This is a genomic window from Variovorax sp. FG153 (assembly GCF_057809595.1).
In genome coordinates this window covers 1-93,859 of the sequence record NZ_JBMDKG010000035.1, presented here as the reverse complement: position 1 = coordinate 93,859, position 93,859 = coordinate 1, and the positions used below count along the sequence as shown (strand labels likewise).

Here is a 93,859-nt window from a genome sequence, read left to right as displayed (position 1 = left end):
CCCCCCCCCCCGGTTCCACCGGGGCGTCCGAGAAGAAGGCGAAGCCGGGTCCCTGGCGCTGCTGCTTGACGCGGTACATCGCCTGGTCGGCGCAGCGCAGCAGCTGCGCCAGCGTGCGGCCGTCCTCGGGGTTGCAGGCGATGCCCAGGCTCATGCCGACCGACACCTCGGCGCCATCGGCCTCGATGGGCTGCAGGCCGGCGTCGACGATGCGGCGCGCCATCTGCGCGAGCGCCGCGCGCGAGGGCCGGCCCGGCACCAGGATCGCGAACTCGTCGCCACCCAGGCGCGCCACCGTGTCGCTCGCGCGCAGCTGCGAGCGCAGCCGCGCCACCGTCTGCACCAGCACCGCGTCGCCGACCGCGTGGCCGTGGCCGTCGTTGACTTCCTTGAAGCCGTCCAGGTCGAGCAGCATCAGCGCGAAGGGCTGGTCGCGGCGCAGCCATTCCTCGCCGCGGCTCTCCAGGCCGGCGCGGCTGGCGGCGCCGGTCAGCGCGTCGGTGCCGAGCGCTTCCACCAGCTGCTGGGTGCGCGCCGTCAGCGCCTGCTCGGAGCGCAGCACCAGCCGCAGCCGCGAGGCCATCGCCACCGCGAACACCACCAGCTCGACCACCAGCGCCGCCTGCGAGACGTTCATCTGGCCGGGCGCCCACTCGATCCAGCCCCAGCTCGCGAACACGATCGCGCCGATGCCGGCCAGCAGCAGCCCGACCCCGATGCAATAGAGCACGGCCGGCCAGTAGCGCCGACGGATCGCGAACATCGCGCCGATCACCATCACCGCCGTCGAGGCCACCACCGACATCTGCACCAGCCGGAAGGTGATCAGCGGATGGGCGCCCCAATGCGCGTAGGGAATGGCCAGCAGCAGCGCGACCGAGAAGGCCTGCACCAGCCGGTCGAGCAGCGGCGCGAAGTGCGACAGCCGCAGCAGCCGCCGGCCGAACTGCAGCTTGCACAGCGCCCACAACGCGGGTCCGGCCGTGTAGGCGAAGCCGGCGCCGGCCGGCCAGTGCGCGAACGGGTAGCGCAGCGCATGGCCGTTGATGCTCGCGAGCGCGAGCAGGCCGCAGAGGCAGGCCAGCATGTAGTAGGCGTAGAGCGCCTCGCCGAACACCACGAACAGCACCAGGCCGTAGACCATGAGCCCGAGCAGCAGGCCGTAGCTGACGCCGTCGAACATGCGCTTGTCCTGCGTCGACTGCAGGTAGTCGGCCGGGTCCCAGAGCGTCACGTCGTAGATGCGCGCGAAGGTCGACTCGACGCGGAAGTACACCGTGTAGACGCCCGGCCCCGGCAGCTCGAAGCGCCAGGCCATCTGCTCGGAGGCGGCCGGCCGCGTGGCCCAGGGATGGCGCATGCCGGTGACCACCGGCTCGGCCAGCGCGTGGCCCGTGGTGTCGAAGGGGCCGTAGAAGCGGATGTCGCGCGTCGACACCGTGGGCACCAGCATCAGCCATTCGCGCGCCGCGTCGGCCGGGTCCTGCAGCTGCATCTGCAGCTTGAACCACAGCACGCGGTCGGATTCCTGGCCGCGCAGCGGCTGGTCGGGCAGGGTGAAGCGCGCTTCCTGCGCCGGGGTGCGTACCTCGTCGATGCCGAGGGCGCGGGTCGTGTCCTCGAAGAACTGGAGCTGCTGCACGGCGGGCAGGCCGGTGCCCTGGCGCGAGAGCGAGAGCACCGGCTGGCGCGCGTCGGCCGGCGCCGCGCCGAAGGCCGGGTTCAGCACGGCGAGAAGCAGCAGCGCCAGCAGCCATTGCCAGAGCGCGCGATGCGCGGCGCGAGGGCGTGCCGGCCCGTACCCTGGCGCGAAGGCGCGAGACGGAACGGACGCGGATTCCAGGGACATGGGGCGAACGAAGGCGCGCCGCTGGCGGGCGGTGTGAATGAGGAAGTTTGCAATTGTGTCCTACGGACTTCGGTGGGTGGGCGGGGCGTGGCCTGGTTGCCACGGGTGGCCGACGAACGGTTCGGGGGCCTTCCCGAAGGAGGCCGGAACGGAGGCGTTCCCGCCATTTCATGCGGTGATTGAATGTGCCATTCACCGCAAATATTGCGGTGAATGAGTTTGCTCCTGTGGTGAACACGGCGTCTAATCTCCGCATGAATAGCGGAGAAAACCTCTATATCTGGCAAGCCGACGACTGGCCCGGGTGGCGCTATAACCTGTCCGCCCTGGCCCAGCCCCTGGCCGATGTCAGCCGCGCCCAAGGCGCCTTGCTGGGCCGGCTGGCAGACGTCGGGCTCGCGCTGCGCGACCAGGCCAGCCTGGCGGCGCTGACCGACGACGTGGTCAAGACCAGCGAGATCGAGGGCGAGGTGTTGGACGTGGCCTTGGTCCGTTCGTCGATCGCGCGCCGGCTCGGGCTCGACATCGGCGCGCTGGCGCCCGTGGACCGGCACGTGGACGGCGTGGTCGAGATGGTGCTCGACGCCACCTCGCGCAGTGGCGAACCCCTCACCGCCGAGCGCCTTTTCGGTTGGCACGCGGCGCTGTTCCCGACCGGCTATTCGGGCCTGTCGAAGATCGACGTGGGCCGCTGGCGCGACGACGCGGCCGGTCCGATGCAGGTCGTCTCGGGCCCCGTGAACCGGCGCAAGGTCCACTTCGAGGCACCGCCGGCGGACACGTTGCCCGCGCAGGTGGAAGCTTTCCTGGCCTGGGCCAACCGGGAGCCGGACGAACCCGTCCTCCTCAAGGCGGGCCTGGCGCACCTGTGGTTCGTCACCTTGCATCCCTTCGACGACGGCAATGGCCGCATCGCACGCGCCGTCGGCGATCTGTTCCTCGCCCGTGCCGATGGCACGGGGCAGCGCTTCTACAGCCTGTCGGCGCAGATCCAGCGCGAGCGCAAGGCGTACTACGACATCCTCGAGCGCACCCAAAAGGGCTCGCTCGATGTCACCGCATGGCTGGCCTGGTTCCTCGACACGCTGGGCCGAGCCACCGCCAGCGCGCAGCTCACGCTCGACGGCGTGCTGACCAAGGCGCGCTTCTGGCAGCGCTGGGCCGGCACGCCGGTGAACGAGCGCCAGGCGAAGCTGCTCAACCGCCTGCTCGACGGCTTCGAAGGCAAGCTCACCAGCAGCAAGTGGGCGGCTATCGCCAAGTGTTCGCCGGATACGGCGCTGCGCGACATCACGCAGTTGCTGGCGCTGGGGGTGCTGAAGAAGTCGGCGGGGGGTGGGCGCAGCACGGGGTACGAGCTGATGGACTCCTGAGCCTCAACGCGCACCCGTGGCCTGCTTCCCGTTCGCCGCCGCCGGCAGCCGCTCGTCGCGCGCGAACATCTGCGCCACCAACTGCCGCAGCCACACGTTGCCCGGATCCGCATGCTGGCGCTCGTGCCAGTGCAGCCGCACCGAATAGGGCGGGAACGCGATCGGCGATTCGAGCACGCGCAGCTTCTCGCTTTCCGCGAAGGCCTCGCCAAGGCTGCGCGGCACCACCACCAGCAACTCGGTCTCGGCCACGATGCGCGACACGCCGAGGAAGCTCGGCACGCGCAACCCGATGTTGGGCTTGATCTTCAGCGCCGCCAGGGTGCGCTCGACGATCGACGGACCGGTGCCCGACATCGTGACGAGGATGTGGCTCTCGGCGAGGAAGGCGCGCTTGTCGATGCGCTTGCGGATGCGCGGATGGCGCTCGGACACCAGGCAGACGAAGCCCTCGTCGAGCAGCGTGCGCTGGAAGAACCCGGCCTCGAGCTGCGGCATGTAGCCGATCGCGAGCTCGAGCCGGCCTTCCTCCATCAGCCGCGGGCTGTCGCTCGAGATCGTCTCGGCCTCGATGCGCACCGCGGGCGCGATCTGCTTGAGCCGGTTCACCAGCAGCGGCAGCATCACCACCTGGCGGATGTCCGTCATGCCGACGCGGAAGACGCGCGCCGAGGCCTGCGGGTCGAAGGCGATGCGCTCGCTCTGGGTCTGCTCGAGCAGCTCGAGCACCTTGCGGATCGAGGGCAGGATCTCGCTCGCGCGGGCGGTGGGCTGCATGCCCGAGGGCGTGCGCGTGAACAGCTTGTCGTCGAAATGCGCGCGCAGCTTGTTCAGCGCGATGCTGGCCGTCGCCTGCGCGATGCCGAGATGCTCCGCGGCGCGCGAGACGCTGCGGGTCTCGTAGACCCGGTCGAACACCGAGAGCCATTCGAGGTCGAGCTTGGACATGGGTGGGTGCGATCGGTCGGAGGACGAAAGGGGCTTGATGCGGCGCTCGGGCATGCGGCGATGGTTGCCCGCCGCGCGCCGCGCGCCTATTGCAAAACGCAATTCTAGGAATCGGGCCGGTGGTTTGACGCAGCCGCGGGGCAAATCAACACTTGCCCGAACCCTTCGACACACCATGCCCGACATCTTCAAACGACACCTGTTCAAGGCGGCCGCCGCTTCCGTGGCCATGGCCGGCGGCCCCGCTTCCGGCGCGCGCCGAGACGAAAGAGCCGCCATCGTCCTCGTGCACGGCGGCTGGCACGGCGCCTGGTGCTACGAACGTGTGCTGCCGCTGCTCGCGGCTGGCGGCGTCGCCGCGGTGGGCCGCGACCTGCCCGGCCACGGGCTCGCAGCGCGCTTCCCCGCCAGCCATGGCCGGCCCGGCCAGGAGGCTGCCTTTCTCGCCGAGCGGTCGCCGCTCGCGGGCATCGGCCTGGACGACTACGCCGACAGCGTGATCGCCACCATCGACGCGCTGCGCGCCGCCGGCCATCGGCGCGTGGTGCTCGCGGGCCACAGCATGGGCGGCATCGTGCTTCATGCGGTGGGCGAGCGCGCGAGCGAGAAGATCGCGGCGCTGGTCTACATCGCCGGCAACATGCCCGGGCCCGGCGTGCCGATCGGCGCGTACTTCGGGCTGCCCGAAGCGGCCTCCGCGCGCGTGAACCCCGTGCTGCTCGGCGACCCGGCGGCCACGGGCGCGTTCCGCATCGACCCGCTCGCCACCGGTGGCGCCTACCGGGCCGCCTTGCGCGAGGCCTTCTACAACGACGCCTCCGATGCCGACGCGGCGGCGGCGCTGCACCTGCTGTCGCCCGACATGCCGTTCGCACCCATGGCCACACCTATCGCTCTAAGCGCGCGCCGCTGGGGCGCGATCGAGCGTCACTACCTGCTCTGCCTGCGCGACAACGCCGTGCCGCCGTCGCTCGCGCGCCGCTTCATCGCCGACGCCGACGCCTTCGTGCCCGCCCACCGCACGCGCGTGCACGAACTCGATAGCGGGCATTCGCCCTTCCTCACGGCACCGCGGGCGGTGGCGGACCTGCTGCTCGGCATCGCCGCATCGGCCGCGAGGGAGCACCGCGAATGACGCTCGGTGCCGTGCTCGACGCGATCGAACTGACCACGCCCCAGCCCGCGCTGGCGGCCGATTTCTACGCGCGCGCCCTGCGCTGCGAGACGCAGCCCGCGGGCGGGAACGGGCTGCGCTGCGTGGCGCCGCAGCGCGTGCTGGCGCTGCACGAGGGCGCGCCGAACCAGCTCGCGCAAAGCCGCTTCCGCTTCGCCGACGAGGCCGCGCTGCGCGCCTATTCCGGGCGCTTCGCGGGCCGCGCCTTCGCGCGCTTCGAGGAGACGGGCGAGCCGGGACCACGGCTCCTGCTCGACGATCCCGAGGGCCGGCGGCTGTGCTTCATTGCCGGACCGCCAGCGGCTCCGCCGCCAGGCGATCGCGCCGAGGCGCGGCTGCAGCACTATGCGGTGCGCACGCCCGACCCCGAGCGCCTTGCGCGCTTCTATGCCGACGAACTCGGCTTCGTCGTCTCCGACTTCGTGCGCGATGCCGCGGGCGTGCTGCGCGCCGCCTTCCTGCGCACCGACCATGAGCACCATGCGCTCGCGATCTTCCATGCGCCGCAGGTGCGCTTCGACCATTTCTCCTGCGAGACGCGCGACTGGGAGCGACTGCGCGACTGGGCCGACCACATGGCGGGCGAGCGCATCGCGCTGGTATGGGGCGTGGGTCGGCACGGGCCGGGCAACGACACCTTCTTCATGGTGGCCGATCCCGACGGCAACCTGGCCGAGATCTCCTGCGACCTCGAGTCCTGCCCCGAGGACCGCGAGCCCGGCCTCTGGCCGCACCACCCGAGCACGCTGAACCGCTGGGGCATGGCGATCATGCGGAGCTGAGCGGCGTGCGGACTTCCAGCGATTCTCCAACCCTGCGCGCCGACGTGCTGATCGTCGGCGCCGGCCCCGTGGGCCTGATGCTCGCGAACCTGCTGGCCGGCCACGGCGTGCGCACGCTCGTGATCGAGCGCAACCAGGCCACCGTGCGCGAGCCGCGCGCCGTGACGCTCGACGACGAGAGCCTGCGCACGCTGCAGTCGGCCGGCCTTGCGGAGGCGGTGGTGCGCGACCTGGTGCTCGGCTATGGCGTGCAGTACTTCTCCTGGCGCGGCAAGCCTTTCGCGAGCATCCAGCCGACGCGCCAGGAGTACGGCTACCCGAAGCGCAATGCCTTCAACCAGCCGCGGCTGGAGCGCACGCTGTGCGAGGGCCTCGCGCGCTTCGAGGAAGACGCGCGCGTGCTGTTCGGCCACGCGCTCGAGTCCTTCGATGACGAAGGCGAAGGCGACGGCGTGCGCTGCCGGGTGCGCGGCCCCGCGGGCGAGCTGCGCGTCGAGGCGCGCTGGCTGGTCGGCTGCGACGGCGCGCGCAGCCGCGTGCGCGAACTCTGCGGCATCCGGCTGCAGGGCGACACCCATCCCGAGCGCTGGCTCATCGTCGACCTGGCCGAGCGCACCAGCAGCCTGCGCCATACCCAGACCTTCTGCGATCCGCTGCGCCCCGCGATCCGGCTGCCCGGACCGCACGGCACGCTGCGCTACGAATTCATGCTGCATCCGGGCGAGGACGATGCCTTCGCGCTCGACGAAGCGCGTTTTCGCGGCTGGATGGCCGCGCGCCATCCCGAAGACCGCGCGCTGCCGCTGGTGCGCAAGGCGGTCTATACCTTCCATGCGCGCGTGGCCGAACGCTGGCGCCACGGCCGTGTGCTGCTGGCCGGCGATGCCGCGCACCTGACGCCGCCGTTCGCGGGCCAGGGCCTCAACAGCGGGCTGCGCGATGCCGCCAACCTCGCCTGGAAGCTCGCGGCCGTCACGCGCTGGGGCCTGCCCGAGGAACTGGTCGACAGCTACGAGACCGAGCGCCGCCCGCATGCGCAGGCGCTGATCCGCATGGCACTGCGCATCGGTGCCTTCATGCAGCCCAAGAGCCGCGCGGGCGCGGCCGCGATGCAGACGCTGCTGCGTGTCGCCTGCCTGGTGCCGCCGCTGCGCGACTACGTGCTGCAACTGCGCTTCAAGCCCAGGCCGCGGTTGCGCGACGGCTGGTTCGAACTGCACCAGCCGCTCGACCGGCCGGCCTGCCGTCCCGAGCTGCTGCCGCAGCCGATGGTCGATCTGCCCGATCGCTCGCTGTGCCGGCTCGACGAACTGCTCGGCACCGGCTTCGCGGTGATCGGCTGGGATTCGCCAGCCTTCCGCGCCCAGGCCCGTTCGCTGGCACCGCCCGGCGTGCCGCTGCGCGTGGTCGCGCTGCGCCGCGCGCGCGAGGATTTCCTGTCGTTCGCGGCGAACCCCGAACTGGCGCAGGCGCGCGACGGCAGCGGCGCGCTCGATGCCTTCCTCGACGCGCTGCAGGCCGAGGCCCTGGTGCTGCGGCCTGATCGCTACTGGTCGCGCGTGGTGCCCATCGGCGAACTGGGCGCGGCATCGGCACGGGCACCCCTTTTCCTGAACTCCATCGAAAGCACTCCATGAAACTCTTCAGCTACAGCATCGAAGGCCGTGCCTCCTACGGCCTTGAGGTTTCCGGCGGCCTGCTCGATCTCGGTCGCCGCTTCGCACCCGAATGGCCCACGCTCAAGGCCTTGATCGCGGCCGATGCGCTCGCGCGGGCCGCCGCCCTGCGTGCGGAGGCACCCGACCTGCGCTTCGATCAGGTCGAGCTGCTGCCGGTGCTGCCCGATCCGGGCACCATCGTCTGCATCGGCCTCAACTACGAGGAACACCGTGCCGAGACCGCGCGTCCGGTCGCGCCGCATCCGACGGTGTTCCTGCGCATCGCTGAATCGCTGCAGGCGCACGGCTCGCCGCTCCTCATTCCGCGCGAATCCTCGCAGTTCGACTACGAGGGCGAGCTCGCGCTGGTCATCGGCAAGGCCGGCCGCCGCATCGCCGAGCACGAGGCCTGGGCGCACGTCGCCGGCGTGAGCTGCTTCAACGACGCCAGCGTGCGCGACTGGCAGAACCATACGCATCAATTCGGGCCCGGCAAGAACTTCCCGCATACCGGCGCCTTCGGTCCCGCGCTGGTGACGCTCGACGAGCTGCCGGCCGACCGCGTCGTTTCCGTCGAGACGCGCGTGAATGGCCGCGCGCTGCAGCAGTCGTCCACCGACCGGATGATCTTCCCGGTGCCCGGGCTGCTGGCTTACGTGTCGACCTTCATGACGCTGCAGCCCGGCGACGTGGTCGTCACGGGCACGCCGGGCGGCGTGGGCGCGAAGCGCCAACCGCCGCTGTGGCTGGCCGAAGGCGACGAGGTGGAAGTCGAGATCGGCCATGTCGGCGTGCTGCGCAACCGCTGCGTGAAGGAGGCGGCATGAAGGAGCCGCGGCGCATCGAATCGTTGCCGGGCCAGCCGGCGCGGCGCGTGCTCGAGGCCGACCTCTGCGTGGTCGGCGCCGGCGCCGCCGGTGTCTCGGCGGCGGTGGAGGCGGGCCGGCTCGGCTTGCGAGTGGTGCTGGTGGACAGCCTCGCGCAGATCGGCGGACAGTCGGTCAACGGCTTGATCGGCACGCTCTGCGGCTTCTTCTCGATGGGCGATGCACCCTACCAGCTGAGCTACGGTTTCGCGGGAGACGTGCTGGCGGACCTGCAGGCAGCGGGCGCGCTCGCATGGCGGCCGGGCCGGCGCAGCTTCGTGGGGCTGTACGACGAGCACGAGCTCGCCGGCAGCTATGCCAGGCACCTGCGCGCCGCGGGCGTGGAGGTGGTGCTCGGCGCGGTGCTGGCCGAGGCGCGGCGCGAGAGCGACCGGCTGCGGCGCATCGATGCCTGGACCCGCCATGGGCCGCTGTCGGTGACGGCGCGTTGCTTCGTCGATGCCAGTGGCGATGCCGCGCTCGGCGCGCTGGCCGGCGCCACCTTGCAGCAGGCCGAGCTGCCCGTGTATGGCACCAGCATGTTCTCGATCGCCGGGCTGGGCCGGCCCGTGCCCACGCGCGCCGCCGTGATCGAGCGCCTCGAGCAGGCCGCGCCGCGCTACGGGCTCGCGCGGCGCGACGGCTTCGTCTTCGAGTTTCCGGGCCGCGACCTGTGCCTGGTGAACCTCACGCATTTCCAGACCCCGCTCGATGCCGTGGCGATGTCGCGCGTGGCGCTCGAGGCGCGCGGCGAGATCGACCGCGTCATGGCCTTCCTGCGCGGCGAGTTTCCGCAGGCCTTCGGCGGCGCGCGCATCCAGTCGGTGGGCCAGCCCGGCGTGCGGCAGACGCGCGGCATCGCGGCGCTGCGCACGCTGTCGACCGCGCAGGTGCGCAGCGGCGAACGGTTGCCCGACGCCATCGGCCGTTGCGCCTGGCCGATCGAGTTCCACGGCCGCGAGGAGGGCGTGCACTGGGAGACCTTCGGCGACGAGCACATCACCTGGATCCCGCTGGGCGCCATGGTCTCCCGCGATCTGCGCAACCTGGTCGCGGCCGGCCGCTGCGTCGATGCCGAGCCCTTTGCGCTCGGCGCGATCCGCGTGATCGGATCCTGCATGGCAATGGGCGCCGCGGCCGCGGCGGCCGCCTTCCTCGGTGGCGACGACCTGCATGCGCTCGACGTGGCGAAGGTGCAGGCCCTGGTGGCGGACAACCTCGAGCGCCGCGACCCCGGCCCCGCCGCCTGAAGCGGCGTCGGGCCGCCCCGTTTCAATTGCCCGCCGCCGGCACGTTCACGAAGCGCTCCACGTCGGGCAGCTTCGCGAGCATGCCGTTGTCGCGCATCAGCTCGGCCGTCTTGCGGATCTGCGCCACCTCGATCTGCGTGGGCATCGGCGGCAGGTTGATCTGCTGCAGAACCGGCACCGGCAGCTTCGTGAAGTCCGACACCACCTGCAGCGCCTCGGGCGAACGCAGGTTGGCGTTGTACCAGTCGATGCCGCGGCGCAGCGCGCGCGTGAACTTGCGCAGGTTCTCGGGATGCTGCGCGGCGTACTTGCCGGTGGTCAGGTACTGGCCCGCGTCGGCGCCCGGCTGCACCTCGTTGAAGGGCGAGCCCACCACGGCCAGCTCGGCATGGCGCGCCGCCGCGCTCTTGAAGGGCTCGACCATGAAGGCCGCGTCGACGTTACGCCGGCGCACCGCGTCCTCCATCTGCGGGAACGGCACCTCGCGAAAGTTCACCTTCGCGGGATCGCCGCCGCGCGCCTTGACCCATGCACGGGCATAGAGCCACACGATGCTGTTGCGGTTGTTGACGCCGATCGACTTGCCCTCGAGGTCGGCGCCGCTCCTGAACGTCTCGCCCTTGCGGCCCACCATCTCCGTGGTGGGGGCCTGCGGCTGCATCTTGGCGCCCGGCGCGATCGCCTGCACGTCCAGCCCCTGGTGGAAGGCCAGCAGGCCCGACACCGTGTTGCTCTGCGCGATGTCGTAGGCCCCGCCCACCAGGCCGGGAATGCCGACGGCGCCGCCGGCCGAGGTGCTGGTGTCGACCTCCAGCCCTTCCTGCGCGAAGTAGCCCTGCCGGATCGCGACGATCACGGGAACGCAGTCGATGATGGTCTGCACGTTGACGCGGACCTTGGCGAGCTCGGCGGCCTGCGAGGCGCCGCCGCAGAGCGACGCGCAGGCGAAAGCCAATGCGGTGAAAGCATACTTCATGGGGATCTCCGGAGTGAGGGAAAGAGGAAGCGCGTTCTCAGGCGCGGCCGTGCCAGGGCAGCGCGGTCTTCTCGAGGCGCAGGATCGCGCGGTTGAGCGCATAGCCCGCGATCGACAGGCACAGCACGGCCGCGTACATGGGCGCGGGCTGCATGGCGTACTGGGCCTGCACGATGAAGTAGCCAATGCCGCTGGCGCCGGCGACCATCTCCGCGATGATTGCCACCACCAGAGCGATGCCCAGGCTGGTGCGCAGCCCCGCGAAGATCGCGGGCAGTGCGCCGGGCAGCACCAGCTTGCGCAGCGTGGCGGCGCGCGACAGGCGCAGGGTGCGCGCTGTCTGCCGCAGCACCGGACTGCCGTCGCGCACCCCGGCCACGGTGTTGATCAGCACCGGAAAGAAGCTGCTGAAGGCGACGATGAAGATCTTGAGCGCATCGCCCACGCCGAGGAACAGGATCAGCGGCGGCACGATCGCGGAGATCGGGATCGGCCTCAGGGTCTCGACCAGCGGGCTGAAGATGCGCATCAGCAGCGGCGAAAGGCCCAGCAGCAGGCCCAGCGCGATGCCCGCCGCGCTGCCGGCTGCATAGCCGGCGAGCATGTAGCCCAGGGTATTGCCCAGCAGCGCGGGCAGCTCGCCGGACCGCAGGCCGTCGCGCAGCGCGGCCAGCACCGCGGTGAAAGGCGGCCAGTTGAGGCTGTCGAACCAACCGAGGCGGGCCGAGGCTTCCCACAGGGCCAGCAGCGCGATCACCAGCGCGATGCCGGAGGCGGTGCGCGCGAGGCGCGGCAGGGCGCGCGAGGAAGAAGAGACGTGCGACGCGGTCATGGCGACCTCAGGACAGGTGGGCGCGCCACGGCAGCGCGCGGCGTTCGGCCCATTCGAAGGCGCCGTTGAGCAGCAGGCCCAGCAGCGCCAGCACCACCAGCCAGGCGTACATCTTCTGGATCTGGAACGCGCGCTGCATGTCGAGGATCAGGAAGCCGACGCCGTTCTCGCCGGCCAGCATCTCGGCCACCACCACCAGCGTCAGCGCGAGGCCGAGGCTCACGCGCATTCCGGTGGCCACCATCGGCAGCGCGGCCGGCAGCACCACCCGCAGCACCGTCGCCCGGCGCGACAGCCGCAGCGTGCGCGCGGTATCCAGCAGCACCGGGTCGACCCCGCGCACGCCCTGCACGGTGTTGATGAGCACCGGAAAGAATGCGGCCAGCACCACGATGAACAGCATGGTCTGCAGGCCGATGCCGAGGAACAGGAACAGCGGCGGGATCAGCGCGGGCTTCGGAATCGGCCGCACCAGTTCGACCAGCGGTTCCATCAGCGCGTGCACGGCCTCGCTGCGGCCCATCGCGACACCGAGCGCGATGCCGCAGGCGCAGGCGATGAGGTAGCCGGTGGCCATCAGCGCCAGCGTGCGCGCGATCGGCTGGGCCAGCGCGTCTTCGCGCACCACCTCCACGAGCGTCGCCAGCACCACCGACGGCGCCGGCAGCAGCGCCGGGTTCAGCGCGCCGCTGCGGCCCAGCAGTTCCCAGGCCGCGAGCACGCCCGCGACGGCGAGCGTGCCGGGCAGCCAGCGTTCGACAAGGCCTGCGCGCCTCATGGCCGCGGCTCCCGTCCCAGCAGCCGTTCCATCAGCGTGTGCCGAAGTTCGAGGAAGCGCGGCAGCTCGCGCGTCTCGATGGCGTCGCGCGGATGGGGGATGCGGGTCTCGACGATCTCCTCGACCACCGTCGGCCGCTTTGAGAGGATCGCGATGCGGTCGGCCAGGAACACGGCCTCGTCGACGTCGTGCGTGACCAGCACCACCGTCAGGCCGCGCTGGCGCCGCAACTCGAGCACCAGCGCCTGCAGTTCGACCCGGGTCAGCGCATCGACCGCGCTGAAGGGCTCGTCGAGCAGCAGCACGCGGGGCTCGGCGGCGAGAGCGCGCGCGATCGCCACGCGCTGCTGCATGCCGCCCGAGAGCTGCCAGGGATAGTGCTTCTCGAAGCCCGCGAGACCGACCAGGCCCAGGTACTCGGACGCGCGCGCATGGACCTGCTGGCGGGCGAGGCGGCGGTCGGCCTCGAAGGCCAGCGCCACGTTGCCCGCGACGCTGCGCCAGGGCAGCAGCGACTTGGTGTACTGCTGGAACAGGTAGACCATGCCCTCGGGTGGCTCGGTCACCGGCCGGCCGCGAAACAGCACCTCGCCCGCGCTCGGCGCCAGCAGGCCGGCGACGATCTGCAGCAGCGTCGACTTGCCGCAGCCCGAGGGGCCGAGGATCGCGAGGAACTCGCCCGCGCGCACCTCGAGCTCGATGTCGCGCAGCGCGGTCAGCTCGGCGTCGCCGCTGCCGAAGCGCCGCGCCAGGTGGGCGAGCCGGATGCCATCGGCTCGTGGTGAATCGGGTGTGGAATGCGTGGGTGGCGGCGCGGTGCCGGTGGTCCGCACCGCGCTGAGCTGGAAGTTCTTCATGGCAGGGCCTGTGGTTCGAGGGTGTGCACGGCGCTGCCCGGCATGGCACCGGGTGCGCCTTGTTCTGGGGGGTGTTGCAGCGCCTGCTGCAGTGCCTGGGCCAGCGCGAGCAGGCGCGCGTCGCTGCCGTGCGGCGCATCGAAGGCGATGCCCACCGGCAGGCCCTCGCGCGTGAAGCCCGCGGGCAGCACCACGCTGGGCAGGGCCGCGATGCTGGCGGGCGAGACGTTCTGGCCGAAGGCTTCGCGTGCCGTCATCAGTCCGCCCGCGGCCAGCGGCACGGCTGGCGCCGGCGAACGGCGCGCTTCGGGCGCGCTGGCCAGCGGTGCCGCCACGCGCGCCACCGGATGCACGAGCGCGAGCACGGCGTGCTGCGCGAAGTAGCGCTGCAGCGCGCCGCCGAGCGCCATGCGCCGCCGCAGCGCGGCCCGGTAGCCGTCGCGCGCGGCCGGGCTGTTCACGGCCTGCTGCGCGGCATGCAGCGCCTCGTGCAGGTCGGCACCGGCCTCGGCCATCAGCCGGTCCATCGAGACGCCGCCGGTGCGCGCCGCCAGCCAGTCGGGCAGGGCACGCGCCGATTCATGGCCGATCAGCGTGGGCGCGATGCCTTCGGCGAGCGCATGCAGGTCCGGCACGTCCGCCTCGACCCAGCACACGCCGTGCGCGGCGAGTCGGCGCCGCGCACTCTCGAACGCGCGCTCGACCTCGGGCTCGAGCCGCGACAGGTAGTAGCGCGGCGAGAGCGCGAGGCGCACGCCCGCGAGGCCGCGCGGCGGCGCCTGCGGCGGCTGGCCCGACATCACGGCGTCGAGCAGCGCCAGGTCGGCGGCATTGCGTGCGATCGGGCCCACCGTGTCGAGCGTGTGCGACAGCGGCACCACGCCCTCGGTGGGATAGCGTCCGACCGAAGGACGGAAACCGGCCACTCCGCACAGCGCCGCGGGAATGCGGATCGAGCCGTTGGTGTCGCTGCCGATGGCCGCGGGCACCATGAACGCAGCGACCGCCGCGGCGCTGCCACCGCTGCTGCCGCCGGCGATGCGCTGCGGCGCGTGCGGATTGCCGACCCGGCCGAAGTGCGGGTTGTCGCTGGTCCAGCCCATCGCGAGCTCGTGCATGGTGTTCTTGCCGAGCAGCAGCGCGCCCTCGGCATAGAGCCGTTCCGCCACGCCCGCGTCGCGGGCACCGGCCGCGGCGGGCGCGCCCGCCAGCGCCGCGGTGCCGGCCGTGGTGGGCAGCCGCTCGCTCGCGATGTTGTCCTTGAGCGCCAGCGGAATGCCGTGCAACTGGCCCAGCGGCTGGCCGGCGGCGCGCGCCAGGTCCGCCTCGCGCGCCGCGGCGAGCACGGCCTGATCGTCGATGGCGCTGAAGGCGTTGAGCCCGGCGCCCGCATGGCAGCGTGCCAGCAGCGCCGTTACGTAGTCCTCGGCGCGCAGCGCGCCGTCGCGCAGCAGAGAAGCCGCCTGCACCAGCGTGAGCCGGTGCGGCGCCTCGGACGAGGCGTCGGATGCTTTCATCGCGCGTCCTTCGGTGCCTCAGGCACCCCAGATCACCGCGCCGTTGGCGTCGACGCCGATCTCGCGCGGACCGCCCGAGGTGGCGCCGCCGGTGGTGGCGCTCTGCGCCACGCCCTGGATCGCGATCGCGCGGGCGGGCTTGCCGGCGGTGCCGGCCAGGCGCTTGCGCTTGAGGGTCTGGTTCGGTTCCGAGTGGTAGTAGCGCTCCACCGCGTCGAGGTCGGGGAACTCGATCACGATCAGCCGCTTGGGATGCCAGTCGCCCTCGATCGGGCGGTAGTCGTTGCCGCGCACGAGAAAACGGCCGCCGGCGGCCACCACGTGTTCGGTGACCTCGCGTTCGTACTCGGCCAGGCTGGGGCCGTCCTCGACGTCGAGTTCGATCACGAAATAGGCGGTCATACTGGGGTCCTTGAATCGGTGTGCGGCGCTGCCGCGGGGGTGCGATTCAAGTGTCAGCGTCGTGAAAAGCAGCGTCAAACCGCCGCGGCGATACGCTCCATAGCAAAACGCAATAGGCGTGTCGCGCTACCCCGCCCGCGCCGACGCCGGCACCCGCGCCCCCCCATCCGCCACCAGCGCCGCACCCGTCACGAACGACGCCTCGTCGCTCGCGAGGAACAGGCACGCGCCCGCCATCTCCTCGGCCGAGGCCATGCGCCCGAGCGCGATGCGCGCCACGGTGCGTGCATGCGCGGCTTCCTCGGAGATGCCGTGCTCGGCCGCGAGCTCGCGCATCTCCTGTCGGCTCATCGGCGTGTCGACCCAGCCGGGGCACAGGGCGTTGACGCGCACGCCGCGCGGTCCGTAGGCCTGCGCGGCCGAGCGCGTGAGCGCGACCACGCCGGCCTTGCTGGCGGCATAGCTCGCCATGCCGGCGCCGGCATTGAAGGCCGCCACCGAGGCGATGTTGACGATCGCGCCGCCGCCTTGCGCCACCATGCCCGGCAGCACCGCGCGCTGGCAGCGCATGGTGCCGCCGAGGTTGACCTCGTGCAGCCGCCGCCAGTCCTCGTCGTCGATGTCGGCCGCGTCGTCGTTGCGCACGATGCCGGCGCAGTTCACGAGCACGTCGATGCGGCCGAAGGCCGCGAGCACCGCGGCCACGGTCGCGCGCACGGCGGCGTCGTCGGTCACGTCGCAGTCGAGCGCGGGTCCGTCGCCCACCGGTTGCGGCCGTGGCCAGCCGGCGACCGCGACGCGCGCGCCCTCGCTCGCGAAGCGCGCGGCCACCGCGGCGCCGATGCCGCTCGCGGCGCCGACGACGAGGCAGGCCTTGCCTTGCAACCTTCCGTTGCTCATGCCTGCTCCGCGAAGAAGGGGCTCTCGGGCAGGGTCGAGCCGCCGTCGACCACGAGCGTCTGCCCGGTGATGTAGCGCGCGGCGGGGCTCGCCAGGAAGCGCATCGCCAGGGCGATGTCCTCGGGCCGGCCCAGCTCGCCGATCGGGATGTGGCGCGCGATGCGCGCGGCCTTCGCGGGATCGGACAGCAGCGAGCCGCCCTGCTTGGCGATGTAGCCGGGCTCGACGCCGTTGACGGTGATGCCCTCGCGCGCGTACTCGAGCGCGGCGCTGCGGATGAAGCCGTTGACGCCTGCCTTGCTGGCCGCGTAGTGGGCGCTGCCGGGCATCGCGACGCGCGGGCCGGTCACGGAGGAGGTGACGAGCAGCCGTCCGCCGCCGCGCGCGCGCAGGTGCGGCACCGCCGCCTGCGCGAGCCAGAAGCAGGCCTTGAGGTTCACGGCCAGCGTGCGCTCGAGCTGTTCGTCGCTCATGGCATCGATGGCGGCCCAGGGATTGACGGCGGCGTTGTGGACCACGATGTCGAGCGCGCCGAAAACGCGCACCGCCTCGGCCACCGCGCGCTCGGCCTCGTCGCGCCGGCCGATGTCGCAGGCCAGTGCCTGCACGGCGAAGCCGCGCGCGCGCAGCTCGGCCGCCACGGCCTCGCCGGCGCTGCCGGTGCGGTTGGCGATCAGCACCGAGGCGCCGGCCTCGGCGAAGGCCTGCGCGATCGCGGCGCCGATGCCGCGTCCGCCGCCGGTGACCAGCGCGACCTTGCCCTGCAGACCGAAGGGATCGTTGCCGCTCATGCGCTGCACTCCCGCGCGAAATCGGCAAAGGCCGCATCGTGCTCGTCCACTTCGCGTTCGGTGGTGCCGGGGCAGCACAGCATCATGTTGTGGAAGGGCGTGATCAGCACGCCGCGGTTCATCATGTAGAGGTGCAGCAGCGCCTCGAGCTCGCCGTCGCGCGTGCGCCGCACGTCGGCGGCGTTGCGCGGCGCGTCGGGGCAGAACAGGGTCTCGACGCGCGCGCCGACCTGGGTCGCGTGCCAGGGCAGGCCGGCTTTGGCGATGCTCGCGTTCACGCCATCGGCCAGCCGCTCGGCGAGCGCGAGCATGCGATCGAAGGCCTCGGGCGTCAGCACCTGCGACAGCACCGCGCGCATCACGGCCACGGTGAGTGCATTGCCGGCCAAGGTGCCGCCGAAGCCGGCGTGCGCCGACTGCCGCTTGGTCGGATGCAGCTTGGGCAGCACCTGCCACACGCGCTCGGCGGTTTCGGCGCTGAGGCCGAAGGCCGCGGCGGGAATGCCGCCGGCGATGGCCTTGCCGATCACGAACATGTCGGGCGCGAGGCCGTGCGCGCGCGTGTAGCCGCCGGGGCCGCTCGAGATGGTGTGGGTCTCGTCGATGACCAGCAGGGTGCCGGTCTCGCGCGTGAGGCGGCGCAGCGCATCGTGGAAGCCGGGCGCGGGCGCGATCATTCCGTAGTTGGTCATGGCCGGCTCGGCCAGCACGCAGGCCACGTCGCCCGCGCGCAGCGCGCGTTCGAGCGCGGGCAGGTCGTTGAACTCGACCACGGCCGACAGGCGGTCGTGCGGAAAGCCGTTGGGATGGATGTCGTTGCGCATCGCGACGGTGCCATCGCGCAGCTCGACGTGCGCCTCTTCGACCGAGCCGTGGTAGCAGCCCGAGAACACCAGCACGCGCGGCCGGCCCGTGACCATGCGCGCGAGCCGGATGCAGGCGCGGTTGGCGTCTGAGGCCGAGGTCGTGAGGTTCCAGTAGGGCAGGCCGAAGCGGCGCGCGAGTTCCTCGCCGACCCAGGCCGCGTCGTCGGTGGGCAGCATCAGCGAGCTGCCGATGCGCGCCTGCCGCGCCAGTGCCTCGACCACCGCGGGGTGGCCATGGCCGCACATGCCGCCGGTGTCGCCGAGGCAGAAGTCGGCATAGCCGTGGCCGTCGACGTCGACGAAGCGCGCGCCGTAGGGCAGCTTCGCGTCCTGCACGTAGAGCGGCCAGCCGCCGATCCAGCGGCGCATCCAGTGCGAGGGTGCGCCGTAGAGCCAGGCCTGCTGGCCTTGCGCGAAGAGTTCACCGGATCGCGCATGGGTGCGCGCGTAGCGCTCCTGCTCGGCGCGCATCAGGGCCTGCACGCGTTCGCGCGGCACGGTGGGTTCGAAGGTCGGGGTCATGGTCGTTGCGAAGAGGAAGAGGGAATGCCCAGCAGCGCGAGGGCCTGCGCGTAGCTCGCGGCGGGCTGCATCACGTCGAAGTGCACGCAGCGCAGGCCCACGCGCTCGGCGCCGGCGATGTTGCGCAGTTGGTCGTCGACGAACACGCAGGCCTCTGCCGGCAGGCCGAGTTCGTCGAGGCACTGCCGGTAGGCGCGCGCATCGGGCTTGAGGATGCCGGTGTGGGTGGCGTCGACCACCACGTCGAAGGCCGCCATGAAGGGCAGGCGGCGGCGGAAGTCGGCGCCGTAGAACAGGTCGAGCTCGTTCGAGAGGATCGCGAGCCGGCAGCCCGCGCGGCGCGCGGCTTCGATCGCGGCCAGCGCCTCGGGCCGGATCGCGGCCTCGGGATCAGCGCCGCGCGCGCGTTGCACGAAGGTCTCCATCGCCTCCCAGCGCTCGCCCACCAGCGCGCCGACCTCGCGGGTGCGCGCCATCCAGTAGTCGCGCTCCGAGAGCTTGTCGGCCTGCATGTCGCGCCACAGCGGATCGCTCGCGAGGTCGAAGGGGCCGCGCCAGGTCAGCGTGCCGCGCGGCAGCGCGAGCGCTTCCTCGGTCAGCGCATGGGTCTCGAACAGCGTGCGGCTGATGACGCCGCCGAAGTCGAGCACCAGGGCTTGCGTTGCGTGCTCGGTGCTCATGCCGGCCTCCCCGCGGGCACGGTGCCGTCGGCGACCCAGGCATCGAACACCCGCAGCGCGGCCTCGCAGAAGGCGGCGTCGTTGATGTGCGCGTCGAGCTCGATCATGCGCGTGGCGCCGACGCTGTCGCGCAGCGCGCCGGTGAAGGCGGCCAGGCCCTCGGGATCGTGCAGCGGCTCGCCGGGCCGGTCCCAGCCCTCGATGCCCTTCAGCGGCAGCAGCACGCAGGTGGCGCCTTCCGCGCGCGCCAGGCGGCTCGCGATCTCGGTCGCCACGCCGCGCCGGAACGCGGGCGCGCTGAGCGCCGAGGCCAGCAGCCGGTTGTGCGTGTGGGCCGGCCGGCCTTCGAGGCCTCGGGGCGTGGGTTGCCAGGCCGGGAAATCGAGCATGTCGATGGCGCCCGGCGCCACGATCTGCGGCGTGCCGGCGCGGCCGGCGCCCAGCAGCCGGTCGGGCCCCGCGGTCACGCAGGAGCCGCCGAGCTGGTTCGCCAGTTCCTGCAGGCTGAAGTCCATCACGGCGCAGAAGCGGCCCTCGGCGGCCAGCGCCTCGAAGGCGCGCCCGCCCATGCCGGTGGTGTGGAACACCGCGACCTCGTAGCCGCGCGCCTCGAGCGCGGGCTTGAGCGTCTTCATGTAGGTCAGCGCGCTCGAGCCCAGCGAGGTCATGCCGACCAGCGGCCGCTCGAAGGCCGGCGCGCGCGCCTGGCGGCAGGCGCCGAGCACCGCGCCCGCGGCCTGACTCAGGGCCGAGCGGCACAGGCTGTTGAGGCCGTAGAGGCCGCCGGCCCACAGCACCATGATCAGGTCGGGCGGTATGCGTTCGGGCGGCAGCAGGTGCGAGTAGGCGATAGTCGAGACCACCACCTTCGGCACGCCCAGTGGCAGCGCCTGCGCCACCTCGAGCGCGAGATCGGTGCCCATGGTGCCGCCGAGCGCCAGCAGGCCGTCGATGCGGCCCTCGGCATGCCAGCGCGCGGCCAGCCTGGCGGCGCCGCGCGCCATCAGGGTCATGGCGCTGTTCTCGTCGCCGCTGGCCGCCACCTCGGCCACGCTGCGGCCGGCAGCCGTGGCCACCTCGGCATTCGTGATCTCGGGCACGAAGGGCGCGCCGTCGAGCACGCCCACGTCCATCACCGCCACGCGGCCGCCGCCGGCCTCGATGCACTCGCGCATGAACAGCAGCTCGGCGCTCTTGGTGTCGGCGGTGCCGATCAGCAGGACGGTCGGCACCTTGCTCACAGCGTGGCTTCCACGTCGGCGAAGGCGCCCTCGAGCGCATCGACCATGTAGTCGACTTCCTCGCGCGTGATGACCAGCGGCGGCGACAGGATCAGGTTCGGGCCCGAGATGCGCACCATGAGACCGCGCTTGTAGGCCGCCTGCGCCACCTTCGCGGCGATCGGGTTGCCGCGCGGCAGCGTGGTGCGCGTGGCCTTGTCGGCCACCATCTCGATGCCGAGCATCAGGCCCATGCCGCGCACGTCGCCCACGAAGCTGAAGCGGTCGACGAAGGGCCGCACGCGCGCCTGGAAATGCGCGCCCACGCGCGCCGCGTTGCCGGGCACGTCGAGTGCCTCGATCTGGTCGAGCGTGGCGAGCGCCGCGGCCGCGGCCACCGGATGCGCGCTGTAGGTGTAGCCATGGCCCACCGCGGCCTGGCCCGTGGGGTCGTCGAGGAAGACCTCGGCCACCTTGGCGCCGATGGCGGTGGCGCCCAGCGGCACGTAGCCCGAGGAGATGCCCTTGGCCAGGCACCAGAGGTCGGCCTTGACGTTCCACAGCCGCGTGCCGAACAGCGCGCCGCCGCGGCCGAAGCCGGTGACGACCTCGTCAGCGATCAGCAGCACGCCGTACCTGTCGCAGATCTCGCGCACGCGCGGCCAGTAGTTGGGCGGCGGCACGATCACGCCGCCGGCGCCCTGGATCGGCTCGGCGATGAAGGCGGCCACGGTATCGGGCCCCTGGAACTGGATCTCGCGCTCGAGCAGCGTGGCGCAGATCTCGCCGAGCGCCTCGGGGTCCTGCGTGTAGGGATTGCGGTAGAGCCACGGCGTGTCGACGTGGAAGCAGCCGGGCAGCAGGGGCTCGTAGGCGCGGCGGAAGTTGAGGTTGCCGTTCACGCTCATGCCGCCGAAGTGCACGCCGTGGTAGCCCTGGCGCAGCGCGATGAACTTGTGGCGGTCGGCCTGGCCCTGCAGCTTCCAGTACTGGCGCGCGAGCTTGAGCGCGCCCTCCACCGCGTCGGAGCCGCCGTTGCTGAAGAACACCGCGGCCACGCCGTCGGGTTCCATCGTCTGCACGATGCGCTTCGACAGCTCGATCGCGCGCGGATGCGTGGTGCCGCGGAACACGTTGTAGAAGGGCAGCTCGTCGAGCTGCGCGACGATGGCGTCGCGCACGGCCTGGTTGCTGTGGCCCAGGTTCGCGGCCCACAGGCCACCGACGCCGTCGAGCATCTTGTGGCCGTCCACGTCCCAGATCCAGCAGCCCTGGCCGCGCGCGACGATGTCGGGCTTGCTCTTCTGCATGGTCTGCGGATGGGCCATGGGGTGCCACAGGTAGCGGGCGTTGTCTTCCTTGAGTGCGTCGATGTCTGTTGTCGTCATGCGGGGACTCCCACGGTGATGGTCTTGAGTTCGGTGTAGTGCAGCAGGCCCTCGGCGCCCATCTCCTGGCCGATGCCGCTCTGCTTCCAGCCGCCGAAGGGCATCTCGGGCTGCGAGACGCCGAAGTGGTTGATGCCGACCATGCCGGCCTCGAGCGCTTCGCCCAGGCGGTGCGCGGTCCGCAGGTCGCGCGTGAAGGCATAGGCGCCGAGGCCGTAGGGCAGGGCGTTGGCGGCGGTGATGGCTTCGTCGAGCGTGTCGTAGGGCTGCAGCACCGCGATCGGGCCGAAGGGCTCCTGGCGCATCACGCGGCTGTCGTCGGGCGCATCGGCGATCACCGTGGGCTCGAAGAAGTAGCCGGGCCGCGCGATGCGCCGGCCGCCGCACAGCAGCCGCGCGCCGCGGTCGACGGCATCGTCGACGAAGCGCTGCATGTCCTCGATGCGGCGCGCATGCGCGAGCGGGCCCATCTGCGTCGCGGGATCGGTGCCGGCACCGATGCGCAGCGCGCGCGCGGCCTGCACGAAGGCCTCGGCCCATTCATCGAAGCGCGCGCGCGGCAGGTAGAAGCGGATCGGCGAGGCGCAGACCTGGCCCGCGTTGCGGAACTTGGCGGCGATCGAGTTCCTGAGCGCGAACGCGAAGTCGGCGTCCTCGCAGACGATCACCGGCGCGTGGCCGCCGAGCTCACCCGTGAAGCGCTTGACGTGGCGCGCCGCCTGTTCGCCGAGCAGCTGGCCCACCGCGACCGAGCCGGTGAACGAGACCTTGGCGATCGCGCGATGGTCGATGAGGAACGAGGACACCTCGGCCGGATCGCCGCACACCATGTTGAGCGCATCGGGCGGCACGCCCGCGTCGAGGAAGGCGCGCACCAGCAGCATGCAGGTGCCCGGCGTCTCCTCGGCCGGCTTGATGACCACGCTGCAGCCCGCGGCCAGTGCGCTCGCGAGCTTGCGCGTCGGCAGGTTGGCCGGGAAGTTCCACGGCGTGAAGGCCGCCACGGGGCCGACCGGCTGGCGCGTGACCGCCTGCGAGAGGATGCCCTCGACGCGCGGCGGCACCAGCCGGCCGTACAGGCGCTTGGCTTCCTCGGCCTGGAAGTCGACGATGTCGGCCGACAGCGTGACCTCGCGCAGCGACTCGGCCAGCGGCTTGCCCTGTTCGAGCGTGAGCACCTGCGCGATGGCCTTCGCCCGGTCGCGGATCGTCTGCGCGGCGGTGCGCAGGATGTTGCAGCGCTCGAGCGCACTCTTCGCGCGCCAGAGCGCGAAGCCGCGGCGCGCGGACTCGGCGGCCTGCGCGAGTTCGTCGCGGCTGGCGAGCGGCAGTTGCGCGAGGGTGGCTTCGGTGGCGGGATCGACGACGGCGCGCTGGCCGCCCGCGGTTTGCGTGCGCCATCGGCCGGCGATGTGCAGGGCGAGTTCGGGATAGTCCATGCCGCGACGATAGGGATCGCACCCCCCGCCGCGTTATCGAAAACTGGCAAACCTCGTGCGTCCATCGTCGCGATGGATGAACGCGTTCCTATACTGTCCGCGCACTCCACCTCCTCACTCGCACCGTGCCCCGTTCACGCAACTCCTCGCCGCCGCGCTCGATCGCAGATGCCTTCGACCTCGAGACCTTCCTGCCGTTCCAGCTCTCGGTGGTCGCCAATCGCGTGAGCCAGTCGGTGGGCCAGGCGATCGCCGGCCGCTTCGCGCTGCAGATCCCCGAGTGGCGCATCGTGGTGGTGCTCGGCAAGTACGGCGCGCTGTCGGCGCTCGAGATCGCGCGCAAGACCAGCATGGACAAGGCGCGCGTGAGCCGCGCGCAGCATCGGCTGGTCGATCTCGGCCTGGCCAACATGCATCCTTCCGCCGAGGACCGGCGCAAGGTCATCGTCTCGCTCGAGGAAGAAGGCCTCGCGCTCTACCGCGACATGGTGCCGCTCGCGCACGACACCGCGCAGCGGCTGTTCGCGCAGCTCACGGCCGACGAGCGGCGCGTGCTGCAGGCCCTCGTGCAGAAGCTGTTCGACAGCACCTCGGGTTTCGAGCCCAGCGGCGAGCTCGAGTAAGCGCGTTACAGGCCCTGGAGGTAATGGGCCTTCTGCGCGGGGTAGTAGTCGCCGAAGGACGGCAGCGCGCGGCCCTCGCGCGCGGCGACCAGCATGTCGAGGTAGTACTCCCAGCCCGGCCCCACCTCTGCCGCGAGCGCGGGATCGCTCAGTCGCTGCACGAAGCGCAGCGTGGTGACGTCGTTCTCCTGCGCGAGCGTCAGCTCCATGCGCCACTCACCGAACTCGTCCACGGTCGCCACCGCGAGGCGATGTGGCGCCTCGCAGGCATCGATCCTCAGGTCGGTCCAGGGCTGGTCCTTTTCGTGCACCAGCTGGAGCCGCACCGTCATGCCCTGGCCGGCCTCGCCTTCCCAGGGCCCGAACCAGAGGGCGGTCTTCTCGGGCCTGGTGACGCTGGCCCAGACGTCGTCGATGGGCGCGCGAAACCTGCGCTCGATGATCAGGTCGTTTCCTTGAAGCCGGCCGGTGGCTTGGGGGCTCATGCAGTCTCCTGGCGTTCGTGGATCGCCAGGCATTCTCTTCGGGGCGCACGGATCCGAAGGCATTCGGACCTGGGCGCCGAGGGTTTCTCCCGGTGCTTTGAGATCGTTGTCAACGAAACAATCTGGTCTGGAGCTTGCTTCGGTCCAGGGGATCCCCGTCCCGTGGATATCCGCCATGAACTGCCAGACCGCCTCCACCCCCCGCCTTCCCATCGAGCGCTGGACCCTGACCACGCACGACATCGACGCCTATGCCAGCAGCCAGAGCGGCTGGCACCTGGAGTGCGACATGCTCTCGGGCGGCAGCTTCGCGGGCTTTCTCGACCATGTGCAGCTGCCGGGCCTGCGGCTGGTGCGCGAGACCACCAACCGCGCGCTGCGCCAGCACGGCGAGATGAATCCGGAGTGCTGCGGCTTCGCGCTGACCTGCCGGCAGGAGGGCGAGGCGCGCTTCTCGGGCCAGCGGCTCGACACCGGATCGGTGATGGTCGGGCGCTGCGACGAGCTCGACCTGTGCAGTCCGCCGGGCTTCGAGCTGATGGGCATCGTGGTCGACAACGCGCTGCTGCGCTCGCTGGCCGAGCGCCTCGACGAGCGCGGCCCGCCGGCCTGGCTGGCGCGGCGCGTGGTGCTGCACTTCGACGACGCGACCATGCGCGCGCTGCGCGGCACGCTGCTCGGCGCCTTCGCCGCGCTCGACGCGATGCCCGCTCTGCTCGCCGACCCGACCGCCACCACGCAGCTGCGCGACGACGTGCTGCTGGCCTGGCTCGAGGCGCTGCCCGAGGACGTGGACCTGCGCGAGCTGCGCTCCACCGAGGCGCAGCGCCGCGTGGTGCGCCGTGCCTGCGAGCTGATGATGTCGCGGCCCGACGAGCCGCTGTCGATGCTCGAGGTCTGCAGCCGCATCGGCGCGAGTCAGCGCAAGCTCAACTACTGCTTCCAGGAAACGCTGGGCCTGAGCCCTGCGCGCTACCTCAGGGCGTTGCGCCTCAACGGCGTGCGGCGCGAGCTCAAGCGCCTCGGTGCCGGCTCGGTGCAGGACGTCGCGGCGCACTGGGGCTTCTGGCACCTGAGCCAGTTCGCGACCGACTACCGGCGCCAGTTCGGCGAGCTGCCGTCGCAGACGCTGCGTGGCGCGGCGCTGATGCACCACTGAAGGGCCCACCGGGCGACCCAGGGGAATCCCGGGGGCCGCGGCACGCCAGGTTTGCCAATTCTTGATATCCGCTTCGCGGCGCGATCGCTATCGTCGATCGCCATATGTCGTCCTTTCCGTCCACCTTGCCGAGCGCCCGCGCGCTCGCCGCCGCGCTGAAGCGCCGCGAGCTGTCGTGCCGCGAACTGATGCAGGCCTGCCTGGCGCGCATCGAGAGCCTCAACCCGAAGGTCAATGCGCTGGTCTCGCTGCAGCCGCCCGAACGGATGCTGCGCGAGGCCGATGCCTGCGACGAGCAGCTGGCGCGCGGCGAGCCGGTGGGCCGGCTGCACGGCTTTCCGATGGCGCCCAAGGACTTCGTGGCCACCGCCGGCATTCCCACCACCATGGGCAGCCCGCTGTTCGCCAACCAGCTCGTGCCGCACGACGCGATCATGGTCGAGCGGCTGCGCCGCGCCGGCGCGATCTTCGTCGGGCGCAGCAACACGCCCGAGTTCGGCCTGGGCTCGCACACCTACAACACGGTGTTCGGCACCACGCGCAACGCCTGGAACCTCGACCGCGCGGCCGGCGGCAGCAGCGGCGGTGCCGCGGTGGCGCTTGCGCTGCAGATGCTGCCCGTGGCCGACGGCAGCGACATGATGGGTTCGCTGCGCAATCCGGCGGCCTGGAACCATGTCTACGGTCTGCGGCCCTCGCTGGGCCGCGTGCCGACCGGGCCCGGCCCCGAGCTGTTCTTCCAGCAACTGGGTTGCGAAGGGCCGATGGGCCGCACGCCCGAGGACGTGGCCTGGCTGCTGTCGGTGCAGGCCGGCCACGATCCGCGCTCGCCGCTGAGCCTGGCCGGCGACGGCGAGGCCTTCGCGCAGCCGCTCGATGCCGAGCTGCGCGGCACGCGCGTGGCCTGGCTCGGCGACCTCGGCGGCCACCTGGCGATGGACCCCGGCGTGATGGCGCTGTGCGAGGCGGCGCTGCGCCACTTCGACACCCTGGGCTGCACGGTCGAGCCGGCCGTGCCCGATTTCGACTTCGACGCGCTGTGGACCGCCTGGCTGCGCCTGCGCGGCTTCATCGTGGCCGGCGCGCTGCGGGGCCTGCATGCCGATCCGGCGCTGCGCGCGAAGCTCAAGCCCGAGGCCTGCTGGGAGATCGAGCAGGGCCAGCGGCTGGCCGTGCCCGCGCTGCACGAGGCCGCGGTCACGCGCACACGGTGGCATGCCACGCTGCTGAAGCTGTTCGAGCGCTTCGACGTGCTGGTGCTGCCGGCCGCGCAGGCCTTTCCGCTGCCGGCCGAGCTGCACTGGCCGCGCGAGGTCGGCGGCCGCGCGATGGACACCTACCACCGCTGGATGGAAGTGACCATCGGCCCCTCGCTCGCGGGCCTGCCCGCGATGGCGGTGCCGGCCGGCTTCTCGCCCGACGGCGCGACGCGCGGCCTGCCGATGGGCCTGCAGCTGATCGGCCGGCCCGGCGCCGACCTCGAGGTGCTGCGGCTCGCGCACGGCTGGCACCAGGCCGTGCCCTTCGCCGATGCGCGCTCGCCGCTATTGGCCGTGGCCTGAATTTCCGAGAACAGACAACAACCACCCGAGGAGTAAAGCGCATGCGCAGACGTTCGATGATCGGTGCCGGCCTGGCGGCCGGCCTGTCCACCATGGCCGGCTCCGTCCTGGCCCAGGGGCTGGCCGGCAAGACCCTGAACCTGATCGTTCCCTACCCGGCCGGCGGCGGCTCCGACATCAACGCGCGGCTGGCCGCGCCCGAGCTGTCGCGGCTGCTGGGCCAGCCGGCCGTGATCGACAACGTGCCCGGCGCCAGCGGATCGCTGGGCGTGATGAAGGCCGCCAACGGCGCGGCCGACGGCTCGGTGCTGCTGATGGGCTCGCCGATGGAGCTGATGCTCACGCCGCTCACGCTCGCGAGCGCGCGCTACAAGGCCGAGGACTTCCGCCCCATCGGCATGATGGCCGTGACCTCGATGGTGCTGCTGGCGCGCAAGGACCTGGGCCCGGGCAGCGTCGACGAGCTGATCGCGCAGCTGCGCAAGCCCGACGCCAAGGAGCTGAGCTACGGCAGCATCGGCCCGGGCTCGCTCTACCACCTGCTGGGCGAGCGCTTCACGCAGCAGACCGGCACGAAGATGCTGCACGTGCCCTACAAGGGCTTCGCGCCGATCATCAACGACCTGCTCGGCGGCCAGATCGACCTGGTGTTCGCGCCGCTGGCCGGCAACGTGCCCGACCTGCTGGACGCCGGCAAGGTCAAGGCGCTGGGCATCGCGGCCGCCACGCCGCACGAGCGCTTCGGCGCCATTCCGCTGATCCGCGCCAGCAAGGGGCTCGACGACTTCGTCTACAGCCTCTGGGCCGGTGCGCAGGTGTCGCAGCGCGTGCCCGAGGAGACGCAGCAGCGGCTGCACGTGGCCTTCAACGAGATGATGCGCAAGCCCGAACTGCGCCGCGCCATCGAGCTCGGCGGCAGCAAGGTGGCGCCCGAGCAGACGCTGGCCGAGCTGCGCCGCGGCTACCAGGCCGACGTGGAGCGCTACCGCGCGATCGCCAAGTCGGTCAACCTGCGCCCCGAATGAGGGCGGCGGCTGCGGCCTGCGATTTGCCAGTTTTCGATAACGGCGAGCCGGCGCGCGGAGGGAGGATGCGGCCCTGTCCATCCTCCATCGCCAAGGAGCATTCCATGCCCGCCGCTTTCCCTTTTGCAGCCTCCGGCGCGCTGACGCGCCGCCAACTCGTCATCGGCGGCGGCGCGGCCGCGCTGGCCGGCGTGCCCGCGCTGTCGCACGCGCAGTCTAAGACGATCAAGATCGGCTACCTCACGACCTTGTCGGGCGTGCGCGCCAATTTCGGCGAGGCCGACCCCTGGAGCCTAGAGCGCGTGCGCGCCGCGCTGAAGGACGGTCTCACCATCGCGGGCACCAATTACAAGGTCGAGATCGTGGTGCGCGACACCCAGTCCGATGCCAACCGCGGCGCCACGATGTCGAGCGAGCTGCTGCTGCGCGAGAAGGTCGACCTGCTGCTGGTGCAGGACAGCGACGCCGCGCTCGCGGCCGGCCAGCTCTGCGACGTCAACGGCGTGCCGATGGTCTCGACCATGGGCCCGTGGCAGGCCATCACCTTCGGCCGGGCCTCCACGCCGCAGAAGGGCTTTCCGTTCTCGTTCCATTTCTTCTGGGGCGCCGACGACGTGCTGAAGAACTTCTTTGGCATGTGGGAGCCGCTGAAGGTGGAGCGCTCGCTGGGCACGCTCTACATCGACAACGGCCCGGGCCATGCCTTCGCCGATCCGACCAACGGCATCCCGGGCGGCGCGAAGCAGCGCGGCTACAAGGAGACCAACGGCGGCTTCTTCAAGATCGCGACCGACGACTTCAGCAACCAGGTCTCGAGCTTCAAGGCGGCGCGCGCGAATATCGTCTCGGGCTTCGCCTATGCCAACCACTTCGCCACCTTCTGGAAGCAGGCACAGCAGTCGGGCTACCGGCCCGAGGTGGTGACCATGGCGGCGGCCTTCCTGTTCCCGAGCGCGGTCGAGTCGCTGGGCGCGGCCGGCAACGGCATGTCGACCGAGGTCTGGTGGACGCCCAACTTCCCGTTCAAGTCCTCGCTGACCGGCCAGAGCGCCAAGGCACTGGCGGCCGACTGGGAGAGCTCCACCGGCAAGCAGTGGACCCAGCCCATCGGCTACGGCCATGCGCTGTTCGAGGTCGGCATCGCGGCGCTGAAGAACGCGACCAATCCAAAAGACAAGAAGGCGGTGCGCGATGCGCTGGCCAATCTGCAGCTCGACTCGGTGGTCGGGCGCATCGACTTCAAGGGCAGCCCGATCAAGAGCGTGGCCGTCACGCCGATGGTGGCGGGCCAGTGGCGCAAGACCGCCGCGGGCGCGAAGTTCCCGTACGAGCTGGTGATCACGCACAACAGCACCGCGAAGCAGATCCCGGTGGAAGACGAACTCAAGCTGCTGTCGCAGCTCAAGGCCTGAGCCCGCGACGCATGACCGATTGCCTCGTCATCGACGGCCTGTGCAAGCGCTACGGCGAGATCGTGGTGGCCGACGGCGTGTCGCTCGCGCTCGCGCGCGGCCAGTGCCTCGGCGTGGTCGGCCCCAACGGGGCCGGCAAGAGCTCGCTGTTCAACCTGATCACCGGCGTGGCCGTGCCCGATGCCGGCAGCATCCGGCTCGAGGGCCGCGAGCTGGTGGGCCTGCGCGCCGATGCGCGCGCGCGGCTGGGCGTGGCGCGCGCCTTCCAGATCCCGCAGCCCTTCGCGCACCTGAGCGCCTACGAGAACGCGCTGGCCGCCGCCAGCTTCGCGGCGCGGCTGCCGCGCGCGCAGGCCGCGCAGCTGGCCTGGGAGGTGCTCGAGCGCACCGGCCTGGCCGACCGCGCCGAGTTGCCCGCGGGCCGGCTGCCGCTGCTCGACCGCAAGCGGCTCGAGCTGGCCAAGGGCCTCGCGGCCCGGCCGCACCTGCTGCTGCTCGACGAGATCGCGGGCGGCCTGACCGAGGCCGAGGTGCAGCTGCTGGTCGCGCTCGTGCTCGAGCTCAAGCGCGACGTGGCGATGATCTGGATCGAGCACATCGCGCAGGCGCTGATGGCGGTGGCCGACCGCATCATGGTGCTGAACTTCGGCCGCAAGCTGCTCGAGGACGCGCCGGCCGCCGCGATGGCCAGCCGCGAGGTGCGCGAGATCTACATGGGCGTGGGAGAAGACGCAGAGGAGGCCGCCCATGCCGCTGCTTGAAGTGCGAGACCTCTGCAGCCACTATGGCGACCTGCAGGCGCTGTTCGACCTGTCGCTCGACGTGGGCGAGGGCGAGGCCACGGCGCTGATCGGCGCCAACGGGGCCGGCAAGTCCACGCTGATCCGCGCCATCGCGGGCCTGGGCCGGCGCAGCCGCGGCACGGTGCGCTTCGACGGCCAGGCCATCGAGGCCGAGCCGGCCGAGCGCATCGCGCGCCGCGGCATCGCGCTGGTGCCCGAGGGCCGGATGCTGTTCGCCTCGCTCACGGTGGAGGAGAACCTGCGCATGGGCGCGCTGTGCGGCCGGGCCGGCCACTGGAACCTGGCCACCGTCTATGCCCTGTTCCCGATCCTGCGCGAGTTCAGGCACCGGCCGTCCACGCGGCTGTCGGGCGGCCAGCAGCAGATGGTGAGCATCGGCCGCGCGCTGATGGCCAACCCGCGGCTGATGCTGTGCGACGAGATCTCGCTGGGCCTGGCGCCGGTGGTGATCGCGCAGATCTACCGCGCCTTCGGCGACATCCAGGCGCAGGGCACGGCGCTGCTGGTCGTGGAGCAGGACGTGACGCGCGCCTGCCGCATCGCGCAGCGCGTGTACTGCCTGCTCAAGGGCCGCGTCACGCTGGCCGGCCCCGCGTCGGACTTCAGCGCGCAGCAGATCGCCAACGCCTACTTCGGGCACTGAGAAAAGCACCATGGCCTGGATCGAAACCCTCATCAACGGCGTGCTGCTCGGCGGCCTCTATGCGCTCTTCGGCCTCGGGCTGGCGCTGGTCTTCGGCGTGATGCGCATGGTCAACCTCGCGCACGGCGAGTTCGTCGTGCTCGCGGCCTACTTCGCGGTGTTCCTGGCCGCGCAGTTTCCGCAGGTGTCGCCGCTGCTGCTGCTGGTGCCGGTGGCGCTGGCCGCCTTCGGCACCGGCTACCTGCTGCAGCGGCTGCTGCTCAACCGCGCGGTGGCGACCGACGATCCGCTCACGCCCGTGCTGGTGACCTTCGGCATCGCGGTGGTGCTGCGCAACCTGATGGTCGAGCTGTTCGGCGCCGACCCGCGCGCGCTCGACGGCGGCGCGCTGGCCACGGCCGGCTTCGAGATCGGCGGCCTGCGCATCGGCTGGTATCCGGTGCTGGTGCTGGGGCTCGCGGTGCTGGCCTTCGGCGCGCTGCAGTGGCTGCTGCGGCACTCGCGCTTCGGCCTGATCGTGCGCGCCACCTCCGACCACCGCGAGATCGTGCGCACCATGGGCGTGCGGCCGCGCCATGTGTATGGCGTGGTCATGGGGCTGTCGCTGGCCTTCGCCTCGGTGGCGGGGCTGCTGCTGGCGCTGCGCAGTTCGTTCACGCCGTTCTCGGGCGTGGAGCGGCTGCTCGGCGCCTTCGAGGTCGTGATCATCGGCGGCATGGGCTCGTTCTGGGGCGCGCTGGCGGGCGGCATCGCGCTGGGCGTGGCGCAGCTCGCGGGGCAGCGCCTCGATTCCAACGCGGGCGCGCTCTATGCGCACCTGCTGTTCTTCATCGTCCTGATTGTGCGCCCGAACGGCATCGCGGGCCAACGGGCCTGACAGCCGATGCGCAACCCGTCTCTTCTTCCCTCGATCGGCTTCCTTGCGGCGGCCCTCGCCATCGCCTTCGCGCCCACGGTGGCTGATGCGGGCCTGCTGCGCCTGCTGAGCGAGGTGCTCCTGGTGCTGGCCATGGCCCAGATGTGGAACCTGCTGGCCGGCTACACTGGCCTGGTGTCGATGGGGCACCAGGCCTTCGTCGGCATCGGCGCCTACCTGGTGTTCGTGGTCTCCGACCGGCTCGAGCTCTCGCCCTACTGGATGGTGCCGCTGGCCGGCGTCGGCGCGGCGCTGCTGGCGGCCGCGGTGGCGCCGCTGATGTTCAGGCTGCGCGATGCCTACTTCTCGATCGGCATGTGGGTGCTGGCCGAGATCGTGCGGCTGCTGGTCGCCAAGTTCCCGCTGTTCGGTGGCGAATCGGGCGTGCCGCTGCAGGCGGTGCGGCTGGTCGATGCCGAGACCTTCCAGCGCAACGCGTTCTGGATCTCGGGCGCAATCGGCCTCGCGGCCGTGGCCGGCGTCTACCTGCTGATGCGCTCGCCCTTCGGCCTGGGGCTGATGGCGGTGCGCGACAACGAGCTGGCCGCCACCAGCATCGGCGTGAACGTCTGGCGCAACCGCTTCATCGCCTTCGTGCTCTCGGGCCTGGGCTTCGGGCTGGCCGGCGGCGCGCATTTCATGGGCACGATGTTCGTCTCGCCCGACTCGGCCTTCGACATCAACTGGGTCGTGACCGCGATGTTCATCGTCATCATCGGCGGCATCGGCACCATCGAGGGCCCGCTGATCGGCACGTTGATCTACTTCGGCCTGCGCGAGCTGTTCAACACCTGGTTCGCGATGTCGGGCGGCTGGTACCTGATCGCCATGGGCAGCATCGCGGTGGCCGTGATGCTGCTGGCGCCGCGCGGCCTCTGGGGCCTGGCGCGCGAGCGCTGGGGCTGGCGCGGCCTGAGCGTGCAGCGCCATCCGCCGCACGGGGCGGCATCGATTTCTTCCTCTTCTTCCATTTCCCACACCATCGAGGACGCAACGCATGAAGAACACCGCCTTCTTTCACGATGAACGCACCTTCTGGCACGTGCCGGGCGGGCTGCACGCCCTGTTCCTGCCGGTCGGCGGCTGGGTCCAGCCCATGGCCGGCAGCGGCATGGCCGAGTCGCCCGATTCCAAGCGCCGCATCAAGTCGCTGATGGACGTGTCGGGCCTGAGCGCGCAGCTCGACCTGCTGGGCGCGCCGATGGCGAGCGAGGAGGACCTGCGGCGCGTGCATCCCTCGAGCTATCTCGAGCAGTTCAAGGCCGCCAGCGATGCGGGCGGCGGCGATCTCGGCGAGGTCGCGCCCTTCGGTCCCGGCAGCTACGAGATCGCCAAGCTCTCGACCGGCCTGGCCATCGCCGCCATGGACAGCGTGCTGCAGGGCCGCCACCGCAACGCCTTCGCGCTCACGCGGCCGCCGGGCCACCACTGCCTGCGCGAGCACAGCATGGGCTTCTGCCTGTTCAACAACATCGCGGTGGCGATCGAGACCATGAAGGCGCGCCATGGCGTCAAGCGCGTGGCCGTGATCGACTGGGACGTGCACCACGGCAACGGCACGCAGGCGATCTTCTACGACCGCCCGGACGTGCTGACCGTCTCGCTGCACCAGGAGAACTGCTTCCCGCCCGGCTACAGCGGCGCCGAGGACCGCGGCGAGGGCGAGGGCCTGGGCTTTAACGTCAACGTGCCGCTGCAGCCCGGCGGCGGCCATGCGAGCTACATGTATGCCTTCGAGCGCATCGTGGCACCGGTGGTCGAGCGCTTCCGCCCCGAGCTGGTCGTGGTGGCCAGCGGCCTCGATGCCAACGCGGTCGACCCGCTCGCGCGCATGCAGCTGCATCCGGAATCGTTCCGCCAGATGATGAAGCAGGTCAACGCGCTCGCGGCGCGGCACAGCGAGGGCCGAGTGGTGGTGGTGCACGAGGGCGGCTATGCCGAGGCCTGCGTGCCCTTCTGCGGTCTCGCGGTGGTCGAGGAACTCTCGGGCCATCGCACCGAGGTGCAGGATCCGTTCACCGACTTCTTCGGCCTGCAGCAGCCCTCGGAGCGCTTCGATGCGTTCCAGCGCGGGCTGATCGACGAGATGGCGGCGCTGCACGGGCTCTGAGCGCGAGGCCGGCCGCGTTTCTCGTTGCCGGCGCTCAAAGCAGATCGGCGCGCAAATCGCGCACGCCGCGGCCCAGGCGTTCGCGCAGCAGCGCGCCGAGCGTGGAGCCTTCGGCATAGCCGACCTCGGCCGCGATGGCCTCGAGGTCGCTGCCATGCACCAGCGAGCGCGCGCGCTCGATCCGCAGGTCCTGGATGTAGGCCAGCGGCGACTTGCCGAGCACGGCCTGGCAGCGTCGCTGCAGCGTGCGCGGACTGGTCGCGAGCGCGCGCGCCGCCGTGTCGAGCGAGAAGCCCTGCTCGAGGTTGTCGCGCGCCCAGCGCTCGAAGCGCAGGATCGCGGGGTCGCGGGGTCGGCCTGCGCGAGATGGTGGGGCACGATGTACGGCGCCTGCGAGGAGCGCAGGTCTGCGAGCAGGTAGCGCGAGACCATGGCCGCGAGCTCGGGGCTGGCCTGCTAGATCAGCCACAGTGCCAGATCGAGGTGCCCCATCGCCGCGCCGGCCGTCACCACCCGGCCCGAGGGCACCAGCATGCGCGATTCGTCGAGAGCGACCTTCGGATAGCGCTGGCGGAACAGCGGGCCTAGCCACCTCGCAGGCATCGGGCCGCACGTGCACGGTGCAGTTCACCGGCTCCATCGGCGCCTGCGCGAGCAAGGGTTGCTGGTAGACCGCATCGACTGTCCGCGCGGCGCCGCGCGCGGCGGCCACCGTGTCGCCTTCCTTGCGCGCCACGGCGCCGGTGCGCGACGAGGCGCTGGCCAGCGCGGCGATCAGCTTCTCGGTCGAGTAGTCCGTGTTGGCGCCTTCGTCCCAGCGGATCTCGAGCGCGGCCAGGCCCTTGCGCGCCGCACCCATGTGGTCGGCCACCACCGCGCCTCGACCAGCAGCAGCCGGGCCGTGGCGCCGGCGCGGCGCATCGGCTCCCAGGTGCTGCGCACCGAGGTCGAGCCGCCCGTGATCTGCCCGCCGGTCAGCGGGTTCGAATAGCGCGTCTCGTCGGCGGGCGCGTGTTCGAGGCGAACGTGCCGAGGATCGATCTCGAGCTCCTCCGCGATCAGCAGCGCGAGGGCGGTGTAGATCCCCTGGCCCATCTCCACGCGCGGCATCACCAGCGTGACGAGGCCGTCGGTGCCGATGCGGACCACGGCGTTGGGCGCGAAGGCCTCGGGCCGGCCGGTCTCTTCGTCCCCGCGTCGAGCGCACGCGAATAGCGCGAAAGCGCTCGGCCCCGACCGCTCGAAAACCCTTGGCATCGATCTTGCGGAATCGCGCCAGAATCCAGTCTCGTTTTTGATCCTGGTTTCTTAAATGGTGCTTTTTGGTCGGGAATGCCGATTTTTCGAGGCGATGCGCCTCATGGCGGTGCATCCGCGCCAGAGCCACCGATCCATTCCCTCGAGTTTTGAGAAGTGAGCCACCTATGAAGAGTCTTGTAGTTGCCGCCGTCGCGCTGTCGACGGCTTGCTGCGCCTGCGCGCAGAGCAGTGTGTCGGTGCAGGGATTGATCGACGAGTACGCGGGATCGATGCGTTACGCGGGTGATCTCGGCCGCACCAAGGTCCTCGGAAGCGGCGGCATGACCACCTCGTTCTTCGGCTTCGCCGGCGGCGAGGACCTGGGCGGCGGGCTCAAGGCCTACTTCGCACTCAATTCCTTCTTTCGCGCCGACGCCGGCAAATCGGGCCGCTTCGATGGCGACCCCTACTTCGCGCGCGATGCCAACGTCGGCATCGCCGGTGCCTACGGCAGCCTGCAGCTCGGGCGCGCCGCGGCGCCGAACTTCATTCCGACGGTGCTGGTCAATCCCTTCGGCAACTCCTTCGCGTTCTCGCCGCTGGTGCTGCATGCCAACGTCAACACCGCGCGCTGGCTGTACCGCACCTCGCCGTCCGACACCGGCTGGAGCAACCAGCTCATCTACAGCACGCCGAACTTCGGCGGCCTGCGCGTGAACCTGCACTACCAGTTCGGCGAACAGTCCAGCGACACCGGCTACAAGGGCAAGAACAACACCGGCATCAGCGCGAGTTACGTCAGCGGGCCGCTCACGGTCGCGGGCTTCTACGAGCGCGATCAGATCTCCAACCCGGTCAACCCGGGCGTCATCACCGCCACGGTCGCCGGCGCGGTGGTGCCCACCACGTGCAAGGACTGGATGCTGGGCGGGGCCTACGACTTCGGCCTGCTCAAGGCCTATGCAAGCTACGGCCGGTCGAAGGCCGAGGTGACCGGCTATCGCGGGACCACGACTTCCCTCGGCGCCAGCGTGCCGGTCGGGTCGACCGCGGGGCAGATCCTCGCGGCCGTCGCGAGGACGAAGATCGCCGGCTCCTACGACGGCACCCGCACGACGGTGAGCCTGGCCTACGATCACTACCTGTCGAAGCGAACCGACGTCTATGCCGTCCTCATGCGCGATCTCGCGACCGCCATGGCGGGCGGCAATAGCTTCGGCGTCGGCATCCGCCACCGCTTCTAGCGGCCGCGCGAGCCGACGCCAGGCTCGATCCCCCGGTTTCCCTCGTTCCTTCCATCCATCACAGAGACAACCCGGTGAACTTTTTCTTGATTGATATCTTTTTCGATACTAGTATCGCAAATGAGCGAAACGGACTCCATGTCGAGACCGTTTCCATGGCCCATCCATCCGCCGGCGCCGGGCTTTCCGCGTCGAACCAGGAGTCCTGACGTGTCATCCACACTAGATTCGACCGCCTCCGCGCCGCGCGACGACGCCGTCTCGGGCTACGCCTGGAAGGCGCTGGCCGGTTCCGCCATCGGCTATGCGATGGACGGCTTCGACCTGCTGATCCTGGGCTTCATGCTCACGGCCATCTCGGCCGACCTGCACCTCACGCCGGGCCAGGCCGGCTCGCTGGTGAGCTGGACGCTGGTGGGCGCCGTCGTCGGCGGCATCGTCTTCGGTTCGCTCAGCGATCACTTCGGGCGCATCCGCGTGATGACCTGGACCATCGTCCTGTTCGCGGTGTTCACCGGCCTCTGTGCCTTCGCGCAGGGCTACTGGGACCTGCTGGTCTACCGGACCATCGCGGGCATCGGCCTGGGCGGCGAGTTCGGCATCGGCATGGCGCTGGCGGCCGAGGCCTGGCCCGCCAGGCATCGGGCACGCGTGTCTTCCTATGTGGCGCTGGGCTGGCAGCTGGGCGTGCTGGGCGCCGCCTTGCTCACGCCGCTGCTGATGCCGCACATCGGCTGGCGCGGCATGTTCCTGGTCGGCGTCGTGCCCGCGCTCGTGGCCTGGGTGATCCGCAACAAGCTGCACGAGCCCGAGGTGTTCGTGCGCAAGCCCAAGGTCCGGGGCTCGCGCCTGAGGTCCTTCAAGCTGCTGGTCAAGGACGCGCGGACGACCCGCACCAGCCTGGGCATCGTCGTGCTGTGCGCGGTGCAGAACTTCGGCTACTACGGGATCATGATCTGGATGCCGAGCTTTCTGGCCAACAAGCTCGGCTTCAACCTCACGAAGTCGGCCATGTGGACCTCGGTGACCATCCTCGGGATGATGCTGGGCATCTTCGTCTTCGGCCAGCTGGCCGACCGCATCGGGCGCAAGCCGAGCTTCCTGCTGTTCCAGGCCGGTGCCGTGGCGATGGTGCTGGCGTACTCCCAGCTGTCCGACCCGGTCTCGCTGCTGTGGGTCGGTGCCGTGCTCGGCATGTTCGTCAACGGCATGCTGGGCGGCTACGGCGCGCTGATCTCCGAGGCCTATCCCACGGAAGCACGCGCCACGGCGCAGAACGTGCTGTTCAACCTCGGCCGCGGCATCGGCGGCTTCGGCCCGGTGGTGGTCGGCGCGATGGTCGCCGCCTACTCGTTCCAGATCGCGATCGCGCTGCTCGCCGCGATCTACCTGGTCGACATGGTCGCCACCTACTTCCTCATTCCCGAACTCAAGGGCAAGGAGCTCGAATGATGCTCGCCGCCATCGACCACCAGTCGCCCGCGTGCAGGCCCGTGCATCCGCCGGTGCCTCAGGGTGAAGGCGCCTGCTTCCAGCGCAACGCGCAATCCGTGGCCTCGTATCGCTGCGAGGTCGCCGAGCACCGCTGGGTCAACGACCGGTACAAGTACCTGAAGCTCAGCGCGCCGGCCGACCTGGCGGGCGCGACCAGGCCCGGGCAGTTCTACCAACTGAAGTGCCCGACGACGAACGACCTCCAGCCCTTCCTGCTGCGCCCGATGAGCGTCTACGGCGTGGGGCCGGAGGCGGGCACGATCGAGTTCCTCTACAACGTCACCGGCACCGGAACCCACGCACTGGCCTCGCTGCCCGTCGGCGGCGCGATGGACATCGTCGGCCCGCTGGGCAACACCTTCACGCTGCCGCCGGGCGACGAACGCATCATGGTCGTCGCGCGCGGCGTCGGCCTGGCGACGATGGCGCCGCTGCTGCGGCAGGCGGCCAGGATGGGCATCGCGATCACGGCGGTGATGTCGGCGCGCGCGCCCAAGGACCTGATGCGCGACGAGTTCCTGCGCGGCGCCGAGGCGGACGTGCATTGCGTCTACGACTCCGACGGCAGCTCCTCGGTGGAGGCCATGGACACGCTGGTGCGCCGGCTGCTCGGCGAACGGCACCACGACGCCGTCTACACCTGCGGCTCGCACCGCGTGCTGATGCTGCTGCAACGCATCCTCGCCGACCATCCGGCCACCCGCGGCGAGGTGGCGATGGAACAGCGCATGGCCTGCGGCATGGGCGTGTGCCTGTCCTGCGTCCGGCTGTTCGACCGCGCGGGCGACAAGCAATTCCTGCGCGTCTGCCGTGAAGGTCCCGTGTTTCCCATCGGCGACGTGGTCGGGGAGGTGGAGTTTGGCTGATCTCAACGTCAGGGTCGGCGACGTCAGCCTGCGCAACCCGGTCATGCCGGCCTCGGGCTGCTTCGCCATCGAGTACGCGGAAGCGCTCGACTTCAACCGGCTGGGCGCGCTGGTGATCAAGAGCGTCTCGCCCAAGAGCCGTGCCGGCAACCCGACGCCGCGCGTGGCGGAAACCCGCGGCGGCATGCTCAACGCCATCGGCATTCCGAGCAAGGGCCTGGACTACTACCGCGAGACGGTGCTGCCGCCCTACACGCGCTTCGACACGCCCGTCGTGGTCTCGATCTCGGCGGACACGGTCGACGAGTTCGCCGACGCGGTGGCCGAGATGTCGCTGCCGGAAGTGGCGGTGATCGAGGCCAACATCTCCTGCCCCAACCTCGAGGCCGACGGCATGGCCTTCGCGATGACGCCCGAGACCACCTACAAGGTCGTGAGCGCAATCCGCCGCCGCACCCATCATCCCGTGTGGGCCAAGCTCACGCCCAATGCCTCGCATGTGGCAACGGTCGCGAGGGCCGCGGAAGAAGCCGGCGCCGATGCGCTCGTGATGGGCAACACGGTGCTGGCCATGTCGATCGACGTGCGCACCCGCAAGCCCATGCTCGGCAACGTGATGGGGGGGCTGTCGGGGCCGGCCATCAAGCCGATCGCGCTGCGCATGGTGCACCAGTGCTATCGCAGCGTGCGCATCCCGGTCATCGGCTGCGGCGGCATCGCGAGCGCGCACGACGCGGTCGAGTTCATGCTGGCCGGCGCGAGCGCGGTTCAGGTCGGCACGGCCTCCTTCATCGACCCCGGGGTGATGCAGAAGATCATCGACGGCCTGGTCGTGTACTGCGACGAGATGGGTGTGAAGAAAATCCGCGACCTGACCGGCCAGGTCAAGCTCGATCGCCAGCTCTCGGACCGCTGGCTGCGCTTCGCGCAGCAGTCGGGCTAGGGAGGGCAAGGACGATGAGCCTGCCGGGACTTCGCCCCATGGCCGAGAAGCTGTTCTCCGACGTGCGCGAGCTGACCTTCGACGGGGTCGGCGTCACGCGGCAGAGCTACGGCCGCGGCGAATCGGACACCGCCGACTATCTGCGCGCCTTCGCCGCGAGCGAAGGGCTCGAGGTCCGCGCCGACCGGGCCGCGAACCTCGTGTTCGGCCTGCCGCAGACCGCGGCGGCGAGCGCGGTCACGTGGTGCGGATCGCACATCGACTCGGTGCCGCAGGGCGGCAACTTCGACGGCTATGCGGGCGTGGTCGCGGGCCTCCTGTGTCTCGTCGCGCAGAAGGCCGGCGGCACGCCCTACGCGCGCCCGCTCGAGGTGATCGCGTTTCGCGGCGAGGAGAGCGCCTGGTTCGGCAAGGCCTACATGGGCTCCGGCGCGCTGTTCGGCAAGCTCAGCGAGAGCGACCTCGCGCTCAAGCAGCGCACCACCGGCGAATCGATGGAGGCCTGCATGCGCCGCTGCGGCGCCGACGTGGAGGCGATCCGCGCGCAGCAGCCGCTGCTCGACAAGGCGCGGATCAAGGCCTACCTCGAGCTGCACATCGAGCAGGGGCCGGTGATGGTCGCGCGCCAGCTCCCGCTGGCCGTGGTCTCGGGCATCCGCGGCAACGTGCGGCACAACCGCGTGGTCTGCCACGGCGACGCGCAGCATTCGGGCGTGGTGCCGCGCTGGCTGCGCCACGACGCCATGTTCGCAGTCGCCGACCTGATCATGCGCATCGACGAGCACTGGCGCGTGCTGTTGGAGCGCGGCACCGACCTGGTCGTGACCACGGGCATCGTCAGCACCGATCCGGCCGAGCATTCGATCTCGCGCATTCCGGGGCAGGTGAGCTTCAGCCTCGAGGCGCGCAGCAAGAGCACGGACACGCTCGAGGCCTTCTACCAGCTGATGCGCGCCGAATGCGGCTCGATCGAGCGCGAGCGCGGCGTGCGCTTCGAATTCGATCGGCGCCTGCTCAGCGATCCCGCGACCATGGACGAGGGCCTCTGCAGCGTGCTGTCCGAAGCCTGCGCCGCGCAAGAGGCGGCCTTCGAGCTCATTCCCAGCGGCGCGGGGCACGACGCCTCGCTGTTCGCCAATGCCGGCATCCCGAGCGGCATGTTGTTCGTGCGGAACCAGAACGGTTCGCACAACCCGAACGAAGCGATGGACATCGAGGATTTCATGCTCGGCGTCGGCGCGATGGATGCGGCCTTCGCCCGATTGAAGTGAGCCTTGCCATGACCCACCGTATCACCCTGCGCCGCCCCGACGACTGGCACCTGCATCTGCGCGACGGCGCCATGCTGCAGACGGTGCTGCCCTACAGCGCCGCGCAGTTCGGCCGCGCCATCGTCATGCCGAACCTCAAGACCCCCGTGACGACCACCGCGCTCGCGCGGGCTTACCGCGAGCGGATCGTGGCGGCCTTGCCGCCGGGCGCCGACTTCGTGCCGCTGATGACGGTCTACCTGTGCGACGGCACCTCCGCCGACGACCTGTGCCGGGGCTTCGAGGACGGCGTGCTGACCGCGGCGAAGCTGTATCCGGCCGGTGCGACCACGCAGTCGGAGCATGGCGTCACCTCGATCGCGAAGGTGGCACCGGTGCTCGAGACGATGCAGGCCATCGGCATGCCGCTGTTGCTGCACGGCGAGAGCACCGATCCGGCCGTCGACGTCTTCGACCGCGAGGCGGTGTTCATCGAGTCGACCCTGCGTCCGCTGCTGCACGACTTTCCCGCGCTCAAGGTGGTGCTGGAGCACATCACGACCGAGGAAGCGGCGGACTTCATCATGGCCGATGCGAGCGGCCGTCTCGCCGCGACGATCACGCCCCAGCACCTGATGTTCAACCGCAACGCGATCTTCACGGGCGGCATCCGGCCGCACCTCTATTGCCTGCCGGTGCTCAAGCGCGAGCGTCATCGCCTCGCGCTGCGCAGGGTGGCGACCTCGGGCGATGCACGCTTCTTCCTCGGAACCGACTCCGCGCCGCACCTTCGCACGCTGAAGGAGGCGGGTTGCGGCTGCGCCGGCATCTTCAACGCGCCGGTCGCGCTGCAGAGCTACTGCACCGTGTTCGAGGAGGAGGGCGCGCTCGACAAGCTCGAGGCCTTCGCGAGCCTCAACGGTCCGCGCTTCTACGGCCTCGCGTCCAACGAGGCGCGCGTGACGCTCGAGCGCGCGCCCTGGGAGGTGCCGCAGGACGTGGCACTTGCGGGGGGCGGGGCGCTCCATCCCTTCCTCGGGGGCAGCCGCCTGCCGTGGGCTCTGCGGGACGCGCCCGTGCCCGAGCCGGTCGCGGCGTGAATTCCCGTACCGCCTCGCGCCTCGCCGGTGACCGCGGATGTCGAAACTCGCCTATAGTTTCTTTTTCGATCCATAAAGTGGAAAACGAGATGGAAGCTGCGAATTCGACCTTCAAGTCATCGATCGACTACGTGGCGCTGGGCAACCGCCTGCGTGCCTACCGGGTGGGCGCCTCGCTGCTGGCCGAGGACGTGGCCGAGCGGCTGGGCATCTCGCGCGCGGTCGTGTACCGGCTCGAGAAGGGCGAGATCGTCAAGATCGAGACGCTCGAGCGCCTGGCCCACCTGCTCGACACCACGCTGGCGTCGCTGCTCGGCGTGGAGGTGGAGTACTACTCGACCGCGCTGGGCCTGTTCGAGCGCATGCGCCAGCTCGAGGAATCGTCCGACCGCATCCTCGCGCACTTCGAGCCGATCTCGCTGCTGCTGACCTCCGAGGACTACCTGCCGACCCTGCGCCAGATGCTGATCGAGGCATCGCCCAAGGGCGCGGGCAAGGGGCCGACCTCGGCCGACATCGACAAGATGCTGCAGATCATGCAGGAGCGCCGGGCCTTCTTCCAGCGCCGGCGTCCGCACATCGTGAGCCTGATCGGGCTGCGCGAACTCGAGCGTTTCGTCGATACCGGCCTGGTCGGCCGCATCGACCTGCCCGAGAGCGTGCGCACCGAGCGCCGGCTGGCGGCGCGCCGCGAGGTCGAGCGGATCGCCGACCTGATGGAGAGCGAGCCGATCGACGTGCAGATCGGACTGATCGACGACGCCATGCCGACCGCGACCTTCCAGGTGTTCTCCGGTCGCGCCGGCAGCGTGCTGGCCGTGAGCCCGTTCCGGCTCGGCGAGCTGCCCAACGTGCGCAACGGCATCGCGACCGTGACCGCCTCGCCTGAGGCGGTGCGCATGTACGAAGCCATGATCGGTAGGCTCTGGAAGGCCGCCTACAAGGGCAAGGCGGGTGCGACGCACCTGCGCAAATTGCTCGACCGAATTCACTAGCCAAAGGCTCGACCGCCATGACCATTGCCCCAGACCCGATCCGCCTCGAGGTCGCCGCCCGGCTGCTCGATGCCGGCTGCGTGGCCTTGCGCACCGACGAGCCCTTCCGGCTTCCTTCGGGATGGGCGACGCCGGTCTACATGGATTGCCGGCGGCTCGTTTCCTTTCCCGAGGCGCGCCGCGCGCTGGTGGACCATGCCATCGAGCTGCTGAAAACCGATGGCTGCCTGGCCGGTGTCGGCTCGATCGCGGGCGGCGAGTCCAGCGGCATCGCGCTGGCGGCCTGGATCGCGGATGCGCTGGACCTGCCGATGCAGTACGTCCGCAAGCGCGCGATCGGCGCCCGCCAGGTCGAGGGCGTGGTGCGCGCCGGCGAGCGCGCGCTGCTGGTCGACGACATGATGGCGGCCGGCGCATCGAAGGCCAATTTCGCGCGGGCGCTGCGCGGCGTGGGTGCCGAGGTCAGTGATGTGCTCGTGCTGTTCGACTACGGCATGTTCGGCGCCGGCCGCATGCTGGCCGCACTGGGGCTGAAGGTCCACGCGCTGGCGAACTGGCACGACATCCGCGCGGTCGCGGCGCAACGAGACAGTTTCGGCCGCGAGGTGATCGCCGAGTTCGACGATTTCCTGCGCGATCCGGTCGCCTGGTCCGAGGCGCACGGCGGCAAGGGTTTCATCACTGACCACATCGAAGGCAACACACCATGAACTTCCAGGAAATCAGCACCCGCTTCGAGAACGACCTGTCGGGCTCCGACGCCTTCAAGCTGCTGTACCGCGGCGCCTTCGACCTCATGAAGTCGGATCTCGACAACGCGGGCCTCTACTTCGTCATCGGCGTGGCGGCGCAGGCCTTCGTCCAGAAGTACGAGGACCAGGGCATCACGGTGGAGTTCGCCGACAACGCCAAGGCCACGATGGTGGCCCTGAATACCCGGATCCTGGCCGCGCTGGCCGCCGAGCCCGCGCAGCGCTTGCGCATCCTCGGCGAGGTCGCGACCGAGTACGAGTGGAACGTCACGGCGTTCTGAACGCGTTCCGTTGGTCATTGCGCGCGCTTGCGTCATGACCCACTCGCTCAGAGATCGAGGACGAGCCGCGCGGAACAGCTGCGCGACACGCACGGCAGCATCAGCGTGCCCGATGCCTTCTCGGGCTCGGTGAGGAAGGAGTCGCGATGCTCGGGTTGGCCCTCGAGCACCGTGGTCATGCAGGTGCCGCAATGGCCTTCCTCGCACGAGGTCTCGATATGCACGCCGTGGGCGCGCAGCACCTCGACGATGCTCTGGCCCGCTTCCACCCGCGCCGAGATGCCCGAGGCGGCGGCGCAGACCTCGAATGCGGCCTGCGGCGCCAATGCGGCGGGAGGTGTCGAGCCCGCGCCGAAATACTCGAAGCGGACCTGGTCGGCCGGCCAGTTCGCCGCGGCCTGCCGCACGAGCTCCATGAAGGGGCGCGGTCCGCACAGGTAGAGGTACTTGCCCGGCGCCGGATTGCCGACGATCGATGCCAGCAGCTCGGGCAGCGCGTCGGGGCTGTAACCCTGGTGGTGCCGCACGGAAGGGGCCAGTGCCGCGCCCTCGAGCTGCCGACGGAAGGCGACGTGTTCCGCCGACTGCGCAAAGTAGTGCAGCTCGAGCGCTCGTCCGGCGCCGCTCAGGTGCGAGGCCATGCACAGCAGCGGCGTGATGCCGATGCCGCCCGCGACGAGGATGAAGCGCTCGCCGTCCGGCGCGAGCGGGAAGTGATTTCTCGGCGCGCCGATGGTGAGCACATCGCCTTCCTTCACGGACTCGTGCATGAACCGGGAGCCACCGCGCGAGCGCGGATCGCGCTTCACGCCGATGACATAGCGCCCCTCGCCATGGGGCGCGCAGAGCGAATACTGCCGGGTCTCGCCGCCGCCCACATCGACGTCGATGTGAGCGCCGGGCTCGTAGGGCGGCAGCGGCTCGGCGCCGATGGCGACCAGCTCGAAGGAACAGATGTCGGTGGCCTCGGGCACCTTGCGTTGGACTTTGACTTGCATGGGTATCGACGGAGTGGGTGGTGAGTGAATGGGGTATTCAGGCGGCGGGCCCGGCTTCGGCCGCGACCTCGCAGATGTAGGAGCGGTGCGGCGCCGAGCCGCTGATCGGGTCGAGATCGCCGTCGTCGACCAGCAGGTTGAAGTTGGAGCCCTGATCGGAAAGCGGTGCGTGCGCAGGCAGGCCCAGCTGCTCGTTGCCCTGCCACCAGCCGTACTGCGCGCAGACCACGCGCGGATCGAGGCTGGGATCGAGCGTGGCCTTGAAGCGCACCGAGCCGCTCGGCGAGCGCACGCGCACCCACATGCCGGGCTTGATGCCGCGCGCGGCGGCGGTGGCGGGGTTCATGGCCACGAGCGGGTCGGGTGCCTTGCTGCGCAGCGATGCGACCTGCCGGTGCTGGCTGTGGCAGTACTGCGGCAGCTTGGCCGAGGTCAGCACGAGCGGAAAGTCCGGGCTTCCTTCGCGAAGCCGCAGCTTCGGTAGCGGCGGCACGTACACCGGCAGCGGCGACTGGCCATTCCGGTGCAGCAGCGCCGAATAGATCTCGACCTTGCCGGTGTCGGTCGCGAAGCGGAAGCCCGCGCCGTGGTGCTTCTGGTAGCGCGTCTTCAGCGGATAACGGATGCCTTCGGGGTGCTGCCTCAAGGCCTCGAGGCCGATCCCCAGCGGCTCGAGCATGTAGCGCATACCCTCGTCGATGTCGCCGCCCCAGAACCGGTCGGCCAGCCCGAGCCGCTTCGCGAGCTCGAAGACGACCCAGGCATCGGAGCGACTCTCGCCCACCGGCGCCACCATCCGCGGTCGCAGCTGCACCAGTTCCTCGGCACCCTGGTTCACCTCGAAGCCGATGCGCAACGCCTCGCGCTCCCAGGGCGTGCCGATCGGCAGCACCACGTCGGCGTATTGGGCGGTCGGGGTCAGCGTCAGGTCGGCATGCACGAAGAAGTCGAGCTGGCGCAGCGCCTCGGCACCGCGCAGCGGGTTGGCATGCGCGAGCAGCAGGTTGGCGCCGAAGCCGACCACGCCGCGGATCGCATAGGGCTTGGCTTCGAGAATGGCGCGGTACAGCGTGTCGCTGCCGATGCAGCCCTGCGCGGCCGGGCCGAGTGGAAGCTCGTCGATGCCCACGCACTTCGCGAGCTGCGCCGCCGACAGCAGCTCCTTGCCCGATGCCTTGCGCGCCGGCGGATGCGCGAAGTCCACGTTGCCGCCGGCCGCGTCGAAGCTGCCGGTGAGCGCATAGAGCAGCGCGATGGCGCGGTCGGTCTGCGTCGCGTTGGTGTGTTGGCCGACGCCCGACCACGCGTAGTAGCTGACGGGGCGGTGCGCGAACAGCAGCCGTGCCGTGTCGCGCACCTGCTGCGCGGGGACCCAGCACAGTTCCTCGGCGCGTTCGGGCGACATGGCCTCGCACAGCTCGGCATACAGCGCGAAGGCGGGCCGGCATCGAACGGGGCCCGTGGTCGCCTGCAGCGTCCTGGTGCCGAAGAGCGCGAGGGTGCAGTCCTGCGATGCGTAGCTGGCCGTGCCGGTGTCGTAGGGCACGATGGATTCGCTCGCCTCGTCGAAGGCCACGAGCCGCTGCGAGGCGAGGCCCGTGATATCGGCTTCGCGCAGGAACGCGCCCGTGTCCTCGCGCACCAGCAGCGGCCCGTTCGAGTGCCGGCGGATGAAGTCGATGTCGTATTCGCCGTTGCGGATCATCTCGCCGGCGATGGCCAGCGCCAGCGCGCCGTCCGAGCCCGGCCGCACGCGTAGCCATTGGTGGGCACGCATCGCGAAGCCGGCCTTGCGCGGATCGACCACGACGATCTTCGCGCCGCGCGCGAAGGCCTCCGTCACGCCCGTCGCATGGTCGAGCCAGGTGGCCGACGGGTTGTGGCCCCACAGCACGATGCACCGCGTGTTCGAGAAGTCCGGCGCGCCGATGCCGCGCCCGAAGGTGAAGCCGTGGGCGACGTCCTTGTGCCAGTTGCAGATCTCGGTGCCGCGGCACAGGTTCGGGCTGCCGAAGGCATTGACCAGACGTTCGATCCAGACGATGCCGTCGGACAGCGGCGAGCCGCTCGGCGAAGTGATGGCGAAGGACACCGACTCGGGACCGCGCTCGTCGCGGATGCGCCCGATGCGTTGCGCGACGAGGTCCAGTGCCTCGTCCCACGAGGCCTGGCGCCAGAGCGGATCGGCGGCATCCTTCGGCGCCGTGCGTATCAGCGGGTGCAGCAGCCGCTGCGGATTGGCGACCAGCTCGGGCGCCGCGCGGCCCTTCACGCAGAGGGCCTTGCCGGTCGGGTGGGAGGGGTTGGCTTCCTGGGCGATCAGCACGCCGTCCTCCACAACGCTGATCGAACCGCAGCGCGAGCGGCAGAGGGCGCAGAAGCCAGGGATTTTTTCGGCCATAGTTCCAGTGCCCAGGCGGACGCGGAAGTCCGGCCCGGCGCATGATTATATATAAAGTGAAGAAAGTATATATACTTTGAGAAAAGGCGCAACATGAAGGAAAGCAGCTCGCAAGTGGCCGCGGGGTCGGTCTACGAGACGCTCCGCTCCGAGATAGCGATGGCCGTGCTCGAACCCGGCGCGCCGCTGAAGCAGGACCACATCGCGGCGCGCTTCGGCGTCAGCCATGTGCCGGTGCGCGAGGCGCTCTCGCGGCTCGTCGCCGCGGGGCTGGCCACGGCCCGGCTCAACAAGGGCACCTCGGTGGCCTTCCTGAGCGCGCGCGAGGCGGTCGAGCTGATCGAGCTGCGCTGGCTGCTCGAAGGGCGGCTCATCGAGCTGGCCGTGCCGCATCTCTCGCGCGCCGACATCGCGCGCGCCACCGGGCTGCTGGACGAGCTCGGCAAGGCCAGGCAGGTCGAGGAGGTGTTCCGCCTCAACCACGAGTTCCACGCGAGCCTCTATGCCAAGGCCGACCGGCCGCTGCTGTTGCAGTCGGTCGAGTCCGCGCGGCTCAACCTCGGGCGCTATCTCTACCTACCGTGGAAGTCGAAGACCAACGTCGATCGCTCCGAGGCCGAGCACAAGAAGCTGCTGCGCCTGTGCCTGGCCGGCGATGCGCAGGGCGCGAAGGCGATGGTGATGGAGCACGTCATGCACACCGGCCAGCTGATCGTGGAGATCATCGAGCAGCAGAAGGCGAGCATCGCCATCGACTAGCCACAGAGGAAGCACGGGCTGTTGCTTCGCGATCCATGATTCGTCGCGATAATGGCACCCGTGCACGCCCTTCGAAAACTCTCGACCCTGCATCGCCTCGTGCTGGCGTGGTTCGTGCTGTCCCTGTCCGTCGCGGTCGCCTCGCCGATCGTCAAGCCTCAGCAGATCGACATCGTGTGCTCGGCCTCGGGCCACGTCACGATGGTCGTGCAGACCGAGGATGGCGCGGTGCCGATGGGCAGCATGGGCATGGACTGCCCGTTGTGCGTGATCGGCGGCCTGCCGCCAGCGATCGCGCAGGTCGAGGTGCCGATGCCGGCACCGCTGTCCTACGCCCTGCGTTCGATCCCCGCCGCGCGCATCGCCGCGGCCACCGCCGCGCCGCTGCCGGCGCGCGGGCCTCCTTCCTTCCTCTTCGCCTGAACCGCTGAATCCGTCGCGCGACGGACCCTGGCGTCGCCTCGCGGGCGCGCCGGTCCGCGCGCGGCGCCCATCGTTCGTCGACGGCATGCGCGGCCACGCGCCGCCGCGCCGTCAGCGCAGCCATGCGCTGCGAGAAGAGAGATCCCGTGCCTTTCATTGCCATTTCCCACGGCCGTGGTGCCGAGCGCCTGCGCGCGCGTGCGCTGTCCTGCTTCGCGCTCGGCGCCTTCGCCGCGCCGTTCGCGCAGGCCCAGGTCCAGACCACGCTGCAAGCGATCGAGGTCGACCCGCCAGCCGCGCCCGCGCCCAACGGGCGTCTCAACCTCGACACGCCCTCCGACACCGGCAGCCGCCTGGGCCTGACGCCGCGCGAGACGCCGGCCTCGGTCAGCGTGGTCGACCGCGCCACCATCGAGGCGCGCGGCGCGCAGGACACGCAGGAGATCCTGCGCGCGGTGCCCGGCATCACCGCGCACAACGCGCCCGGCAACATCGGCGTGAGCTACCGCGGCTTCGGCGCCGGCTCACTGAGCCAGATGTTCAACGGCATCAACGTGCAGTACTCGATCGCCGCGCGGCCGGTCGACAGCTGGATCTACGACCGCGTCGAGGTCATCGGCGGGCCCTCGAGCTTCCTGTTCGGCGCGGGCGCGGTCGGCGGCTCGATCAACTACATCAGCAAGCTCGCCGAGCCCGGCGACCTCACCGAGGCCCGGCTGCGTCTGGGCACGCAGCAGCTCAAGGAGGCCTCGATCGGGCTCAACCGCCGCATCGCGGGCGACGGCGGCGCGGGCAGCCACTACGCGCGCATCGACCTCAACCGCAAGGACGCCGACGGCTGGACCGACGGCACGCGCACGCGCGCCACGCAGCTCGCGGCTTCGCTGCTGTCGGACTTCGGCGGCGGCGTCACGCACACGCTGGCCTACGAATACCAGGACGAGTGGGTGGACCGCCCGTACTGGGGCACGCCGCTGCTCAATCCCGTGGTTGGCAGTCTGCGCGTGGACCCGGCCACGCGCTTCAGGAACTACAACAGCGCCGACGGCATCTACGCGCAGCGCGTGCAGTGGCTGCGTTCCATTGCGGACTGGCGCGTGTCCGGGGCGCTGCAGCTGAAGAACACCTTCTATGCCTACGACGCGCTGCGCGACTACCGCAACGTCGAGAGTTACCGCTTCAACGCGAGCAACACGGCCGTGATCCGCTCGGGTGCCCTGCTGCAGCGCCATGACCAGCAGGTGGTGGGCGACCGCATCGAGGGCCTCTACAAGGGGCAGCTCGCGGGCCTGCGCAGCGACTGGTCCTTCGGGCTGGACTTCAGCGTCAACAAGCAGACGCGCTTTCCGAACAGCCTGCCGGCCACCGTGAGCACGGTGAATCCGTACCTCTTCGCCACCGAACCTTTCTTCGCGGTGCCGGGCATGCGGCCGGGCTTCAATCCCGACCGCGACAACAAGGTGACGACCACCGCGCTGTCGATCGAGAACCGCACGGCGCTCGCGCCCTCGCTGCACCTCGTGAGCGCGCTGCGCCACGATCGCATCGAGCTCGAGCTGACGAACCGGCGCGCCATCACCGCCGCCGCGCCGGCCAGCTACCGGCGCAACTACAACCCGACCACGGGCCGCGTCGGCCTGGTGTGGGACTTCGCGCCCGGCGCGAATCTCTATGCGCAGTACGCGACCGCGGCCGACCCGCCCTCGGGCGTGCTGTCGACCGCCTCGTTCGCCGACGTGATGAACAACAGCGAGCTCACGACCGGTCGGCAGGCCGAGGTCGGCGCCAAGCTCGACTTCTGGCAGGGCAAGGGCACGGCAACCGTGGCGGCCTACCGCCTCTCGCGCAAGAACATCGCCACGCAGGACCCGAACAACAGCGCGCTGACCGTGCTCGTGGGCGAGCAGTCGTCGAAGGGCGTGGAGATCGCAGTGGGCCTGCAGCCCACGCCGCAGTGGTCGCTGCAGGGCAACCTGAGCCATGTCGACGCGAAGTACGACAACTTCGTGCAGAACGGCGTGTCACTCGCGGGCCGCACGCCGACCAACACCCCGGCCGTGGTGGCCAACCTCTGGGTGTCGTACGCGATCACGCCCACGCTGCAGGCCAGCGTGGGGCTGCGCCACGTGGGCAAGACCTACGCCGACGCGGCCAACAGCGCGCGCTGGCCTTCGTACACGCTGGTCGACCTGGGCCTGTCATGGAAGATCAACCGCTCGGTCACGCTGGTGGGCCGCGTGCGCAATGCCACCGACCGCATCTATGCGGCCAACCTCGGCAGCACCTTCGCCTACCTGGGCGCGCCGCGCACCGGCGACCTCAGCCTGCATGTCGCGTTCTGAGGAGGGCTGGTCGATGGCCCATTTCAAGCGCTGGCTGTTCCTGCTGCACCGCTGGCTCGGCATCGTGGTGTGCGCCTTCTTCGCGATGTGGTTCGTCTCGGGCGTGGTGATGATGTACGTGGGCTATCCCAAGCTCACCGAGTCGGAGCGGCTGCAGCACCTGCCGCCGCTGGCCGCCGATGCCGTGCTGCTCGGGCCGCACGAGGCGCTCGACGCGGCGGGTATCGCGGGGCCGCTCAAGGAGCTGCGCCTGGCCGTTGCGAGCGGCGGTCGCACCGTGTACCTCGCGCAGCCGGCGGACGGCAAGGGCAGCATCGTGATCGACGCGGCCACCGGCACGCCGCTGCGCCATGTCGACCGCGAACTCGCGATGGGCAGTGCCGCGGCCTTCGCCGGGCCGGGCGTGGGCCTGGTGTACGAGGGCACGCTCGACGAGGACGCCTTCACCCATTCGCGCGCACTCGATGCGCACCGGCCGCTGCACCAGGTGGCGCTGGTCGATGCCGCGCACACGCGGCTCTATGTCTCGGGCCGCACCGGCGAGGTGGTGCGCGATGCGCCGCGCGCCGAGCGGCTGTGGAACTACGCGGGTGCGTGGATCCATTGGCTGTATCCGTTGCGCGGCGGCGCGCTCGATCCGTACTGGGCCGACATCGTCAACTGGCTCTCGATCCTGGGCATCGCGGTCACGCTGATGGGCACGGCCGTCGGTCTCCTGCGCTGGCGCTTCGCGGGCCGCTACCGCAGCGGCTCGCGCTCGCCGTACCGCGGCTTCATGATGCGCTGGCATCACATCACGGGCCTGCTGTTCGCGGCCGTCACGCTGACCTGGATCTTCAGCGGCCTGATGTCGATGAACCCCTGGCGCGTGTTCGACAGCGGCGCGCCCGCGCTGCGCACCGAGGCGATGAATGGCGGGCCGCTCGGGCCGCCGGCCGGCGCCGCATCGCCCCAGGCGCTGATCGCGGCCGCGGGCGGCACGGTGCGCGAGCTGCACTGGACCCGCACCGCGGGACGCGATCTCGTGCTCGCGCGCGGCACCGCGCTGCGCCCCACGGTGCTCGATGCCGCGAGCGCCGCGCCCACGGCGCTGGATGCCGATGCGTTGAAGGCCGCGGTCGCGAGGCTCTCGAGCGCGCCGGTCGCGCGCATCGAGGTGCTGAACGCCTACGACAGCCACTACTACACGCGCGAGCCGCACACCATGACCGGCGGCGGCGACAAGCCGCTGCCCATCTGGCGCGTGGTGTTCGCGGACGAGGCCGGTACCTGGGCCCACGTCGATCCGCGCACCGGCGCCTTGCTGAACCGCAGCGACAGCCATCGCCGCGCCAGCCGCTGGCTGTTCGCGATGCTGCACAGCTGGGACTGGCGCCCGCTGCTCGAACGCCGTCCGCTGTGGGACCTGGCGATGGTGCTGCTGAGCCTCGGCGGCGCGGCGCTGAGCCTCACGGGCGTGGTGATCGGCTGGCGCCGGCTGGGCCGCAAGCTGGCACCGAAGCCGGCGGCCCGGCGCATTCCCCCATTCACTCCCTCGAAGGAACATCCATGACCCGCGTACTCCCGACGACCCGCCGCCGCCTGCTGCTGGGCACAGCCACGCTGCCCCTGTGGGCCGCGCTGGCCGCCTGCGGCGAATCCGAGCCGAAGCCGAGCTTCACCGGCACCGACATCACGGGCGCCAACTACGGCCGCGACTTCGCGCTCGCCGATCCCGACGGCAAGCGCCGCACGCTGGCCGACTTCAAGGGCAAGGTGGTGATGATCTTCTTCGGCTTCACCCAGTGCCCCGACATCTGCCCGACCGCGCTGACGCGCGCGGCGGAGGTCAAGCAGCAGCTGGGCGCGGCCGGCGACGACCTGCAGGTGATCTTCGTCACTGTCGACCCGGAGCGCGACACGCCCGAGGTGATGCGCGCCTACACGGCCGCCTTCGACCCGAGCTTCCTCGGCCTGCGCGGCGACCTCGCGCAGACCGAGGCGACCGCGAAGGAGTTCAAGGTGTTCTACGAGAAGGTGCCCACGCGCACCTCCTACACCATGGACCATTCGGCCTTCACCTACCTGATCGACCGCAAGGGCCGCATGCGCGTGGTGATGCGCCATGCGCAGAGCGCGAGCGAATTCACCGCGGACGTGCGCGCGCTGCTGGCGGCGGGCTGAGGGAAAGTCCTCATGCGCGGCGTCGCTCGCGCATAAGTTTTTGCCCGTCGCGCAAAAGACGCGCCGCGCGGCCGTCAATAGACTGCCCCGCATGCAGACCGACCCGACGCCCGCTGTGGCCCCACCGTTCTTCTCCCCCTCGCGCCGCGAGGGCGAGCTCGTCTTCGTCAGCGGCCAGATGGCCTTCGACGCCCAGTGGCGCATCGAGGGCGACACGGTCGGCGAGCAGACGCGGCGCTGCCTCGGTCGCATCGGCGAGATCCTCGCGACCGAGGGCCTGGGGCTCCCGATGTCGCGAAGACCACCGTGTGGCTCTCGCGCGTGGAGGACTTCGCCGAATTCAACCGCAGCTATGCCGAATGCTTCGACCCCGCCGCGGGCCCCGCGCCCGCGCGCTCGACGGTGCGCGCAGACCTGATGGTGCCGGGCGCGCTGGTCGAGATCGAAGCCATCGCGCATGCACGCCGCGCCCACCGCGCACCTGGAGCCTGACGCCATGAGCACCGTATCCCCCGCCGCCTCCGAGCTGCCCGACCTCGACCTCGAGGCCATCCGCGAGACCGCGCGCGCCAATGCGCAGGCACTGCTGCGCACGCCGGTCGCGCCGCTGCACGGACCCACGGTCGAGCGCCTGCTCGGCCGCGCCGACGTGCACATGAAGCTCGAGCTGTTCCAGCGCACCGGCACCTTCAAGGCGCGCGGCGCGCTCAACGTGGCGCGCCGGCTTTCGCCCGAGCAGAAGGCGCGCGGCATCACCGCGATGAGCGCCGGCAACCACGCGGTGGCCGCGGCCTTCGCGGCGCGCGAGGCCGGCGTCTCCGCGAAGATCGTGGTGCAGGCCTCGGCCAACCCGGCGCGCGTGGCGATGGCGCGCGCCTACGGCGCCGAGCTGCTGATCGCGCCCGACGGCGCCACCGGCTTCGCGATGGCCGAAGCACTGGTGCGCGACGAGGGCCGCAGCTTCATCCATCCCTTCGAGGGCGAGGGCACCTCGCTGGGCACTGCCACCGTGGGGCTCGAGTTCGCCGAGCAGGTGCCGGGCCTCGACACGGTGCTGGTCGCCGTGGGCGGCGGCGGCCTCGGCAGCGGCGTGGCCACGGCGATCCGCAAGCTGGTGCCCGGCTGCCGCGTGATCGGCATCGAGCCCGAGGGCGCCGACGTGATGCAGCGCAGCTTCGAGGCCGGCTCGCCGCAGCGCATGGAGAAGCTCTCGACCATCGCCGACAGCCTGGCGCCGCCGATGACCACGCCGATGGCCTACGGGCTGTGCCGGCGCCACATGGAGCGCATCGTGACCGTGAGCGACGACGAGATCTGCCGCGCGATGGCCGTGATGTTCCGCGATGCCAAGCTGGCGGTGGAACCGGCCGGCGCGACGGCGCTGGCCGCGCTGCTCGGGCCGCTGCGCGAGGAATTGCGTGGGCAGCGCACCGGGCTGATCGTCTGCGGCGCGAACCTCGATGCCGAGACCTACGTGCGCCAGCTCGCGCGCGGCGAGCAGTTGCTCGAGGCCTGAGCGCCGGCTTTTCCTCTTCGTTGCGTTCGTTGTTCCGTGGCCGGTGGGCGCGCGTCGCGCCCGCCAGCCGCCCGTTGCCGTCCGTCCCTTGTCTTTCGGAGATGTCCCGATGAAGCGTCGCGCCTTCCTGCCCCTGCTGCCCGCCGGCGTGATCGCCGCTGCCTTGCCGCCCCTGGCCGCGGCACAGCCTTCCGCCACGGCCGGACGCACCATCCGTCTGGTGGTGGGCTATCCCGCGGGCGGCACGGCCGACGCGGTGGCGCGTCTCTATGCCGAGGAGCTGCAGAAGCGCCTGGGCGCCACCGTGGTGGTGGACAACCGCCCCGGCGCGGGCGGCCAGATCGCGGCCGAGCTGTTCCGCGCGCTGCCGCCCGACGGCAGCGCGCTGCTGCTGGGCAACAGCCACATGTTCTCGACCCTGCCGCTGACCTCGCGCTCGGTGAAGTACGACCCGGTGAAGGACTTCGCGCCGGTGGCGCGGCTCGCGACCTTCGAGGTGGCGCTCGCGGTCAGTGCGGCGCAGCCCGCGAAGACCTTGCAGGAGTACCTCGCGCTGGCGCGCGCGAAGCCCGAGGCGCGCAGCTTCGGCGTGCCCGCCGCGGGCAGCTCGCCGCACTTCGTGGGCTACGTGGTCGGCAAGAAGGAGGGCATCGAGCTGCTGCCCGTGCCCTACAAGGGCGGCGCGCCGCTGCTGGCCGACCTGATGGGCAACCAGATTCCGGCCGCCGTCGATGCGCTCGGCGGTTTCCTGGGCGCGCACCGCGCGGGCAAGATCCGCATGCTGGCCGTGACCGGCCCGCGCCGCGCGGCCAGCGTGCCCGAGGTGCCGACCTTCGGCGAGCTCGGCTTCGGCGCGCTCGGCAGTTCGAGCTGGGTCGGGCTGTTCGCGCCACCCGGCACCTCGCAGGCGCTGGTCGATCGCGTCAGCGCGGCCGTGGCCGAGATCGCGGCGCTGCCGTCCACCACCGCGGGCCTGGCCAACGTGGGCTTCGATCCCGCGGCCGGCAATCCGCAGCAGTTGCGGGAGACGGTGCGTGGCGAACTCGCGCTGTGGCAGCCGATCATCCGGGAATCCGGCTTCCAGATCGATTGATGAGCGCAGCGCCGATAATCCCGACCGACACGCTGTTCAGCGCCGACTACGCGACGGCGCGCCGCAAGTTCCTCGCCGCCTGCGCGCTGCGCGGTCTCGCACCCGAGGTGCATGGCCATCCGCTCGCGGGCGCGCAGGGCGAGGCGCTCGCCACCGACGTGGTGCGCATCGGCCCGGCCGACGCGCAGCGCGTGCTGGTGCTGACCTCGGGCGTGCATGGCGTGGAGCTGTTCGCGGGCTCGGGCTGCCAGATCGACTGGCTGCTGACGCAGTCGGCCGACGACCTGCCGCTCGACACCGCGGTGGTGCTGGTGCATGCGATCAATCCCTGGGGCGCCTCCTGGCTGCGGCGCTACACCGAGGACAACGTCGACCTCTGCCGCAACTTCATCGACCACGCGCAGGCGCCGCCCTCGCACAAGTACGCGCCGCTGCATGCGGCGATCGCGCTCGATCCCGGCGATGCCTCGGCCGTGGCCGCGGGCGATGCGCTGCTCGCGGACTTCGCGCGAGTCCATGGCAGCGAGGCGCTCTACAACGCGCTGATGGCCGGGCAGTACAGCTTCGCGCAGGGCATGGGCTTCGGCGGCCAGGCGCCCACCTGGTCGCGCCTGACCATCGAGGCCGTGCTGCGCCGCCATGGCGCCTCGGCGCGCGAAGTCTGCCTGGTCGACTACCACACGGGGCTCGGCCCCTACGGCTACGGCTCGCTGGTCGCGCTGCAGCAGGGCGAGGCGCTGGCGCGCATGCGCGCGGCGTTCGGCGAATGGGTGGTGGCGGTGCACGAGAGCGGCGCGCCCGAGGATTTCGCGCCGGTCACGGGCCACAGCACGCCGGGCTACGAACGCGCGCTGCCGCAGGCGCGCGTGACGGCGGCCGTGCTCGAGTTCGGCACCGCGCGGCCGCAGCGCATGCTCGAGCTGCTGGTGCGCGACCAGCGCGAATGGGCGGCGGGCATCGGTCGCATGCAGCTGTCGGACACGCGGCGCGAGCTGCTGCGTTTCTTCTACCCGGGCGAGCCCGCGTGGCAGCGCAGCCTGGTGGACCAGTCGCGGCAGGTGATCGCGAACGCGTTGCGCTGGTTGCGCGCGACCTGAAGCCGCGCGGTCCTAGGCGTCGTCGACCTGCGCCAGCGAAGCGCGGAAGGCCTGCAGCAGGTCGTCGAAGTCGGCGCGCCTGCGGCCTTCCGCGACCGACAGCGCCGACACCGTCACCGGGATGCGCGGCGAGACGCTGCGCACCGACAGCGATTCGCCGCGCGAGAAGCCCGCGGTGAAGGAGTCGATCACGCAGGGCCCGAAGCCGTCGAGCGTGAGCAGCAGCGCGGACTGGTAGGTCTGCGCCGAGAGCCGCGTGCCCGCGAACACCGCGCTCTCCGACAGCAGGCCCAGCAGGGCCTTGCCGACGAGGTCGTCCTTGTCGATGCCGATGAAGTCGCGCGCCGCGATCTCGGCGATCGGCATGTCCGCAATGTCGGGGCGTTTTTTCGCCCCGGCTTCGCGGCGCTCGACCCACACCAGGTGGCCCGTGCCCACCACCTCGGCATCGACCGGAGGCGCGTCGATCTCGCCATAGGCGATGCCCAGGTCGCATTCGCGCAGCGCCACCGAGCGCGCGATCTCGTCGGAATGGAGGATCTTGATCGAGACCGCGCTGCGCGGATGGCGGGCCTTGAACGACGCGAGCGCGCGCGACAGGCAGGTGGTGGACAGCGAGGGCACGATCGCGACGCGGAACTGCGCCAGGTGGTCGGGCCGCAGCGACTGCGCGAGGCGCCGCAGTTCGTCGACCTGCTCGAAGATCTTCTGCGCCCGCAGATGCAGCTGCCGTGCCTCGGGCGTCGGCTTCATGCCGCCCTTGTCGCGCACGAACAGCGCATAGCCGAGCTGCTGCTCGGCATGCTTGAGCGTCTGCGTCACCGCGGGCTGCGTGACGTTGAGGATGCGCGCCGCGGCACTCACGCTGCCCGACAGCATGATCGCGTTGAAGACCTCGATGTGCTTGAGTTTCATAGGGGGGCCATTAGAAGACCTTATCGCGTTGCGTCAAATTCTGATTTGACGCTCCCGGGCCCCGGATCGGAGACTTCGATGCATGGAAGACAGACGGGGCGCGCCGATCATGGCGCACGCCGGAAGTCGATGGCAACAACCGGCATCGGGAACCTATGGCGCATTCATTGGCGGTGGACGACACCGCACGACACGAGATCGATCCAGGCCTGTTCGACACGCCCGAGGTGCGGCAGGCCTGCGTCGACCTCGCCGCCTGCTTTCGCATGGCTGCGAGGCTCGGCATGGAAGAGGGCATCTGCAATCACTTCTCGGCGGTGGTGCCGGGCTTCGACCACTGCTTCATCGTCAATCCCTTCGGACTGGCCTTCGAGGAGATTCGCGCTTCCGACCTGATCATCTGCGACTTCGACGGCCGCGTGCTCAAGGGCGACCGGCCGCCCGAGATCACCGCGTACTACATCCATGCGCGGGTGCACAGGAGCCTGCCGCGCGCCCGCGTCGCGTTCCACACGCACATGCCGTACGCGACCAGCCTCGCGATGGTCGAGGGACAGCCGCTGCAATGGGCCGGGCAGACCGCGCTCAAGTTCTACGGACGCACGGCAGTCGACGACTTCAACGGCCTCGCGCTCGATGCGATGGAAGGCGACCGCATCGCGGCCGCGATCGGCGATGCCGACGTGGTGTTCATGCGCAACCACGGCGTGATGGTGGTCGGCGCGACCATCGCCGAGGCCTGGAACGACCTGTACTACCTCGAGCGCGCCTGCGAGGTGCAGGTGCTGGCCGAGTCCACGGGCCGCAAGCTCAGTCCCGTGCCACCGGCACTGGCCGCGGCCACCTATGCGCAGATGCGCAGCGGAGGCAACGAGAGCGCGGTCCAGCATCTCGCGAGCATCAAGCGCCGCCTGCTCAAGACCGACTCCGATTACCTGCTCTGAACGTCACCCCGTACCTCACATGAAATCCCGTCTCCCGCACTTCGCCCTCGCCGCCCTCGCAATCGCCAGCCTGGGCGCGCACGCCGCCGAACTGACCGGCCGCCTCAAGACCATCAAGGAGCGCAACACCATCACCGTGGCCTACCGCGAGTCCTCGATCCCGTTCTCCTACCTCGGCGGCAACGGGCAGCCCATCGGCTATGCGCAGGACATCTGCCAAAGAATCGTCGAGGACATCAAGACCGCCATCGGCAGCCCGGACCTCGTGGTGAAGCGCCAGGCCGTGACCTCGCAGAACCGCATCCCGCTGATCCAGAACGGCGCCATCGACCTCGAGTGCGGCACGACGGTCAACAACCCCGAGCGGCAGGCGCTGGTGAGCTTCAGCACCACCTACTTCGTGGTCGGTACCAAGTTCGTTTCGCGCAAGGCCGACAAGCTCGCCACGCTGCAGGACCTCAAGGGCAAGACCGTCGTGGCGACCACGGGATCGAACACCGTGATGCGCCTGCGCGGCATCGACCGCAAGGAAAGCCTGAACCTCAACCTGATCCAGGCGAAGGATTTCTCGGACAGCATGCTGACCTTCACCTCGGGCCGTGCCGATGCCTTCTTCGAGGACGACATCAACCTGGTCGGGCAGATCTCGTTCTCGCTCAACCCGGCCGATTTCGCCTTGAGCACCGACACCCTGAGCCGCGATCCCTATGCGGTCATGCTGCCGCGCGGCGAGCCCGAGTTCAAGGCCGTGGCCGACAAGGCCATCGCGCGGCTGTTCGCCAGCGGCGAGATCAAGGCGCTCTACGACAAGTGGTTCCAGTCGCCGATTCCGCCGCGCGGCGTGAACCTGCATTTCCCGATGAGCGATGCACTGGCCAAGGTGATCGCGAAGCCGACGGATTCGCCGAATCCCTCGGACTATTGAAGAAAGGGATCCGCATGCCCGGCACCCGCAAGGTCGGCATTCTGGGCGGCATGGGGCCCGCGGCCGGCGCGGATTTCCTGCGGCTCTTCGTCGGCGCCTGCGAGGCGCGGCTGCGGGCCAGCGGCAGTCCCGTTTCCGACCAGGCCTTTCCAGAACACTGGCTCGCGCAGTTGCCGGTGCCCGACCGCACCCTGGCGCTGCTCGAGGACGGCCCTTCGCCCGTCGAAGGAATGACGAGCGGTATCGAGGGCCTGCGCAGCCACGGCGTCGCGAGCATCGCGATCGCGTGCAACACCGCGCATGCGTGGCACGCGAAGCTGCAGCGCTCGCATCCCGACGTGGAGCTGCTGCACATCGTCGAGGAGACCGCGAAGTACCTCGCGGCCCAGCGCATCGAAGCGGTGTGCCTGCTCGCGACCCAGGGCACGTACAGCCTGGGGTTCTATCAGGCAGCATTGGCGGAGCGCGGCATCGACTGCCATCTGCCGACGGAACCGGAGAGAGAGCAGGTCATGCGCGGTATCCGCGATGGCGTGAAGGCCGGGGATCTCGGGCTCGCGACGCGGTTGTTTGCCGAGGTGGCGCGGCGGATGGTCGAGCGGCATGGGTGCGACAGCCTGCTGCTGGCTTGCACGGAGATACCGCTGGCGCTGCATGGGGTGCCGGGGCATGCGGGGGTGCGGTTGGTGGATCCGGCGGAGGTGTTGGCGAGGGCGTTGGCGGGGCGGGCCTATGCGGTGGGTTGAGTTCGGACATGGCGCTCCTCCATAAGGAGGAGTGGCAATCCGGAAGTCGGGAACCGCTCATCCTCTGATGTAGCATCCGCGCGCTCGAATCAAGAGGGAGAGGTTTCCGATGGAAAGAGGGTTGCGTTTCTCGCCGGTCGTCATTGGCCTGGCGGTTTTGCTGACGGCATGTGGTGGGGGCGGTGGAGGAGGAGGTGGTGGTTTCCCCTTGGTGGGCGCAGCTCCTTCGACCACACCGACGTCTTCGGATCCGACATCCACGCCAAGTCCCGAAACGCCATCGGGGCCTTCGGAGCCCACGGGGCCTTCAGGTCCCACGCCCGGTACGGATCCCGATCCGGGTTCTCCCAAGCGGACGACTCCCTATTCATACAAGGTCGGAAGCGCCACCTACGAGAACCGCGAGGCGTTCCTGGCCGAATTGAGCAGCCCGACGATGGCGGGAAGTCTCTTTTTCTCGACCACGGGTGCCGTGGAGGGCGGGCAGACGGTCGTCAAGGCGGTCTACGAAAAGAAAGGCAACGCCACGAAGTACGAGCATCGCATGGCATTGGCGACCGAATCCAGGTCCGCCGCAGGCCTCAAGGCGCAGGGGGCCGAAGGCTTTATTCCGACCGCTATCTGGGTGGATCCTCTCAAGCCGTGGATGGAAGCGATTTTCAGCAAATCGCTGGATGTTCCAACGAAGTACGAGTACGTCGAAGTCGACGATCTGACTGGCAAGGTCGATCCCGAAGCCGTGGCGCCGCTGAACGTGCTGGGACAGCAGGGCTACTGCAAGCTGGATTTGACTTTTGATGGGAAGACGGTTCTATCGAGGGAGTCGCCTACATCGGCGCGGTGCACTTTCGAGCTGCAGCCGACGCGTTCATTGGTGTTTCGCGAGTTCGTGGGCCAGTTGAACGATCAAGGCCAGCGAGGCTACAAGTTCGCCTACAACACATCGACGTTCACTTCCACGGGCGCCAAGTACGCGACGATTTTCGTGCGAGACGAATCACAGAAGACGACGTTCCGCTACGAGATCGAAGCCAGTACGCTGGCTGGCCTGGGCACCCAGCAGGCGACGGAAGAATATCTGGCGGTACTGAATCGCCATGGTGCGGCAGGCGCCCGGTGGGTGACCGATTTTTCCGAGGACGGGAAGAGTTTCCGGGTTTTCATGACCGCCTACGATTGCAGTGGCCTCTTGTGCAATTGATTGGAGGTGGTGTTGATCGGCACAGACCTTCTCTGCTCACCGATCAACACCCCTCGGCATGAAACAGACAGGGACCGCAAGCCCCTGTCGTTGACCGCGTCTCTCGCGGGCTGACTCAGAGCCCCAGCGCCTTCGCCACCCCCGCCCCATACGCCGGATCGGCCTTGCTGCAGTTGTCGATGTGCCGCCGCTTGATGAACTCCGGCGCATCGCCCATCGCGCGTGCCGTGTTGTCGAACAGCGCCTGCTGCTGCTCGGGCTTCATCAGGCGGAACAGGTCGCCGGGCTGCTTGTAGTAGTCGGCGTCGTCCTCGCGGAAATTCCAGAAGTCGGCGTCGCCGCGCAGCTTGAGCGGCGGCTCGCGGTAGTCGGGTTGCTCCTGCCACTGGCCGAAGCTGTTGGGCTCATAGTGCAGGGTGCCGCCGTAGTTGCCGTCCACGCGCATGGTGCCGTCGCGATGGTTGCTGTGCACCGGGCAGCGCGCGGCGTTGACCGGGATCTGGTGGTGGTTGACGCCAAGGCGGTAGCGCTGCGCGTCGGAGTACGCGAACAGGCGCGCCTGCAGCATCTTGTCGGGCGACACGCTGATGCCGGGCACGAGGTTGTTGGGCGCGAAGGCGCTCTGCTCGACGTCGGCGAAGAAGTTCTCGGGGTTGCGGTTGAGCTCCATCACGCCGACCTCGATCAGCGGATAGTCCTTCTTGGGCCAGACCTTGGTGAGGTCGAAGGGGTGGTAGGGCACCTTCTCTGCATCGGCCTCGGGCATGACCTGCACGTAGAGGGTCCACTTGGGGAAGTCGCCGCGACCGATCGAATCGAACAGGTCGCGCTGGTGGCTCTCGCGGTCGCCGCCGACGAGCGCGGAGGCTTCGGCGTCGGTGAGGTTCTTGATGCCCTGTTGCGTCTTGAAGTGGAACTTGACCCAGAAGCGCTCGTTGGCCGTGTTGACGAAGCTGTAGGTGTGCGAGCCGAAGCCGTGCATGTGGCGGTAGCTGGAGGGAATGCCGCGGTCGCTCATCACGATGGTGACCTGGTGCAGCGCCTCGGGCAGCGAGGTCCAGAAGTCCCAGTTGTTGGTGGCGCTGCGCATGTTGGTCTTGGGATCGCGCTTCACGGCCTTGTTGAGGTCGGGGAACTTGCGCGGATCGCGCAGGAAGAACACGGGTGTGTTGTTGCCCACCAGGTCCCAGTTGCCTTCCTCGGTATAGAACTTCAGCGCGAAGCCGCGGATGTCGCGCTCGGCATCGGCCGCGCCGCGTTCGCCGGCCACGGTGGTGAAGCGCGCGAACATCTCGGTCTTCTTGCCGACGGCGCTGAACAGCTTGGCGCGCGTGTACTTGGTGATGTCGTGCGTGACGGTGAAGGTGCCGAAGGCGCCGGAGCCCTTGGCGTGCATGCGGCGCTCGGGAATGATCTCGCGGTTGAGGTTGGCGAGCTTCTCGATCAGCCAGACGTCCTGCATCAGCAGCGGGCCGCGCGGGCCGGCCGTGAGGCTGTTCTGGTTGTCGACCACGGGCGCGCCGAAGGCGGTGGTCAGGGGGGTCTTGTTCTGGGGATCGGATGGGTTGCTCATGGGGCGTCCTCTCGTCGTGGGTTGAAAGCGGGTCCACTCTACGAGCATCCGATGACCTTTCCAAACGACCTCCGTGGGGGGACGGGGGATACGATGGAATGATGCGGCGAGGCGCGGAATGGAGTAGGCAATCGGTCCGGCCCTCCGCGCGCCATCGCCGGCCCTAGCCGCGCATTCGTTCGACCGCGTCGATCCAGCGCACGAAGGCCGCCATCTGGTCGGTGACGAACTTGCGCGTGGTGTCGTCGGTGCAGCGGCCGCTCTCGGCATCGAACTTGGTGGGCGCGTGGCCGATGAAGACCTCGGGCTTGACCAGCGGCATGGCGTTGAGGAAGAGCATGACCTTGCGCAGCTCGTACTGCACGCGCGCGCCGCCCAGCGGGCCGGGCGCGGCGCTGACGATCGCCACCGGCTTGGCGTTGAAGGGCTGGTCCTCGCCGCGGCTGAGCCAGTCGATGAGGTTCTTGAGCCCGCCGGGAATGCTGAAGTTGTACTCGGGCGTGGCGATCAGCACGCCGTCGGCGGCGCGGATGCGCTCGCGCAGCGCGGCCACAGGCGCCGGCAGGCCGCGCGCGTAGTCGTCGGCATCGAAGACCGGCACCTCGCGCCATTCGAGCAGGGTGAGGGAGGCGCCCTCGGGCAGGACCTCGCGCGCGAGCTGGACCACGTGGCGGTTCACGGAGGCGGCGCGCAGGCTGCCGCAGAGGGCGACGATGTCGCGGGTTGTCATTCGGAATCCTTGGAGCGTTGGAACGGGGAAGGGATGAGCGGGCTCACTCGAGCGTGATGTTGTTGTCCTTGACGACCTTGACCCAGCGCTTCGACTCGGTGCCGACCAATTGGGTGAAGTCCGCTGGAGAGCCGCCGACGGGGATCAGCCCGAACTCGCCGAGGTAGCGCCGGTATTCGTCGGATTCGGCGATGCGGCGCGACAGGCTGGCAAGCAGGTCGACGATGGGCTGCGGCGTGCCCTTGACCGCGAACACGCCATGCCACGAGTCGCCCTCGAAGCCCGGGAAGGCCTCGGCCACGGTCGGCACCTGCGGCAGCGACTCGAGCCGGTGCGTGCTCGACACGGCCAGCGGCCGGACCTTGCCGGCCTTGATGTAGGGCAGCACGTCGGCAATGGGCGAGAACGCGGTGCTGACGCGGCCGCCGAGCACGTCGGTCAGGCCGCCGTCGCGGTAGGGCACGTGGTTGAGCGCGAGGCCGGCGCTGTTGGCGAAGTAGGCCATCGACATGTGCGGCACCGTGCCCACGCCGTACGAGGCGTAGCTGACCTCGCCGGGGCGGGCCTTCGCGTCCTTGATCAGGTCGGCGAGCGTCTTGTAGGGCGACTGCACCGGCACCGAGACCACCAGCGGGATCGACAGCATGCGCGTCACCGGCACCAGGTCCTGCGGCTGGTAGGGCAGCTTCTTGTAGACGAAGGGGTTGATGGTGAGCGTGCCGCTCGCGGTGTAGAGCAAGGTGTAGCCGTCGGCGGGCGCGGTGGTGACGGCCTGCGTGCCGACGATGGTGGAGGCGCCGGCGCGGTTGTCGATCACCACGGGCTGCTGCAGCTGCTTGGAGATGCGGTCGCCCCAGTAGCGCGCCATCACGTCGGGTGCGGTGCCGGCGGGAAACGGCACCACCACGCGGATCGGCTTGCTCGGGTACTTGTCCTGCGCCTGGGCGCAGACGAAGGCGGCGAGGCCGAGGACCAGCGTCCAGGCGGCGCGTTGGAAGAAGAAGGGACGGATCGCGGTCGGCATGGTGGTCTCCGGTGCGCCGGACTTGGGTGCCGGCTGGTTGAAGCGCGGGGTGCGCACGGTGCCAGCGAATCTAGGTGTTCCATCGCGCGCAATGAAGCGCCCCCGGCGGAAAGCTTTGTTCCGCCTGCAGGAAAACTCGGGTGCGGGAGTATCCTCGGCGCCTCTTCGAACCCGCCCACGGACCCAAGCGATGGACACGCCGTTCAGCCTGCCTTCCGCCTATCGCCTCGCCTCGACCCGCCGCTGGGGCCGCACCCAGGGCCTGACGGTGACGCCGACCGGCGCGGCGCGCGGGCGGCGCGAGTTCCTGTGTTTCCGGCCCGGCTTCTATCTGTCGCTGGGCCATGTCACGCACCTGGAAGAGAGCCGCGAGGTCTACCGCAGCGGCGACTTCATCAAGCTGCATTTCCGCCTCGAGGGCGAGAGCCGGGTCGGCCAGCCTGGCAGCACGGGCGCAGAGACGGTGAGCGCGATGAGCGTGAGCACCCTGCTGCAGCCGCCCGGGGCGGCCAAGGAGGAGTTCTTCGCGAGCGAGGTGCGCGAGCGCTCGGTCACGCTGTGCTGTTCGCGCGATTTCCTGTCGGAGGAACTGGGGCTGCTCGAGCTGCCGCTGGACGGGCCCTTCGGCGCCTTCATGCAGGCGCGGCCCGATCGTTTCGAGCTGCTGCGTTTTCCGCTGAGCACGGCGCAGCACGGGATCGCCGATGCGCTGCTCGACGATGGATCGGGCGATCGCTTTCGAGGGCTCTATGCCGAGGCCAAGGCCTTCGAGCTGCTGCATGGTTTCCTGACGCGCGGTTTCGGCGATGCACCGGTCGATGGCGCCACGGCCGCGGCTCGCGAGCGGCTGGCGCCGCTCAAGGACCATATCGACATGCATTTGGGCGAGGTCTTCGACATGCGCGGCCTCGCGCGCCGTTTCGGGCTCAGCGAGAGCCGCCTTGCGCGCGGCTTCCGGCAGGCCTATGGCAGCTCGCTGTTCGAGTACGTGACCAGGGCGCGGCTGGCACGCGCTCGGGTGCTGCTGGAACAGGGGCGCCAGAGCGTGACCGAGATCGCGCTCGACGCGGGCTACGGGCATGCCGCGAACTTCAGCACCGCGTTCAAGCGCCACTTCGGGTTGAGCCCGCAGGCGGCGCGGCAGGCTTCGCGCTCAGGCCAGCGCGAGCACTGACGCGACGGTTCAGACCACATCGGCCGGGGCGATCAGCACCCGCGTGTACTTGTTCATCGCCTCGACCTCGAGGCCGAGCCAGCGCGCGACCTGTTCGACCGACGTGCCGCGGCGAAGCTGGCGCAGCGCGAAGGTGTGCCGCAAGCGGAACGAACCGCCTTCTGCGCTGTCGAGCCCGGCCTGCGCGAGTAACTCGCGGGCGCAGCGGTATTGCGATTCCTTGCCCCAGGGCTTGCCGGTACGCGTCGAGGGAAAGAGCTGCTCGCCCGGGATGCCCAGTTCGGCGCGGACCTGCAGCCAGTGCTTGAGCAGTTCGGCGGCCCAGGGCGCGATCGGCGTTTCGCGCGGCGGCAGGTTGCCGTTGCCGGGCACGGCGATCTTCCAAGGGCGGTCGGCCACGCGGCCGCCCGCGATGGTGGGTGCGTCGAGCGCCAGCGCGCGCACGTCGCCCGGGGCGAGGCCGGCACCGAGCTGCAATCCGACGGCCGCGTGGTTGCGCAACTGCTGCCAGGTCAGCGGCTGGCCGCGGCCTTCCGACGAAGCGCCCGGGCGCGGGCGCGCGCGCGAGAGAAACAGGATCAGGTGCTTGGCCTCGGACGCCGACAGGAACTCGGGCGGTGGATCGGCACTGGCCGCTTCGGCATAGCGGATCTCGGGATGGGCCAGCAGCCAGTCGGCCGCCGCCGTGCTGGGCGGCAGGTCGTGCATGGCGCAGCGATGGCGCAGCACATGGTCGATCAGGCGCACCAGCCGCAGCGCATGGCGCGGCGAGAGCGACAGGTCGCTGCTCTTGATGCCGTAGCGCGCGGCCTTGAAGGCGTCGAGGTCGGCGGGTGAGAGGGACTCCAGCGTCACCCGCGGCGACTGGCCCAGGCACCACGAGGTGAAGCCGTTCCACATGTCGCGGTAGACCGCCATCGACGAGGCCTCTCGCAGGGTGCCCGCGGCGCTGCGCGCCGCAAGCCATTCCTCGAAAGCCGATTCATGGGGGGTGCCGACGGGGTCGGTATCGAAGAGGGAAGGCGTGACCATGGAAATACGCTAACGGCCTGCGTTTGGGTTTTGAGGAACGGCCTTGGACTTGATGAGCAATTTAGCTCCCTGAAATCCAATTACGGCCGTTAGTTTATTTATAGGGATGGAATCCTGCAGCAACAAGACATCCGGCGCGAGCGCTTTCGCGACCTGTATTTCCGAATTGCCGCGATCCGATGGTTGGACCCACTGTTTTCGGTTGGCAACTTATCGGGCAGCCGTTTTCAAGAATCGCCGTGGGCTGCCGAGGCCCCCGCTGACAGGTCAGGGGCCCGGCACACGGCAATTTCCGCTGCATGCTGAGCCTGAACACCCTGTCACCCATGCTGGCCGCCTCGCGCCCCATCGATCTGCGCGAGGAGGGCTGGGTCTACGAGCAGCGATTGAGTGGCTGCCGCCTCCTGGCGCAGACGCGAACGCCCACGCGCTCGGGCAAGGTGCAACTGCAGACGCGCGATGGGTCGGACGCGACGGGTTGGTTTCCCGAGGTGGTGGAGAGTCTGGCCCAGTTGAAGGAAGGCCCCTGCATCCTCGATGGGGTGGCCTGCGTGCTCGACGACAAGGGCCGCTGCGACGGCGAAGGACTGAGCGAGCGCGCGAGGCGGCGCGGGTGGTATCGCGGTGCCCGGCCCGTGTTCTATTTCGTCTTCGATCTGTTAATGGCGCAGGGCGCGGACGTCACCGGCGAACCGCTGTCGCAGCGCAAGCAAAGGCTCTCGCGACTGCTCGGGACGCCCCTGCTCAATGTGATCCCGGTCCATCACTACGAGCGTTCCGAAGCCATGGCCCTGCTGCGCCAGGGAAGGAACCAGGAGGATTTCGCGGGCTTGATGGCCAAGTGGAGAACGAGCGTCTATCGCCCCGGTGTTCGTTCGGCCGATTGGGTGGCGCTCAATGCGCGGGAATCGCACGCGGGCCTCTAGCGAGGTGTTTGCGCGGAACCAGTCCGGGCTTTCGCGAGTCGCATCCGGCGATCGGCGGGCCACCGGCTTGCGTGTGTCGGCATCTTTTCCGACAGGCGCGTCGAGGGCCGCTGACTACGCTCGTCGGCAGTTCCCGGGTGATACCGGGTGTTCCGATTCCAGCCAGCCTGTTCCTGTGTCACGCGACATGTCCTCGATGCCTCTGCCTCCGTCCCTCCATCCGTTCTTTCTCCGGAAACAGCCGAAGGCGCCCGCATCGGGCGGCACCGGGCGCGATGCGCTGTCGCATTCGGAGCGGCATCAGGACTGGGAATTCCACTACAGCCTCGCACCGGTGCCCGCGCGCGCCACCTTCTCGGGCACCGCGCAGATCCATCGCCAGGGCGAGCGCCATTGCGAACTGCCGATCTTCGAGCCGCAGTGCAATACGCTGGCATCGATCGACCTCTTGCGCGAGCAGTGCCTGGCGTGGATCGAGAGCCGCTCGGCGGCCGCGGGTCCGCCACCTCCCGCCAACTGAAGCGCATGGACTGGATCTCCTGGCTGCAGTGGCCCGCCTTCGTTGCCTCGGTGGGCGCCTCCTGGCTGGTGGCATCGAATGCGAAGGACAGGCGCAACGCGGGGTTCTGGGTCTTCCTCGCGAGCAATGTGCTGTGGGGCATCTGGGGCGTGTATTCGAGCGCCTGGGCGCTGATCGCGCTCCAGGTCTGCCTGGCCGTCATGAACCTGCGCGGTCTCGGCAAGACCAAGGAGGCCTCCTCGCAGAACTGAGCGGCAACGGACTTGGCGCGGAAAACAGCCTCATCGGTCAAAAATAGCCAATAGGGCTAAAATGGCCAGATTCCTCCCTCGGAGAAGTCCATGGCTGCCCTCTGGCCCCCGCTCGATCAATTGCCGCGTCAGAACGCTTCGCAGGTCAAGAACCGCTGGGGCGAGGTCGTGCGTCAGGTGCGCCAGTCGGGCAGCGTGGCAATCACCCACCACGCCAATGTCGAGATGGTGCTGCTCGACGCGGCCACCTACGAGCAACTGACCACCGACCTGCAGGCCCTGCGCTCGCGCGAGGCCAACGTGCTCGAGGAACTCGGCGCGCGCTTCGACGCGCGGCTGGCGGTGCTGCAACAAGAGGACAGCGCTGGCAAGCTCGACAGCCTGTTCGAAGCGCGCGGCAAGCAGCGCCAGCGTCCGCGGGCCGGCGAAAGCTTCTGATGGGCGCCGCCGCGGCACGGCGGCCGTTCATCTTCGTGCTGGCCGGCGTCAATGGCGCCGGCAAGAGCTCGGTCGGCGGCGCGATGCTGGCCGAGCACGGCCTTGACTGGTACAACCCCGACCGCTTCGCGCGCGAGCTGGTGGCCGCGCTGGGCATCGACATCGCCGATGCCAACGGCCGAGCCTGGGAACACGGCCGCGCGCGGCTCGAGGCCGCCATCGAGAGCGGCCGCAACTTCGCCTTCGAGACCACGCTCGGCGCCCGCACCATCCCCGACCTGCTGGCGCGCGCCGCGCGCAGCCATGACGTCTCGATGATCTTCTGCGGCCTGGCCTCGCCCGAGCTGCATCTGCGCCGCGTGCGCGCACGCGTGCTGCGCGGCGGCCACGACATCCCCGAAGCGAAGATCCGCGAGCGCTGGACCGCCTCGCGTGCCAACCTGATCCGGCTGCTGCCGAATCTCGCGCGGCTGCAGGTGTTCGACAACAGCGCCGAGGCTGCGCCGGGCGAGGAGATCGACGATCCCGTGCTGGTGCTCGAAGTCATCGGTGGCCGGGTCACGCATCCGGCGCCCGAGGACACCGCGGCGCTGGCCGCCACGCCCGCGTGGGCGCGAGCCATCGTGCAGGCGGCGATCGAGCGCGCTCGGTCGCCGGACGGCACCGCCTGATTCAGGCAGGCACAGCGCCGGGCCGAACCGTCTCGCCCGCGATCGCGCGCCGCGCGACATGGGCCACGCCCTCGGCATCCAGCAGGTAGTGGCGGTACAGGTGCGTGGGCGGCGCGATCAGGCTGTACTCGTCGTGGATGCCGTGCCGCACGAGCCGCACCGACCCGCCGACATCCGACAGCACCTCCGCCACCGCGGCACCGAGGCCACCGAGCACGTTGTGCTCTTCCACCGTCATCAAGAGCTTCGACCGGCCGGCCGCCTCGAGCACCGCCGCGCGGTCCAGCGGCTTCACCGTGGCCATGTCGAGCACGCCGACCGACAGCCCCTCGGCGCGCAGCGCCTTGGCCGCCTCGAGCGCGGAGTGGACCGGCATGCCGCAGGCCATGATCGTGAGATCGGTGCCCTGGCCGTGCGCGATCGCTTTGCCGATGCGGAAATCGATGCCGCTCGCATAGATCTCCGGATCGCGGCCGCGCCCGATCCGGAAATAGATCGGCTCGGGCCAGTCGACCGAAGCCTTGATCGCGGCCTTCAGCTGGTGGCCGTCCGCGGGCGAGATGATCGTGAGCCCGGCGATCGAGCGCATCGTGCCGATGTCCTCGGTCGCATGGTGCGAGGTGCCGTAGAAGCCGAGCGAAATGCCCGTGTGGTGGCCGATCAGCCGCACCGGCAGCGCGCTGTAGGCCACGTCCATGCGGATCTGCTCGCAGCACAGCAGGCCGAGGAAGGAAGCAAAGGTCGCCACGAAGGGCATCTGGCCCGTGGTCGCGAGGCCGGCCGCGGCCGACACCATGTTCTGTTCCGAGATGCCGAACTGGATGTAGCGCTCGGGAAAGGCAGCCGCGAACTTGTTGAGGCCGTTCGAATACTGCAGGTCGGCCGAGCCGGCCACGACCGGATGGCCGGCCTCGGCGAGTTCGATCAGGGCGTCCGAGAGCATGCTCAATCCGGGCGTGGTGGCGTTGAGCGAGCGGTACTGCCAGCTTTCGGGGGAAAGGGGTTGGGACATCGGGTGGGCCTCGTGGTCAGATTTCGGTTTGCATGATTTCTTCGATCGCGCGCGCGGCGTCGTCGGGCGACAGGTAGCCCAGGTGCCAGCCGGGCTCGGTCTCCATGTACGACACGCCCTTGCCCTTCACCGTGTGCGCGATCACGCAGGCGGGTCGCTCGCGCCGCGCGTCCTGCTTGAGGCGGCGCAGCAGCTGCGTGAGGGCCGAGAGGTCGTGGCCGTCGACCTCGTGCGTCTCCCAGCCGAAGGCACGCCACTTGTCGGCCAGCCCCTCGATGCCGATCACGTCGTCGACGCGACCGTCGAGCTGGAAGCCGTTGCGGTCGACGATGGCGATGAGCTTCGAGAGCCGGTAGTGGGCCGCGAACATCGCCGCCTCCCAGACCTGGCCCTCCTGCATCTCGCCGTCGCCGAGCATCACGAAGGTGTCGAAGCCGCGCTTCGCGATGCGCCCGCCGAAGGCCATGCCGGCACCGGCCGACAGCGCATGGCCGATCGAGCCTGAGCTGAAGTCGATGCCCGGCACCTTGCGCATGTCGGGGTGGTCGCCCAGCGGATTGCCCAGGCGGGTGTAGCCGTCGAGCGTGGCGCGGTCGATGTAGCCGTACTCCGCGAGGATCGGGAACAGGCCGACCGCCGCATGGCCCTTGCCCATGAGGAAGCGGTCGCGATCGGGCCAGCGGGGCTCGTTGGCGCGGATGTCCATCACGTCGTAGTAGAGCGAGGCGAACAGCTCGGCGGCGGAGAACACCGAGCTGTAGTGGCCGACCTTGGCGATCTCGATCAGCCGGATCGTTTCGAGGCGGATGAAGCGGGCCTTCTCGCGCAGGCGTTTCAGTTCGTCGGCGGACGGGGCGGGCGGTGATTCAGACGGAAATGGCATATCGGTTGCGTGGCTAAGAGGGTGAAAGAAGCCCGCGCGCATGGGCATGCGGCGCGGGCGGGCGTGGGGTTCGGGAGCGTCGTGCCGGGCCTGCGTCCTCCATCGGGTTTTCCATCAACGGGTCGGGCGAAAAAAGACTTGTCTCGCTCGAAATCAACATATAGGATATATCCTACATCACCGATCGAGACCTGCAAAGTCCGATTTCCCACCCACTGTCCAGAAGGTCGTCCATGACAGTCGTATCCGCGCGTTCCCGCTGTCGCGCAGGCATTTCCAAACTCGCCGCGCTGCTCGCGCTGGCCGCTGCCGCCACCGCGTCGATGGCGGCCGATCTCACGGTCGTCGGCTTCGGCGGCGCCTTGCAGGAAGCGTTTCGCAGCGCCTACTTCGAGCCGTTCAAGAAGCAGGGCGGCATCGCGCTGGTCGAGGACAGCTACCCCGGCGGCTATGCGCGGCAGAAGGCCATGGTCGAGACCGGCAACGTGACCTGGGACCTGGTGCAGATGGACGAGAACGAGATGGCCTCGGCCTGCGAGCAGGGCCTGCTCGAGCCCATCGACCGCAAGCAGTTCGCGAAGGCGCAGGACATCAACCCCGCGGCCTTCGCCAGGTGCGGCGTGGGCGCCTTCGTCTGGTCGAAGGTGCTGGCCTACGACGGCCGCAAGTTCGGCGACAACGGGCCGCGCACCTGGGCCGAGTTCTGGGACACCCGGCGCTGGCCCGGCAAGCGCGGCCTGCGCAAGCAGCCGCGCATGACGCTGGAGATCGCGCTGCTCGCGGATGGCGTGCCCGCCGCCGATGTCTACAAGGTGCTCGCCACCAGGGCCGGCCAGGACCGCGCCTTCGCCAAGCTCGACCAGCTTCGGCCTTCCATCGTCTGGTGGGAATCGGGCGCGCAGCCGCTCGAATGGCTCGAGAGCGGCACGCTGGCCGCCACCGCCGCCTACAGCGGGCGCATCGCCTCGGCCAACCAGCAGGGCAAGCAGTTCCGCTTCAGCTGGGACGGCCAGCTCTACAGCATGGATTACTGGACCATCGTGAAGGGCAGCCCGCACCGCCAGCAGGCCTACGCGCTGCTCGACTCGATGTTCGACGCGCAGCGCCAGGTCGCCTTCGCGCAGGCCATTCCCTACGGCGTGACCAACACCCGCGCCGCCGCCGCGATGCCCGAGGCGCTGCGCCCGCTGCTGCCGACCTCGCCGCAGAACCTGCGCAACGCGCTGCTGCTCGACACCGCCTTCTGGGTCGACCACGAGGAAGAGCTGCTGCAGCGCTTCACGCGCTGGGTGTCGCAACGTTGAGGCCCGCGACGATGTCCACCGGTTCCTCCGCCGCCTCGCTCGCCGTTCCCGCCCTGCCGGCGGGTGCCGGCGCGGCCCTCAGGCGCTCGACCCACCGCGCAGGCCGGCGCCAGCGGCTGGTGTCGCTGCTGCTGGTCGCGCCGCTGCTGCTCTACGGCGCCGTCTTCTTCCTGCTGCCGCTGGCGATGATGGTCCATCGCGCCATCGACAACCCCGAGGTGCGCGAGGCGCTGCCGCGCACCGCGCAGGTCCTGGCCGACTGGCAGCCCGCGGCCGCTTCGCTGCCCGCCGACCCCGCCTTCGCCGCGCTGGCCGCCGACATGGCGCAGGCCCAGGGCACGCGCGCCATCGGCGAGCTCGGCCGTCGCATGAACTACGAGATCAGCGGCTACCGCACGCTGGTGATGAAGACCGCGCGCCGCGCCGGCACCGACGCGCCCGCCGCACCCGATGCCAGGGCCTGGCTGCTCGAGGTCGATCCGCGCTGGGGCGAGTCGGCCTACTGGAGCGCGCTGCGCCGCGCCGCCACGCCCTACACCGGGCGCTACCTGCTGGCCGCGCTCGACATGGCGGAGAACGACGAGGGCCGCATCGCGCGCGCCGAGCCCGACCAGCGCATCTACCTCGACATCCTCTGGCGCACGCTCTCGATCGCGGGCGCGGTCACGCTGGCCTGCCTGCTGCTCGGCTATCCGCTCGCGGCATTGCTCGTGAAGGCACCGAAGCCGATCGCCTTCGCGATCATGCTGGCGGTGCTGCTGCCCTTCTGGACCTCGCTGCTCGCGCGCACCACGGCCTGGATCGTGGTGCTGCAGGAGAACGGGCTGGTCAATGCGCTGCTGCAGGCCATCGGTGCCGTGAACCAGCCGCTCGCGCTGATCTTCAATGCCACCGGCCTCTACATCGTGATGGTGCACATCCTGCTGCCCTTCGCCGTGCTGCCGATCTACAACAGCCTCAAGAGTATTCCGCCGCACCTGATGCGCGCCTCGTCCTCGCTCGGCGCGCACCCGGTGCGCGGCTTCCTGCACGTCTACCTGCCGCTGAGCCTGCCGGGCGTGGCGGCCGGCGGCCTGCTGACCTTCATCGTGGCCGCGGGCTACTACATCACGCCCTCGCTGGTCGGCAGCGCGCGCGAGCAGATGCTCGGCTACTTCGTCGCCTTCTACGCCAACAACACCGTCAACTGGGGCATGGCCTCGGCGCTCGGCCTGATGCTGCTGGCCTGCGTGATGGCGGTGTACCTGGTGGCGGCTTCCACGCTCGGCGTGAAGCAGCTCGCGGGCATCAAGTGAAAGACGGGAACCCCTTCGCATGACCCACCGCCAATTCGCCCGTGCCGCCGGCGCCGTGCACTACCTGTACGGCGCGCTGATGGTGTGCTTCCTGCTGCTGCCGCTGCTCGCGATGACGCCGATCTCGCTGAGCGCCGGCTCCTTCCTGTCCTACCCGCTGCCGGGCTTCTCGACCCAGTGGTACCAGCGCGTGTTCTCGCCCGGCCCCTGGCTCGACTCGCTGCGCAACAGCCTCGTGGTCGGCGTGTGCTCGACCCTGATCGCCACGGTGCTCGGCACGCTCGCGGCCTTCGCCTTCGCGCGGCGCAACCTGCCGGCGCGGCGCACGCTGCTGGGCTTCCTGATGGCGCCGATGATCGTGCCGCCCGTCATCACCGGCCTGGGCATGTACTTCCTGTTCTCGCGCATCGGGCTCACGGCCTCGCTGCCGGGACTGGTCATCGCGCATGCGGTGCTGTCGACGCCCTTCGTCGTCATCACGGTCACGGCCACGCTGCAGCAGTTCGACATGGGCTTGCTGCGCGCCGCCTACAGCCTGGGCGCCTCGCCCGTGCGCGCCTTCTTCACCGTGGTGGTGCCGATCGTCATGTCGGGCATCGTCTCGGGCGCGCTGTTCGCGTTCATCACCTCGTTCGACGAGGTCGTGGTCGCCATCTTCATCGGCGGTCCGGGCCAGCGCACGCTGCCACGCCAGATGTTCGACGGCATCCGCGACACCATCGACCCCTCGATCATCGCCATGTCGACCTTCCTGATGGTCGTCGCGGCGGTGGCACTCACGCTGTCGGCCTGGCTGAGCCAGCGCTCGGCCCCTGTTCAACGCCCCCAGGACCCCGGAAGCTCCACATGAACCCAGACTTCTCCGCCGGCGTCGCCCACGTCGACGGTCAGTACGTCGCGCTGCGCGACGCCCGCATCCCCCTCGTCGACCGCGGCTTCGTGCGCTCCGATGCCACCTACGACGTGGCCCACGTCTGGCAGGGCCGCTTCTTCCGGCTCGACGACCACATCGACCGCTTCCTGTGGTCGATGGGCGAGCTGCACATGAGCCTGCCGCTCTCGAAGAAGGAGATCCGCCACATCCTCGAGCAATGCGTGGCGCTGAGCGGCCTGCGCGACGCCTACGTGCAGATGACCTGCACGCGCGGCGTGCCGCCGCCGGGCTCGCGCGATCCGCGCGAATGCCAGAACCGCTTCTATGCCTTCTCGCAGCCCTTCGTCTGGATCGGCACGCCGGCGCAACAACGCACGGGGCTCGCGATGGTGATCAGCCAGGTGCAGCGCATCGCGAGCGCGGCGATCGACACGCGCGTGAAGAACTTCCACTGGCTCGACCTGACCATGGGCATCTTCGAAGCCTACGACCGCGGCGCGCTGGTCGCGGCGCTGCCCGATGCGCAAGGCAACGTGACCGAGGGCGCGGGCTTCAACATCTTCGGCGCCAAGGACGGCGCGCTGTTCACGCCGCGGCGCAACGTGTTCGAGGGCATGACGCGGCGCACCGTGATCGAGCTCGCGCGCCAGCTCGGCATCGGCTGCGAACTGGCCGACATCCCCGTGCAGCGGCTGCGCGAGGCCGACGAGATCTTCATCACCAGCACCGCCGGCGGCGTGATGCCCGTGACCCGGCTCGACGGCGCCAGCGTGGGCAACGGCGAGGTCGGTCCGCTGACGCAGCAGCTGCAGCGCATGTACTGGCAGCGCGCGGCGGACGACCCGCGCAACACCCCCGTGCCTTACGAAAACGTGGCCGCCGCGCGCGGCGGCAAGGAGCTCGCATGATCGTCGTCACCGGAGGTACCCACGGCATCGGCGCGGCCATCGTCGCGCAACTGGCGGGCCACGGCGAGCAGGTGCTGTTCACCGGCCGCGACACCGCGGCCGGCGAGGCGCTGGCGCAGCACACCGGCGCCCATTTCGCGGCCGCGGATGCGTCCGACCCTGCTGCCGTCGCCGAAGTCGTCGCGCGCGCCGAGGCGCTGGGCGGCGGCGTCATCGACGGGCTGGTCAACAACGCGGGCGCCGGTTCGCGCAGCGCCTTCCTCGAGCTGGGCGTCGACGACTGGGACCGGCTGATGGCGGTCAACCTGCGCTCTGTGTTCCTGTTCAGCCAGAAGGCGCTGCCGGCGCTGCGGAAGTCGCAGCGCGGCGCCGTCGTCAACGTGGCTTCGATCGCCGGCAAGGTCGGCGAGGAGGGGCTCGCGGCCTACTGCGCCTCGAAGGGCGGCGTGATCGCGCTCACGCAGGCGCTGGCGCTGGAGTTCGGCGAGCGCGTGCGTTTCAACGCGGTGTGCCCCGGCCAGATCGCCACGCGGATGATGGCGCGCGTGATCGCCGATGCCGACCGCCTGGCCGCGCTCACGCGGCGCATTCCCGCCGGCCGGCTCGGCGAGGCCGGCGAGGTGGCCGACACGGTCTGCTGGCTGCTCTCGGCGCAGGCCAGCTTCATCAACGGCGCGGTGCTCACGGTCGACGGCGGCGAAACCGCCGGCTACCGCACGCCGCCGCTGCCCGGCGCAGCGCGCGCCTGAACGCTCCTCCCTTCGACAGCAAGACACACGCAATGCTTCCCGTCCTCTACACCCCCATCCACCGCGAGCACGAGCCCTCGTTCTTCTTCGTCACCGGCCGCTTCACGCCCGCGCAGGAGCGTATCGACCGCGCGGAGCAGCTGCGCGACGCGGCCGTGCAGGCCGGCTGCGAACTCGTGGCCGCCGCCGAGCATGGCCTGGGCCCGGTCGCCGACGTGCACACGCCCGACTACCTGTGCTTCCTGCAGGACGGCCACCGCCGCTGGTCCGAGATCCCGGGCGCCGCGCCCGAGATCGTGCCCAACGTGTTCGCGGTGCCGGGACTGCAGCACGGCTATCCCGAGCGCGTGGTGGGCCAGGCCGGCTACCACATGCAGGACCTGGCCTCGCCGATCGGCCCGGGCACGGCCGCCGCGGCCTTCGCCTCGGCCAACCTCGCGGCCGATGCCGCGCAGCGCGTGCTGCAGGGCGCCAAGGCGGCCTACGCGATCTGCCGGCCGCCCGGCCACCACGCCTACCGCGAGCGCGGCGGCGGCGTCTGCTATCTCAACAATGCCGCGATCGCCGCGCAGCTGCTGCGCCGCCATGGCCGCCGCGTGGCCGTGATCGACATCGACGTGCACCACGGCAACGGCACGCAGGGCATCTTCTACGAGCGCTCCGACGTCTATTTCGTCTCGCTGCACCGCGACCCGGCGAACTACCACCCGTACTTCTGCGGTTACGCGCAGGAGCGCGGCGCCGGCGCGGGCCTCGGCTACAACCTGAACCTGCCGCTGCCGGCCGAGACCGGCGACGACGCCTACCTGGTGGCGCTCGAGCACGCCTGCCGCCGCCTCGCGGCCTACAGCCCCGACGCGCTGGTGATCTCGCTGGGCCTCGATGCGCACGAGCACGATCCGTTCAAGGGCCTCAAGGTGACGACCGAGGGCTTCCGCCGCATCGGCGAGCGCCTGGGCCGGCTCGGCATGCCGAGCGTGATGGTGCAGGAGGGCGGCTACGACTGCGACCACATCGGCGCCAACCTCGTGCACTTCCTCGACGGCTTCACGGGCGGCCTGCGCGCCTGAGCCCGTTTCTCTCTTTCCTCCCCGTTCCTTTCTCCCGGAGTTCCCATGAACCTTTCGCTTTCCCTGCGCGGCCTCGTCCTGGCCGGCCTCGCTTTCGCCGCCCCGTGGACCGTTGCGCGCGACCTGACCGTCGTGAGCGTCGGCGGCGCGCTGCAGGAGTCCTTCCGCAAGGCCTACTGGCAACCCTATGCCGCCGCGAAGTCCGAGAAGCTGGTGGAGGACAGCAACGTGGTCGGCCTCACCAAGGTCAAGGCCATGGTCGAGTCGGGCAACGTGATCTGGGACCTGGTGCAGATGGACGAGGAGGACGTGGTGGTCGGCTGCGACTCGGGCCTGCTCGAGAAGATCGACTGGGCCAGCGCGGCACCCGCCACGCGCGACCTGCCCAGGGAACTGATGAACCCCTGCGGCGTGCCGGCCATGCTGTGGGCCAAGGTGCTCAGCTACGACAGCAAGCGGCTGCCCGACGGCCCCAAGTCGTGGGCCGACTTCTGGGACACCAAGCGCTGGCCCGGCAAGCGCGCGCTGCGCAAGCAGGCCAAGCAGACGCTAGAGATCGCGCTGATGGCCGACGGCGTGCCGGCCGCCGAGGTCTACAAGCTGCTGGCGACCAAGGCCGGCCAGGACCGCGCCTTCGCCAAGCTCGACCAGATCAAGAAGGACGTGCAGTGGTGGGAGGCCGGCGCGCAGCCTATCGAGTGGCTGGCCTCGGGCGCGGTGGTGATGGCCTCGGCCTACAACGGCCGCATCGATGCCGCGAACAAGGAAGGCCGTTCGCTGGCCATGGTGTGGAAGAACCAGGTCTACGGGCCGACCGACTGGGTGGTGGTGAAGGGCAGCCCGAACAAGGCCAAGGCGCTCGCGCTGATCGACTACATGAGCGCGCCGGCGCAGCAGAAGCTCTTTGCCGAGACCATTCCCTACGGCCCGGCCAATCCGAAGGCGCAGGCCCTGCTCTCGAAGGCCGTGCTCGACAAGCTGCCCAACGCGCCGCAGAACATCGACCAGCCGCTGCTGCAGAACACCGCCTTCTGGGCCGACCATCTCGACGAGCTGCAGCAGCGCTTCGCGAAGTGGGTGTCGAACTGAACGCCACGGCGACGGCGGATGACGCCAGCGGGTTGCAGATCCTGCACACGCCGCTGCATGCGCTGCACCGCCCGGGGCTGTTGGGCGCGCGCGGCGGATGGCGCACCTCGCGCGACGTGCCCGAGCGCGTCGACGCGATGCGCGCCGCGCTCGGCGAGGCGGGCTTCGTGGTGCAGGACGGCTCGGTCTCGCACGGCCTGGCGCCGCTGGCGCGCGTGCACGATGCGCGCTATCTCGACTTTCTCGCCACCGCGCATGCCGAGTGGTCGGCGCTGCCGGGCGCTTCGGCCGAGGTGCATGCCAACGTGTTCGCGATGCGGCGCCACGGCGGCGGCTATCCGCGCTCGGTCGAGGGCCGCGCGGCCTTCCACTTCCACGACCAGCTGGCCCCGATCGGGCCCACGACCTGGGAGGCCGCGTGCGCCGCCGCGGACCTGGCCGTCGAGGCCGCCGAGCGCGTGCTGCGCGGCGCGCGCTGCGCCTATGCGCTGTGCCGGCCGCCCGGCCACCATGCCTATGCCGACATGGCCGGCGGCGGCACCTACCTCAACAACGCGGCGATCGCCGCCGAGCATCTGCGGCAGCGCTTCGCGCGCGTCGCGGTACTCGACCTCGACGTGCACCATGGCAACGGCACGCAGGACATTTTCTGGCGCCGCGCCGACGTGCTCTTCGTCTCGCTGCATCGCGACCCGGTCGACTACCACCCGTTCTTCGCGGGCCATGCCGATGAGCGTGGCGAAGGGGAGGGCGAGGGCTACACGCTGAACCTGCCGCTGCCCGCGGGCACGGGCGACGCGGACTACCTGCTGCAGCTCTGGTCCGCGCTCGAGCGCATCGACCGCTTCGCGCCCCAGGCGCTGGTGGTGTCGCTGGGCCTCGACGCTCACGAGTCGGACCCGGCCGCGGGACTGCGGCTCACCGAGACGGGCTTCGCCGGCATGGGCCGGCAGGTGGCATCGCTGGAGTTGCCGACGGTGCTGGTGCAGGAAGGTGGCTACAACCCCGCCGTGGTCGGAGCGTCGCTGGTGGCGTTCCTCGACGCCTGGCGCTGAGTGCGCGGGCCGATCAGGCCTCGGCGGCCTCGAGGCTCTGCTCGTATTCCTTGAGGAAGCGCTCGATGCTCGGCCCGGCCGACATCAGGTCGGCCCGGATGGCCGTCACGGCGGCGGCCGGGTCGCGGCGCGCGAGCGCGTCGAGCAGCGCATCGTGCTGGCCGTAGCCCTGGTCGTACGAGCCGTCGGACTTCTCGTAGAAGGCGCGCAGGATCGGGCCCATCGAGGCCCACATGTTCTCGATCATCGACAAGAGCCGCGGCAGGCCGCAGTGCTCGTAGACGCCGAAATGGAACTCGCGGTTGTAGCGCAGCTGGTTCTCGGGATGGTGCGCCGCCTCGGCCTGCGCGAACTTCTTGTTGATCCGCACCAGCTCCGCCACGTCCTTGTCGCTGACCTTGAGCGCGGCCTGCTCGACCGCCGCGCTCTCGAGCGCCACGCGCACCGTGCGGATCTCGATGTAGCGCTCCAGGCTCAGCGGCGGCACGATGATCTGCTTGGCCGTCTCCATCTCGAGCGCATGCTCGCTGACCAGCCGCAGCAGTGCCTCGCGCACCGGCGTGTCGCTGGTGCCGAACATCTGCGCCGCCTCGCTGATGCGGATCCGGTCGCTGGGCATGAAGCGCCCGGCGATCAGCGATTCGCGCATCTCCGAGTACACGCGCGCGGCGAGATTGGTCTTGTCGATGGGTTTGATCTTGGGTTTCACGGGTTCTTTTCAGGCGGGTCGCGCGAAAACGAGCATATCGCGGGATTGCCATCCCAGAGCGACGTCCGCGCCCACCACGGTATCGCTGGGCAGCGTGCCGTGGCCGAGCTTGGCCACGATCTGGTCGCCGTTGCGCAGCCGCGCGATCAGCCGCGTGTGGTCGCCCAGGTAGACCAGGTCGACCACCTCGGCGCTGACCTGCACGCCCTGGCCGTCGGCCAGCCGCACGCACTCGGGCCGCACCAGCGCGCAGCCCGCGCCCGCCGGATGCGCTGCCTGTCCCTGGCCGGTCTCGGGCAGCGGGATCCGCAGGCCGTCGCGCAACTGCAGCACGCCCGCGGCCTCGATCGTGCCGTCGAGCCGGTTGTTTTCGCCGATGAAGGTGGCGATGTAGTCGGTGGCGGGCGCGTCGTAGATGGTGCGCGGCGGCGCCAGTTGCTCGATGCGGCCGTCGTGGAAGACCGCGACCCGGTCGGACATCGTCAGGGCCTCGCCCTGGTCGTGCGTGACGTAGACCACCGTCACGCCCAGCTCGCGGTGGATCTGCTTGATCTCGTACTGCATGTGTTCGCGCAGGTTCTTGTCGAGCGCGCCGAGCGGCTCGTCCATCAGCACCAGCTCGGGGTCGAACACCAGCGCGCGCGCCAGCGCCACGCGCTGCTGCTGGCCGCCCGAGAGCTGGCCCGGCTTGCGCTCGGCCATGCCCGCGAGCCGCACCAGCTGCATCGCGCGATCGACCTTGTCACGCAGCGCCTGCCCCGAGATGCCGCGCATCTTGAGCGGATAGGCCAGGTTCTGCGCCACGCTCATGTGGGGGAACAGGGCGTAGTTCTGGAACACCATGCCGATGCCGCGCTTGTGCGGCGGCACGTCCTGGATCGGCCGGCCGTCCATGAGGATGCGCCCGCGCGTCGGGTTCTCGAAGCCCGCCAGCATCATCAGCGTGGTGGTCTTGCCCGAGCCCGAGGCGCCCAGCAGGGTGAGGAATTCGCCGCGGCGGATCGCCAGGTTCAGGTCGGGGATGACGAGGTGCTCGCCGTCGTAGCTCTTCTGGACGCCGATCAGCTCGATCAGCGGACGTTCGGCCGTGGTGTTCACGCTGCTTCCTTTCGCGCCGCGGCGGGCGTCTTCCAGGGATCGCGCGCGGCCACCGCGTCGAGCGCGGCGCCGAGGGTGCGCGCCATCCATTCGACCTGGGCCTCGTCGAGCACGTAGGGCGGGCTCAGCGCGATCACGTCGCCCATGTTGCGCACGATCAGGCCGCGCTCGCGCGTGGCCTGCTCGACCTGGGCGCCCACGCCCTGCGCGGGATCGAAGGCCTCGCGCGTGTCGCGGTTGCGCACCAGCTCGATGCCCGCGATGAAGCCCTTGCCGCGGATCTCGCCGACCAGCGGATGCGCGGCCAGCGGCGCCAGGCTCGCGTGCAGCCGCTCGCCGAGGCGCCGGGCATGGGCCGGCAGGTCCATCTGCTCGTAGATCGACAGCGCCTCGAGCGCCACGGCCGCGCCCAGCGGATGGCCGGAGTAGGTGAAGCCGTGGCCGAAGCCGCCGGTGCGGCCGCTCTCGGCCTCGATGACCTCGTACACCCGCGGCGCCACCACCACGCAGGAGATCGGCGCGTAGCCGGCCGACAGCCCCTTGGCGCAGGCCATCATGTCGGGCTCGAAGCCGAAGGACTGCGCGCCGAACCATTCGCCGGTGCGGCCGAAGCCGCAGATGATCTCGTCGGACAGCATCAGGATGCCGTGGCGCCGCAGCACCGCCTGCACGCGCGGGAAGTAGCCCTCGGGCGGCACCAGCACGCCGCCGGCGCCGATGATCGGCTCGGCGATGAAGGCCGCGATGGTGCCGGCGCCCTCGCGCTCGATGGTGTGTTCCAGGTCGGACACCAGCCGGTCGACGAAGGCCGCGTCGCTCTCGCCGGGCAGGGCGTGGCGGTAGGCGGACGGGCATTCGAGCCGCACGATGCCGGGGATCGGCAGGCCGAAGGCGGCATGCATGTTCGGCAGGCCCGAGAGGCTCGCGCCCATCACCGTCGAGCCATGGAAGCCGCGCTGGCGCGCGAGGATCTTGCGGCGCGCCGGCTCGCCGCGCGCGATGTGGAAGTTCCAGGCCAGCTTGACCATGCTGTCGTTGGCCTCCGACCCCGAGGTGGCGAAGAACACGCGTGCATCGCGCATCGGCGCCAGCGCCGCGACCTTGGCCGCGAGCAGCGAGGCGACGTCGGTCGAGCGGTGATTGAAGGTGTGGTAGTAGGGCAGCCGGCGCATCTGGCGCAGCGCGGCGTCCACCAGCCGCGACTCGGAGAAACCCAGCGAGGCGCACCACAGGCCGGCCATGCCCTCGAGGTAGCGCTGGCCGTGCTCGTCGAACACATAGGCGCCTTCGCCGCGCACCATCACGAGCGGGCCGCGGCTGCGATGGGTCTGGAGGTTGGTCTGGGAATGCAGGTGGTGTGCCGTGTCGGCCTTGCCGACGGCGCTGTGGCGCGCCGTGTCCGGGGAGAGGGTTTCGATGTCGGTCATGGTCTGGGTTTGGATGCAGGATATATCCTATATGACGAATCGAAACGGTGCAAGCCGATGGCTGGCGGCGTGAAAATGCTGCTCGTCGAGGTGTTGCGGGCACGCGAGGGCCCATGCGCGGCGCTCCCGGGCCGAAGCCGACCGGGCGGAGGGAATACCAAAGGATGAAGGGATTCGGCGCTTGCGCCCTCAGCGGTGGAGGGCGTTCGTCAGGGAAAAGATGGCGCCAGGAACCTGCCAGACAAAGCTGTGCACCGCACAAACTTTAAGCAAACTGTTGTTTCCCCTTTGAAAACAACAACTTAAATCGCTTTTACAACGCAGTACCTGAGTTATCCACAAAGTTGCCCACGGAAAATGGGGAGCACTTGGACATCATCAGCTCGCGCGCGGAGAAGGCACGGCGAAGGTGGGGCCGCGGCAACGCGAAGGCCGGGCGGTCGCGCTCCTCGATCCAGTGCGAGCCCGCGCCATAGACCGCGTTCTGCACCTCGCACACGATGCGGGCCTCGCGCCGCGCCGCGGCCGTGGCCGGCACCCACATGCCGCCATCGTGGTGCTCGTCGTCCTCGTGGTGGCGCACATCCCAGCGCCAATGGACGCGGATCTGGGCGGTCTCCACACCCGGAAAGATCTCGGCGATGAAATTGTTAAAAATCATTAACTGCATGCTAGGCAGGCCCGGCGGAGGCACAAGGGCCGCCGGCGAAAGCTGCCGTCAAGGCTGTGCAGTTTTCCTCACTTTTTGACACAAGTTTGTTCCCGTCACGTCCGATTTGTTCCGATGGGAACGTAACGCCCGTAACGCCGGCGACCAGGAACACGGGTTACGAGGACGCCGGGCGCCCCAAAAAAAACACCCGCCGAAGCGGGTGTGCATCCCTTGCGGGACCGGAGGGAGGTTCTTCTTGCTCTTCTTGGCGCCCTGGTGCGTGACAGCAACGCCATGTTCGACGCCAGGCCGTAAGAGACGCGTCAGCCTTTGGCCGGCAGTGCGTGTAGGCCATTGAAAGATTCGTGAAGAATTGCTCATGATTCTTCATATGGGATGCCAAAAACCGCTGCCTCCCATAGAAATGTCGGTGTCGTCTGACGTGAGACGACTGTTTCAGGGTCGAACATCCTTGTGTCCGGCCGTTCCTCCCTCGGCTGGGCGCCTAGTGTGTGACAGCAACTTAGGCTTCGCGCCCGGCCTCGTGCCGGGCGCTTTTCTTTGTGCCGCCCGCTGTCGGCCCGATCCCAGGTAAAGCTTGTGTGAAATTGCGCCAATAAGAATCATTCTTATTAAAATGATTTCAATAGTGTTACAGCCGAGGATCAGGCATGGACAAGTTCATGGCACGTGCCGAGTGCGAATGGCTCGCACAGTTTTTCTCCGATCCGCAGACGGATGCCGCGCCGGCGTCGCCGGGCCAATGCGGGGAGGCCCGTCCCAAGGAAGAAGCGGCTGCGGGCCGCGCGCCCTGGCATCGAGCGATCCTGTCGTCGGTCGCGCGCGTGCTGCGCCCCGGCATGCCCAAGGCGGGCACCTGAGCCACCGCGGGCCCGGCGCCGCACTCAGCGCCGGCGCAGGGCCCGGCTCAGGTGCGGATCGGCTTCCTCGTCGTCGGGCGCATCGGCACCCAGGCTGACCTCCACGGTGTGGAGGTGGCTGCGCAGCAGGGCCAGCGCCTCTTCGGTCGAGCCGCTTTCGATCAGGGCGATGAGTTGCGCATGCTCGTCCTGCAGGCACTCGGTGTGCTTGTCGTATTCGTGCTGGTAGAGCAGCAGGATCAGCGCGATCCGTCCGACCAGTTGATCGAGCGTCTGCGCGAGCAGGTCGTTGCCCGCGAGCCGCGCGAGCAGCACGTGGAATCCCGCGCCGAGCCGGCGCACCTCCTCCATGTCGTTGCCCACGCGCGCCGCGCGCTCCTGCTTGACGTGCGCGCGCAGCGCCGCCAGGTCCTTCCTGGTATGGGCCTGCGACAGCTTCTCCAGCGAGTGGCGCTCGATCGCCCAGCGCAGATCGAAGGTGTCGCGCGCCTCCTTCGGCGTGGGCTTGGCCACCGAGGCGATCTTGCCCGGCGTGAGATCCACCAGCCCTTCGCGCGCCAGGCTCTGCAGCGCCTGCCGCACCACCGTGCGGCTCACGCCGTAGAGCTTGCCCAGGCTCACTTCGCGCAGCTGCGTGCCCGGCAGCAGGCGATGGGCGGCAACCGCTTCCCGGATGCTGTCGCTGATCTCTTCGTTCTTGGTAGACATGGTCCGGGATTGTAATTAGACTGAATCAGTATACCGATATAGAGTACTGACTCGGAATTCAGACTCCCCACCGCCCTCGAGGACAACGCCCCATGATCGAATTTCGCCCGGCTGTCGCAGCCTTCGCGGCCTTCTTCTGCGCCGCATCCGCAATCGCGGCCGAGCCGCTGCAGGTCGGCTTCGTCTATCAAAGCCCCGTGTCCGACGTCGGCTGGGTGGCCGTGCACGAAAGCGCGCGCAAGCAGCTCGAGAAGGAATTCGGCAACCGCATCAAGACCCAGGTGGTGCAGGACGTGAAGGCCGGCCCCGATGGCGCGCGTGTGATCCGCGAGCTGGTCGGCAACGGGGCTGGGCTGATGGTGCTCGGCAGCTTCGGCTACATGAACGACGGCCTGAAGGCGGCCGCCGAGAACCCCAAGGTCAACTTCGTCCACGCGAGCGGCTTCAGGCAGGCCGCCAACTTCGGCACCTACAACGCGCACTGGTACGAGGCCGCCTATGTGGCCGGCCTGGTGGCGGGCAAGGTCACGAAGTCGAACAAGCTCGGCTACGTGGGCGCGCTGCCGATCCCCGACGTGGTCTCGACCATCAATGCCTTCGCGCTCGGCGCGCAGAAGAGCAACCCGGCCGCCAAGGTGTCGGTGGTGTGGGTCAACGAGTGGTTCAACCCCGGCAGCGAGCGCGACGCCGCCAACACGCTGATGCAGCAGGGCGCCGACGTCATCGGCTCGGGCTTCCAGGACAACCCGGCCGTGCTGCAGGCGGCCGAGGCCAAGGGCGTCTGGTCGATCGGCATGTTCTCCGACCACCGCAAGTCCGCGCCGCAGAAGCTGCTGACCTCGCTCACGCACGACTGGACGCCCTACCTGCGCCAGGCCGTGCAGGACACGCTCGACGGCAGGTTTAAGGGCACGGCCTATGCCGCGACCCTGGCCAACGGCGGCGTGAACCTCGCGGACTGGAACCCCGGCGTGCCGGCCGATGTGGTCCAGATGGCGAAGCAGGCGCGCGCCGACATCGTGGCCGGCAAGCTCAAGGTGTTCGCCGGCCCGCTCAAGGACAACACGGGCAAGCAGCGCGCGGCGCCGGGTGCTTCGCTGCCCGATTCGGACATCGCCGGCATGAACTGGTTCGCCGAGGGCATCCAGGGCGCGATCCCGCGCTGAGGCCCGGCCATGAACCAGACCGCAGACACGGCGGCGGCAAGCTCCGCCGACTGGTTTCCCGTGGAGTTCTCGCGCAACCTGCTGCCGGGACAGGTGCTGCAGTCCACGCTGCTCGGCCATGAACTGGCCCTCTGGCGCTCGGTCTCGGGCGCGATGGAAGTGTGGGAGAACCGCTGTCCGCACCGCAGCGTGCGACTCAGCCTCGGCTTCGTCGTTGGGGAAGAACTGGTCTGCCGCTACCACGGCTGGCGCTACGGCCGCGACGGCCACTGCGTGTCGGTGCCTTCCTCGCCGAAGGACGCGAGCCCGCCGGCCGCCTGCGCGCGCACCTACCTCAGCCGCGAGAGCGACGGCATCGTCTGGGCCAGCCTCGCGCGCATGCCCACGGGCTATCCGCCGCGCCTCGGCGACGACCTCGTGCCGTCGCGCAGCTTCACGGTCGATCTCGATGCCGACACCCTCGTGCCGCGGATCGAACGCGCGGGCTGGTCGCGAGGGCAGAGCACTTGCGTCTGGCAGGAGGGTGCATCGGCCCTGCTGATCCAGCCGCTGTTGCCCGGCACCTCGATCGTCCACCTGCTCGTCGCGCGCGGCTCATCGAGCCTCGACAAGCAACGGGCCATCGAACGCATCAAGACGCACATCGCCCAATGGACGGCCGCGACCTACGCCCCGAGGGAGAGCGAACATGCCTGACACCATCGACCCCGCGATCGCGTCCGACTGGCTCGCCATCGGCGACAGCCTCGGCCTCGTGCCCGGCACGAGCCGGCGAGCGCGCCTGCTGGGCCACGACCTGCACGTGCGCCGCCGGCCCGACGGCGCGCTCGAGGCCTGGTTCGAAACCGAACCCACGAGGCCTTGCCACGCCACCGACCACTGCGGCTTCATCCTGCTGTGCCTCGGCGACGAGCCCAGGCCGCTGTTCGAACTGGCGGCCTTCGCGAACCCCGCGCGCCGCTTCCTCTACATGGGTGGCTTCGGCATCCACAGCGGTCCGCTGCGGGTGGTGGAGAACTTCCTCGACATGGCGCACTTCCCCTTCGTCCATGCCCACATCCTGGGCTCGGAAGAAGCGACCGAGGTGCGCGGCTACGAGGTCGAGCTCGACGCCCGCCAGGAGCTCTGGGCCCGCGACTGCAAGTTCATCCAGCCGCTGGCCTCGGCGGATGCGAAGGGCGGGGCGGATGTCGACTACGTCTACCGTGTCGTCAATCCGTTCTCGCCGATGCTCTACAAGCATCCGGCGGGCCGTTCGGCCGAGCTCGCCGACATCATCTTCCTGTTCATCCAGCCCACCGACGAAGAGCGCTGCATCGCCCACTTCGCGATCAGCCTGTTCGATGCCCAAAGCTCGAGCGGCGAAATCATGGCCTTCCAGCAGAACATCCTCGGGCAGGACAAGCCGATCCTCGAGAACCACGTCCACAAGAAGCTGCCGCTCGATCCACGCATCGAGGTGCCTTCGCGCGCCGACGCCGCCTCGAGCACCTTTCGCCGCTGGCTGCGCGACATCCACCTGCGCTGGGGCATCGAGGCGCAAAGCACCGAGCCTCGGCCGCGGCTCAGCGTGGAGGTGGCAGGAAAAAGAACCGTGGCGCGGGACATCGTCGAATTCCGGCTGCGCTCGCCGCGGCGCGGCCCCTTGCCGAGCGCCACCGCGGGCTCGCACCTCGACGTGCACCTGCCGAACGGCCAGATCCGCCAGTACTCGGTCTGCGGCCAGGACGACGAGGGCTACACGATCGCCGTCAAGCGCGAGGCCGATTCGCGTGGCGGTTCCATCGCCCTGCACGAGTCGGTGCAGGCCGGCATGCAGCTCGAGATCGGGCTGCCCAAGAACAACTTCCGGCTCGACCCGCGCATCGAACACGCGGTGCTGATCGCGGGCGGCATCGGCATCACGCCGATCCTCGCGATGGCGCGCGATCTCGCGGCAAGGGGAAAGCGGCCGGTTCTGCACTACTTCTGCCGTTCGGCCGAGCATGCCGCGTACCGCGCCGAGCTCGAAGCACTGTTGGGCACGAACCTGCATCTGCACCTGGGCCTGTCGCCGCAGCAGACCGAAGACCAGGTACGGCAGGCACTGCAAGCCGGTGGCGACGCGCATGCCTTCGCCTGCGGGCCCGCGCCGCTGATGCAATGCATCGAGCGCGTCGCGGCAGAACGCCATTGGCCCGCCGATCGCGTGCACTTCGAATACTTCCGACGCACCACGCCCGTCGAGGCCACCGGCCCCGCCTTCACCGTCGAACTCGCGCGCAGCGGCCGCCGCGTGCAGGTGGCGAGCGATACCACCATCGTCGAAGCACTGCGCGCGATCGACATCCACCTCGACACCAGTTGCGAGCAGGGCGTGTGCGGCACCTGCCTGTGCACCGTCATCGACGGCGAGCCCGATCACCGCGACCAGTACCTGAGCGCGGGCGAGAAGGCGTCGCACATGCAGATGCTGCCCTGCGTGTCGCGGTCGCGCTCGGCGACGCTGGTGCTCGATCTTTGAGGGCGCGCGATGATCAGGCTCTACAACGAACAGCTGTCCGGAAACTGCTACAAGCTGCGGCTCTTCATGGCCTTGCTCGGCATCGCCCATGAACGCGTGCCGGTCAACTTCCACCCCGGACGCGAACACAAGCAGGCCGAGTTCCTCGAGCTCAATCCCTTCGGCCAGTTGCCGGTGATCGACGACGACGGCTTCGTGCTGCGTGACGCGCAGGCCATCCTCGTCTACCTCGCGAGCCGCCACGACAGCGCCGGCACCTGGTTTCCCGCCGATCCCAAGCGCCGCGCCCGGGTCATGCTGTGGCTCACCGTGGCCGAGGACATCACGCGCAGCGCCTCGGCCGCGCGCCTGCACGATGCCTTCGGCTACGACCTCGACGCACCGGCCTGCCGCGCGGCCGCGCACAGGCTGTTCGCGCACATCGAGGACCATTTGGGCGACCGCGAGGCCGCGGAGGAGGGCTGGCTGGTCGGCGCCTCGCCCACGCTCGCCGACATCGCGTGCTTCCCCTACATCGCGCTCGCGCCCGAGGGCGGCATCGCGCTGACGCGCTATCCCGCGCTCAGGCGCTGGATCGCCCGCGTCAAGTCGATCCCAGGCTTCATCGGCATGCCGGGCATCTTCGCCCTCGGCATCGACGCCGAAGCCACCTGACGCGTCGCGGGGTGCCCCGCTGATTCGCCTCAAAAAACCTCATCCCGGTCGATTGGTCCGGGTCGCCGCGTCCCTTAACCTCGGTTGCGAGGCAGCAAAGCACTGCCTCGATTCGACCCAGGACAGGAGACAAGCCATGACCCCAACGAGCGCGACCGCCGCGCCGGCCGCCGATGCCCGCGGCTTCGAACCCGACGCGCCGATCCGCTGCCGCGACTTTCGCATCGGTGCCATCGGCGCCGGCTTCATCATGGCGGACGTGCAGCTCGCGGCCTACCGCGAGGCCGGCTTCCCCGTGGTGGCGATCGCCTCGCGCACCCGTTCCAAGGCGGCCGATGTGGCGCAGCGCTGGAACATCCCCACGGTGCATGACACGCCCGAGGCGCTGATCCGCGATCCGCAGGTGCAGATCGTCGACATCGCCTTCCCGCCCGACCGCCAGCCCGAGCTGATCCGCCTCGCGCTCGCGCAGCCGCACGTGAAGGCGGTGCTCGCGCAGAAGCCGCTGGCGCTCGACCTCGACACGGCGCGCGCGCTGGCCGAGGAGGCGCGCGCGGCCGGCAAGCCGCTGTCGGTGAACCAGAACATGCGCTTCGACCAGTCGATGCGCGTGCTCAAGCAACTGCTCGATCGCGGCGAGCTCGGCACGCCGGTGCTGGCCACCATCGAGATGCGCGCCATCCCGCACTGGCAGGAGTTCCTGCGCGGCTACGGCCGCCTCACGCTGGCCAACATGAGCGTGCACCACCTCGACGTGCTGCGCTTCCTGTTCGGCGAGCCCGAGGACATCTACACCGCCGCGCGCCCCGATCCGCGCACCGGCTTCGAACACAGCGACGGCATCGTCTGCTCGACCCTGCGCTTTCGCAGCGGCGTGATGGCGCTCAGCATGGAGGACGTCTGGACCGGCCCGCACGGCGAGGGTTTCGATGCCGGCATCTTCATCAAGTGGCGCGTCGAGGGCACCGAGGGCGTGGCCGAAGGCACGATCGGCTGGCCCGACTATCCCGAAGGCAGCCCGAGCACGCTGCGCTACAGCTCGCGCCACGGCACGGACGGCCAATGGGTCGAACCGAGCTGGTCCACGCGCTGGTTCCCGCAGGCCTTCGCGGGCGTGATGGAGCAGCTGCAATGGGCGCTCGCCCAGGGCGAGGCGCCGATGCTCGACGTCGCCGACAACGTGAAGACCATGGCGCTGGTCGAGGCCGGCTACCGCTCGCTCGCCGAGCGGCGCGCCGTGCCGCTGGCCGAATTCGGCGTCTGAGCCGCGCGCTTTCCCCGCATCCCCACCCACAAACCATCGGAGACAACCCATGATCCAAGTCGGCATCTTCAGCGGCTACTTCCCCTACGCCCTCGAGGAGTCCGCGCGCCGCATCAAGGCGCAGGGCTTCAACACCGTGCAGCTCGACCTCGCGTTCAAGGACATCGACTTCTCCACGCCCGAGGCCATCACGCGCGAGAAGTGCCACCGCGTGCGCGACACCTTCCGCCGCCACGACCTGCCGATCAGCTGCGTGTCGGCGTACACGAACATCGTCCACCCCGACGCCGGCGAGCGCAAGCGCCGCAACGACTACCTCAAGGCCACCTTGCGCCATGCGCGCGACTGCGGCACGCCCTACGTCATCAGCGAGACCGGCACCGTCAACCCCGACAGCGACTGGTCCTCGCATCCCGACAACAAGAGCGAGCGCGCCTACGCCGACTGCGTGAAGGTGGTGCGCGAGCTCGCGCAGGAGGCGCACGACCACGGCGCGGTGTTCCTGGTCGAGACCTACGTCAACAACATCATCGGTTCGGTCGAGGAGACGCTGCGCCTGTTCGCCGACGTCAACCATCCGGGCCTGGGCCTGCTGATGGACCCGACCAACTACTTCGAGACCCACAACATCGACCGCATGGACCAGGTGCTCAACCAGATGTTCGACGCGCTCGGCGACAAGGTCCGCATCGCGCATGCCAAGGACGTGAAGCGCGCCGCGGGCGACGACAAGGGCGAGAAATTCGCCGACATCGACGCCTCGGAGGCGCACCAGTTCCGCGGCGTGGGCGAGATCGAGCTGCCGGCGCCGGGCCTCGGCGCGCTGAACTACGACCTCTACCTCAAGCGGCTTGCGCAGCACCATCCCAACATCCCGATCATCATCGAGCACCTCGACGAATCGGACGTGCCGCGCGCCAAGCGCTTCCTCGACGACAAGCTGCTGGAGGCCGGCGCGTGACCCAGCTCTACGGCCGCCACTGGAGCCGACGCGAGTTGCGCGAACACGCGGGCACGCTCGCGCAGTTCGCGGGCGTGCGGCTGGTGACGCTGGGCGACCGCGTGGAACGCGGCATCCGCTGCCTCGAGTTCCGCACCGGCACCGGCTTCGCGTTCCAGGTGCTGGTCGACCGCGCGATGGACGTCGGCGCCTGCGAATACCGCGGCGCCGCCATCGGCTGGCAATCGCCCACGGGCTTCCGGCATCCGGGGCTGCACGAGAACGCCGACGAGGGCGGCCTCGGCTGGCTGCGCTCCTTCTCGGGCCTGCTCGTGACCTGCGGCCTCGACCACACGCTGTTCATGGACAGCGACCCGGCCGGCCACTATCACTACACGCCGCGCAAGAGCGTCGACAGCGGCCTGCACGGCCGCATCGCGAACATTCCCGCGCGGCTCACCGGCTATGGCGAGCGCTGGGAGGGCGACGACTGCATCCTCTGGTGCGAGGGCGTGGTGCAGCAGTCGGCCGTGTTCGGCGAGGACCTGCACCTGGTGCGGCGCATCGAGGCGCGCGTGGGCGAGCATGGCTTCACGCTGCACGACCGCGTGGTCAACCACGGCTTCTACCGCACGCCGCACATGTTCTGCTACCACATCAACGCCGGCCATCCGGTGCTCGACGAGGGCAGCCGCTACATCGCGCCGATCCGCCATACGCCCTGGGCCGCGCATGCCGATGCATTGCGCAGGCAATCGGTGGGCTATCGCACCCAGCCCGGGCCGCAGTCGGACTTCCATGAGCAGGTTTACGAGCATGCGATGGCGGCCGATGCGCAAGGGCGCATCCCGGTCGCGCTGGTCAACGAGGGCTTCGACGGCGGCCATGGCATCGGCCTCGCGGTCGAGGTCAACCGCGACGAGTTCCCGTGCCAGTTCCAGTGGCAGAACTACCAGCGCGGCCAGTACGCGATGGGCATCGAGCCGAGCACCAACCACGTGCTGGGCAAGCCCTTCGCGCGCGAGCGCGGCGAGCTGATCTGGCTCGAGCACGGCGACGAGCGCCGCTACACCACGCGCTTCTCGGTGCTCGACGGGCGCGGCGAGATCGCGGCCTTCGAGGAGCGCGTGCGCGCCATCTGCGCGCAGCCCGCCGACGAGTACCCGGCCATCACCGGCCGCTGGGACTGAGGCGCGAAGAAGATGGGCGAGCCGGTGCGGACATCGCGGCAGGGCGTTTCGTTGCGCGGAATACTCGGCGACATGAAGACGAAGACATCGACGCCCCCCGCCGAGGCCCCCGGCCGCTCGCGCCTGGCCGACGTCGCGCGCGTGGCCGGCGTTTCCAAGGCCACGGCCGACCGCGCGCTGCATGCGCGCAAGGGCGTGCGCTCGGCCACGGTGCAGCGCGTGGTGCGCGCGGCCGCGCAGCTGGGCTACCTGCCCGACGAGAGCCTGCACCAGGTGCTGCGGCCGCGGCCGATGGAGCTGATCTTCCTGCTGCCGGCCGGCACCAACCAGTTCATCCGCATGCTCGGCGACTACGTCGGCATCGTCGAGAAACAGCTCGAGCCCTTCAACGTGCGCTGCCGCCGCGTCGAGATCGAAGGCTTCGATGCCGAGGTGCTGGCCGCGCGGCTGCTGCGCCATGGCCGGCAATGCGACGGCATCGCCTTCGTGCCGCTCGAGCATCCTGCCGTGCGCGAGGCCGTCGCCTCGCTGGCCGACCAGGGCGTGCACCTGCTCACGCTGCTGTCCGACCTGCCGGGCTCGCGGCGCGCCGCCTA

92 protein-coding genes and 2 pseudogenes are annotated in these 93,859 nt (G+C 69.9%); 62 read left to right on the top strand and 32 right to left on the bottom strand.

Annotated features, from left to right (window positions below; genetic code table 11):
• On the bottom strand, positions 1–1,849 hold a 1,849-nt coding region (locus ACODT0_RS29885; RefSeq protein WP_489042948.1), incomplete at its 3' end, for a diguanylate cyclase domain-containing protein.
• 254 nt (positions 1,850–2,103) lie between these two features.
• On the opposite strand from ACODT0_RS29885, the gene ACODT0_RS29880 reads away from it, so the two are divergent.
• Positions 2,104–3,222, top strand: a complete 1,119-nt coding sequence (locus ACODT0_RS29880; RefSeq protein WP_296723221.1) for a Fic family protein — start codon at positions 2,104–2,106, stop codon at positions 3,220–3,222.
• Between the two features lie 3 nt (positions 3,223–3,225).
• Here ACODT0_RS29880 and ACODT0_RS29875 read toward each other — a convergent pair whose 3' ends face one another.
• Positions 3,226–4,170, bottom strand: a complete 945-nt coding sequence (locus tag ACODT0_RS29875; protein WP_296723223.1) for a LysR family transcriptional regulator — start codon at positions 4,168–4,170, stop codon at positions 3,226–3,228.
• A 175-nt stretch (positions 4,171–4,345) separates the two neighbouring features.
• Here ACODT0_RS29875 and ACODT0_RS29870 point away from each other — a divergent pair, with 175 nt between their 5' ends.
• Genes ACODT0_RS29870 through ACODT0_RS29850 form a run of 5 tightly spaced genes read left to right on the top strand, consistent with a single transcriptional unit; the run spans position 4,346 to position 9,900 of the window.
• Positions 4,346–5,305, top strand: a complete 960-nt coding sequence (locus tag ACODT0_RS29870; protein ID WP_422099305.1) for an alpha/beta hydrolase — start codon at positions 4,346–4,348, stop codon at positions 5,303–5,305.
• Positions 5,302–6,126: a VOC family protein gene (locus ACODT0_RS29865; RefSeq protein WP_422099304.1), complete on the top strand. Its 825-nt coding sequence runs from the start codon at positions 5,302–5,304 to the stop codon at positions 6,124–6,126. The genes ACODT0_RS29870 and ACODT0_RS29865 overlap by 4 nt, the downstream gene beginning before the upstream one ends.
• A gap of 5 nt (positions 6,127–6,131) precedes the next feature.
• Positions 6,132–7,763 (top strand): bifunctional 3-(3-hydroxy-phenyl)propionate/3-hydroxycinnamic acid hydroxylase, encoded by a 1,632-nt coding sequence (locus ACODT0_RS29860; protein WP_422099303.1) that lies wholly within the window; start codon positions 6,132–6,134, stop codon positions 7,761–7,763.
• Entirely contained in the window at positions 7,760–8,611 is an 852-nt protein-coding gene (locus ACODT0_RS29855; RefSeq protein WP_489042947.1) for a fumarylacetoacetate hydrolase family protein, read from the top strand. Before ACODT0_RS29860 ends, ACODT0_RS29855 begins: the two co-directional genes overlap by 4 nt.
• Positions 8,608–9,900, top strand: coding sequence for an FAD-dependent oxidoreductase (locus ACODT0_RS29850; RefSeq protein WP_413765259.1), 1,293 nt, complete (start codon positions 8,608–8,610; stop codon positions 9,898–9,900). Before ACODT0_RS29855 ends, ACODT0_RS29850 begins: the two co-directional genes overlap by 4 nt.
• A 22-nt stretch (positions 9,901–9,922) precedes the next feature.
• On the opposite strand, the gene ACODT0_RS29845 is transcribed toward ACODT0_RS29850, so the two are convergent.
• The 13 genes from ACODT0_RS29845 to ACODT0_RS29785 all read right to left on the bottom strand — a co-directional run bounded on the left by ACODT0_RS29845 (position 9,923) and on the right by ACODT0_RS29785 (position 23,068).
• The gene (locus tag ACODT0_RS29845; RefSeq protein ID WP_296723231.1) at positions 9,923–10,876 is read right to left on the bottom strand and encodes an ABC transporter substrate-binding protein; all 954 of its coding nucleotides are present in this window, start codon (positions 10,874–10,876) and stop codon (positions 9,923–9,925) included.
• A gap of 37 nt (positions 10,877–10,913) precedes the next feature.
• A complete protein-coding gene (locus ACODT0_RS29840) occupies positions 10,914–11,708 on the bottom strand; it encodes an ABC transporter permease (protein ID WP_489042946.1) in 795 nt (264 codons plus the stop codon).
• 7 nt (positions 11,709–11,715) lie between these two features.
• Positions 11,716–12,486, bottom strand: a complete 771-nt coding sequence (locus ACODT0_RS29835) for an ABC transporter permease (protein WP_413765262.1) — start codon at positions 12,484–12,486, stop codon at positions 11,716–11,718.
• Positions 12,483–13,343 carry an ABC transporter ATP-binding protein gene (locus ACODT0_RS29830; protein ID WP_422099302.1) on the bottom strand — a complete coding sequence of 287 codons (861 nt, stop codon included), beginning with the start codon at positions 13,341–13,343 and terminating at the stop codon, positions 12,483–12,485. Before ACODT0_RS29830 ends, ACODT0_RS29835 begins: the two co-directional genes overlap by 4 nt.
• Positions 13,340–14,860 carry an amidase family protein gene (locus tag ACODT0_RS29825; RefSeq protein WP_413765264.1) on the bottom strand — a complete coding sequence of 507 codons (1,521 nt, stop codon included), beginning with the start codon at positions 14,858–14,860 and terminating at the stop codon, positions 13,340–13,342. The genes ACODT0_RS29830 and ACODT0_RS29825 overlap by 4 nt, the downstream gene beginning before the upstream one ends.
• 18 nt (positions 14,861–14,878) lie before the next feature.
• Positions 14,879–15,262 (bottom strand): DUF1330 domain-containing protein, encoded by a 384-nt coding sequence (locus tag ACODT0_RS29820; RefSeq protein WP_208512796.1) that lies wholly within the window; start codon positions 15,260–15,262, stop codon positions 14,879–14,881.
• A gap of 126 nt (positions 15,263–15,388) precedes the next feature.
• Positions 15,389–16,162, bottom strand: coding sequence for an SDR family NAD(P)-dependent oxidoreductase (locus ACODT0_RS29815; protein ID WP_413765265.1), 774 nt, complete (start codon positions 16,160–16,162; stop codon positions 15,389–15,391).
• A complete protein-coding gene (locus tag ACODT0_RS29810) occupies positions 16,159–16,953 on the bottom strand; it encodes an SDR family oxidoreductase (RefSeq protein ID WP_413765266.1) in 795 nt (264 codons plus the stop codon). The genes ACODT0_RS29815 and ACODT0_RS29810 overlap by 4 nt, the downstream gene beginning before the upstream one ends.
• Entirely contained in the window at positions 16,950–18,341 is a 1,392-nt protein-coding gene (locus ACODT0_RS29805; RefSeq protein WP_479669019.1) for a transaminase, read from the bottom strand. The genes ACODT0_RS29810 and ACODT0_RS29805 overlap by 4 nt, the downstream gene beginning before the upstream one ends.
• A complete protein-coding gene (locus tag ACODT0_RS29800) occupies positions 18,338–19,021 on the bottom strand; it encodes an HAD-IA family hydrolase (protein WP_296723246.1) in 684 nt (227 codons plus the stop codon). The genes ACODT0_RS29805 and ACODT0_RS29800 overlap by 4 nt, the downstream gene beginning before the upstream one ends.
• Positions 19,018–20,262 (bottom strand): Tm-1-like ATP-binding domain-containing protein, encoded by a 1,245-nt coding sequence (locus ACODT0_RS29795; RefSeq protein WP_413765268.1) that lies wholly within the window; start codon positions 20,260–20,262, stop codon positions 19,018–19,020. The genes ACODT0_RS29800 and ACODT0_RS29795 overlap by 4 nt, the downstream gene beginning before the upstream one ends.
• Positions 20,259–21,629, bottom strand: coding sequence for an aminotransferase class III-fold pyridoxal phosphate-dependent enzyme (locus ACODT0_RS29790; RefSeq protein ID WP_261214642.1), 1,371 nt, complete (start codon positions 21,627–21,629; stop codon positions 20,259–20,261). The genes ACODT0_RS29795 and ACODT0_RS29790 overlap by 4 nt, the downstream gene beginning before the upstream one ends.
• A complete protein-coding gene (locus ACODT0_RS29785) occupies positions 21,626–23,068 on the bottom strand; it encodes an NAD-dependent succinate-semialdehyde dehydrogenase (RefSeq protein ID WP_489042945.1) in 1,443 nt (480 codons plus the stop codon). Before ACODT0_RS29785 ends, ACODT0_RS29790 begins: the two co-directional genes overlap by 4 nt.
• Positions 23,069–23,193: 125 nt before the next feature.
• On the opposite strand from ACODT0_RS29785, the gene ACODT0_RS29780 reads away from it, so the two are divergent.
• A complete protein-coding gene (locus tag ACODT0_RS29780) occupies positions 23,194–23,691 on the top strand; it encodes a MarR family winged helix-turn-helix transcriptional regulator (protein ID WP_057590108.1) in 498 nt (165 codons plus the stop codon).
• Between the two features lie 5 nt (positions 23,692–23,696).
• On the opposite strand, the gene ACODT0_RS29775 is transcribed toward ACODT0_RS29780, so the two are convergent.
• Positions 23,697–24,176, bottom strand: coding sequence for an SRPBCC family protein (locus tag ACODT0_RS29775; protein ID WP_057590107.1), 480 nt, complete (start codon positions 24,174–24,176; stop codon positions 23,697–23,699).
• 175 nt (positions 24,177–24,351) lie between these two features.
• Between ACODT0_RS29775 and ACODT0_RS29770 the strand changes: the two genes are divergently transcribed.
• From ACODT0_RS29770 to ACODT0_RS29730, 9 genes are all read left to right on the top strand, one after another.
• A complete protein-coding gene (locus ACODT0_RS29770) occupies positions 24,352–25,335 on the top strand; it encodes a helix-turn-helix domain-containing protein (protein WP_057590106.1) in 984 nt (327 codons plus the stop codon).
• A 125-nt stretch (positions 25,336–25,460) separates the two neighbouring features.
• Positions 25,461–26,897 carry an amidase gene (locus tag ACODT0_RS29765; RefSeq protein ID WP_422099298.1) on the top strand — a complete coding sequence of 479 codons (1,437 nt, stop codon included), beginning with the start codon at positions 25,461–25,463 and terminating at the stop codon, positions 26,895–26,897.
• A 41-nt stretch (positions 26,898–26,938) separates the two neighbouring features.
• On the top strand, positions 26,939–27,922 hold the full coding sequence (locus tag ACODT0_RS29760) for a Bug family tripartite tricarboxylate transporter substrate binding protein (protein ID WP_057598043.1): 984 nt from the start codon (positions 26,939–26,941) through the stop codon (positions 27,920–27,922).
• Positions 27,923–28,026: 104 nt separating this feature from the next.
• Positions 28,027–29,334, top strand: coding sequence for an ABC transporter substrate-binding protein (locus ACODT0_RS29755; RefSeq protein WP_489042944.1), 1,308 nt, complete (start codon positions 28,027–28,029; stop codon positions 29,332–29,334).
• 11 nt (positions 29,335–29,345) lie between these two features.
• Complete coding sequence (locus tag ACODT0_RS29750) at positions 29,346–30,095, top strand: ABC transporter ATP-binding protein (protein WP_057590103.1); 750 nt, start codon at positions 29,346–29,348, stop codon at positions 30,093–30,095.
• The gene (locus ACODT0_RS29745) at positions 30,082–30,780 is read left to right on the top strand and encodes an ABC transporter ATP-binding protein (RefSeq protein WP_057590102.1); all 699 of its coding nucleotides are present in this window, start codon (positions 30,082–30,084) and stop codon (positions 30,778–30,780) included. Before ACODT0_RS29750 ends, ACODT0_RS29745 begins: the two co-directional genes overlap by 14 nt.
• Positions 30,781–30,790: 10 nt before the next feature.
• Entirely contained in the window at positions 30,791–31,657 is an 867-nt protein-coding gene (locus ACODT0_RS29740) for a branched-chain amino acid ABC transporter permease (RefSeq protein WP_489042943.1), read from the top strand.
• Positions 31,658–31,663: 6 nt separating this feature from the next.
• Positions 31,664–32,722: a branched-chain amino acid ABC transporter permease gene (locus ACODT0_RS29735; protein ID WP_057590100.1), complete on the top strand. Its 1,059-nt coding sequence runs from the start codon at positions 31,664–31,666 to the stop codon at positions 32,720–32,722.
• A complete protein-coding gene (locus ACODT0_RS29730) occupies positions 32,694–33,806 on the top strand; it encodes a class II histone deacetylase (RefSeq protein WP_489042941.1) in 1,113 nt (370 codons plus the stop codon). Before ACODT0_RS29735 ends, ACODT0_RS29730 begins: the two co-directional genes overlap by 29 nt.
• A gap of 34 nt (positions 33,807–33,840) precedes the next feature.
• Here the strand turns inward: ACODT0_RS29730 and ACODT0_RS29725 are convergent.
• Both ACODT0_RS29725 and ACODT0_RS29720 read right to left on the bottom strand, forming a co-directional pair.
• Positions 33,841–34,397: pseudogene (locus tag ACODT0_RS29725) on the bottom strand (helix-turn-helix domain-containing protein); the annotation flags it as partial.
• A gap of 183 nt (positions 34,398–34,580) precedes the next feature.
• Positions 34,581–34,955, bottom strand: a complete 375-nt coding sequence (locus ACODT0_RS29720) for a molybdopterin cofactor-binding domain-containing protein (protein ID WP_409976570.1) — start codon at positions 34,953–34,955, stop codon at positions 34,581–34,583.
• A 275-nt stretch (positions 34,956–35,230) separates the two neighbouring features.
• Here ACODT0_RS29720 and ACODT0_RS29715 point away from each other — a divergent pair, with 275 nt between their 5' ends.
• From ACODT0_RS29715 to ACODT0_RS29675, 9 genes are all read left to right on the top strand, one after another.
• Positions 35,231–36,289 (top strand): porin, encoded by a 1,059-nt coding sequence (locus ACODT0_RS29715; protein ID WP_057590097.1) that lies wholly within the window; start codon positions 35,231–35,233, stop codon positions 36,287–36,289.
• 210 nt (positions 36,290–36,499) lie between these two features.
• Positions 36,500–37,741, top strand: coding sequence for an MFS transporter (locus ACODT0_RS29710; RefSeq protein WP_057590096.1), 1,242 nt, complete (start codon positions 36,500–36,502; stop codon positions 37,739–37,741).
• The gene (locus tag ACODT0_RS29705) at positions 37,738–38,649 is read left to right on the top strand and encodes a dihydroorotate dehydrogenase electron transfer subunit (RefSeq protein WP_261214615.1); all 912 of its coding nucleotides are present in this window, start codon (positions 37,738–37,740) and stop codon (positions 38,647–38,649) included. Before ACODT0_RS29710 ends, ACODT0_RS29705 begins: the two co-directional genes overlap by 4 nt.
• The gene (locus tag ACODT0_RS29700; RefSeq protein ID WP_489042940.1) at positions 38,642–39,592 is read left to right on the top strand and encodes a dihydroorotate dehydrogenase; all 951 of its coding nucleotides are present in this window, start codon (positions 38,642–38,644) and stop codon (positions 39,590–39,592) included. The genes ACODT0_RS29705 and ACODT0_RS29700 overlap by 8 nt, the downstream gene beginning before the upstream one ends.
• A 14-nt stretch (positions 39,593–39,606) precedes the next feature.
• A complete protein-coding gene (locus ACODT0_RS29695; RefSeq protein ID WP_057590094.1) occupies positions 39,607–40,863 on the top strand; it encodes a hydantoinase/carbamoylase family amidase in 1,257 nt (418 codons plus the stop codon).
• An 8-nt stretch (positions 40,864–40,871) separates the two neighbouring features.
• Positions 40,872–41,942, top strand: a complete 1,071-nt coding sequence (pyrC, locus tag ACODT0_RS29690; RefSeq protein WP_057590093.1) for a dihydroorotase — start codon at positions 40,872–40,874, stop codon at positions 41,940–41,942.
• Between the two features lie 89 nt (positions 41,943–42,031).
• Positions 42,032–42,937, top strand: coding sequence for a helix-turn-helix domain-containing protein (locus tag ACODT0_RS29685; protein WP_057590092.1), 906 nt, complete (start codon positions 42,032–42,034; stop codon positions 42,935–42,937).
• Between the two features lie 17 nt (positions 42,938–42,954).
• A complete protein-coding gene (locus tag ACODT0_RS29680) occupies positions 42,955–43,647 on the top strand; it encodes an orotate phosphoribosyltransferase (RefSeq protein ID WP_489042939.1) in 693 nt (230 codons plus the stop codon).
• On the top strand, positions 43,644–43,970 hold the full coding sequence (locus tag ACODT0_RS29675; RefSeq protein WP_057590090.1) for a hypothetical protein: 327 nt from the start codon (positions 43,644–43,646) through the stop codon (positions 43,968–43,970). Before ACODT0_RS29680 ends, ACODT0_RS29675 begins: the two co-directional genes overlap by 4 nt.
• Before the next feature lie 47 nt (positions 43,971–44,017).
• Here the strand turns inward: ACODT0_RS29675 and ACODT0_RS29670 are convergent, their stop codons facing one another.
• On the bottom strand, positions 44,018–44,968 hold the full coding sequence (locus tag ACODT0_RS29670) for a PDR/VanB family oxidoreductase (protein WP_057590089.1): 951 nt from the start codon (positions 44,966–44,968) through the stop codon (positions 44,018–44,020).
• 37 nt (positions 44,969–45,005) lie between these two features.
• On the bottom strand, positions 45,006–47,369 hold the full coding sequence (locus ACODT0_RS29665; protein ID WP_057590088.1) for a molybdopterin-containing oxidoreductase family protein: 2,364 nt from the start codon (positions 47,367–47,369) through the stop codon (positions 45,006–45,008).
• Positions 47,370–47,462: 93 nt separating this feature from the next.
• Here ACODT0_RS29665 and ACODT0_RS29660 point away from each other — a divergent pair, with 93 nt between their 5' ends.
• The 10 genes and pseudogenes from ACODT0_RS29660 to ACODT0_RS29615 all read left to right on the top strand — a co-directional run bounded on the left by ACODT0_RS29660 (position 47,463) and on the right by ACODT0_RS29615 (position 56,762).
• Positions 47,463–48,128, top strand: coding sequence for a GntR family transcriptional regulator (locus ACODT0_RS29660; RefSeq protein ID WP_057590087.1), 666 nt, complete (start codon positions 47,463–47,465; stop codon positions 48,126–48,128).
• Positions 48,129–48,188: 60 nt separating this feature from the next.
• Positions 48,189–48,551 (top strand): DUF2946 family protein, encoded by a 363-nt coding sequence (locus ACODT0_RS29655; RefSeq protein WP_082321667.1) that lies wholly within the window; start codon positions 48,189–48,191, stop codon positions 48,549–48,551.
• Positions 48,552–48,706: 155 nt separating this feature from the next.
• Positions 48,707–50,893, top strand: a complete 2,187-nt coding sequence (locus ACODT0_RS29650) for a TonB-dependent receptor (protein WP_409976571.1) — start codon at positions 48,707–48,709, stop codon at positions 50,891–50,893.
• Between the two features lie 13 nt (positions 50,894–50,906).
• On the top strand, positions 50,907–52,445 hold the full coding sequence (locus tag ACODT0_RS29645) for a PepSY domain-containing protein (protein WP_261214609.1): 1,539 nt from the start codon (positions 50,907–50,909) through the stop codon (positions 52,443–52,445).
• A complete protein-coding gene (locus tag ACODT0_RS29640; RefSeq protein ID WP_057590083.1) occupies positions 52,442–53,056 on the top strand; it encodes an SCO family protein in 615 nt (204 codons plus the stop codon). Before ACODT0_RS29645 ends, ACODT0_RS29640 begins: the two co-directional genes overlap by 4 nt.
• Positions 52,998–53,279 (top strand): annotated as a pseudogene (locus tag ACODT0_RS29635) (hypothetical protein); the annotation flags it as partial. The gene ACODT0_RS29640 and the pseudogene ACODT0_RS29635, both read left to right, overlap by 59 nt.
• Positions 53,280–53,362: 83 nt before the next feature.
• Positions 53,363–53,548 carry a RidA family protein gene (locus ACODT0_RS29630; RefSeq protein ID WP_489042938.1) on the top strand — a complete coding sequence of 62 codons (186 nt, stop codon included), beginning with the start codon at positions 53,363–53,365 and terminating at the stop codon, positions 53,546–53,548.
• A gap of 4 nt (positions 53,549–53,552) precedes the next feature.
• Entirely contained in the window at positions 53,553–54,572 is a 1,020-nt protein-coding gene (locus tag ACODT0_RS29625) for a pyridoxal-phosphate dependent enzyme (RefSeq protein WP_057590179.1), read from the top strand.
• Positions 54,573–54,681: 109 nt separating this feature from the next.
• On the top strand, positions 54,682–55,665 hold the full coding sequence (locus ACODT0_RS29620) for a tripartite tricarboxylate transporter substrate-binding protein (RefSeq protein ID WP_489042937.1): 984 nt from the start codon (positions 54,682–54,684) through the stop codon (positions 55,663–55,665).
• Positions 55,665–56,762 (top strand): DUF2817 domain-containing protein, encoded by a 1,098-nt coding sequence (locus ACODT0_RS29615; RefSeq protein ID WP_489042936.1) that lies wholly within the window; start codon positions 55,665–55,667, stop codon positions 56,760–56,762. The genes ACODT0_RS29620 and ACODT0_RS29615 overlap by 1 nt, the downstream gene beginning before the upstream one ends.
• A 12-nt stretch (positions 56,763–56,774) precedes the next feature.
• Here the strand turns inward: ACODT0_RS29615 and ACODT0_RS29610 are convergent, their stop codons facing one another.
• Positions 56,775–57,677: a LysR family transcriptional regulator gene (locus ACODT0_RS29610; protein WP_261214602.1), complete on the bottom strand. Its 903-nt coding sequence runs from the start codon at positions 57,675–57,677 to the stop codon at positions 56,775–56,777.
• 155 nt (positions 57,678–57,832) lie between these two features.
• On the opposite strand from ACODT0_RS29610, the gene ACODT0_RS29605 reads away from it, so the two are divergent.
• From ACODT0_RS29605 to ACODT0_RS29590, 4 genes are all read left to right on the top strand, one after another.
• Complete coding sequence (locus ACODT0_RS29605; RefSeq protein ID WP_261214601.1) at positions 57,833–58,621, top strand: aldolase; 789 nt, start codon at positions 57,833–57,835, stop codon at positions 58,619–58,621.
• A gap of 19 nt (positions 58,622–58,640) precedes the next feature.
• Positions 58,641–59,546: an amino acid ABC transporter substrate-binding protein gene (locus ACODT0_RS29600; protein WP_261214599.1), complete on the top strand. Its 906-nt coding sequence runs from the start codon at positions 58,641–58,643 to the stop codon at positions 59,544–59,546.
• Between the two features lie 14 nt (positions 59,547–59,560).
• Entirely contained in the window at positions 59,561–60,292 is a 732-nt protein-coding gene (locus ACODT0_RS29595) for an aspartate/glutamate racemase family protein (protein ID WP_296729513.1), read from the top strand.
• A 109-nt stretch (positions 60,293–60,401) separates the two neighbouring features.
• The gene (locus ACODT0_RS29590) at positions 60,402–61,493 is read left to right on the top strand and encodes a hypothetical protein (RefSeq protein WP_261214597.1); all 1,092 of its coding nucleotides are present in this window, start codon (positions 60,402–60,404) and stop codon (positions 61,491–61,493) included.
• A gap of 115 nt (positions 61,494–61,608) precedes the next feature.
• Here the strand turns inward: ACODT0_RS29590 and ACODT0_RS29585 are convergent, their stop codons facing one another.
• The 3 genes from ACODT0_RS29585 to ACODT0_RS29575 form a co-directional block, all read right to left on the bottom strand.
• Positions 61,609–63,066, bottom strand: coding sequence for a catalase (locus ACODT0_RS29585; RefSeq protein WP_057590075.1), 1,458 nt, complete (start codon positions 63,064–63,066; stop codon positions 61,609–61,611).
• Between the two features lie 163 nt (positions 63,067–63,229).
• A complete protein-coding gene (locus tag ACODT0_RS29580; RefSeq protein WP_057590074.1) occupies positions 63,230–63,796 on the bottom strand; it encodes an NADPH-dependent FMN reductase in 567 nt (188 codons plus the stop codon).
• Between the two features lie 43 nt (positions 63,797–63,839).
• Positions 63,840–64,877, bottom strand: a complete 1,038-nt coding sequence (locus ACODT0_RS29575; RefSeq protein WP_261214593.1) for a Bug family tripartite tricarboxylate transporter substrate binding protein — start codon at positions 64,875–64,877, stop codon at positions 63,840–63,842.
• Between the two features lie 133 nt (positions 64,878–65,010).
• Here ACODT0_RS29575 and ACODT0_RS29570 point away from each other — a divergent pair, with 133 nt between their 5' ends.
• Positions 65,011–65,994 carry a helix-turn-helix domain-containing protein gene (locus tag ACODT0_RS29570; RefSeq protein WP_261214592.1) on the top strand — a complete coding sequence of 328 codons (984 nt, stop codon included), beginning with the start codon at positions 65,011–65,013 and terminating at the stop codon, positions 65,992–65,994.
• Between the two features lie 9 nt (positions 65,995–66,003).
• Here ACODT0_RS29570 and ACODT0_RS29565 read toward each other — a convergent pair whose 3' ends face one another.
• Positions 66,004–67,026 carry a tyrosine-type recombinase/integrase gene (locus tag ACODT0_RS29565; RefSeq protein ID WP_057590072.1) on the bottom strand — a complete coding sequence of 341 codons (1,023 nt, stop codon included), beginning with the start codon at positions 67,024–67,026 and terminating at the stop codon, positions 66,004–66,006.
• A 299-nt stretch (positions 67,027–67,325) separates the two neighbouring features.
• Between ACODT0_RS29565 and ACODT0_RS29560 the strand changes: the two genes are divergently transcribed.
• From ACODT0_RS29560 to ACODT0_RS29540, 5 genes are all read left to right on the top strand, one after another.
• Positions 67,326–67,952 (top strand): ATP-dependent DNA ligase, encoded by a 627-nt coding sequence (locus tag ACODT0_RS29560; RefSeq protein ID WP_057590071.1) that lies wholly within the window; start codon positions 67,326–67,328, stop codon positions 67,950–67,952.
• Between the two features lie 196 nt (positions 67,953–68,148).
• Positions 68,149–68,472 carry a hypothetical protein gene (locus ACODT0_RS29555; RefSeq protein WP_261214587.1) on the top strand — a complete coding sequence of 108 codons (324 nt, stop codon included), beginning with the start codon at positions 68,149–68,151 and terminating at the stop codon, positions 68,470–68,472.
• A 5-nt stretch (positions 68,473–68,477) separates the two neighbouring features.
• Positions 68,478–68,723 carry a hypothetical protein gene (locus tag ACODT0_RS29550; RefSeq protein WP_261214585.1) on the top strand — a complete coding sequence of 82 codons (246 nt, stop codon included), beginning with the start codon at positions 68,478–68,480 and terminating at the stop codon, positions 68,721–68,723.
• Between the two features lie 90 nt (positions 68,724–68,813).
• Positions 68,814–69,161, top strand: coding sequence for a type II toxin-antitoxin system Phd/YefM family antitoxin (locus ACODT0_RS29545; RefSeq protein ID WP_261214584.1), 348 nt, complete (start codon positions 68,814–68,816; stop codon positions 69,159–69,161).
• Positions 69,161–69,832 carry an ATPase gene (locus tag ACODT0_RS29540; protein WP_261214582.1) on the top strand — a complete coding sequence of 224 codons (672 nt, stop codon included), beginning with the start codon at positions 69,161–69,163 and terminating at the stop codon, positions 69,830–69,832. Before ACODT0_RS29545 ends, ACODT0_RS29540 begins: the two co-directional genes overlap by 1 nt.
• A gap of 1 nt (position 69,833) precedes the next feature.
• Here the strand turns inward: ACODT0_RS29540 and ACODT0_RS29535 are convergent, their stop codons facing one another.
• Both ACODT0_RS29535 and ACODT0_RS29530 read right to left on the bottom strand, forming a co-directional pair.
• On the bottom strand, positions 69,834–70,844 hold the full coding sequence (locus ACODT0_RS29535; RefSeq protein WP_261214581.1) for a transketolase family protein: 1,011 nt from the start codon (positions 70,842–70,844) through the stop codon (positions 69,834–69,836).
• Positions 70,845–70,860: 16 nt separating this feature from the next.
• The gene (locus ACODT0_RS29530) at positions 70,861–71,727 is read right to left on the bottom strand and encodes a transketolase (RefSeq protein ID WP_261214579.1); all 867 of its coding nucleotides are present in this window, start codon (positions 71,725–71,727) and stop codon (positions 70,861–70,863) included.
• A gap of 233 nt (positions 71,728–71,960) precedes the next feature.
• On the opposite strand from ACODT0_RS29530, the gene ACODT0_RS29525 reads away from it, so the two are divergent.
• From ACODT0_RS29525 to ACODT0_RS29490, 8 genes are read left to right on the top strand one after another with little or no spacing between them, the layout of a single operon-like run.
• Positions 71,961–73,031 (top strand): ABC transporter substrate-binding protein, encoded by a 1,071-nt coding sequence (locus ACODT0_RS29525; RefSeq protein WP_296729355.1) that lies wholly within the window; start codon positions 71,961–71,963, stop codon positions 73,029–73,031.
• A gap of 11 nt (positions 73,032–73,042) precedes the next feature.
• A complete protein-coding gene (locus ACODT0_RS29520; RefSeq protein WP_296729357.1) occupies positions 73,043–74,326 on the top strand; it encodes an ABC transporter permease in 1,284 nt (427 codons plus the stop codon).
• A gap of 19 nt (positions 74,327–74,345) precedes the next feature.
• Positions 74,346–75,176, top strand: a complete 831-nt coding sequence (locus ACODT0_RS29515) for an ABC transporter permease (protein ID WP_057590063.1) — start codon at positions 74,346–74,348, stop codon at positions 75,174–75,176.
• Complete coding sequence (locus ACODT0_RS29510) at positions 75,173–76,108, top strand: aminotransferase class IV (protein ID WP_296729359.1); 936 nt, start codon at positions 75,173–75,175, stop codon at positions 76,106–76,108. Before ACODT0_RS29515 ends, ACODT0_RS29510 begins: the two co-directional genes overlap by 4 nt.
• Positions 76,105–76,857 carry an SDR family NAD(P)-dependent oxidoreductase gene (locus tag ACODT0_RS29505; protein ID WP_296729360.1) on the top strand — a complete coding sequence of 251 codons (753 nt, stop codon included), beginning with the start codon at positions 76,105–76,107 and terminating at the stop codon, positions 76,855–76,857. The genes ACODT0_RS29510 and ACODT0_RS29505 overlap by 4 nt, the downstream gene beginning before the upstream one ends.
• A 32-nt stretch (positions 76,858–76,889) precedes the next feature.
• A complete protein-coding gene (locus tag ACODT0_RS29500; RefSeq protein WP_209544294.1) occupies positions 76,890–77,927 on the top strand; it encodes a histone deacetylase family protein in 1,038 nt (345 codons plus the stop codon).
• 45 nt (positions 77,928–77,972) lie between these two features.
• Positions 77,973–79,016, top strand: a complete 1,044-nt coding sequence (locus ACODT0_RS29495) for an ABC transporter substrate-binding protein (protein WP_296729363.1) — start codon at positions 77,973–77,975, stop codon at positions 79,014–79,016.
• Entirely contained in the window at positions 79,001–80,071 is a 1,071-nt protein-coding gene (locus ACODT0_RS29490) for a histone deacetylase family protein (RefSeq protein ID WP_296729365.1), read from the top strand. The genes ACODT0_RS29495 and ACODT0_RS29490 overlap by 16 nt, the downstream gene beginning before the upstream one ends.
• Before the next feature lie 13 nt (positions 80,072–80,084).
• On the opposite strand, the gene ACODT0_RS29485 is transcribed toward ACODT0_RS29490, so the two are convergent.
• The 4 genes from ACODT0_RS29485 to ACODT0_RS29470 form a co-directional block, all read right to left on the bottom strand.
• Entirely contained in the window at positions 80,085–80,780 is a 696-nt protein-coding gene (locus ACODT0_RS29485) for a GntR family transcriptional regulator (protein ID WP_057590058.1), read from the bottom strand.
• A 9-nt stretch (positions 80,781–80,789) separates the two neighbouring features.
• A complete protein-coding gene (locus ACODT0_RS29480; protein WP_057590057.1) occupies positions 80,790–81,878 on the bottom strand; it encodes an ABC transporter ATP-binding protein in 1,089 nt (362 codons plus the stop codon).
• Complete coding sequence (locus ACODT0_RS29475; RefSeq protein WP_296729367.1) at positions 81,875–83,305, bottom strand: aminotransferase; 1,431 nt, start codon at positions 83,303–83,305, stop codon at positions 81,875–81,877. Before ACODT0_RS29475 ends, ACODT0_RS29480 begins: the two co-directional genes overlap by 4 nt.
• 313 nt (positions 83,306–83,618) lie before the next feature.
• Positions 83,619–83,975, bottom strand: a complete 357-nt coding sequence (locus ACODT0_RS29470) for a hypothetical protein (RefSeq protein ID WP_489042935.1) — start codon at positions 83,973–83,975, stop codon at positions 83,619–83,621.
• A 653-nt stretch (positions 83,976–84,628) separates the two neighbouring features.
• On the opposite strand from ACODT0_RS29470, the gene ACODT0_RS29465 reads away from it, so the two are divergent.
• Entirely contained in the window at positions 84,629–84,838 is a 210-nt protein-coding gene (locus ACODT0_RS29465) for a hypothetical protein (RefSeq protein ID WP_261214553.1), read from the top strand.
• Between the two features lie 24 nt (positions 84,839–84,862).
• Here ACODT0_RS29465 and ACODT0_RS29460 read toward each other — a convergent pair whose 3' ends face one another.
• Positions 84,863–85,546 (bottom strand): GntR family transcriptional regulator, encoded by a 684-nt coding sequence (locus tag ACODT0_RS29460; RefSeq protein ID WP_057590053.1) that lies wholly within the window; start codon positions 85,544–85,546, stop codon positions 84,863–84,865.
• 92 nt (positions 85,547–85,638) lie between these two features.
• On the opposite strand from ACODT0_RS29460, the gene ACODT0_RS29455 reads away from it, so the two are divergent.
• The 8 genes from ACODT0_RS29455 to ACODT0_RS29420 all read left to right on the top strand — a co-directional run.
• Positions 85,639–86,712: a BMP family ABC transporter substrate-binding protein gene (locus tag ACODT0_RS29455; RefSeq protein WP_296729373.1), complete on the top strand. Its 1,074-nt coding sequence runs from the start codon at positions 85,639–85,641 to the stop codon at positions 86,710–86,712.
• A gap of 9 nt (positions 86,713–86,721) precedes the next feature.
• Complete coding sequence (locus ACODT0_RS29450; RefSeq protein WP_296729375.1) at positions 86,722–87,408, top strand: Rieske 2Fe-2S domain-containing protein; 687 nt, start codon at positions 86,722–86,724, stop codon at positions 87,406–87,408.
• Positions 87,401–89,215 carry a 2Fe-2S iron-sulfur cluster-binding protein gene (locus tag ACODT0_RS29445; RefSeq protein WP_296729377.1) on the top strand — a complete coding sequence of 605 codons (1,815 nt, stop codon included), beginning with the start codon at positions 87,401–87,403 and terminating at the stop codon, positions 89,213–89,215. Before ACODT0_RS29450 ends, ACODT0_RS29445 begins: the two co-directional genes overlap by 8 nt.
• A gap of 9 nt (positions 89,216–89,224) precedes the next feature.
• A complete protein-coding gene (locus ACODT0_RS29440; RefSeq protein ID WP_296729378.1) occupies positions 89,225–89,869 on the top strand; it encodes a glutathione S-transferase family protein in 645 nt (214 codons plus the stop codon).
• Between the two features lie 136 nt (positions 89,870–90,005).
• Positions 90,006–91,133 (top strand): Gfo/Idh/MocA family protein, encoded by a 1,128-nt coding sequence (locus ACODT0_RS29435; RefSeq protein ID WP_093345681.1) that lies wholly within the window; start codon positions 90,006–90,008, stop codon positions 91,131–91,133.
• Positions 91,134–91,182: 49 nt separating this feature from the next.
• Complete coding sequence (locus ACODT0_RS29430; RefSeq protein ID WP_261214537.1) at positions 91,183–92,094, top strand: sugar phosphate isomerase/epimerase family protein; 912 nt, start codon at positions 91,183–91,185, stop codon at positions 92,092–92,094.
• On the top strand, positions 92,091–93,263 hold the full coding sequence (locus ACODT0_RS29425; RefSeq protein WP_489042934.1) for an aldose 1-epimerase family protein: 1,173 nt from the start codon (positions 92,091–92,093) through the stop codon (positions 93,261–93,263). The genes ACODT0_RS29430 and ACODT0_RS29425 overlap by 4 nt, the downstream gene beginning before the upstream one ends.
• A gap of 72 nt (positions 93,264–93,335) precedes the next feature.
• Positions 93,336–93,859 (top strand): LacI family DNA-binding transcriptional regulator (locus tag ACODT0_RS29420; protein WP_489042933.1); only part of this gene is annotated, 524 nt, incomplete at its 3' end.

What these genes read in the sequence shown, in the direction of transcription:
- ACODT0_RS29880 (WP_296723221.1), top strand. Translation starts at nt 2,104, where the DNA reads ATGAATAGCGGAGAAAACCTCTATATCTGGCAAGCCGACGACTGGCCC.
- ACODT0_RS29875 (WP_296723223.1), bottom strand. Translation starts at nt 4,170, where the DNA reads ATGTCCAAGCTCGACCTCGAATGGCTCTCGGTGTTCGACCGGGTCTAC.
- ACODT0_RS29870 (WP_422099305.1), top strand. Translation starts at nt 4,346, where the DNA reads ATGCCCGACATCTTCAAACGACACCTGTTCAAGGCGGCCGCCGCTTCC.
- ACODT0_RS29865 (WP_422099304.1), top strand. Translation starts at nt 5,302, where the DNA reads ATGACGCTCGGTGCCGTGCTCGACGCGATCGAACTGACCACGCCCCAG.
- ACODT0_RS29855 (WP_489042947.1), top strand. Translation starts at nt 7,760, where the DNA reads ATGAAACTCTTCAGCTACAGCATCGAAGGCCGTGCCTCCTACGGCCTT.
- ACODT0_RS29850 (WP_413765259.1), top strand. Translation starts at nt 8,608, where the DNA reads ATGAAGGAGCCGCGGCGCATCGAATCGTTGCCGGGCCAGCCGGCGCGG.
- ACODT0_RS29845 (WP_296723231.1), bottom strand. Translation starts at nt 10,876, where the DNA reads ATGAAGTATGCTTTCACCGCATTGGCTTTCGCCTGCGCGTCGCTCTGC.
- ACODT0_RS29840 (WP_489042946.1), bottom strand. Translation starts at nt 11,708, where the DNA reads ATGACCGCGTCGCACGTCTCTTCTTCCTCGCGCGCCCTGCCGCGCCTC.
- ACODT0_RS29835 (WP_413765262.1), bottom strand. Translation starts at nt 12,486, where the DNA reads ATGAGGCGCGCAGGCCTTGTCGAACGCTGGCTGCCCGGCACGCTCGCC.
- ACODT0_RS29830 (WP_422099302.1), bottom strand. Translation starts at nt 13,343, where the DNA reads ATGAAGAACTTCCAGCTCAGCGCGGTGCGGACCACCGGCACCGCGCCG.
- ACODT0_RS29825 (WP_413765264.1), bottom strand. Translation starts at nt 14,860, where the DNA reads ATGAAAGCATCCGACGCCTCGTCCGAGGCGCCGCACCGGCTCACGCTG.
- ACODT0_RS29820 (WP_208512796.1), bottom strand. Translation starts at nt 15,262, where the DNA reads ATGACCGCCTATTTCGTGATCGAACTCGACGTCGAGGACGGCCCCAGC.
- ACODT0_RS29815 (WP_413765265.1), bottom strand. Translation starts at nt 16,162, where the DNA reads ATGAGCAACGGAAGGTTGCAAGGCAAGGCCTGCCTCGTCGTCGGCGCC.
- ACODT0_RS29810 (WP_413765266.1), bottom strand. Translation starts at nt 16,953, where the DNA reads ATGAGCGGCAACGATCCCTTCGGTCTGCAGGGCAAGGTCGCGCTGGTC.
- ACODT0_RS29805 (WP_479669019.1), bottom strand. Translation starts at nt 18,341, where the DNA reads ATGACCCCGACCTTCGAACCCACCGTGCCGCGCGAACGCGTGCAGGCC.
- ACODT0_RS29800 (WP_296723246.1), bottom strand. Translation starts at nt 19,021, where the DNA reads ATGAGCACCGAGCACGCAACGCAAGCCCTGGTGCTCGACTTCGGCGGC.
- ACODT0_RS29790 (WP_261214642.1), bottom strand. Translation starts at nt 21,629, where the DNA reads ATGACGACAACAGACATCGACGCACTCAAGGAAGACAACGCCCGCTAC.
- ACODT0_RS29785 (WP_489042945.1), bottom strand. Translation starts at nt 23,068, where the DNA reads ATGGACTATCCCGAACTCGCCCTGCACATCGCCGGCCGATGGCGCACG.
- ACODT0_RS29775 (WP_057590107.1), bottom strand. Translation starts at nt 24,176, where the DNA reads ATGAGCCCCCAAGCCACCGGCCGGCTTCAAGGAAACGACCTGATCATC.
- ACODT0_RS29770 (WP_057590106.1), top strand. Translation starts at nt 24,352, where the DNA reads ATGAACTGCCAGACCGCCTCCACCCCCCGCCTTCCCATCGAGCGCTGG.
- ACODT0_RS29760 (WP_057598043.1), top strand. Translation starts at nt 26,939, where the DNA reads ATGCGCAGACGTTCGATGATCGGTGCCGGCCTGGCGGCCGGCCTGTCC.
- ACODT0_RS29755 (WP_489042944.1), top strand. Translation starts at nt 28,027, where the DNA reads ATGCCCGCCGCTTTCCCTTTTGCAGCCTCCGGCGCGCTGACGCGCCGC.
- ACODT0_RS29750 (WP_057590103.1), top strand. Translation starts at nt 29,346, where the DNA reads ATGACCGATTGCCTCGTCATCGACGGCCTGTGCAAGCGCTACGGCGAG.
- ACODT0_RS29745 (WP_057590102.1), top strand. Translation starts at nt 30,082, where the DNA reads ATGCCGCTGCTTGAAGTGCGAGACCTCTGCAGCCACTATGGCGACCTG.
- ACODT0_RS29740 (WP_489042943.1), top strand. Translation starts at nt 30,791, where the DNA reads ATGGCCTGGATCGAAACCCTCATCAACGGCGTGCTGCTCGGCGGCCTC.
- ACODT0_RS29735 (WP_057590100.1), top strand. Translation starts at nt 31,664, where the DNA reads ATGCGCAACCCGTCTCTTCTTCCCTCGATCGGCTTCCTTGCGGCGGCC.
- ACODT0_RS29730 (WP_489042941.1), top strand. Translation starts at nt 32,694, where the DNA reads ATGAAGAACACCGCCTTCTTTCACGATGAACGCACCTTCTGGCACGTG.
- ACODT0_RS29715 (WP_057590097.1), top strand. Translation starts at nt 35,231, where the DNA reads ATGAAGAGTCTTGTAGTTGCCGCCGTCGCGCTGTCGACGGCTTGCTGC.
- ACODT0_RS29705 (WP_261214615.1), top strand. Translation starts at nt 37,738, where the DNA reads ATGATGCTCGCCGCCATCGACCACCAGTCGCCCGCGTGCAGGCCCGTG.
- ACODT0_RS29695 (WP_057590094.1), top strand. Translation starts at nt 39,607, where the DNA reads ATGAGCCTGCCGGGACTTCGCCCCATGGCCGAGAAGCTGTTCTCCGAC.
- pyrC (WP_057590093.1), top strand. Translation starts at nt 40,872, where the DNA reads ATGACCCACCGTATCACCCTGCGCCGCCCCGACGACTGGCACCTGCAT.
- ACODT0_RS29685 (WP_057590092.1), top strand. Translation starts at nt 42,032, where the DNA reads ATGGAAGCTGCGAATTCGACCTTCAAGTCATCGATCGACTACGTGGCG.
- ACODT0_RS29680 (WP_489042939.1), top strand. Translation starts at nt 42,955, where the DNA reads ATGACCATTGCCCCAGACCCGATCCGCCTCGAGGTCGCCGCCCGGCTG.
- ACODT0_RS29675 (WP_057590090.1), top strand. Translation starts at nt 43,644, where the DNA reads ATGAACTTCCAGGAAATCAGCACCCGCTTCGAGAACGACCTGTCGGGC.
- ACODT0_RS29670 (WP_057590089.1), bottom strand. Translation starts at nt 44,968, where the DNA reads ATGCAAGTCAAAGTCCAACGCAAGGTGCCCGAGGCCACCGACATCTGT.
- ACODT0_RS29665 (WP_057590088.1), bottom strand. Translation starts at nt 47,369, where the DNA reads ATGGCCGAAAAAATCCCTGGCTTCTGCGCCCTCTGCCGCTCGCGCTGC.
- ACODT0_RS29660 (WP_057590087.1), top strand. Translation starts at nt 47,463, where the DNA reads ATGAAGGAAAGCAGCTCGCAAGTGGCCGCGGGGTCGGTCTACGAGACG.
- ACODT0_RS29645 (WP_261214609.1), top strand. Translation starts at nt 50,907, where the DNA reads ATGGCCCATTTCAAGCGCTGGCTGTTCCTGCTGCACCGCTGGCTCGGC.
- ACODT0_RS29640 (WP_057590083.1), top strand. Translation starts at nt 52,442, where the DNA reads ATGACCCGCGTACTCCCGACGACCCGCCGCCGCCTGCTGCTGGGCACA.
- ACODT0_RS29625 (WP_057590179.1), top strand. Translation starts at nt 53,553, where the DNA reads ATGAGCACCGTATCCCCCGCCGCCTCCGAGCTGCCCGACCTCGACCTC.
- ACODT0_RS29620 (WP_489042937.1), top strand. Translation starts at nt 54,682, where the DNA reads ATGAAGCGTCGCGCCTTCCTGCCCCTGCTGCCCGCCGGCGTGATCGCC.
- ACODT0_RS29615 (WP_489042936.1), top strand. Translation starts at nt 55,665, where the DNA reads ATGAGCGCAGCGCCGATAATCCCGACCGACACGCTGTTCAGCGCCGAC.
- ACODT0_RS29610 (WP_261214602.1), bottom strand. Translation starts at nt 57,677, where the DNA reads ATGAAACTCAAGCACATCGAGGTCTTCAACGCGATCATGCTGTCGGGC.
- ACODT0_RS29605 (WP_261214601.1), top strand. Translation starts at nt 57,833, where the DNA reads ATGGCGCATTCATTGGCGGTGGACGACACCGCACGACACGAGATCGAT.
- ACODT0_RS29600 (WP_261214599.1), top strand. Translation starts at nt 58,641, where the DNA reads ATGAAATCCCGTCTCCCGCACTTCGCCCTCGCCGCCCTCGCAATCGCC.
- ACODT0_RS29595 (WP_296729513.1), top strand. Translation starts at nt 59,561, where the DNA reads ATGCCCGGCACCCGCAAGGTCGGCATTCTGGGCGGCATGGGGCCCGCG.
- ACODT0_RS29590 (WP_261214597.1), top strand. Translation starts at nt 60,402, where the DNA reads ATGGAAAGAGGGTTGCGTTTCTCGCCGGTCGTCATTGGCCTGGCGGTT.
- ACODT0_RS29585 (WP_057590075.1), bottom strand. Translation starts at nt 63,066, where the DNA reads ATGAGCAACCCATCCGATCCCCAGAACAAGACCCCCCTGACCACCGCC.
- ACODT0_RS29580 (WP_057590074.1), bottom strand. Translation starts at nt 63,796, where the DNA reads ATGACAACCCGCGACATCGTCGCCCTCTGCGGCAGCCTGCGCGCCGCC.
- ACODT0_RS29570 (WP_261214592.1), top strand. Translation starts at nt 65,011, where the DNA reads ATGGACACGCCGTTCAGCCTGCCTTCCGCCTATCGCCTCGCCTCGACC.
- ACODT0_RS29565 (WP_057590072.1), bottom strand. Translation starts at nt 67,026, where the DNA reads ATGGTCACGCCTTCCCTCTTCGATACCGACCCCGTCGGCACCCCCCAT.
- ACODT0_RS29560 (WP_057590071.1), top strand. Translation starts at nt 67,326, where the DNA reads ATGCTGAGCCTGAACACCCTGTCACCCATGCTGGCCGCCTCGCGCCCC.
- ACODT0_RS29555 (WP_261214587.1), top strand. Translation starts at nt 68,149, where the DNA reads ATGCCTCTGCCTCCGTCCCTCCATCCGTTCTTTCTCCGGAAACAGCCG.
- ACODT0_RS29550 (WP_261214585.1), top strand. Translation starts at nt 68,478, where the DNA reads ATGGACTGGATCTCCTGGCTGCAGTGGCCCGCCTTCGTTGCCTCGGTG.
- ACODT0_RS29545 (WP_261214584.1), top strand. Translation starts at nt 68,814, where the DNA reads ATGGCTGCCCTCTGGCCCCCGCTCGATCAATTGCCGCGTCAGAACGCT.
- ACODT0_RS29540 (WP_261214582.1), top strand. Translation starts at nt 69,161, where the DNA reads ATGGGCGCCGCCGCGGCACGGCGGCCGTTCATCTTCGTGCTGGCCGGC.
- ACODT0_RS29535 (WP_261214581.1), bottom strand. Translation starts at nt 70,844, where the DNA reads ATGTCCCAACCCCTTTCCCCCGAAAGCTGGCAGTACCGCTCGCTCAAC.
- ACODT0_RS29530 (WP_261214579.1), bottom strand. Translation starts at nt 71,727, where the DNA reads ATGCCATTTCCGTCTGAATCACCGCCCGCCCCGTCCGCCGACGAACTG.
- ACODT0_RS29525 (WP_296729355.1), top strand. Translation starts at nt 71,961, where the DNA reads ATGACAGTCGTATCCGCGCGTTCCCGCTGTCGCGCAGGCATTTCCAAA.
- ACODT0_RS29520 (WP_296729357.1), top strand. Translation starts at nt 73,043, where the DNA reads ATGTCCACCGGTTCCTCCGCCGCCTCGCTCGCCGTTCCCGCCCTGCCG.
- ACODT0_RS29515 (WP_057590063.1), top strand. Translation starts at nt 74,346, where the DNA reads ATGACCCACCGCCAATTCGCCCGTGCCGCCGGCGCCGTGCACTACCTG.
- ACODT0_RS29510 (WP_296729359.1), top strand. Translation starts at nt 75,173, where the DNA reads ATGAACCCAGACTTCTCCGCCGGCGTCGCCCACGTCGACGGTCAGTAC.
- ACODT0_RS29505 (WP_296729360.1), top strand. Translation starts at nt 76,105, where the DNA reads ATGATCGTCGTCACCGGAGGTACCCACGGCATCGGCGCGGCCATCGTC.
- ACODT0_RS29500 (WP_209544294.1), top strand. Translation starts at nt 76,890, where the DNA reads ATGCTTCCCGTCCTCTACACCCCCATCCACCGCGAGCACGAGCCCTCG.
- ACODT0_RS29495 (WP_296729363.1), top strand. Translation starts at nt 77,973, where the DNA reads ATGAACCTTTCGCTTTCCCTGCGCGGCCTCGTCCTGGCCGGCCTCGCT.
- ACODT0_RS29475 (WP_296729367.1), bottom strand. Translation starts at nt 83,305, where the DNA reads ATGACCGACATCGAAACCCTCTCCCCGGACACGGCGCGCCACAGCGCC.
- ACODT0_RS29470 (WP_489042935.1), bottom strand. Translation starts at nt 83,975, where the DNA reads ATGCAGTTAATGATTTTTAACAATTTCATCGCCGAGATCTTTCCGGGT.
- ACODT0_RS29465 (WP_261214553.1), top strand. Translation starts at nt 84,629, where the DNA reads ATGGACAAGTTCATGGCACGTGCCGAGTGCGAATGGCTCGCACAGTTT.
- ACODT0_RS29460 (WP_057590053.1), bottom strand. Translation starts at nt 85,546, where the DNA reads ATGTCTACCAAGAACGAAGAGATCAGCGACAGCATCCGGGAAGCGGTT.
- ACODT0_RS29455 (WP_296729373.1), top strand. Translation starts at nt 85,639, where the DNA reads ATGATCGAATTTCGCCCGGCTGTCGCAGCCTTCGCGGCCTTCTTCTGC.
- ACODT0_RS29450 (WP_296729375.1), top strand. Translation starts at nt 86,722, where the DNA reads ATGAACCAGACCGCAGACACGGCGGCGGCAAGCTCCGCCGACTGGTTT.
- ACODT0_RS29445 (WP_296729377.1), top strand. Translation starts at nt 87,401, where the DNA reads ATGCCTGACACCATCGACCCCGCGATCGCGTCCGACTGGCTCGCCATC.
- ACODT0_RS29440 (WP_296729378.1), top strand. Translation starts at nt 89,225, where the DNA reads ATGATCAGGCTCTACAACGAACAGCTGTCCGGAAACTGCTACAAGCTG.
- ACODT0_RS29435 (WP_093345681.1), top strand. Translation starts at nt 90,006, where the DNA reads ATGACCCCAACGAGCGCGACCGCCGCGCCGGCCGCCGATGCCCGCGGC.
- ACODT0_RS29430 (WP_261214537.1), top strand. Translation starts at nt 91,183, where the DNA reads ATGATCCAAGTCGGCATCTTCAGCGGCTACTTCCCCTACGCCCTCGAG.